The 113904-nt window shown below is 69.7% G+C and carries 105 protein-coding genes (1 of these 105 running past the window's edge); 53 read left to right on the top strand and 52 right to left on the bottom strand.

Translation table 11 applies throughout. The features are described from left to right. Positions 1–155: 155 nt before the first annotated feature. The 3 genes from ACQPYZ_RS02500 to ACQPYZ_RS02510 all read right to left on the bottom strand — a co-directional run bounded on the left by ACQPYZ_RS02500 (position 156) and on the right by ACQPYZ_RS02510 (position 3869). A complete protein-coding gene (locus ACQPYZ_RS02500; RefSeq protein ID WP_433164785.1) occupies positions 156–1673 on the bottom strand; it encodes a S8 family peptidase in 1518 nt (505 codons plus the stop codon). A gap of 124 nt (positions 1674–1797) precedes the next feature. Then, the gene (locus ACQPYZ_RS02505; RefSeq protein WP_433164787.1) at positions 1798–2922 is read right to left on the bottom strand and encodes an ArsA family ATPase; all 1125 of its coding nucleotides are present in this window, start codon (positions 2920–2922) and stop codon (positions 1798–1800) included. Further along, positions 2919–3869 (bottom strand): ArsA-related P-loop ATPase, encoded by a 951-nt coding sequence (locus ACQPYZ_RS02510; RefSeq protein ID WP_433164788.1) that lies wholly within the window; start codon positions 3867–3869, stop codon positions 2919–2921. Before ACQPYZ_RS02510 ends, ACQPYZ_RS02505 begins: the two co-directional genes overlap by 4 nt. An 82-nt stretch (positions 3870–3951) precedes the next feature. On the opposite strand from ACQPYZ_RS02510, the gene ACQPYZ_RS02515 reads away from it, so the two are divergent. The 4 genes from ACQPYZ_RS02515 to ACQPYZ_RS02530 are packed head-to-tail and all read left to right on the top strand — an operon-like array spanning position 3952 to position 6167. After that, positions 3952–4113: a DUF4177 domain-containing protein gene (locus ACQPYZ_RS02515; RefSeq protein WP_433164790.1), complete on the top strand. Its 162-nt coding sequence runs from the start codon at positions 3952–3954 to the stop codon at positions 4111–4113. Further along, positions 4110–4571, top strand: a complete 462-nt coding sequence (locus ACQPYZ_RS02520) for a RidA family protein (RefSeq protein WP_433164792.1) — start codon at positions 4110–4112, stop codon at positions 4569–4571. The genes ACQPYZ_RS02515 and ACQPYZ_RS02520 overlap by 4 nt, the downstream gene beginning before the upstream one ends. A gap of 7 nt (positions 4572–4578) precedes the next feature. After that, complete coding sequence (locus ACQPYZ_RS02525; protein WP_433164793.1) at positions 4579–5406, top strand: NUDIX hydrolase; 828 nt, start codon at positions 4579–4581, stop codon at positions 5404–5406. Continuing rightward, positions 5403–6167, top strand: a complete 765-nt coding sequence (locus tag ACQPYZ_RS02530; protein WP_433164795.1) for an MBL fold metallo-hydrolase — start codon at positions 5403–5405, stop codon at positions 6165–6167. Before ACQPYZ_RS02525 ends, ACQPYZ_RS02530 begins: the two co-directional genes overlap by 4 nt. On the opposite strand, the gene ACQPYZ_RS02535 is transcribed toward ACQPYZ_RS02530, so the two are convergent. Further along, a complete protein-coding gene (locus tag ACQPYZ_RS02535) occupies positions 6164–6841 on the bottom strand; it encodes a Crp/Fnr family transcriptional regulator (protein ID WP_433164796.1) in 678 nt (225 codons plus the stop codon). The two genes, ACQPYZ_RS02530 and ACQPYZ_RS02535, sit on opposite strands and share 4 nt — an antisense overlap. A gap of 132 nt (positions 6842–6973) precedes the next feature. On the opposite strand from ACQPYZ_RS02535, the gene nth reads away from it, so the two are divergent. Genes nth through ACQPYZ_RS02565 form a run of 6 tightly spaced genes read left to right on the top strand, consistent with a single transcriptional unit; the run spans position 6974 to position 11570 of the window. After that, positions 6974–7774 carry an endonuclease III gene (gene nth, locus ACQPYZ_RS02540; protein WP_433164798.1) on the top strand — a complete coding sequence of 267 codons (801 nt, stop codon included), beginning with the start codon at positions 6974–6976 and terminating at the stop codon, positions 7772–7774. Next, positions 7771–8376, top strand: coding sequence for a TlpA family protein disulfide reductase (locus tag ACQPYZ_RS02545; protein ID WP_433164800.1), 606 nt, complete (start codon positions 7771–7773; stop codon positions 8374–8376). The genes nth and ACQPYZ_RS02545 overlap by 4 nt, the downstream gene beginning before the upstream one ends. Continuing rightward, entirely contained in the window at positions 8373–9143 is a 771-nt protein-coding gene (locus ACQPYZ_RS02550; RefSeq protein WP_433164802.1) for an NUDIX hydrolase, read from the top strand. Before ACQPYZ_RS02545 ends, ACQPYZ_RS02550 begins: the two co-directional genes overlap by 4 nt. After that, entirely contained in the window at positions 9140–10312 is a 1173-nt protein-coding gene (locus ACQPYZ_RS02555; RefSeq protein WP_433164804.1) for a MarP family serine protease, read from the top strand. Before ACQPYZ_RS02550 ends, ACQPYZ_RS02555 begins: the two co-directional genes overlap by 4 nt. Before the next feature lie 42 nt (positions 10313–10354). Further along, positions 10355–10864 (top strand): SigE family RNA polymerase sigma factor, encoded by a 510-nt coding sequence (locus ACQPYZ_RS02560; RefSeq protein ID WP_433164806.1) that lies wholly within the window; start codon positions 10355–10357, stop codon positions 10862–10864. Between the two features lies 1 nt (position 10865). Next, positions 10866–11570 carry a hypothetical protein gene (locus tag ACQPYZ_RS02565; protein ID WP_433164808.1) on the top strand — a complete coding sequence of 235 codons (705 nt, stop codon included), beginning with the start codon at positions 10866–10868 and terminating at the stop codon, positions 11568–11570. Here the strand turns inward: ACQPYZ_RS02565 and ACQPYZ_RS02570 are convergent. The 3 genes from ACQPYZ_RS02570 to nhaA form a co-directional block, all read right to left on the bottom strand. Further along, entirely contained in the window at positions 11530–12378 is an 849-nt protein-coding gene (locus ACQPYZ_RS02570; RefSeq protein WP_433164809.1) for an alpha/beta fold hydrolase, read from the bottom strand. The two genes, ACQPYZ_RS02565 and ACQPYZ_RS02570, sit on opposite strands and share 41 nt — an antisense overlap. Before the next feature lie 53 nt (positions 12379–12431). After that, entirely contained in the window at positions 12432–12863 is a 432-nt protein-coding gene (locus tag ACQPYZ_RS02575) for a phage holin family protein (RefSeq protein ID WP_433164811.1), read from the bottom strand. A gap of 76 nt (positions 12864–12939) precedes the next feature. Further along, the gene (gene nhaA / locus ACQPYZ_RS02580) at positions 12940–14178 is read right to left on the bottom strand and encodes a Na+/H+ antiporter NhaA (protein WP_433164813.1); all 1239 of its coding nucleotides are present in this window, start codon (positions 14176–14178) and stop codon (positions 12940–12942) included. 291 nt (positions 14179–14469) lie between these two features. On the opposite strand from nhaA, the gene ACQPYZ_RS02585 reads away from it, so the two are divergent. Both ACQPYZ_RS02585 and ACQPYZ_RS02590 read left to right on the top strand, forming a co-directional pair. Then, a complete protein-coding gene (locus ACQPYZ_RS02585) occupies positions 14470–14916 on the top strand; it encodes a CBS domain-containing protein (RefSeq protein WP_433164814.1) in 447 nt (148 codons plus the stop codon). A 19-nt stretch (positions 14917–14935) separates the two neighbouring features. Next, entirely contained in the window at positions 14936–16225 is a 1290-nt protein-coding gene (locus ACQPYZ_RS02590) for an SLC13 family permease (protein WP_433164815.1), read from the top strand. Here ACQPYZ_RS02590 and ACQPYZ_RS02595 read toward each other — a convergent pair. Together ACQPYZ_RS02595 and ACQPYZ_RS02600 are read right to left on the bottom strand one after the other, a co-directional pair. Beyond that, complete coding sequence (locus ACQPYZ_RS02595) at positions 16207–16878, bottom strand: haloacid dehalogenase type II (protein ID WP_433164817.1); 672 nt, start codon at positions 16876–16878, stop codon at positions 16207–16209. The genes ACQPYZ_RS02590 and ACQPYZ_RS02595 overlap by 19 nt on opposite strands. A 16-nt stretch (positions 16879–16894) precedes the next feature. Continuing rightward, entirely contained in the window at positions 16895–17881 is a 987-nt protein-coding gene (locus ACQPYZ_RS02600) for a glutathione S-transferase family protein (RefSeq protein WP_433164818.1), read from the bottom strand. Between the two features lie 228 nt (positions 17882–18109). Between ACQPYZ_RS02600 and ACQPYZ_RS02605 the strand changes: the two genes are divergently transcribed. Continuing rightward, positions 18110–18868 (top strand): GntR family transcriptional regulator, encoded by a 759-nt coding sequence (locus ACQPYZ_RS02605; protein ID WP_433164820.1) that lies wholly within the window; start codon positions 18110–18112, stop codon positions 18866–18868. 117 nt (positions 18869–18985) lie between these two features. On the opposite strand, the gene ACQPYZ_RS02610 is transcribed toward ACQPYZ_RS02605, so the two are convergent. Continuing rightward, complete coding sequence (locus tag ACQPYZ_RS02610) at positions 18986–19510, bottom strand: hypothetical protein (RefSeq protein ID WP_433164822.1); 525 nt, start codon at positions 19508–19510, stop codon at positions 18986–18988. 266 nt (positions 19511–19776) lie between these two features. Between ACQPYZ_RS02610 and ACQPYZ_RS02615 the strand changes: the two genes are divergently transcribed. Further along, positions 19777–20391 carry a hypothetical protein gene (locus ACQPYZ_RS02615; RefSeq protein ID WP_433164824.1) on the top strand — a complete coding sequence of 205 codons (615 nt, stop codon included), beginning with the start codon at positions 19777–19779 and terminating at the stop codon, positions 20389–20391. A 60-nt stretch (positions 20392–20451) separates the two neighbouring features. Here the strand turns inward: ACQPYZ_RS02615 and ACQPYZ_RS02620 are convergent, their stop codons facing one another. Together ACQPYZ_RS02620 and ACQPYZ_RS02625 are read right to left on the bottom strand one after the other, a co-directional pair. Then, the gene (locus tag ACQPYZ_RS02620; protein ID WP_433164825.1) at positions 20452–21114 is read right to left on the bottom strand and encodes a sugar isomerase domain-containing protein; all 663 of its coding nucleotides are present in this window, start codon (positions 21112–21114) and stop codon (positions 20452–20454) included. Between the two features lie 45 nt (positions 21115–21159). Further along, positions 21160–21777, bottom strand: a complete 618-nt coding sequence (locus ACQPYZ_RS02625; protein ID WP_433164827.1) for an NAD(P)-dependent oxidoreductase — start codon at positions 21775–21777, stop codon at positions 21160–21162. Positions 21778–21850: 73 nt separating this feature from the next. Here ACQPYZ_RS02625 and ACQPYZ_RS02630 point away from each other — a divergent pair, with 73 nt between their 5' ends. Both ACQPYZ_RS02630 and ACQPYZ_RS02635 read left to right on the top strand, forming a co-directional pair. Further along, positions 21851–22204 (top strand): winged helix-turn-helix transcriptional regulator, encoded by a 354-nt coding sequence (locus ACQPYZ_RS02630; RefSeq protein ID WP_433164828.1) that lies wholly within the window; start codon positions 21851–21853, stop codon positions 22202–22204. 26 nt (positions 22205–22230) lie between these two features. Next, entirely contained in the window at positions 22231–22677 is a 447-nt protein-coding gene (locus tag ACQPYZ_RS02635; RefSeq protein ID WP_433164830.1) for a MarR family winged helix-turn-helix transcriptional regulator, read from the top strand. 62 nt (positions 22678–22739) lie between these two features. Here ACQPYZ_RS02635 and ACQPYZ_RS02640 read toward each other — a convergent pair whose 3' ends face one another. Next, a complete protein-coding gene (locus tag ACQPYZ_RS02640; protein WP_433164832.1) occupies positions 22740–22883 on the bottom strand; it encodes a hypothetical protein in 144 nt (47 codons plus the stop codon). Positions 22884–23161: 278 nt separating this feature from the next. Between ACQPYZ_RS02640 and acs the strand changes: the two genes are divergently transcribed. Beyond that, complete coding sequence (gene acs / locus ACQPYZ_RS02645; RefSeq protein WP_433169610.1) at positions 23162–25096, top strand: acetate--CoA ligase; 1935 nt, start codon at positions 23162–23164, stop codon at positions 25094–25096. A gap of 13 nt (positions 25097–25109) precedes the next feature. Here the strand turns inward: acs and ACQPYZ_RS02650 are convergent, their stop codons facing one another. Continuing rightward, the gene (locus ACQPYZ_RS02650; RefSeq protein WP_433164834.1) at positions 25110–26489 is read right to left on the bottom strand and encodes an MFS transporter; all 1380 of its coding nucleotides are present in this window, start codon (positions 26487–26489) and stop codon (positions 25110–25112) included. A 76-nt stretch (positions 26490–26565) separates the two neighbouring features. Between ACQPYZ_RS02650 and ACQPYZ_RS02655 the strand changes: the two genes are divergently transcribed. Next, complete coding sequence (locus tag ACQPYZ_RS02655) at positions 26566–27006, top strand: hypothetical protein (RefSeq protein WP_433164835.1); 441 nt, start codon at positions 26566–26568, stop codon at positions 27004–27006. A gap of 67 nt (positions 27007–27073) precedes the next feature. Further along, a complete protein-coding gene (locus ACQPYZ_RS02660; RefSeq protein ID WP_433164837.1) occupies positions 27074–27490 on the top strand; it encodes a MarR family winged helix-turn-helix transcriptional regulator in 417 nt (138 codons plus the stop codon). A 33-nt stretch (positions 27491–27523) separates the two neighbouring features. On the opposite strand, the gene ACQPYZ_RS02665 is transcribed toward ACQPYZ_RS02660, so the two are convergent. Further along, positions 27524–28438 carry an SMP-30/gluconolactonase/LRE family protein gene (locus ACQPYZ_RS02665; RefSeq protein ID WP_433164839.1) on the bottom strand — a complete coding sequence of 305 codons (915 nt, stop codon included), beginning with the start codon at positions 28436–28438 and terminating at the stop codon, positions 27524–27526. A 92-nt stretch (positions 28439–28530) separates the two neighbouring features. Here ACQPYZ_RS02665 and ACQPYZ_RS02670 point away from each other — a divergent pair, with 92 nt between their 5' ends. Then, positions 28531–29649, top strand: a complete 1119-nt coding sequence (locus ACQPYZ_RS02670; RefSeq protein WP_433164841.1) for a winged helix-turn-helix domain-containing protein — start codon at positions 28531–28533, stop codon at positions 29647–29649. Positions 29650–29908: 259 nt separating this feature from the next. Here the strand turns inward: ACQPYZ_RS02670 and ACQPYZ_RS02675 are convergent, their stop codons facing one another. The 10 genes from ACQPYZ_RS02675 to pseB all read right to left on the bottom strand — a co-directional run bounded on the left by ACQPYZ_RS02675 (position 29909) and on the right by pseB (position 42653). Then, positions 29909–30421: a hypothetical protein gene (locus ACQPYZ_RS02675; protein ID WP_433164843.1), complete on the bottom strand. Its 513-nt coding sequence runs from the start codon at positions 30419–30421 to the stop codon at positions 29909–29911. 163 nt (positions 30422–30584) lie between these two features. Continuing rightward, the gene (locus ACQPYZ_RS02680) at positions 30585–34175 is read right to left on the bottom strand and encodes a galactose-binding domain-containing protein (RefSeq protein WP_433164845.1); all 3591 of its coding nucleotides are present in this window, start codon (positions 34173–34175) and stop codon (positions 30585–30587) included. Between the two features lie 249 nt (positions 34176–34424). Continuing rightward, on the bottom strand, positions 34425–36113 hold the full coding sequence (locus tag ACQPYZ_RS02685; protein WP_433164846.1) for a solute symporter family protein: 1689 nt from the start codon (positions 36111–36113) through the stop codon (positions 34425–34427). Further along, positions 36110–36451, bottom strand: a complete 342-nt coding sequence (locus tag ACQPYZ_RS02690) for a DUF485 domain-containing protein (RefSeq protein WP_433164847.1) — start codon at positions 36449–36451, stop codon at positions 36110–36112. Before ACQPYZ_RS02690 ends, ACQPYZ_RS02685 begins: the two co-directional genes overlap by 4 nt. Before the next feature lie 139 nt (positions 36452–36590). Beyond that, the gene (locus tag ACQPYZ_RS02695) at positions 36591–37589 is read right to left on the bottom strand and encodes a class I SAM-dependent methyltransferase (RefSeq protein ID WP_433164849.1); all 999 of its coding nucleotides are present in this window, start codon (positions 37587–37589) and stop codon (positions 36591–36593) included. A gap of 38 nt (positions 37590–37627) precedes the next feature. Continuing rightward, the gene (locus ACQPYZ_RS02700; RefSeq protein WP_433164851.1) at positions 37628–38365 is read right to left on the bottom strand and encodes a cytidylyltransferase domain-containing protein; all 738 of its coding nucleotides are present in this window, start codon (positions 38363–38365) and stop codon (positions 37628–37630) included. Continuing rightward, positions 38353–39168 (bottom strand): hypothetical protein, encoded by an 816-nt coding sequence (locus tag ACQPYZ_RS02705; RefSeq protein WP_433164853.1) that lies wholly within the window; start codon positions 39166–39168, stop codon positions 38353–38355. The genes ACQPYZ_RS02700 and ACQPYZ_RS02705 overlap by 13 nt, the downstream gene beginning before the upstream one ends. Next, positions 39168–40538: a hypothetical protein gene (locus tag ACQPYZ_RS02710; protein WP_433164855.1), complete on the bottom strand. Its 1371-nt coding sequence runs from the start codon at positions 40536–40538 to the stop codon at positions 39168–39170. Before ACQPYZ_RS02710 ends, ACQPYZ_RS02705 begins: the two co-directional genes overlap by 1 nt. A 10-nt stretch (positions 40539–40548) precedes the next feature. Beyond that, positions 40549–41673, bottom strand: a complete 1125-nt coding sequence (locus tag ACQPYZ_RS02715; protein WP_433164857.1) for a DegT/DnrJ/EryC1/StrS family aminotransferase — start codon at positions 41671–41673, stop codon at positions 40549–40551. Next, positions 41673–42653 carry a UDP-N-acetylglucosamine 4,6-dehydratase (inverting) gene (pseB, locus tag ACQPYZ_RS02720; RefSeq protein WP_433164859.1) on the bottom strand — a complete coding sequence of 327 codons (981 nt, stop codon included), beginning with the start codon at positions 42651–42653 and terminating at the stop codon, positions 41673–41675. Before pseB ends, ACQPYZ_RS02715 begins: the two co-directional genes overlap by 1 nt. A gap of 162 nt (positions 42654–42815) precedes the next feature. Between pseB and ACQPYZ_RS02725 the strand changes: the two genes are divergently transcribed. Continuing rightward, complete coding sequence (locus ACQPYZ_RS02725) at positions 42816–43838, top strand: PseG/SpsG family protein (RefSeq protein ID WP_433164861.1); 1023 nt, start codon at positions 42816–42818, stop codon at positions 43836–43838. Here ACQPYZ_RS02725 and ACQPYZ_RS02730 read toward each other — a convergent pair. Beyond that, positions 43831–46056, bottom strand: coding sequence for a hypothetical protein (locus tag ACQPYZ_RS02730; RefSeq protein WP_433164863.1), 2226 nt, complete (start codon positions 46054–46056; stop codon positions 43831–43833). The two genes, ACQPYZ_RS02725 and ACQPYZ_RS02730, sit on opposite strands and share 8 nt — an antisense overlap. Before the next feature lie 79 nt (positions 46057–46135). Between ACQPYZ_RS02730 and ACQPYZ_RS02735 the strand changes: the two genes are divergently transcribed. The 6 genes from ACQPYZ_RS02735 to ACQPYZ_RS02760 are packed head-to-tail and all read left to right on the top strand — an operon-like array spanning position 46136 to position 55064. Further along, positions 46136–47119, top strand: a complete 984-nt coding sequence (locus ACQPYZ_RS02735) for a glycosyltransferase family 2 protein (RefSeq protein ID WP_433164864.1) — start codon at positions 46136–46138, stop codon at positions 47117–47119. A 12-nt stretch (positions 47120–47131) separates the two neighbouring features. Continuing rightward, the gene (locus tag ACQPYZ_RS02740) at positions 47132–47884 is read left to right on the top strand and encodes an N-acetyltransferase (RefSeq protein ID WP_433164866.1); all 753 of its coding nucleotides are present in this window, start codon (positions 47132–47134) and stop codon (positions 47882–47884) included. 50 nt (positions 47885–47934) lie between these two features. Beyond that, positions 47935–50217 carry a glycosyltransferase gene (locus ACQPYZ_RS02745; protein ID WP_433164868.1) on the top strand — a complete coding sequence of 761 codons (2283 nt, stop codon included), beginning with the start codon at positions 47935–47937 and terminating at the stop codon, positions 50215–50217. Continuing rightward, positions 50217–51038 (top strand): hypothetical protein, encoded by an 822-nt coding sequence (locus tag ACQPYZ_RS02750; protein WP_433164869.1) that lies wholly within the window; start codon positions 50217–50219, stop codon positions 51036–51038. Before ACQPYZ_RS02745 ends, ACQPYZ_RS02750 begins: the two co-directional genes overlap by 1 nt. Continuing rightward, positions 51031–52875: a hypothetical protein gene (locus tag ACQPYZ_RS02755; protein WP_433164871.1), complete on the top strand. Its 1845-nt coding sequence runs from the start codon at positions 51031–51033 to the stop codon at positions 52873–52875. The genes ACQPYZ_RS02750 and ACQPYZ_RS02755 overlap by 8 nt, the downstream gene beginning before the upstream one ends. Continuing rightward, on the top strand, positions 52875–55064 hold the full coding sequence (locus tag ACQPYZ_RS02760) for a glycosyltransferase family 2 protein (RefSeq protein WP_433164873.1): 2190 nt from the start codon (positions 52875–52877) through the stop codon (positions 55062–55064). The genes ACQPYZ_RS02755 and ACQPYZ_RS02760 overlap by 1 nt, the downstream gene beginning before the upstream one ends. On the opposite strand, the gene ACQPYZ_RS02765 is transcribed toward ACQPYZ_RS02760, so the two are convergent. The 4 genes from ACQPYZ_RS02765 to ACQPYZ_RS02780 form a co-directional block, all read right to left on the bottom strand. Beyond that, entirely contained in the window at positions 54997–56424 is a 1428-nt protein-coding gene (locus ACQPYZ_RS02765; RefSeq protein ID WP_433164875.1) for a class I SAM-dependent methyltransferase, read from the bottom strand. The genes ACQPYZ_RS02760 and ACQPYZ_RS02765 overlap by 68 nt on opposite strands. A 96-nt stretch (positions 56425–56520) precedes the next feature. Beyond that, on the bottom strand, positions 56521–58110 hold the full coding sequence (locus ACQPYZ_RS02770) for an alpha/beta hydrolase (protein ID WP_433164877.1): 1590 nt from the start codon (positions 58108–58110) through the stop codon (positions 56521–56523). A 114-nt stretch (positions 58111–58224) separates the two neighbouring features. Then, on the bottom strand, positions 58225–59274 hold the full coding sequence (pseI, locus tag ACQPYZ_RS02775) for a pseudaminic acid synthase (RefSeq protein ID WP_433164879.1): 1050 nt from the start codon (positions 59272–59274) through the stop codon (positions 58225–58227). Further along, the gene (locus tag ACQPYZ_RS02780; protein ID WP_433164881.1) at positions 59275–59781 is read right to left on the bottom strand and encodes a GNAT family N-acetyltransferase; all 507 of its coding nucleotides are present in this window, start codon (positions 59779–59781) and stop codon (positions 59275–59277) included. 88 nt (positions 59782–59869) lie between these two features. On the opposite strand from ACQPYZ_RS02780, the gene ACQPYZ_RS02785 reads away from it, so the two are divergent. Further along, the gene (locus tag ACQPYZ_RS02785; protein WP_433164882.1) at positions 59870–61435 is read left to right on the top strand and encodes a glycoside hydrolase family 10 protein; all 1566 of its coding nucleotides are present in this window, start codon (positions 59870–59872) and stop codon (positions 61433–61435) included. Positions 61436–61438: 3 nt separating this feature from the next. On the opposite strand, the gene ACQPYZ_RS02790 is transcribed toward ACQPYZ_RS02785, so the two are convergent. Further along, positions 61439–63847 carry a hypothetical protein gene (locus ACQPYZ_RS02790; RefSeq protein WP_433164883.1) on the bottom strand — a complete coding sequence of 803 codons (2409 nt, stop codon included), beginning with the start codon at positions 63845–63847 and terminating at the stop codon, positions 61439–61441. Positions 63848–63988: 141 nt separating this feature from the next. Between ACQPYZ_RS02790 and ACQPYZ_RS02795 the strand changes: the two genes are divergently transcribed. Genes ACQPYZ_RS02795 through ACQPYZ_RS02810 form a run of 4 tightly spaced genes read left to right on the top strand, consistent with a single transcriptional unit; the run spans position 63989 to position 66405 of the window. Continuing rightward, positions 63989–64150, top strand: coding sequence for a hypothetical protein (locus tag ACQPYZ_RS02795; RefSeq protein WP_433164885.1), 162 nt, complete (start codon positions 63989–63991; stop codon positions 64148–64150). A gap of 32 nt (positions 64151–64182) precedes the next feature. Beyond that, positions 64183–64434, top strand: a complete 252-nt coding sequence (locus ACQPYZ_RS02800) for a phosphopantetheine-binding protein (RefSeq protein WP_433164887.1) — start codon at positions 64183–64185, stop codon at positions 64432–64434. Next, positions 64431–65672 carry an AMP-binding protein gene (locus ACQPYZ_RS02805; RefSeq protein WP_433164888.1) on the top strand — a complete coding sequence of 414 codons (1242 nt, stop codon included), beginning with the start codon at positions 64431–64433 and terminating at the stop codon, positions 65670–65672. Before ACQPYZ_RS02800 ends, ACQPYZ_RS02805 begins: the two co-directional genes overlap by 4 nt. Further along, complete coding sequence (locus tag ACQPYZ_RS02810; RefSeq protein ID WP_433164890.1) at positions 65662–66405, top strand: SDR family NAD(P)-dependent oxidoreductase; 744 nt, start codon at positions 65662–65664, stop codon at positions 66403–66405. Before ACQPYZ_RS02805 ends, ACQPYZ_RS02810 begins: the two co-directional genes overlap by 11 nt. Before the next feature lie 21 nt (positions 66406–66426). On the opposite strand, the gene ACQPYZ_RS02815 is transcribed toward ACQPYZ_RS02810, so the two are convergent. Further along, positions 66427–67476: an FAD-binding oxidoreductase gene (locus ACQPYZ_RS02815; protein WP_433169612.1), complete on the bottom strand. Its 1050-nt coding sequence runs from the start codon at positions 67474–67476 to the stop codon at positions 66427–66429. Then, positions 67416–67814 (bottom strand): FAD-binding oxidoreductase, encoded by a 399-nt coding sequence (locus ACQPYZ_RS02820; protein ID WP_433164892.1) that lies wholly within the window; start codon positions 67812–67814, stop codon positions 67416–67418. The genes ACQPYZ_RS02815 and ACQPYZ_RS02820 overlap by 61 nt, the downstream gene beginning before the upstream one ends. Positions 67815–67959: 145 nt before the next feature. Here ACQPYZ_RS02820 and ACQPYZ_RS02825 point away from each other — a divergent pair, with 145 nt between their 5' ends. Then, complete coding sequence (locus ACQPYZ_RS02825) at positions 67960–69171, top strand: DUF2786 domain-containing protein (RefSeq protein WP_433164894.1); 1212 nt, start codon at positions 67960–67962, stop codon at positions 69169–69171. Further along, positions 69168–69689: a dTDP-4-dehydrorhamnose 3,5-epimerase family protein gene (locus ACQPYZ_RS02830; RefSeq protein WP_433164896.1), complete on the top strand. Its 522-nt coding sequence runs from the start codon at positions 69168–69170 to the stop codon at positions 69687–69689. The genes ACQPYZ_RS02825 and ACQPYZ_RS02830 overlap by 4 nt, the downstream gene beginning before the upstream one ends. A 7-nt stretch (positions 69690–69696) precedes the next feature. Here the strand turns inward: ACQPYZ_RS02830 and ACQPYZ_RS02835 are convergent, their stop codons facing one another. After that, positions 69697–70275 (bottom strand): TetR/AcrR family transcriptional regulator, encoded by a 579-nt coding sequence (locus ACQPYZ_RS02835; protein ID WP_433164897.1) that lies wholly within the window; start codon positions 70273–70275, stop codon positions 69697–69699. 147 nt (positions 70276–70422) lie between these two features. Here ACQPYZ_RS02835 and ACQPYZ_RS02840 point away from each other — a divergent pair, with 147 nt between their 5' ends. Continuing rightward, positions 70423–71913, top strand: a complete 1491-nt coding sequence (locus ACQPYZ_RS02840) for an MFS transporter (RefSeq protein ID WP_433164898.1) — start codon at positions 70423–70425, stop codon at positions 71911–71913. On the opposite strand, the gene ACQPYZ_RS02845 is transcribed toward ACQPYZ_RS02840, so the two are convergent. The 4 genes from ACQPYZ_RS02845 to ACQPYZ_RS02860 all read right to left on the bottom strand — a co-directional run bounded on the left by ACQPYZ_RS02845 (position 71910) and on the right by ACQPYZ_RS02860 (position 78023). Beyond that, positions 71910–72878, bottom strand: coding sequence for a GNAT family N-acetyltransferase (locus ACQPYZ_RS02845; protein ID WP_433164900.1), 969 nt, complete (start codon positions 72876–72878; stop codon positions 71910–71912). The genes ACQPYZ_RS02840 and ACQPYZ_RS02845 overlap by 4 nt on opposite strands. Before the next feature lie 41 nt (positions 72879–72919). Continuing rightward, on the bottom strand, positions 72920–73951 hold the full coding sequence (locus ACQPYZ_RS02850) for an alpha/beta hydrolase (RefSeq protein WP_433164902.1): 1032 nt from the start codon (positions 73949–73951) through the stop codon (positions 72920–72922). Between the two features lie 22 nt (positions 73952–73973). Beyond that, a complete protein-coding gene (argS, locus tag ACQPYZ_RS02855) occupies positions 73974–75686 on the bottom strand; it encodes an arginine--tRNA ligase (protein ID WP_433164903.1) in 1713 nt (570 codons plus the stop codon). A gap of 117 nt (positions 75687–75803) precedes the next feature. Beyond that, the gene (locus tag ACQPYZ_RS02860; RefSeq protein ID WP_433164905.1) at positions 75804–78023 is read right to left on the bottom strand and encodes a bifunctional glycosyltransferase/CDP-glycerol:glycerophosphate glycerophosphotransferase; all 2220 of its coding nucleotides are present in this window, start codon (positions 78021–78023) and stop codon (positions 75804–75806) included. Positions 78024–78047: 24 nt separating this feature from the next. Here ACQPYZ_RS02860 and ACQPYZ_RS02865 point away from each other — a divergent pair, with 24 nt between their 5' ends. Then, on the top strand, positions 78048–78827 hold the full coding sequence (locus ACQPYZ_RS02865) for a Fic family protein (RefSeq protein WP_433164907.1): 780 nt from the start codon (positions 78048–78050) through the stop codon (positions 78825–78827). Positions 78828–79181: 354 nt separating this feature from the next. Here the strand turns inward: ACQPYZ_RS02865 and ACQPYZ_RS02870 are convergent, their stop codons facing one another. Next, positions 79182–80006 (bottom strand): HAD family hydrolase, encoded by an 825-nt coding sequence (locus ACQPYZ_RS02870; protein WP_433164908.1) that lies wholly within the window; start codon positions 80004–80006, stop codon positions 79182–79184. Between the two features lie 483 nt (positions 80007–80489). On the opposite strand from ACQPYZ_RS02870, the gene ACQPYZ_RS02875 reads away from it, so the two are divergent. Continuing rightward, positions 80490–81956, top strand: coding sequence for a chitinase (locus ACQPYZ_RS02875; RefSeq protein WP_433164910.1), 1467 nt, complete (start codon positions 80490–80492; stop codon positions 81954–81956). 7 nt (positions 81957–81963) lie between these two features. Next, the gene (locus ACQPYZ_RS02880) at positions 81964–82878 is read left to right on the top strand and encodes a helix-turn-helix domain-containing protein (protein WP_433164912.1); all 915 of its coding nucleotides are present in this window, start codon (positions 81964–81966) and stop codon (positions 82876–82878) included. A gap of 8 nt (positions 82879–82886) precedes the next feature. On the opposite strand, the gene ACQPYZ_RS02885 is transcribed toward ACQPYZ_RS02880, so the two are convergent. After that, positions 82887–83336, bottom strand: a complete 450-nt coding sequence (locus tag ACQPYZ_RS02885) for an aminoacyl-tRNA deacylase (RefSeq protein WP_433164914.1) — start codon at positions 83334–83336, stop codon at positions 82887–82889. A gap of 4 nt (positions 83337–83340) precedes the next feature. Further along, positions 83341–84564, bottom strand: coding sequence for an MFS transporter (locus ACQPYZ_RS02890; protein ID WP_433164916.1), 1224 nt, complete (start codon positions 84562–84564; stop codon positions 83341–83343). Positions 84565–84635: 71 nt separating this feature from the next. Here ACQPYZ_RS02890 and ACQPYZ_RS02895 point away from each other — a divergent pair, with 71 nt between their 5' ends. Beyond that, positions 84636–85526: a LysR family transcriptional regulator gene (locus ACQPYZ_RS02895; RefSeq protein WP_433164918.1), complete on the top strand. Its 891-nt coding sequence runs from the start codon at positions 84636–84638 to the stop codon at positions 85524–85526. 73 nt (positions 85527–85599) lie between these two features. Next, the gene (locus ACQPYZ_RS02900) at positions 85600–86421 is read left to right on the top strand and encodes a hypothetical protein (protein WP_433164919.1); all 822 of its coding nucleotides are present in this window, start codon (positions 85600–85602) and stop codon (positions 86419–86421) included. A gap of 82 nt (positions 86422–86503) precedes the next feature. Here the strand turns inward: ACQPYZ_RS02900 and ACQPYZ_RS02905 are convergent, their stop codons facing one another. Together ACQPYZ_RS02905 and ACQPYZ_RS02910 are read right to left on the bottom strand one after the other, a co-directional pair. Then, positions 86504–88042 (bottom strand): cellulose binding domain-containing protein, encoded by a 1539-nt coding sequence (locus ACQPYZ_RS02905; protein WP_433164921.1) that lies wholly within the window; start codon positions 88040–88042, stop codon positions 86504–86506. A gap of 28 nt (positions 88043–88070) precedes the next feature. Next, positions 88071–89783: a glycosyl hydrolase family 18 protein gene (locus ACQPYZ_RS02910; RefSeq protein ID WP_433164923.1), complete on the bottom strand. Its 1713-nt coding sequence runs from the start codon at positions 89781–89783 to the stop codon at positions 88071–88073. A 204-nt stretch (positions 89784–89987) separates the two neighbouring features. Between ACQPYZ_RS02910 and ssd the strand changes: the two genes are divergently transcribed. The 9 genes from ssd (at position 89988) to ACQPYZ_RS02955 (ending at position 97238) form a co-directional block, all read left to right on the top strand. Then, positions 89988–91049, top strand: a complete 1062-nt coding sequence (gene ssd / locus ACQPYZ_RS02915; protein ID WP_433164925.1) for a septum site-determining protein Ssd — start codon at positions 89988–89990, stop codon at positions 91047–91049. Positions 91050–91154: 105 nt separating this feature from the next. Continuing rightward, positions 91155–92309 (top strand): TadA family conjugal transfer-associated ATPase, encoded by a 1155-nt coding sequence (locus ACQPYZ_RS02920; RefSeq protein WP_433164927.1) that lies wholly within the window; start codon positions 91155–91157, stop codon positions 92307–92309. A gap of 132 nt (positions 92310–92441) precedes the next feature. Further along, positions 92442–93245, top strand: coding sequence for a type II secretion system F family protein (locus ACQPYZ_RS02925; protein WP_433164929.1), 804 nt, complete (start codon positions 92442–92444; stop codon positions 93243–93245). Beyond that, complete coding sequence (locus ACQPYZ_RS02930) at positions 93242–93952, top strand: type II secretion system F family protein (RefSeq protein WP_433164931.1); 711 nt, start codon at positions 93242–93244, stop codon at positions 93950–93952. Before ACQPYZ_RS02925 ends, ACQPYZ_RS02930 begins: the two co-directional genes overlap by 4 nt. A 141-nt stretch (positions 93953–94093) precedes the next feature. Continuing rightward, positions 94094–94306 (top strand): DUF4244 domain-containing protein, encoded by a 213-nt coding sequence (locus ACQPYZ_RS02935; protein WP_433164932.1) that lies wholly within the window; start codon positions 94094–94096, stop codon positions 94304–94306. Positions 94307–94369: 63 nt separating this feature from the next. Further along, a complete protein-coding gene (locus tag ACQPYZ_RS02940; RefSeq protein ID WP_433164934.1) occupies positions 94370–95170 on the top strand; it encodes a TadE family type IV pilus minor pilin in 801 nt (266 codons plus the stop codon). Between the two features lie 200 nt (positions 95171–95370). Beyond that, positions 95371–95835 carry a hypothetical protein gene (locus ACQPYZ_RS02945; protein WP_433169613.1) on the top strand — a complete coding sequence of 155 codons (465 nt, stop codon included), beginning with the start codon at positions 95371–95373 and terminating at the stop codon, positions 95833–95835. A 262-nt stretch (positions 95836–96097) separates the two neighbouring features. Then, positions 96098–96718, top strand: coding sequence for a response regulator (locus ACQPYZ_RS02950; protein WP_433164936.1), 621 nt, complete (start codon positions 96098–96100; stop codon positions 96716–96718). 97 nt (positions 96719–96815) lie between these two features. Further along, entirely contained in the window at positions 96816–97238 is a 423-nt protein-coding gene (locus ACQPYZ_RS02955) for a hypothetical protein (RefSeq protein ID WP_433164938.1), read from the top strand. Positions 97239–98240: 1002 nt separating this feature from the next. On the opposite strand, the gene ACQPYZ_RS02960 is transcribed toward ACQPYZ_RS02955, so the two are convergent. From ACQPYZ_RS02960 to ACQPYZ_RS03000, 9 genes are all read right to left on the bottom strand, one after another. After that, positions 98241–98405, bottom strand: a complete 165-nt coding sequence (locus ACQPYZ_RS02960; protein ID WP_433164940.1) for a hypothetical protein — start codon at positions 98403–98405, stop codon at positions 98241–98243. A 145-nt stretch (positions 98406–98550) separates the two neighbouring features. Beyond that, a complete protein-coding gene (locus ACQPYZ_RS02965; RefSeq protein ID WP_433164941.1) occupies positions 98551–99798 on the bottom strand; it encodes a CehA/McbA family metallohydrolase in 1248 nt (415 codons plus the stop codon). Next, positions 99798–100961: an ABC transporter ATP-binding protein gene (locus ACQPYZ_RS02970; RefSeq protein WP_433164943.1), complete on the bottom strand. Its 1164-nt coding sequence runs from the start codon at positions 100959–100961 to the stop codon at positions 99798–99800. The genes ACQPYZ_RS02965 and ACQPYZ_RS02970 overlap by 1 nt, the downstream gene beginning before the upstream one ends. After that, complete coding sequence (locus tag ACQPYZ_RS02975; protein WP_433164945.1) at positions 100961–101779, bottom strand: carbohydrate ABC transporter permease; 819 nt, start codon at positions 101777–101779, stop codon at positions 100961–100963. The genes ACQPYZ_RS02970 and ACQPYZ_RS02975 overlap by 1 nt, the downstream gene beginning before the upstream one ends. Continuing rightward, a complete protein-coding gene (locus tag ACQPYZ_RS02980; protein WP_433164947.1) occupies positions 101776–102774 on the bottom strand; it encodes a carbohydrate ABC transporter permease in 999 nt (332 codons plus the stop codon). Before ACQPYZ_RS02980 ends, ACQPYZ_RS02975 begins: the two co-directional genes overlap by 4 nt. Further along, positions 102774–104198, bottom strand: coding sequence for an extracellular solute-binding protein (locus ACQPYZ_RS02985; RefSeq protein ID WP_433164948.1), 1425 nt, complete (start codon positions 104196–104198; stop codon positions 102774–102776). The genes ACQPYZ_RS02980 and ACQPYZ_RS02985 overlap by 1 nt, the downstream gene beginning before the upstream one ends. 663 nt (positions 104199–104861) lie before the next feature. Then, positions 104862–105629, bottom strand: a complete 768-nt coding sequence (locus tag ACQPYZ_RS02990; protein ID WP_433164950.1) for a hypothetical protein — start codon at positions 105627–105629, stop codon at positions 104862–104864. Between the two features lie 397 nt (positions 105630–106026). Continuing rightward, positions 106027–106488 (bottom strand): hypothetical protein, encoded by a 462-nt coding sequence (locus tag ACQPYZ_RS02995; RefSeq protein ID WP_433164952.1) that lies wholly within the window; start codon positions 106486–106488, stop codon positions 106027–106029. A gap of 35 nt (positions 106489–106523) precedes the next feature. Further along, on the bottom strand, positions 106524–108833 hold the full coding sequence (locus ACQPYZ_RS03000) for a DEAD/DEAH box helicase (RefSeq protein ID WP_433164954.1): 2310 nt from the start codon (positions 108831–108833) through the stop codon (positions 106524–106526). A 162-nt stretch (positions 108834–108995) separates the two neighbouring features. On the opposite strand from ACQPYZ_RS03000, the gene ACQPYZ_RS03005 reads away from it, so the two are divergent. The 4 genes from ACQPYZ_RS03005 to ACQPYZ_RS03020 form a co-directional block, all read left to right on the top strand. Further along, complete coding sequence (locus ACQPYZ_RS03005; RefSeq protein ID WP_433164956.1) at positions 108996–109355, top strand: STAS domain-containing protein; 360 nt, start codon at positions 108996–108998, stop codon at positions 109353–109355. Between the two features lie 213 nt (positions 109356–109568). Beyond that, a complete protein-coding gene (locus tag ACQPYZ_RS03010) occupies positions 109569–111872 on the top strand; it encodes a sodium-translocating pyrophosphatase (RefSeq protein ID WP_433164958.1) in 2304 nt (767 codons plus the stop codon). Positions 111873–112031: 159 nt separating this feature from the next. Beyond that, entirely contained in the window at positions 112032–113273 is a 1242-nt protein-coding gene (locus ACQPYZ_RS03015; protein ID WP_433164960.1) for a DUF4142 domain-containing protein, read from the top strand. Positions 113274–113566: 293 nt separating this feature from the next. Next, positions 113567–113904 carry the 5' portion of an ABC transporter ATP-binding protein gene (locus tag ACQPYZ_RS03020; RefSeq protein ID WP_433164961.1) on the top strand. Its footprint extends 661 nt past the window's final position, so the window shows 338 of its 999 coding nt (coding positions 1–338); the start codon lies at positions 113567–113569; its stop codon lies beyond the right edge, outside the window.

A 113904-nucleotide genomic window follows, 5' to 3' on the forward strand; every position in this document is an offset into this window, starting at 1 on the left:
GAACAGGAAGATTCAACGTATCGGTCACGCTGTCACACCCTTTTCAAGATTGAGTCTGACAGGCTCAACCGCAGGTGCGACCAGCGCATTCCCGCCGTTCGCTGTGGGTGAACCGGGCCTGGCGGCCGGACGGGACCGCCAGACCCGGTGCGTGGTCAGCTGACCACGCGAAGGGCGTTCACCAGCCCGGCACCGTAGAAGCCGGCACCGGTCGCTCCGCCCTCGCAGACGGCCCGGTACGTGCCCTGGCCGTCCGGATCGTGCACGCCGCCGGGTGGGCAGGGCAGCATCTCCGCCTTGCGGGCGGCGGCGACGAACAGTTGCTGCCCGGACACTGTCGGATACCTGCTCTTCACCAGAGCGAGTACGCCGGCGACGTGCGGGGTGGACATCGACGTTCCCTGCAGGTAGCCGTACCCGTCGAGCACGGTCGACAGCACCCGGCCGTCCCCGTCCGGAGTCGGCGGCAGCTGGAACAGCCGATCACCGCCGGGCGCGGTGATGTCGGCCACGCCGGCTCCGTGGTTCGAGTTGTAGTAGCGGTCCTTGAACGCGCCCACCGAGCTGACGCCGTTCACGCCGGACGCCTCGGCCGGGAAGATCTTGCAGGAGCTGTCGGTGATCCGGACGACCGGCGTGCCGTTGGTCGGACTGAGCGTGTCGACGACGTCGTGCGCGAGATCCCAGTTCGAGTTTCCCAGCGAGGCCAGCGGAACGACCGACTTGCCGGTCGCGTAGTTGATCGCGCGCTGCAGAACGGCGGAGACGGCCTTCTGGTCCGGGTCGGTCGCGCACCATCGGTACCACGGGTCGACCGAGAACGAGGCGGTGGCGACGTCCACACCGTGGTCGGCGGCCCAGAGGTACCCGCAGACCGCGAACTCCGGGTAGATGTACCCGTCGGCGTCGCCGACCTTGATCGAGGCGACCCGGACGTTCGGGGCGACGCCCGCGACGCCCACGCCGTTCTTGGCGGCCGCGACGATGCCGGCCACATGGGTGCCGTGGCCGTGGTCGTCGGTCCAGGCCGCCTCGGACGTGTCCGGTACGCCCTCGTTCGCGCAGCCCACCGACGCCGACCGGTCGATGTTCGCCGCGAGGTCCGGGTGGGACGCCTGGATCCCGCTGTCCAGGACGCCGACGAGCACGTCCCTGCTGCCCTGATTCACCTCGTTGGCCTGGTCGGCCTGGATCAGCTTCATGTTCCACTGGTTGGCGGCCAACGGTTCGGCCGCGGCCGCCGGGCCGCGGTTGAGCGGGAGCTGCGCCGGAATCCGCTGGAACTGGCCGCCGCCGCGCCGGGAGGCCGGCGCGGAGTCCAGGTCGTTGAGCGCACGAGTCGCGCCGGCGCCGGCGACGCCGGGCGCCTGCCGCACCTTGACGGCGAAGTCCGCCTGGGGGGAGCGCGCGAACACCACACCGATCTGCGGCCACCGTTGACCGATGGTGCCGCCGTTCGCTGTGATGGCGGTCTCGGCCGCGGCCAGCGGTGCACCCGGCGGCACGAGGACGGCGAAATGCGCCCCGCCCGCGGTCACGGCCGTGGACGCGACCGTGGCGTCCGGTGCGGATGGGCGTACGGCGATCGCGGTCGACGTACCGACGCAGCTGACCGCGGTCAGCACCGCCGCGGCGACCAGAAGCCGCGGACGGGTCGAACGATAGGAAGACATGCTTGAGTAGACCTCCACAGGTTGCCTGACGGATGCCGCGCGCGAGCCGGGCCAGCGTAGGAACGGGCCAGGGCCACCGGGGTCGCCTTGCAGGGAGGATGCAGAGGCTTGACAGCACCGCGGATCACGCGGTTGCGAGCAGCTCCCCGATCTCGCGGAGACCGGTGAGGTCGTGGACGTCGTCGGGCAGGGCCGGCACCTCGACGGTCGGGATGGAGCGGTGACCGCGGCGGAACCTGTCGGCCCGTTTGTGGTCGCCGACGACCTGCTGCATCTTGTCGGCGTGCAACCGCAGTACGGCGGCCGTCAAGGGCGACTTGTCGCCCTCCTCCAACCGCTCGGCCGCGGCGAGTGACCGCTCGGCCGACAGGTCCGGCGCGTGGGTGGTGGTCACCCGGTTCAGAACGACGCCGGCCAGCGGCATGCTCTCCTCACGCAGACGCTCGGCGAAGTACGACGCCTCCCGCAGCGCGTCGTTCTGCGGCGCCGCCACCACGAGGAAGGACGTGTGCGGCTCACGCAGCAGCGCCACCGTTTGCTCGGCCCGCTGCCGGAAACCGCCGAACAACGTGTCGAAGGCGGCGACGAACGTCTGTACGTCGGTCAGCACCTGCGCGCCGAGCACCTTGTTCATCACCGACATCGCCATGTTCACGCCCGCCGACATCAGCTTGAACGGACCTCGGGCCGGTGCGAGCAGCAACCGGAGGAACCGGCCCTCCAGCAGCGACGCGAGCCGTTCGGGTGCGTCCAGGAAGTCCAGCGCCGACCGCGACGGCGGGGTGTCCACGACGATCAGGTCCCAGTCGCCCGACCGCTCGGCCTGCTTGTGCAGTTGGCCGAGCTTCTCCATCGCCATGTACTCCTGAGTCCCCGCGAACGACGACGACAGCGCCTGGTAGAACGGGTTCGCCAGGATCTGCTCGGCCTTCTCCGGGGTCGCGTGCGCGAGTACGACCTCGTCGAAGGTCCGCTTCATGTCCAGCATCATCGCGTCCAGCCGGCCGCCGTTCGCGGCGTTCACCTCGGCCACGGCCCGCGGGGTGTTGTCCAGCTCGGTCAGCCCGAGCGACTGCGCCAGCCGCCGCGCCGGGTCGATCGTGAGGACGACGACCTTCCGCCCGCGCTCGGCGGCCCGCAGCCCCAGCGCCGCCGCCGTGGTCGTCTTCCCGACCCCACCCGCGCCACAGGTCACGATGATGCGCGTGCCCGGATCGTCGATCAGGGCGTCCAGCTCCAGCTCGCTCACGCGCGCAACTCCTCGGCCAGGTCGAACAGGGCTCCTTGGTCGATCCCCTCGGGCAGCAGCGGCAACTCGGTCACCTTCTTGCCCAGGGCATCGATCCGGTCGCGGTTCTCGCGTTCCAGGCCGACCCGGACGGCGTGGTCGCGGGCTTCCGCCACCAGGGTCGCGACCAGCTCCTTGCGGACCGCGATCCCGGCCGACCGCAACCCCTTGCCGATCTCCGTGGCCGGCAGCTTCTCCTTCACCGCCAGGGCGAGCGCGTCGTCGTCGAGCGGGCTGTTGCGGACCATGTTCACCACGATCGACCCGATCCGCAGGTCGAGCGCCTCCAGCTGCCCGACCGCGTCGAGCGTCTCCTGGACCGGCATCTCCTCGAGCAGCGTGACCAGGTGGATCCGGGTGACGTCCGACCGCAGCATGCCCATGATCGCGTCCGCCTGGTTGCGGATCGGCCCGACCTTGGCCAGGTCGGCGACTTCGTGGTTCACGTTCAGGAACGGCGCGATCCGCCCGGTCGGCGGGGCGTCGAGCACGACCGCGTCGTACGCGAGCCTGCCGTGCGACTTCCGCCGGGTCGCCTCGTAGACCTTGCCGGTCAGCAGTACGTCGCGCAGCCCCGGCGCGATCGTGGTGACGAAGTCGATCGCGCCGACCTTGTCGAGCGCCTTCCCGGCCCGGCCGAGGTGGTAGTACATGTCGAGGTACTCCAGCAGGGCCGCCTCGGCGTCCACGGCCAGCGCGAACACGTCACCGCCACCGGGACCCTGGGCGATCCGGCGTTCGACGTACGGCAGCGGCGGTACGTCGAACAGTTGCGCGAGCCCCTGCCGTCCCTCGACCTCGACGAGCAGGACGCGTTTACCCTGCTCGGCCAACGAGAGCGCCATGGCAGCCGCAACGGTCGTCTTCCCGGTGCCCCCCTTCCCGGTGACCACATGCAGCCTCGCCATACCGTCCAGCGTAGGACGTGGCCCACAGCACACCGACCGGGGACGGTCCCCGGCTCCACGGGCGCCCGTTAGAGTCCACCTCATGAAGAAGTTCGAGTACTTCACCGCGCCGCTGCTGGTCCACTCGACCAAGGAGATCCTGGACACCTTCGGCCAGGACGGCTGGGAGCTGGTCCAGGTCGTCCCGGGGATGAACCCGGAGAACCTGGTCGCCTACTTCAAGCGGGAGATCGAGGAGAAATGAGCCACCCGGAGGAGAAGCTGGCCGAGCTCGGCCTGAAGCTGCCCGAGGTGGCCAAGCCGGTCGCCGCGTACGTGCCCGCGCTGCGCACCGGGAGCCTGGTCTACACCTCCGGCCAGCTGCCGCTGCGTGACGGCACCCTGATCGCCACCGGCAAGGTCGGCGACGGTGTCACCGCCGAGGTCGCGACCGAGTGCGCCCAGCAGTGCGCGCTGAACGCGCTGGCCGCGGTCAAGGCCGAGCTCGGCGACCTGGCGAACGTCGCCCGGATCGTCAAGGCGGTCGTCTTCATCGCCTCCACACCGGACTTCACCGGTCATCCGCAGGTCGCGAACGGCGCGTCCGAGCTGTTCGGCCAGGTGTTCGGCGACGCCGGGCAGCACGCCCGCAGCGCGGTCGGCGTCCCGGTCCTGCCGCTGGACGCACCGGTCGAGCTCGAGCTGATCGTCGAGGTCGGCTGACGAGCTCGTGCGGGACCTGAAGTCCGAGCTGCTGGCCGGTCGCATGGCGTCGGCCGCGCTCGAGTTCGCCCGGGAGGGCCGGACCGCGGCCGAGCCGCGGCCGGCCTCGACGGTCATCCTGCTGCGCGACACCGCCGCCGGGCCGGAGGTCTACCTCCTCCGGCGGCAGCGGACGATGGCGTTCGCGGCCGGGATGACGGTCTTCCCGGGCGGCCGGGTCGACGCGACCGACGCGACCGTCGCCGACTCGTGGTCCGGACCGCCGCCGCCGTGGTTCGCGGACCGGCTCGGGTGCGACGAGCAGACGGCCTCGGCGTACGTCGCCGCCGCGGTGCGGGAGACGTTCGAGGAATCAGGTGTGCTCCTGGCGGGGCCGTCGGCGGCGTCCGTGGTCGGCGACACGACAGGCGACGACTGGGAGGCCGACCGGGTCGCGCTGGAGGAGCGGTCGCTCGGGTTCGCCGACTTCCTGCACCGGCGTGGGCTGGTCCTCCGGGCCGACCTGCTGGGCCCGTGGGCGCACTGGATCACGCCGGAGTTCGAGCCCCGGCGGTACGACACCCGCTTCTTCGTGGCCGCCCTCCCGGCCGGCCAGGTCACCCGCGACGTTACGAGTGAGTCCGACCAGGTGGCCTGGATGCGTCCGGCCGACGCGGTCGCCGCCGTCGACGCGGGCGAGTTGCTCATGCTGCCCCCGACGTACGTGTGCTGCCGCGACCTCTCGCCGTACGACGACGTGGCCGCCGTCCTCACCGCCGCCGGGGACCGGGAGATCCGGCCGATCCTGCCGACGGTCCGGGTCGACGGCGACCAGGCCTACTTGGAGACCGAATGAACACCGAGTACGCGACGCTGGTCCGGGCCGACAACCCCGGGCCGATGACGCTGGACGGGACGAACACCTGGATTCTGCGGGCGCCCGGCTCCGAATCATGTGTGGTCGTCGACCCTGGTCCGCTGCTGGAGGACCACCTGCGGTCCGTCCTCGACGCGGCCGGCGACGTCGCCGTCGTACTGCTCACGCACAAGCACCCGGACCACTCCGAGGGTGCCGCCTGGTTCGCCAACCAGGCCGGGTGCGGCGTACGGGCCGTGGATCCGGCGTTCCGCCTCCCGACCGACCACGCCCACGGCCTCGCCGAAGGCGACGTGATCACCGCCGGCGACCTCCGGATCGAGGTCCTGCCGACCCCCGGCCACACGCTGGACTCGGTCTGCTTCTGGCTTCCCCAGGACGGTTCACTCCTGACCGGCGACACCGTCCTCGGCCGCGGCACCTCCGTCGTGGCGCACCCCGACGGCGCCCTCGGCCCGTACCTCGAGTCCCTCGACCGCCTGCTCGCCTTCGCCAACTCCGCCGCCGGCGTCGACCGCCTCCTCCCCGGCCACGGCCCGATCGTCGAGGACCCCACCGACGTCCTCACCTACTACGTCGACCACCGCCGCGAACGCCTCGACCAGGTCCGCGCCGCCGTCGCCGCCGGCCACACCACCCCCGAAGCCGTCGTAGCCCACGTCTACACCGACGTACCCCCCACCCTCCGCCCCGCCGCCGAACGCTCCGCCCGCGCCCAACTGGACTATTTGGAGGGTTAGCGGGCTCGGCGTTGGAGGCGGTCTATGTCGAGGAGTACTACGGAGCGGGGCTCGAGGCGGACCCAGCCTCGGGAGGCGAAGTCGGCGAGGGCTTTGTTGACGGTTTCGCGGGAGGCGCCGACGAGTTGGGCGAGCTCCTCCTGGGTGAGGTCGTGGTGGACGTGGACGCCGTCGTCGGCGGTCCGGCCGAAGCGGCTGGCCAGGTCGAGCAGGGCCTTGGCGACGCGGCCCGGGACGTCGGAGAAGACCAGGTCGGCGACCACGTCGGAGACCTTGCGGAGGCGGGAGGCGAGCTGGAGCAGCAGGCCGCGGGCCACCTCGGGGCGGCCGTCGAGCCAGCGGAGCAGCTCGTCGTGGGTCAGCGACATCATCGAGGCGTCGGTGACCGCGGTGACCGTGGACTGGCGTGGCCCGGGGTCGAACAGCGAGAGTTCGCCGAACATCTGGCCGGGACCGAGGACGGCGAGCAGGTTCTCCCGGCCGTCGGCGGAGGTGCGGCCCAGCTTGACCTTGCCCTCGACCACGACGAACAGCCGGTCACCGGAGTCGCCCTCGTGGAAGAGGACCTGGCCGCGACGCAGCCGGTTCTCGGTCATCGAGGCAGCCAGGGCGTCGGCCGCCTCGTCGTCGAGCTGACTGAACAGCGGTGCCTGTCGGAGCACTGCGGCGTCCACTTGGGCCTCCTAGGACCTTCGACCACGACTTACGGGCGGGGTAGGGCCTCGCCCGGCACCGGGCCGTTACCACCCGGTTGCCCCAAAACCGTAGCCCCTCCGGTGTCGGCACCGCCACGTAGGCTTGCCTCCATGCCATCCCAGCGTGTCGCGGCACCAGTTCCCGGGCCGTTCTCCGGCCCGATTCCACCGCCGGTCCTGGACCCGCCACTCAAGCTGCCCCGCAAGGCTCCGGTGTACGCCGACGAGACCCCGGCGCAGCTGGTCCGCCGGGCCCGGAAGATGCACCGGGTGCTCACCGAGACGTATCCGGACGCTCACTGCGAGCTGGACTTCACCAACCCGCTCGAGTTGCTGGTGGCCACCATCCTGTCGGCCCAGACCACCGACGTGATGGTGAACAAGGTGACCCCGACGCTGTTCGCGAAGTACCCGACGGCCCAGGCGTACGCCGAGGCCGACCGCGAGGAGCTGGAGGCGATCCTCAAGCCGACCGGCTTCTTCCGGGCCAAGACGAACAGCGTGATGAAGCTCGGCCAGGCCCTCGTCGACGAGTACGACGGCGTCGTCCCGGGCAGGCTGGAGGAGCTGGTCAAGCTCCCCGGGACCGGTCGCAAGACGGCGAACGTGGTGCTCGGCAACGCGTTCGGGGTTCCCGGCATCACCGTCGACACCCACTTCGGCCGTCTGGTCCGCCGGTTCGGCTGGACCACCGAGGAGGACCCGGTCAAGGTCGAGCACCTGATCGGCGCGCTCTTCCCGAAGAAGGACTGGACGATGCTGTCGCACCGGCTGATCTTCCACGGCCGGCGCCGCTGCCACGCCAAGAAGCCGGCCTGCGGCGCCTGCCCGATCGCCCAGTGGTGCCCGTCGTACGGCGCCGGCCCGACCGATCCCGTGGTCGCCGCGAAGCTGGTGAAGGTCCCCGCGTGAGCCACCGGCCCGGATCCCGTACGGCGTGGGGCCTGATCGCCGGCCTGGTCGCCCTGGCCGGCGTGGCGGCGTGCGGATCCGAGCAGGCCGACGGCTCCCAGCCGCAGGCCACCAGCAGTAGCAGTGCGGTCGCGGGGGCGGAGAAGCTGGCGGCCTGCCCGTCGACGCCTTCGAAGCCGCCGGTGAGCAAGGGACTCCCGGACATGAGCCTGCCGTGTCTCGGCAACGGTCCGGACATCCGGCTCGCGGACCTCCGCGGTCCGCTGGTCGTGAACGTGTGGGCGCAGTGGTGCGGTCCGTGCCGCGACGAAGCGCCGTACCTCGCTGAGCTGGCGAGGAGCGGGAAGGTGCGGATGCTCGGGATCGACTACGCCGATCCGCGGCCTGAGCTCGCGGTGAAGTTCGCGATCGACGAAGGGCTGGCCTACCCGCACCTGGCCGACCCGGACAAGGCGATCCAGCAGGCGTTGCGGGTCGGCGGTCCGCCGTTGACGGCGTTCGTCGACGAGGACGGCGCGCTGGTGCACGTGCACCGCGGCGTCCTCACCTCCCAACAGCAGTTGGACCAACTGGTCCGGGACAAGCTGGGAGTCACCCGATGACTTTCGAGGGCGTGGAGATTCCCGGGTGGCTCGACCCGCTGGCGAAGGCGTCCGAAGAGGTCGATCCGAACCAGCTGTCCAGGTTCCTGCCGCCGGACGACCCGTCCGTGCGCAAGTCCGCCGTACTCATCCTGCTTGCTGACGGCAACGACGGGCCGGAGGTGCTGTTGACCGAGCGGGCCTGGACGTTGCGCCGGCATGCCGGGCAGATGGCGTTCCCGGGTGGTGGTGTCGACCCCGAGGACGGTGTCGGCGAGGCCGGTCTGGTCCGGACGGCGCTGCGGGAGGCCGAGGAGGAGACCGGCGTCGACCCGGCCGGGATCGTGCCGTTCGCGGTCTGGCCGGCGCTGTGGGTGCCGGTGAGCAACTTCGGCGTGTCACCGGTGCTGGCCTGGTGGCGTGAGCCGTCGCCGGTCGCGGTGGTCGACCCGGCCGAGGTCGCGTCGGTGCACACGGTGGCGATCAGCGCCCTGGCCGACCCGGCGAACCGGATCAGCTGCCTGCACCCGTCCGGGTTCACCGGGCCGGCGTTCACCATCGGCAAGCTCTACATCTGGGGGTTCACCGCGGGGCTGCTGGACAAATTGCTGGTCCTCGGTGGCTGGTCGCGCGACTGGGACCCCTCCGTCGTCGTACCGTTGCCCGACCGGCTGGTCGAGGCGGCCTGGCGGAGTGAGGGACGTCGGTCCGAGGACGTGCGGCGGATGACCGCCATCGAGCACGACCTCGGTGGGTCGGATGGCATCCAGTCGGAAGGTGTGGAGTGAGCAAGCTCGACTACGCGCTGCTGATCATCACCGGGCTGGTGGCGATCTCGGGGTACATCGAGGGGTTCGTGCTGGGCGCCTGCGCCACCCTCGGCCTGCTCGGCGGCGCCGCGGTCGGGGTCTGGGCCGTGCCGCGGGTGCTGGACAACTTCTCCCCGAGCGTCTCGGTGTCGTTCGCCGCGCTCGTGCTGGTGGTGATCCTGGCCTCGATCGGCCGCACGATAGGCGCCGTCCTCGGCTCCAGACTGAGGAACAAGATCTCGTGGACGCCGGTCAAGGCCGTCGACGCGCTCGGCGGTGCCGCGCTGGCCGCGGTGTCGGTGCTGATCGTGTCCTGGGTGCTCGGGGTCGCGGTGAGCGGTGCCCGCATCCCGAGCGTCACGTCCGCCGTCCGCGGCTCCCAGGTGCTGGCGAAGGTCGACCAGGCGCTGCCGGGTGGCGCCGACCGGGCGCTGCAGGCGTTCAACGACGTGGTCAACACCGACCTGTTCCCGCGGTTCCTCGACCCGTTCGTACCGGAACGCATCCGGGAGACGCAGCCGCCGGACGGCCAGATCGCCCGGCAGCCGGCCGTCCGGTTGGCATACAGCCGGATCGCGAAGATCACCGGCGTCGCCAACTGCTCGCGCGGGCTGGAGGGCAGCGGGTTCGTCTACGCGCCACAGCGGGTGATGACGAACGCGCACGTGGTCGCGGGTGTCAGCTCGCCGCAGGTGGAGGTCGACGGGCAGTCGTACGAGGCGACTGTGGTGGTCTTCAACCCCGAGGTCGACATCGCGGTGCTGTACGTGCCCCGGCTGCGGTCCCAGCCGCTGAGTTTCGACTTCACCGGGAAGGCGGACGACCCGTCCGTCGTCCTCGGCTACCCGGAGAACGGCCCGTTCGACTCCGAGCCGGCCCGGATCCGGTCCGAGGAACGGCTCCGCGGCCCGGACATCTACGGCGACCGGACGGTGACCCGGCAGGCCTTCTCCATCTGGGCCTCGGTCCGCCCCGGCAACTCCGGCGGCCCGCTGCTGTCGAACAAGGGCACCGTGTACGGCGTCGTGTTCGCCGCCTCCGTCGAGGACAACCGCACCGGGTACGTGCTGACCGCCGAGCAGGTCTCGGACGACGCGCGCGACGGAGCCACGGCGACCCAGGAAGTCTCGACCCAAACCTGCACCTGATGCAGCAGATCACGGTGGCCGGCGCGTTGTAGTGGTGTGACGGTGACGACGGGTGGGACGGGGCGGACCTTGTCGTTCGACGAACTGGTGGCGTCGAGCGAGCGGCGGCTGCTGCGGCTCGGCCTGATGCTGACCGGCGGGGTGCACAGCGCCGAGGACCTGGTGCAGACCGTGTACGCCCGCGCGCACCGCAAGTGGGACCGGATCACGTCGGTCGACAACCCCGAGGCCTACCTGCGGACGATGGTGGTGAACGAGTTCCTCAGCTGGCGCCGCCTGCTGAAGAACCGCGAGCTCCCGGTCGCGGAGCCGGCCGACGTGCCGTCCGGCGAGGACATCAGCGCCCGCCAGGCGCAGCGGGACGCCACCTGGCGGTTGCTCGCGGAGTTGCCGCGGCAACAACGCGCCGTCCTGGTGCTGCGGTACTACGAGGACCTGCCGGACGACGAGATCGCCGCCCTGCTCGGGTGCGCGCAGGCCACGGTCCGGTCGAACGCGGCCCGTGGACTGGCGACCCTGAGGACGAGACTGCCCGCCGAGGAGGAGCACTGACATGAAGGACCAGGACCTCGAGCGGCTGCTCCGGGAAACCTTTGCGGACAAAGAGAAACTGCTCGACAGCGTGCCGTCGGCAACCAGGCGCCGCCGGTCGGCCGCGCCGGTCCTGCTGGCCGCCGCCGCGGTGCTCGTCGTCCTCGGCGGCATCCTGTACGGCGTCAACCGCGGCCCGGACGCGGACCCGGCACCCCCGGTGGCCGCCGCCCCGGCGGGCGACGACGCGGAGGTCTGGAGCGCGGCGATCACCGCGGTCGTCCAGCAGTTCCAGCCGAAGTACAAGCTGGACACGGTCCACTTGTCGGACCGGCCGGCGGTCGTCGTCGAGGCGCAGGGGGCGGGGAGGGCGTGGGCGTTCTCCGCGGCGCAGAAGGACCGGATCGCCGAGGTGGTGAGCACCAGCGCGCACGTCGACGTGACGTGGATCGATCCGGCCACCCTCGCGTCGCGGGCGAACTGCGTCCGGACCCGCGCCGACGTCTCCGTCGGTCGCGTCGTCGACAAGGGCGCGCGCAAGGAGGTTCAGACGAGGATCACCTACAACTGCGGACATGAGTACTGGTTGACCTACCTCGTCGAGCAGCAGGCGACCAGGTGGATCGTGATCGGGACCGTCGGCACGCCGGGCGGCGTGTTGCCGTTGCCGGCCAGCGGCTGCCCGCTCAAGAAGGTGCCGCCAACCAATCCACAAGGTGGGTGTTGAACAGGTCCGGGACCTCTTCGTGCGGGAAGTGGCCGGCGGGCGTGAGGAGGGCGTGGCGGAGCGGAGCCGCGACCAGGTGGGGCGGGGTGACCGCGTTCGGCGACACCGCCGGGTCCTGGGCCCCGTGCAACTGCAGCACGGGTACGGCGACCGGCGTACGCATCCTGGCCGAGTACTTGCGACCGTCCGGCCGCAACCGGGACCGGGCGAACCAGCGGTGGTACTCCAGCGCGCAGTGCGGCGCCGGCCACACCTGCAGGGCCGCGCGGTAGCGGCGGGACGCCTCCGCGTCCGGGAACGTCCCGCCGGGCGCGGCCCAGTCGCGCAGAAGCCGCTCGATGTGTACGCCGTCGTGCGCGAGCAGCCGGCGTTCCGGCAGGACCGGCAACTGGAACCACGCGGTGTGCGTCAGCGCCTTCCGTTGACCGGAGCGGGCCAGCAGCAACGGGTGCGGTGCGGAGACGACGGCCAGCCCGCGGAGCTGCCGTGGCGCGAGTACGGCGGCCGACCAGCCGATGAAACCGCCCCAGCCGTGACCGACGACGATCGCGTCGGTGGCGCCGAGCGACCGGATCACGCCGGAGACGTCCGCGGCCGCGGTGTACGGGTCGTAACCACGAGGGGTCTTGTCGCTGGCGCCGTACCCGCGCAGGTCCATCGCGACGGCACGGAATCCGGCCGCGGCGACGACCGGCAACTGGTGGCGCCAGGCCCACCAGAACTCGGGGAAGCCGTGCAGGAAGAGCACCAGCGGGCCGTCCGCCGGCCCGCTCTCGGCGATGTGGAACCTGGCCCCGTTGGCGGCCACCAGCGAGTGCGACCAGGGCCCGTCGACCAGCAGGTCGACGACACCGGCGGGACTCAGCGCCGCACGCTCGCTTCGGGCTCCTCGTCACCCTTGCCGATCGCCTTGAGCACCTCGACCGACTCCTTCGAGGTCTCGATCGCGCGCTGCGGTCCCTTGGCCTTCTTGAGCAGGCGCGTCCCGATCAGCACCAGCACCGCGCCGATCAACAGGTAGAGCACGGCAACGATCACGAAGGCCACCGCCGGGTGCAGCCCGAGCGCGGTGAGCCCGTACGCGGCGGCGACGGACAGCAGGATGATCGCCAGCAGCGCCAGGAAGGCCGCACCGCCGAACATCCCCGCGCCGGTCCCGGCCGCGACCGCGGTCTTCTTCAGCTCGGTCTTCGCCAGCTCGATCTCGCTGCGGACCAGGTTGGACAGATCCTTGCTGGCGTTCGCGACGAGCTGCCCGACCGTGGGCTCACTCCCGTTCGGCCCCATCGACATGGCACTCCTTCCACGCTCCGTCCCCCGACACTACCGCCGAGTCGATCGAACTACGGGTACCCGCGGCGCCAGCACGTCAGTCGGCGTACTCGCGATTGCGCCGGAACAGCAGCGCCGCCGCGATCAGCGCGGCCAGCACCGAGCCGACCAGGACGGCGGCCTTGGCGCGCTCGACCTGGCCGGCGTCGTCACCGAAGGCGAGCTGGGCGATCAGCAACGCGACGGTGAACCCGATCCCGGCCAGCACCGACACCGCACCGACGTCCCGCCAGGCCAGGTCGGAGTTCAGCTCGGCCCGGCTGAACCGCGCGGTCAGCCACGACCCGCCGAACACCCCGATCGTCTTGCCGAGCAGCAGCCCAGCGACGATGCCGATGGCGACCGGATCGGTCAGCGTCTCCCGGACGGCGCCGCTGCTCAGCGTCACGCCGGCCGCGAACAACGCGAACAGCGGGACCGCGACCCCGGCGGACCACGGCCGCAGCCGGTGCTCGATCCGCTCGGCCGGCGAGTGGGCCTCGTCCGGGTCCGGCAGGACCCTGGTCACCAGTCCGAGGGCGACACCGGCGATGGTGGCGTGGATGCCCGACTCGTGCATGAACCACCACGCGCCGATCGCGATCGGGACGTACAGGAACGGCGACCGGACGCGGCGCCGCTGCAGCAGGTACCAGGCACCGATCAGCGCGACCGCGATCAGCAGCGGAACCAGGTGGAACCCGTGCGAGAAGAACACCGCGATCACCAGGATCGCGCCGAAGTCGTCGACCACCGCGAGCGTGAGCAGGAACGCCCGCAGCGCACTCGGCAGCGACGAGCCGACGATCGCCAGCACGGCGAGCGCGAACGCGATGTCGGTCGCCGTCGGCACGGCCCAGCCGTCGGTCCTGCCGTTGTCGGCGGCAAGGTTCACCACCAAGTAGATGATTGCCGGCAGCACCATTCCGGCGACGGCCGCGACCACCGGGACGACGGCCTCGCTGAGCCGCGACAGCGTGCCGACGACGAACTCGCGCTTCAGCTCGACCCCGGCCAGGTAGAAGAACAGCGTGAGTGCGCCGTCGGAGGCCCAGGCCTCGACGGTCAGCGGTCCGAGGTGTGCGTCGCGGACGTGGTGGTAGGCGTCCTGCCACGGTGAGTTGGCCCAGACCAGCGCGACCACGGCGGCCGCGAGCAGGAGCAGGCCACCGGTCGTCTCGGCGCGCAACGTGTCGGCGAGGAACGCTCGCTCCGGCCCGAGGATCCGGGGGAACGCACGCTTCTTCTGCCGGATCCGCTGGGGTTGGGTCGGTGGCTGGGTCGGCGGCACGGTCATCGTCGGCGGCCCTTCGTCAGGGGTCGTTGGGACACTACGCCGACCAGGCTTCCCGGCACACCGACGCCGCCCGTCGGGCGGCGAATCCTTCCGGTGCAGTCTATCGGGTGGTGTTTGCCTCCGCCGGTCTCGATGAGGCAGGGTGGGGCCCGGTGCGCCGGGAAGTCTGGTCGGCATGCTCGTGCCCAGCCGGGCGCGGGCCGTCGCTGACGTTCCCGGGAGCCGCCGTGCTGTGTCAGAGCCCTGTGAGAGACATCACGCATTCCGGCCGTCTCGGCGTACGCTGCAAGCGTGCACGGAGAACAGATGGCCGAGGACTTCCCGGTGGTCAGCCTGGACGACGAGGCTCGGCAGGCGGTCGAGCTGCTCGCCTCCCGGCGGTTGCCCGGACTGATCGTGACGCGCCCCGACGGCAGCCCGTACGCCGTACTCCCGGCGTCGCAGGTGGTGCGCTTCCTGGTGCCGAGCTATGTCCAGGACGACCCTTCGCTGGCGCGGGTGATCGACGAGTCACTGGCGGACCGGGTCGCGGACAAGCTCTCCGGGGTGAGCGTGCGCAAGCTGCTCCCGGCCGATCCGTCCGAGGTCCCGGTGGTCAACCACGACGACACGATCCTGGAGATCGCGGCGATCATGGCCCGGCTGCGCTCCCCGCTGGTGGTCGTGATGCGGGACGGCCGGATCCTCGGTGCCGTCACGGCGTCGCGCCTGCTCGAGCTGGCCTGCACGCCGCACTGACGTCCGGCGAGGTCGCCGGATGACGATCATCGCGATCGTCGTCTTCGTCGCCGCGTACGTGCTGATCGCGACCGAGTGGACCCACAAGCTGCTGGCCGCGCTCGGTGGTGCGGCCGTGCTGCTCGCGCTCGGCGTGACGGACTCGGAGCACGCGTTCTACTCGCACGAGACCGGCGTCGACTGGGACGTCATCTTCCTGCTGTTCGGGATGATGGTGATCGTCGGCGTGCTTCGTCGTACGGGCGTCTTCGAGTACATCGCGATCTGGGCCGCCAAACGGGCGAAGGGGTCGCCGCTGCGGGTGATGATCCTGCTGACGCTGATCACCGCGGTCGCCTCGGCGTTCCTGGACAACGTGACCACCGTGCTGCTGATCGCGCCGGTCACGCTGTTGGTGTGCGACCGGCTCGGCATCAACCCGATCCCGTTCCTGATCGCCGAGGTGCTGGCGTCGAACATCGGCGGTGCCGCGACGCTGATCGGTGATCCGCCGAACATCATCATCGCCAGCCGGTCCGGGCTGACGTTCAACGACTTCCTGATCCACATGGCACCGCTGGTGGTGGTCGAGCTGATCGTGTTCACGCTCGTCGTGCCGTGGCTGTTCAAGGGCTCGTTCGACGTCGATCCGGAGCGCGTCGACGGCGTGATGCAGCTGAACGAACGCGAGGCGATCGAGGACCGCACCCTGCTGATCAAGAGTGGAGCGGTCCTGCTGCTGGTCTTCGTCGGCTTCATCGGCCACTCGGCCCTGCACATCGAGCCCTCGATCGTCGCGCTGCTCGGTGCCGGCGTCCTCGTGCTGATCTCGAAGGTGCCGACCCGGCAGTACATGTCGAGCGTCGAGTGGCAGACGCTGCTGTTCTTCGCCGGTCTGTTCGTGATGGTCGGCGCGCTGGTGAAGACCGGCGTGATCGGGAACCTGGCCGAGCAGATCGGCAAGGTCACCGAGGGCCGGGCACTGCTCGCCGCGATGCTGATCCTGGTCGTCAGCGCCGTGCTGTCCGGCATCATCGACAACATCCCGTACGTCGCGACCATGAGCCCGGTCGTGCTCGAGCTGACCAAGGGCATCCCGGACCCGGCCCAGGCCGAGGCGCTGTGGTGGGCCCTCGCGATCGGCGCCGACTTCGGCGGCAACGCGACCGCGGTCGGCGCGAGCGCCAACGTCGTCGTGATCGGCCTGGCGCTTCGGGCCGGTCATCCGATCTCGTTCTGGGAGTTCACCCGCAAGGGCGTGGTGATGACCGCGATCACGATCATCGTCGCCGCGCCGTACCTCTGGCTGCGCTACTTCGCCTTCGCCTGAAGGGCGTCGGCGAGCCCGGTCACGTCGGTGGCGACCAGATCAGGCTCCAGGAAGGCCTTCGGGTACGGCGTTCCACGCCGGTCGAGGTAGAAGCCCTGGAGCCCGGCCCGCCGGGCACCGTCGATGTCCCACGGGTGCACCGCCACCAGTGCCATCTGCTCGACCGCGACCCCGCACACGTCGGCGGCGTACCGATAGGCGTCCGGGTGCGGCTTCCAGCGTTGCGGCGTACCGACGTCGAGGCGGTGCTCGAGCAGCGGCATGATCCCGCCCTCGGTGAACATCCGCTCGGACATCGCGACCGAGCCGTTGGTCAGCGTGATGATGCGCAGGCCGGCGTCCCGGAGCCGGCGCAGGCCGGGCTCGACGTCCGGGTGCAGCGACAACTGCGTCATGCCGGTCAGCACCTTGCCGACGGTGTCCTCGGTCGGCTCGATGCCCGCGGCCGCGAGTTGCGCGGTGAGTACGTCGGTGCCGACCGTCCGGAAGTCGGCGTACGCCCCGGCCGCGGTCAGCGCGAACCCGTCCCGCAGGGTCGACGCGAACCAGTCGTCCAGGTTGTGCCGGGGCAGGCCGGCCGCGGCGAATCGTTCCCGCATCGGTTCGAGATCCGACAGCGTCTCGTTGACGTCGAGCACGAGCACGTCGACCATCGGGTGGGTCCCTTCGTCAGGCGGCGTTCCAGCTGCGCGGGTCCGGGCCCTTCGGAACGATGCCGTTCGGGTTGATGGTGTCCTGGGTCAGGTAGTAGTGCCGCTTGATGTGGCCGAAGTCCACAGTCTCACCGAAGGACGGCCGGCGGTACAGCCTCCGCGCGTACGCCCAGAGGTTCGGGAACTCGGTCAGCTTGTTCCGGTTGCACTTGAAGTGTCCGTGGTACACCGCGTCGAAGCGGACCAACGTGGTGAACAGCCGGATGTCGACCTCGGTCAGCGTGTCCCCGAGCAGGTAGTCCCGGTCGGCCAGCCGTTCCTCGAGGACGTCGAGCCGCTCGAACAGGGCGTCGTACGCCGACTCGTACGCCTCCTGCGTGGTCGCGAACCCACACCGGTAGACGCCGTTGTTCACGTCCCGGTAGATCTCCTCGATCAGCCGGTCCAGCTCCGCGTGGTCGTCCGGGATCAGCCGCGGCGCGTCCGGCCGGTGGAACTCGGTCCACTCGGTCGAGAGGTCCAGCGTGATCTGCGGGAAGTCGTTCGTCACGACCAGCCCGGTGACGGTGTCGACGATCGCGGGGACCGTCACGCGGCCGTCGTACGACGGATCGGTGCGGTGGTACGCGTCGGAGAGGAACTCGATGCCGAGCACCGGGTCGCGACCGGCCGGGTCCAGGGTGAACCGCCAGCCGCGCTCGTCCCGGATCGGGTCGACGACCGCCAGGCTGATCGCGTCCTCGAGACCAAGCAGCCGGCGTACGATCACCGACCGGTGGGCCCACGGGCAGGCCAGGCTGACGACGAGCCGGTAGCGTCCGGCCTCGACCGGCCAGCGGCCGTGTTCGTCCGGACCCTCGCCGGGGGCGGACGCCGAGTCTCGGGTGATCTGGTCGGTGAACCTGTTGCCTTGGCGCTTCCATTCACCGCTCGGTGCGCTGTCGCTGACGAACTGTGCCCGGGTCATGTCGTCGAAGTACCCACCTTCGTGAAATTTGTTCACCGTTTTGCCGTGCATTGTGGGTGTTTCCGGCTTTGTCGCCGACAGGAATCGCCAAGCCTGCCTGCTCACTGGCCGTAAAGGCGGAGCTGACGTTACAGTCTGGCTGACAAGGTCATCCGTGCCAGCGGTGTCGCGGACGGCCGGCACAACCGAACCATCAGGAGCACGCCCCGGCTCGCGTCCCCCGGCAACCGGTTTGCCGGGCACATTCCCAGGGATACTGACCTCATGGCCCGCCCAAGGAACAACCCCGGCGACCTCGCCGAACTCCCCACGGAGCTTCGGACCGATCGGCCGAAGGGTGACCAGATCCGCGAGATTCTGGAGAACCTGACCCGCAGCCTCGCGGTCGGCACCGTGCTGCCCTCCGAACGCGTCCTCGCCGAGCGCTTCGGCGTCGCCCGGATGACCGTCCGCCAGGAGGTGGACCGCGTGGTCGCCGAGGGCCTGGCCGCCCGCCGCCCCGGCGGCGGCACGTTCGTCGCCGAGCCGCGCCCGTCCCGGATGCTCGCCTCGTCGTTCAGCCAGGACATGATCAACCGCGGCATCAAGCCCGGCGCCAAGGTACTCGAGCACCGCATCGGCACCGCCGACGACGACCTCGCCCGCGAGCTCGAGGAACCCGTCGGCACCCCCGTCCTGCACCTCATCCGCCTCCGCACCGCCGACGGCGAACCGATGGCCGTCGAGCGCACCGCCCTCTCGCTGCACCGCTACCCCGGCCTCGACGAGGTCGACTTCGCCGAGAACTCCCTCTACACCGAGCTCGCCTCCCGCTGGGGCGTCACCCTCGGCATGGTCTCCGCCTCCATCGTCGCCGCCCCACCCGACCCGGTCGACGCCGAGCTCCTTGAGATCGATTCCACAACCCCCTGCCTGATCATCACCTCGGCCCCCCGCACCGCCTCCGGCGAAGTCATCGAATTCGGCCGCTCCGTCTACCGCTCCGACCGCTACGACATCACCGTCGCCTACCGCGCCACGTAAGCCCGAAGTCCCGCGGATTCGATGCAGTTCGACAGGACGTATATCCCCACTACCGGCCGCTCCCAAGCGTGAACCGCCCAGGAAACGGCACACCTCCTGTCGAAATCGACGTGATCCTCAGGAGACCGGGGGCCGCGAGAGTTCGTCGGCCCGTCGACGGAGGCGTTTCTGGTCCCACGGCACGAAGGCGAGGACGAGGGCTGCCGCGAGGCTGATGGTCCCGCCGGCGTACCTCTGGTCGATCAGTTGCGTCACCGCGGATCCGAGGAGCAGCACGGCCGCGACGATGAACCACCAGCGTTGCCGGCGATAGTGGTTGACCTGATGACGGGCGACGTTCGCGGCGGCCTGCCGCAGCTCGGGGTCGGAGGGGAGCGGTCCTCGCCGAGCGGCGCGCTCGATCGACGCCAGCTGCTCAGGCGGGACATCGCCGACCATAGCCTGCACTTCGCGACGTCTCTTCGCCATGATGAAGGTGAACAGGACACCGAACACCGGTCCGGAGATCGCGCCCGCCACAAGAGCGCCGCGCCAGCTCTCGTCGCCGAGGAAACGAACGAACAGCACGAAGAGTGCGCCGTACAGAACGCCGATGACGACAGCGGAAATCCATCGAGGACCGCTCAGCAGGTCGATGCGCATACCGGTCTAGTACCCGCATCACCACATGAGCTACCAGCAGGTGCCGGGCGCCGTCCCGACCGAGTCTCAATCCCGCAGTTCGATGCAGTTCGACAGGACGTATATCCCCACGACCGGCCGCTCCCAGGCGTGAACCACCCAGAAAACAGGCTCAAGGACCGCACACCTCCTGTCGAAATGCCGGTCATCCGGATCGCTCGCGTTGGGGGAGCTTTCGCCTCCGATCGCTGCGGGCGTGCTTTGCTGGAGGGAGGGAGGCGGTTCGTATGCGTTATCGCGAGGAGCCGGCGACGGCCTCGCCGGATCTGCCGGTTGTCCGGGAGTGGGTCGAGCGCAATCCGCACACGGAGGCCAGGCTCACCGAGACCGTCGAGCACGGCGGTGGTCGGGTCGTCCTGGTGATCAGCTTTCCGGTGCACGAGGAGATGGTTCGGGCACGGTTGGAGATTCCGCCGCTCGTGCAATTCCCGGATCTACTGCGCTTCAGACGCTGGAACCCAGGTGAGCAAGAGGCCGAATGGACCCTGCAATGGGTGCTTGGACTCATGCGCCGGCAAGCGGATCTCGGACTGCCGACGAAGGTCACGACGACGGGGCCCCATCCGGTGTCCGGGCTGATCATGATGACGCTCGACCGGGTCGACTCCGCCTACGCCGCCGAGCTCGAAGCCCGCGGTGACGGACTGACGGTCGTCCTGCCGCATCCGGAGAACCCAGTTCCGTTGTCCGTCACCGGATATCCGTTGTCCAGGGACCGCATCCCGGGTGCGGCGAGTCCGACCTGGGTCGTGACGGAGAAGGTGCGCGCGGACCAACCCGTGAGCGTCACAGCTCCCGATTCTCCGCCACCAGACCCCGGCCGCTGGCCGTCGTGGCGCTAGGTACGCGTCAACCCAGGTCGTCGGCGTCGACCCGCCGGGCCCGGTTGGGGGTGGACCCGTTCAGACGTTGAGGCTGCGGAGGACGTTGGGGGTTTGGCCGCGGGTGGTTAGGCGGGTGACGATTTCTACGGTCAAGGACTGGACCAGCAGTGCGCCGACCATGGTGGAGGTGGCGCCGGTGCGTTCGGGGCTGCCGTCTACCTCGATCAGGGCGTCGCCGGGTTCGCCGCAGTTGTCGATCACGACGTCGGCGAGTTCGAAGAGTCGTTGACCGCCGGGGGCTCGTGAGGTGACCGACCTGCTGTGGGCGACCGAGGTCAACGCGATCACCTTGGCGCCCGTGGCCTGGGCGCCGAGGGCGAACTCGACGGGTACGGCGTTCCGCCCGGAGTTGGAGGCGATCAGTACGACGTCGCCCGCGCCGATGTCGTGGGTCTGCAGCAGTACGTCGGCCAGCCCGGGCAGGCGCTCCAGGAGCGAACTCTTCTGCAAGCCCTCGTGGAGCATCAACCCGGGCTCGAGCACCGCCCGGACGTCCGCCAGCCCGCCGGCCCGGCCGTACAGCTCTTCGGCGATCAGGTGACTGTGCCCGGTCCCGAACACCCAGAACACGCGCGCATCGACGACCAGCTCGGCGCCTCGCGCGATCGCATCCGCCTGCGTCTCCGCGGCCCGAGCCGCGATCTCCAACGCCCGCCGCATGAACTCCTCAGCCCCAGCCATACGCCGAAGCTACCGGCCGACGAGTGCAGACCCCCAGCAAGACGACTAGACCACTCCGAGCATGACCCGCGAGTGCGTACGCCGTTCGTACTCGTCCAGGAGGGCGATGGCGAAGTCGGCGTACGAGATGAGGGCGGTCGGGTCGGCGGCGGTGAGGCGGTAGGTACCCGTGCGGCGCGGGTCGGCGTGGTTGAAGTCGCCGGCGGGGGCGAGCGAGACCCAGTCGAGTTCGGAGGTCGCGAAGGTGTCGAGGGCGGCTTGGTGGGCAAGGTAGAAGGAGCGGTGTTCCTGCGGATAGCCGGGGGTGTCCATCAACGGCGTGCCGTTGCGGTCGGGAAGGAGCGAGGCGAGGCCGACCCAGATCAGGCGGGCGTCCCTGATCCCTTCGACCAGGGCCCGTGCCGCCGCCGGGTAGAACAGCGCGGGGTCGGTGCCGCCGTCGTACACGGTGGCGATCACCGCGTCCTGGCCGGTCGCGAGTTCGGCGATCCGGCCGGCGTCGGTCACGTCTCCCGCGACGATCCCTGCCTCCGGGACGCCGTCCGCGAGCGAGGCGGACGCCGTACGAGCGACCGCGGTGACTTCGTGGCCCCGGGATCGGGCTTCGGTGACGGCGGCGCGGCCGGCTCGGCCCCGGGCACCGATGACTAGGATCTTGCCCACTGCAACCTCCTTGGTCGGGTGATGCCGTGACCGTAGAAGGCGGCGTGGTTACCAATTGGATACCGTGAGCCGGGTGGAGGCCTTGCGCGCGGACCTGTTCGACGAGATCTGCCCGTCGACGTTGCTGCCGTTCCGGATCGGTGCGGACAAGTGGGCAGCCCTGGTGATCAGGTGTCTGGAGGACGGCCCACGGCGGTACTCCGAGCTCCGGGTCCCACTGGCCCGGGTGTCGCCCAAGGTGCTCACTCAGTCCCTGCGCACGCTCGAACGCGACGGCTTCGTACGACGGACGCAGTACGACGAACCCGTACGACGCGTCACCTACGAGCTCACCGGCCTCGGCCGCAGTCTGCTCGAGCCGATGCGGTTGATGTGCGACTGGGCCGAGGACCACTGGGACGAGTTGCTCGACGCGCGTGAGTCGTAGGTCGGGCCAACGGTAGAGTGATGACCGTGGATGAGCAGACGCCGACTGTGTTGTTGCAGACGCCGAGCTGGTTGCTGACGCAGAGCGCGGCGCACGCGCACCGGATCGTCACCGAGGCGTTCGCCGCCGGGGGAGCCCGGGCGTACCACTTCCGCCTGCTCGCGACCCTGGTCGAGTTCGGCCCCGACAGTCAGGCGGCACTCGGGCGGCACACCGGGATCGACCGCAGCGATGTGGTTGCCGCTCTCAACGAACTGGCCGCCGACGGGTACGTCGAACGCACGCCGGACCCCGCGGACGGCCGCCGGAACATCATCACGCTGACCGCGTCCGGCCGCCGGCACCACAAGCGTCTCGCGGGCCTCGTCGAGCGGGCTCAGGACGAAATCTTCGCCCCGCTGTCCCCGGCCGACCGCGCCCGCCTGACCACCCTGCTCACCCGCCTGCTGACCCACCACCAGACCACCAGCTGACCGCCGCCCCGCACCGAACCCAGCAGCTGCCCGAGAGAATCGGCAGCCGGGCCGGGACGAGATCACCAGGTCGGCAGCTGAGCTCGGGTCGCCTTCTGCGTACGGCGGACGCGGTGCTCGCGGGCGTGGACCCGCCGCTTGGCCGCGCGGGAGATCTTCCGCCGCGAGCCGTCCGTGGTCTCCACCGGTTGCGCCCCTGTCTGCATCACGTTCACGTCCATACCGATGCGCGATCGCCCCGATCGGTTCCGTCGTAGGGTGGAAATGTGCCGTTCGGCCGGAAATCCGATCGGTTGAGCGCAGATCGGGGCCTGCTGGGCGATACGGCGGTTCCGTGGCCGGGGCGGCATTGGTAGAAAGGGGACCGGGCGCGCCGGCGCGCCGAAGCCAGCGAGGAGGAGTCCGCGACGTGACGAACGCAGAGTCACCCCAGACCGAAGCCGCCCAGACCGACACCGGTCAGTCTGAGGCCCTGTCGAACCTGATGCACGAGGAGCGCCGGTTCGAGCCGCCCGCCGACCTGGCCGCGAACGCCAACCTCACCGCCGACGCCTACGAGCAGGCGGCCAACGACTTCGAGGGGTTCTGGGCCGAGCAGGCGAAGCGGTTGACCTGGGCGGTCGAGCCGACCGAGACGCTGGACTGGAGCAATCCGCCGTTCGCCAAGTGGTACGCCGACGGCAAGCTGAACGCGGCGTACAACTGCGTCGACCGGCACGTCGAGAACGGTCTCGGCGACAAGATCGCCTACTACTTCGAGGGTGAGCCGGGCGACACCCGGGAGATCACCTACGCCCAGCTCAAGGACGAGGTGAGCAAGGCGGCGAACGCGCTGCTCGAGCTCGGCGTCGAGGCCGGCGACCGGGTCGCGATCTACATGCCGATGATCCCGGAGACCGTGGTCGCGATGCTCGCCTGCGCCCGGGTCGGCGCCCCGCACACGGTCGTCTTCGGCGGGTTCTCCGCGGACGCGCTGAAGGGCCGCATCCTGGACTGCGACGCCCGGATCGTGATCACCGCGGACGGCGGCTACCGCCGGGGCGCGCCGGCCGCGCTCAAGCCGGCCGTGGACGCCGCGCTCGAGGACTGCCCCGACGTACGCAACGTCCTGGTGGTCCGCCGGACCGGTCAGGACACGAACATCGTCGACGGTCGCGACCTGTGGTGGGAGGACTTCGTCGGCAAGCAGTCGACCGAGCACACCCCGGAGGCGTTCGACGCCGAGCACCCGCTGTACGTGATGTACACGTCCGGGACGACGGGCAAGCCGAAGGGCATCCTGCACACCACCGGCGGCTACATGGTCGGGACGGCGTACACCCAGTGGGGCGTGTTCGACCTGAAGCCGGACACCGACGTGTACTGGACCGCCGCCGACATCGGCTGGGTGACCGGCCACAGCTACATCGTGTACGGCGCCCTCGCGAACGCGACCACGTCCGTGCTGTACGAAGGCACCCCGGACACCCCGCACCAGGGCCGCTGGTGGGAGATCGTGCGGAAGTACAAGGTGTCGATCCTGTACTGCGCGCCGACCGCGATCCGCACGTTCATGAAGTGGGGCGCGGACATCCCGGCCAAGTTCGACCTGTCCTCGCTGCGGGTCATCGGGTCGGTCGGCGAGCCGATCAACCCGGAGGCCTACATCTGGTACCGGGAGAACATCGGCGGCAGCAAGGCTCCGGTGGTCGACACCTGGTGGCAGACCGAGACCGGCATGCACATGATCTCGCCGCTGCCGGGCGTGACCGCGGGCAAGCCGGGCGCCGCGATGAAGGCGATCCCGGGGGTCAGCGTCGACGTCGTCGACGACGCCGGCAAGCCGGTGCCGGACGGGTCCGGCGGATACCTGGTGATCACCAAGCCGTGGCCGTCGATGCTGCGCACGCTGTGGGGCGACGACCAGCGGTTCATCGACACGTACTGGTCCCGCTGGGAGGGCGTGTACTTCGCCGGCGACGGGGCGAAGAAGGACGAGGACGGCGACCTCTGGCTGCTCGGCCGGGTCGACGACGTGATGAACGTGTCCGGCCACCGGCTGTCCACCACGGAGATCGAGTCCGCGCTGGTCTCGCACCCGAAGGTCGCCGAGGCCGCGGTTGTCGGCGCGTCCGACCCGACCACCGGTCAGGCGATCGCCGCGTTCGTGATCCTGCGGTCCGAGGCCGGCGACGGCGGCCCGGACGTCGTCCAGGAGCTCCGCAACCACGTCGCCAAGGAGATCGGCCCGATCGCCAAGCCGCGGCAGATCATGGTCGTCGCCGAGCTGCCGAAGACGCGGTCCGGCAAGATTATGCGCCGTCTGCTCCGCGACGTCGCCGAGAATCGCGAGGTCGGTGACGTCACCACGCTCGCCGACTCGACCGTCATGGACCTGATCAAGTCCAACCTCGCCGCCGGCAAGGCCGACGAGGACTGACGTCCTCCGAATCTCAGCCCGTACGACGCGACGTCGTACGGGCTGAGGTCGTGATCAGGAGGAGTGTGACCGCAGTCGTGGCTGCGCCGATCCAGGCGGCCTCGGTGTAGCCGGACTCGCGCGGGAAGACCTCGGTGGTGTGCGCGGCGAGGACGAGGCCGCCGAGAGCGCTGCCGATGGAGAAGCCGACGCTGCGGACCACCTGGTTGACGCTCATCGCGCCGGCGGTCTCGGCCGCCGGGACCTCGCTGAGGATGACGGCCGGCATGGCTGCGAAGAACGCGCCGACGCCGAACCCCAGGATGCTCATCGCGATCACCGGACCGGCGAGGTGCCCGCGCGCGAGTGCGAAGACGGGGAAGGCCGTGAGTACGACGGTCGTGCCGGCCGCGAGCAACCCGCCGGCGCCGTACCTGTCCCGGAACCGTGGCACGAGCCGGCCGGCGACGAAGCCGAGCAGCGAGAACGGGACGAGGACGAGCCCGGCCTGGAAGGTGCTCAGTCCGAAGCCGTAGCCGGCCGCGGCGGGTGTCTGGACGTAGCGGGTGATCAGGCTGAGCAGCAGGTACATGCCGACACCGCAGGTCAGCATCACCAGGTTCGCACCGGCCGACCGCCGCAGGAGTCGGATGTCGACCAGCGGCTCGTCGGTTCGGGCCTCGATGATCGCCCAGGCGGCCAGGAGCAGCAGCGAGCCCGCCAGCGTGGCCGCGGCGAGACCCGCGTGCTGATGCCAGAGCGTGGTCTGACTGATGACGAGCAGCAGTGCGAGCAACGCGACGGTGAGCAGCACGGCCCCGCGTACGTCGACGCGCCGCACCGGCCGTTCCGGTGCCGTCGGCAACACGATCGCGGCGACCACGAGCGCGGCCGCGGTGACAGCCAGGCCGAGGCCGTACGCGGCGCGGATGCCGGCGAGGTCGGTCAGCAGACCGGCCAGCGGATAGCCGACTCCGATGCCGGCGGTCGAGGCGACGGCGAGCAGCGCGATCGTACTGGCGGAACGCCCCACGTCGAGGTGATCCCGGGCCGTCGCCATCATCAACGCGGTCAGCCCGAGTCCCGCACCCTGGGCGGCCCGGCCGACGAGCAGCACCGCGAACGGAAGCGGGACCACCGTCAGCAGGCTTCCCACGACGACGACCCCGAGAGTGACCAGTACGACGGTACGCCGCCGCGGACCCGAGCCGAGCCGGCCGAGCAGCGGAGTGGCGATCGCGCCCGACAGCAGCGGAATCGTCAGCGTCCACTGCGCGGCGGCCAACGAGACGCCGTACTGCTCGGCGACCGCGGTGATCAGTGGTGCGCCCAGACTGCCGACGACGGCGACGACCAGGCCGACGAACACGACGCCCGCAGCCAGGAACCGCGACGTGCCGCGGACGATCTGCATGTCGCCCAAGCTAGTGGCGGCGACTTGGCTGGTTCGAGCGAATGTCTGATTCCTCACGTGCCCTAGGCTGCCTCGCATGACTGCTGTCGTTGCGATCGTGCACGCGGGGCTGGCGGCAGCGTGGGTCGGCGGGATGGCGTACTCGCTGTTCGTCGTCCAGCCGAAGCTGAAGAGGTACTTCGGCCCGGACCAGGACGGCCGCGAGGCGCTCACCGCTGTGATTGCCTCAGGCAACCGATGGAAGGTGGTCGGGCTGATCGCGGCGATCGCGCTCAGCGGGCTGATCCTGCTGCTGATCGACGACGAACGCTGGTGGATCCACGCGGTCAAGGGCGTACTGCTGTTCGGCGCGACGGTGATCTTCTGGTACGTCTCCTGGCGGCACTGGCCGCGGCGGGTGTTCGCGACGGCGGCGGAGTTGCCCGGGTTGCAGCGCCGGCTCGTCGTCCTGGCGAGCACGATGCTCGGCCTTACCGGACTCGCGTTCGCGCTCGGGGTGGCCGCCGTACATCTCTAATGTTCGGACCTTAGGAGATCGGTGACGTGGTGTGTGAGGATGACGCATTCGTTCGGAGGTGATCGCGATGGCACAGGAGGCCCTGCAACTCCTGGTGAGTATGCACAGGATCGTCCGGCACCTGCGCCGGAGCCGGACCACCTCGGCGCTGCACCCGACGCAGTTCCTCGCGCTGATGCTGATCGCCGACGAGCAACCGATCCGGATCGGCGAGATCGCCAACCGCGTGCCGTGCTCCCAGCCCACCGCGACCACGACCGTCGCCGCCCTGGAGGACGCCGGTCTCGTCCGCCGCGAGCCGGATCCGGGCGACGGGCGGGCGACGGCCGTCGTCCTGACGGCCGCCGGCGCCGAGATGGTCGAGGCGTCCGGCCGCCAGGCCGCGGACGAGCTCGGCAAGCTCCTCCGCCGCCTCGACGACCCCGACCGCGACCTCGTCCTCCGCGCCGGCGCAGTACTCGCCCAGATAGCCGACGACCTCTGACTCAGGCGTTCCGGTCCTCGGTGTCGCCGGTGCTCATCGCATACCTCCAACCACCGAGATCGTGTACGGCGGTGTCCCCGGGGCGACGTCGAGTTGGCTGTTCACCCACAGCAGACGGTCGTGGTCGCGAGCGATGGTGGTCGGGGTCGAGCCGGGTGCACCCGGGACCGAGTCGGCGACGATCACCGCCTGGGTCTTGTCCCGGTTGAGGACTGCCAGCCGGGTGACGTACTTGCCGCCGCCCGCGTTGTGGACGGCGTACAGACGTCGTCCCTCGAGCAGGTAGCCGTCACCGGACAGGATGCCGTTGCTCACCTGCAGGGTGCTGACCCGCTTGGTCCGTAGATCGATCCGGTAGGTGACGTCCTGGCCCTGCTCGCCGACGAGGAGGGTCCTGCCGTCGGTGACGATGCCGTTCAGGAAGTACGGGACCGGCTGGATCTGGTCGCGGGCCAGCCAGGGCTCGAGCGTGCCCAGGCCGTGGCGGGTGAGCGACGCGCGCCAGAGCTGGTTGTTCGCCGAGTCGGTGACGTAGACGTGGTCGCCGGCGAAGGTGAAGTCGTTGAGGAACGCGCCGGGCGCGGCCTGCCGGGAGGCGAGGAGGTTGCCGCGGGCGTCGTACAGGAAGAGCTTCGACGTACTCGCGCCGGCGATCAGCACTCGGCCCCAGCGGTCCACGTGCACGCCGGTCGCCGATGTCCGCCCGTCGCTGCCGGCGGGCAGGAACGGCTTGAGCCGCGGGCTGCGGGTGCTGCCGCGGTAGACCGCGCCGGTTCCGACGCTGGTCACGTAGATCGTGCCGTCGGTGGTCACCTCGATGCCCTCCGGGGTGTCACCGAGGGTCGTCGAGACGACGTACTCGGTCGGTCTCTGGTGGACGACGTGCGCCGCGGCCGGCTGGACGGTCGCGATCAGCACGAGGACTGTGAGTGCTGCCAGGCGTTTCATCGGGTCAGCGTGCGAGCCGGGTCCGCGGTGCCGCGACCGGTTTCGGTCAGAACCGAAGTGCTCGGCGACCTCGGGGCAGGCACAATCGGGAGATGATCCGGATCCACTTCAGCGCCGCGGACCTCGGACGGGTGACATTCCCGCCGGACCCCGAGCCGCTGATGGAGGTGGCGCTGGCCGCGCGCGCCCTCCGCGACCGGGCGTTCGGCGAGCGGGTGGCCGAGACGGTGCCGATGCCGCCGGTCGCGCGACGGTGGCGCCGGGAGGCGGCGCCGCGGGTGCGGCCGTCCATGCGCCCGCTGTTCAAACTGATCGCACCGGCCGGGCTGTTCCCCGACTTCCTCACCCCAGCGGTGCCGGTGCCGGGTCTCGAGCCGGCCGTCGAGGTGCTCATGGACACCCCGGCCGCGGTCGTCCGCGAGGAACTCGGTCCCTGGCTTCCGGCCGACGTCGAGCCGTTCATGCACGGCCTGCTCGCCGGGCACACCGGATCACGCCGGGCGCTCGGCAACGCCGTACGCGAGGTGCATCAGGAGGTCCTCACCCCGTCGTCCGCCGAGCTCGACCGCCGGTACGCCGCCGACCTCGCACTGCGGTCGCGGGCACTACTCCACGGCGGCCTCGACGCCCTGCTGACCTCGCTGCATCCGGACGTCGAATGGTCCAACCCGGGCGGGGCGGACGGGCCCCAGCTGCCAGCTCCCGTTCCCCGACTTCAGCTGCCAGCCTCGGTGCCGGGGTGCGCGGTGCTGACTGCGCGCGGTCCTGCTGTCCGATCCGCCGTCGAGGTCCACTTGAACGGCCGTGGCCTGGAGCTCTACCCGTCCGCGCTCACCTCCGAATGCTTGGTCCTCGACGTGCCCGGCCGCCGCCCGACCCTGGTCTATCCGTGTGCCGACCTCCCCGCCGACGACCTGGCCGACGTCGACGGCCTCGCCGACCTCCTCGGCCGTACGCGCGCCACCGTGCTCCGCGCCCTCACTCACTCCGCCACCACCACCCAGCTCGCCCGCCGTACCGGCATCTCCCTGCCGTCCACCTCCGACCACACCCGAATCCTCCGCAACGCCGGCCTCATCACCACCCACCGAACCCAAGGCACCGCCCTCCACTCCCTAACCCCCACCGCCCACCACCTCCTCACCGGGGCAGGTCGGGGCAACCTGGGGCAGATCGCCAAAACCGCGCTGAGAGACGCCGAGAGCCGGTAAACTGGAGCTTGCTTGCGGACAGAAGAGTCCCCTGAAGTGGACCCGGCAGCCTACCGGACGGTGGGTGAGCCGGGTCGGCCTTTGCACGCGTGTGAGTTGCTGGGACACCGGGGCAGGGCGGGGCAACCTGGGGCAGATCGCAGAAACGGCTGCCAGAACTGGTGGCAGCCGCTAAAGTGGTGCTTGCTTGCGGACAGAATAGTCCCCTGAAGTGGACCCGGCAGCTCACCGGACGGTGGACGAGCCGGGTCTCGCGCTTTCAAAGCTCGCGAACTTGACAGAACGGTGCAACGCGCCGCTTCCAGTCCCCGCCACGGGCCCATGCCCAGGCAACTGCATCGGCCACCCAGAGCAACGGATCGAGCTTCGGCACGATGACTGCCCAGCTCAGGTCGTAGCACTTGTGCCGGTAGACCGCTGCGTGCAGGGTCCGCCGATCGTGATCCCAGGTGGACTCCTCCCGCTCCACCAACAGACGCTCGGCGACGCCCACGACGTCCCGGACAATCGCCTCGAGGCAGCGGGTCCGATCGGCCAGTGTGTCCCGCTCCGCCTGGTAAAGGTCCACCAACAGACGGAATCCCACGATGACGTCGAGGATCTGCCTACGGCGGGCGTCGGTCTCGTGGTTGAAGTGCAGACGTTCCTGGCCGGGCAACAGCAGCCCACGAAGTGCTTTGCGCTGAACCGCAACATCTCCTGACCGGCAACGGACCGCGGCCATCAGCAGACCCCGCGACTTGGTTTCGTCGACGAATACGTGGATTGGCATCTCCCCGCCCTGTGGTGTGGCAAGGGTTGACCTTTGCACGTGGGGTGGCGGGGGTGGGGGTGGAACACAGGGGCAGGTCGGGGCAGCTTCGGGCAGATCGACAGGCAGTTGTGAAAGCAGGCGAACGGCCGTCGCCTGGGGGGCGACGGCCGTTCGGGGGTGGTTAGTTGCGGTTGAGGGTGAAGGTTGTGGTGGTGTTGCGGATGTCGGTGTGGTTGTTCGTGAGGGTCAGGTTGGTGAAGGTGGCGGTGCCGCGGGCGGGGCCTTCGCCTGGTTCGGGGAGTTCGTTGGCCCAGATGCCGAAGCCGGACTTGGCGTCGAAGGCGTCACCGGACTTGCGGGCACCGGAGATCGTCGTGTTGGTGAAGACCGTGTCGGCGACCGGGAACAGCGGCTGACCGCCGACGTAGTCGGTCTGGAACATGATCCCGGAGTACGTCGGATCGACGATGTCCAGGTCGTTGACGCGGATCCCCTGGAAGACCTTGGTCGCGGAGTAGATCCACAGCGCCGGGAACGTCTGGTTGCCCCAGAAGTGCCCGCCCGCGCGGACCAGGCTGACGTTCTCGAACCGGGTCGGCGGGGTCGCGCCGAACCCGTTCATCGGGATCCCGAAATCGAGCGACGAGATCGTGACACCGGGATACGTGAGCATGTCCGCGGCGTACAGGTTGCGGAAGACGTTGTTCGTCCCGCCGTAGACCGCGAACCCGGCCGCCCGCCAGGTCAGCGTCGCGGACAGGTTCTCGAAGACGTTGTCGCGGACCTCGCCGCCGCCGGAGTCGGTGGCGTTGAAGAGCGCGAAGCTGTCGTCGCCGGTGGCCCGGGCGTCGTTGTTGCTGACCAGGTTGCCGGCCGAGCCGTTCGTCATGTTGATGCCGTCGGCGAACATGTTCCGGATGCGCGAGTTCCTGATGGTGGAGTTGTCGGTGTTCGCGCCCCAGTACAGGCAGACCATGTGCTCGACCCAGATGTTGTCGATGGTCATGTTCGCGGTGTTCGAGAAGTCGAACACCTTGCCCGGCCCGTCGATCCGGGACGTGTAGTTCCCGAAGTACGCGAACCCGGTGAACGTCGACCCGTTCGCCGACGCCTCGCTGCGGAACCCGACGTCGGTGTTGTCCTGGGTCGCCGGCGCGTGGAACCGGGTGAACCACGGCCCGGCGCCGACCACCCGGACCGCCTTGCCGTACACCTGGAACTTCGACGAGGTCTGGTAGTCACCCGGCGGCAGGTAGACGCCTTGCAGCGCACTGTTCTGCCGTACCTGGTCGAGCGCGTTCTGCACGTCCTGGTGGCTGAAGCCGGACGGCGTCACGAAACCCGTGCCCGGGTTGGCGATCGGGGCGACCTCCTCGGTGTCGACGAAGTCGATCGCGTACGTCGTACTGTTCGCCGGATCCTTCTGCAGCTTGATCTTCGTGCCCGCCGGGAAGGTCCCGTCGAGCATCAGCTGGGCCTCGTCATAGATGTGCCGGGCGGGGCCGGAGCCGGGTGAGTTGTTCGGGCTCGCCTCCGCGCCGTACAGCCAGGCGTACCGCGAGGTCAGCGGCAACGCCTTGTGGAAGGTGCCGTTCACGTAGACGTTGACGGTCGAGTTGATCCCGCCACCGCCGGCCGAGTCCGGGATGGAGAACCGGGTGACCAACGTGTTGGTCCGGGCCCGGGTGGTGAACTCGACGAACGAGCCGTTCGAGTTCAGTGTGACCGCGCGGCGTCCGGAAGCCTCGCCGGCCAGGTCGCCGATGGTCCGGTTCGGCCCGACCACGACCGCCCCTCCACCGACCGACGCGTCCTCCGCCTCCATGTGGTCGTACGGCATGTTCGCGCCGCGACCGACGAAGAACGGCCGCTCGCTGGTGTTGTTGGTCCGCTTCACCGGCAGCTCGTTGGCGTCGGCGGCGAGGACGACGCGCACGGTGTACCGGCCGCTGGCGGCCGTCCAGTTGCCGAGAGCAACCGCCGGGGTGGTCGCGCCGGCCGCGATCGCGCCGTTGTAGGAGCCGGTCAGCGTCGTGACGACCGTACTGCCGTTCAGGATCGTCAGCGTGATGCCATGTGCACCCGACGCCGAGGCGACGCTGCCCTGGTTCTTCAGCGCGACCGAGAAGGCGACGCTGTTCCCGGCGGACGGGTTCCCCGGAGTCCAGTTCACCGCTGCCGCCACCAGGTCGGAGCTGGCCACCGGCGTCACGACCAAAGGACCGGCCGCGCTTGCGGTGTTGTTTGCGTCGTTTTGCTCGATCACCGTGTTCGACTCGTCGACCTTTGCACTCAGCGCGTAACTTCCTGCGTCCCGCGCACCGATCGCTTCGCTGACCGTGGCCGAGGCGCCGGCCGCGAGTGCGCCGACGGCCGCCGTACCGACCTTGGTCTCGCCGAGGTAGAAGTTGACTTCGGTCGCTGCCGAGCCCGCCGTACCGGAGTTGCCGACCGTCGCCCGGACGGTGATCGTGTCGGTCTCGACCGGTGAGGTCGGTGTCCAGGAGACGTTGGACAGCGTGAGGTCGGGGTTCGGCGCCGGGACCCCCATCACCTGGAGCTCGGCGACCTGTCCGGCCGGGGCGCCGGTGTTGGCGGTGAAGTTGAGCCGTACGTCGGCCGCCCGCGCGCTGACCGGGATCGTCACGCTGTTCCCACTCGCCGGACTGAAGGTGTACGACGCACTCGGCACGATCGTGGTGAATGCCGACGATCCCTGGTCGCGGCCGAGGATCGAGAACGTCTGCGTCCGCGGGCCCCACGCCGAGTCGGGGTTGAGCCGGACCACGATCGAGCTGAGCTCGGCGTTCGCTCCGAGCTGGGTCGTCAGCGTGGCCGGGTTGGTGTTGCCCTCCCAGTACGTCGTCACGTTGTCGTCGTTGGCGTTGGTCGCGACGAAGGTGTGCACGAACCCGGACGCCGTGATCGGTTTGCCGAGGGCGAGGTTGCTGCCGGGGCCGGTGCCGCCGTGCCGGGTGACCGTGTTGCTGTTCGCCGATTGGTTGCCAGCGGCATCCTTGGCGCGGACGAAGTACGAGATCGACGTACTGGCCGGCTGGTTGTCGGTGTAGGTGAGGACGTTGCCGCCCAGGCTGGTCCGCAGTTCGCCGTTCGCGTAGACGTCGTACCCGGTGACGCCGACGTTGTCGGTCGAGGCGTTCCAGGTGAGCCGGATCTGGCCGGCCGCCGGTTCGGTGAGGGCCAGGTTGCCCGGGGCGGTGGGAGCCTGGGTGTCACCGCTGACCGGTCCGTAGACCTCGAGCTCGGACAGCTGTCCGGCCGGCCAGCCGGTGTTCGCGGTGATCCGGACCCGGACGAACCGGGTGGTCACGGCGCCGTAGTCGATCGTCACGGTGTTGGCCGGCGGGTTGAACGCGCGCGCCGCGGAGGCGGTGAGGTCGGTGAAGTTCTGGCCGTCGACGCTGCCCTGGACCGCGAGCGTCTGGGTGCGCGCACCCCAGCCCGCGGCCGGGAGCTTGAGCACGACCTGGTTGGTGGCGACCGACGCGCCGAGGTCGACCTGCACCCACTGCGGGAACGCGTTGTTGGCGCTCTCCCAGTAAGTGCCCTGGTTGCCGTCGGTCACGTTCGACGCGACGTACGTCTGGGTGACGCTGCTCGCCGACGCGCTCTTGCCGGCGGCGAGGTTGGGTCCGGCCAGTACGGCGGCCGACGCGGTGCCGGCCGGGGTCGCGCGGACCAGCGGGCCGGCCGACAGGGCCAGACTGCCGGCCAGCAGGGCGGCGAGGAGCCGCAACTTCGGATGTCTCATGGCCTCTCCTGAGTGGGCGGGGGTGAGGGCGCAGGGGGATCAGCCGTCGCGCGGGAGTCCGGAAGTTGCTCTAGTTTGCTAATTTCTTGCGCAACGCTGGCTCATTGTTACGGCACGGCAACGCGGGCGTCAACGGTTCATGACGCTCGGCCACCAAAGCCGAGGACCGCGACCCCGGCGGATGCCGGTGCCGCGGCCCTCTGGCCGGCTGGCCTTTTAGGTCCGGAAACCCTGACAGGAGAAGTGGGCTCAGTGCTTGGCAGGTCCTTCGGCGCCAGCACCGGTGAGGGCACGGACGGAGAGCTCGTTGTAGCGAAGCTCGCTCGAGCGGTCGCGGCCGAGATAGGTGCCCAGGACTCCGCACAGGAAGCCGACCGGAATCGACACGATGCCCGGGTTCGACAGCGGGAAGTACGAGAAGTCCGCACCGGTGATCATCGACGTGGATGAGCCCGACACGACCGGCGAGAAGAACACCAGGACGACAGCCGCGATCAGACCGCCGTAGATGCTCCACACCGCGCCGGAAGTGTTGAACCGCTTCCAGAACAGGTTGAAGAGCAACGCCGGCAGGTTTGCGGACGCCGCGACGGCGAACGCGAGCGCGACCAGGAAGGCGATGTTCAGCCGCTGGGCCGGGATCGCCAGTCCGATCGCGACCGCGCCGATGCCGATCGCGGCGAACCGGGCCACCCGCAGTTCGCTCTTCTCCGAGACCTGGCCCTTGGCGAGCACGTTCGCGTACAGGTCGTGCGCGAACGACGAGGCCGAGGTCAACGTCAAGCCGGCGACCACCGCGAGAATGGTCGCGAACGCGACCGCCGCGATGAGGGCGAGCAGGATCGACCCGCCGAGCGAGCCGGCACCGCCTCCGACCGACTCGGCCAGCAGCGGCGAGGCCACGTTGCCCTTCGACACCTCGACCGCCGATCCCTTCGCGGTGTCCAGCAACGCCGCCGCACCGAACCCGAGCGCGAGCGTCATCAGGTAGAACGCCCCGATCAGGCCGATCGCCCACTGCACCGAGCGGCGCGCGGACCGCGAGTCCGGCACGGTGTAGAAGCGGATCAGGATGTGCGGCAGACCCGCCGTACCGAGGACGAGGGCGAGGCCGAGGGACAGGAAGTCGATCTGGCCGACCAGGTCCTTGCCGTACAGCAGGCCGGGCTGCAGGAAATCCGCGCCCTTGCCGGACTTCTCGGCGGCCGCGCCGAGCATCCGGGAGATGTTGAAGTCGAACTTCAGCAGCACCAGGAAGGTGATCAGGACCGTGCCGGTCATCAGCAGCACGGCCTTGACGATCTGCACCCAGGTGGTGCCCTTCATGCCGCCGATGGTCACGTAGATGATCATCAGCGCGCCGACCAGGATGATCACGCCGGCCTTCAGGCCCTCGTTCGTCACGCCGAGCAGCAGGCCGACGAGTGAACCGGCGCCGACCATCTGGGCCAGCAGGTAGAAGATCGACACCACGATCGTCGAGGTCGCGGCCGCGGTCCGGACCGGCCGCTGCTTCATCCGGAAGGCCAGCTGGTCGGCCATCGTGAAGCGGCCGGAGTTCCGCAGCAGTTCGGCGATCAGCAGCAGGGCGACCAGCCAGGCGACCAGGAACCCGATCGAGTAGAGGAAGCCGTCGTACCCGTAGAGCGCGATCGAGCCGGAGATGCCGAGGAACGACGCCGCGGACATGTAGTCACCGGCGACGGCGAGACCGTTCTGGGCGCCGCTGAAGGAGCGACCGCCGGCGTAGTAGTCGGCCGCGCTCTTGTTCTGCCGGGACGCCCACCAGGTGATGTACAGCGTCACGGCGACGACCGCGCTGAACAGCGAGATGGTCAGCGCCCGGTTGCCCGGCTCGGCGTCGGCGAGCGGGATCAGGCCGGGAACGGTCGTGGGAATCGCGGTCGGGATCGCAGCGGGGATGCTCAGGACGTTCACCGGCGGCGCTCCCTCTTGTACTTGGCGTTCAGGCCGCTGGCGAGCGGATCGAGTTTCCGGTTCGCGAACCGGCCGTAGAGGGCGGCGATCACGAACGTCGAGACGAACTGCAACAGCCCGAAGACCAGCGCGACGTTGACGTTCCCGATGACCTCGGTCCCCATGAAGTCACGGGCCCAGTTGTTGCAGGCGACGTACGCCAGGTACCAGGCCATGAACGCGATCGTCCACGGCACGACGAAGTTCTTGTAGCGCCGCTTCAGCTCGGTGAAGTCGGACGCCTCGTGCACGGCTTCGTAGGCGCGGGCGTCCCGCTCGCGCACAACATCCTCGTCCATGAGTTCGAGTTCCCCTCGTACTGAGACAGAAAACACGTGCACGTTAGCCCCTGGTGGCGCGTTTGTGACCCACCGCAACCAAAACGTTTCCGCGCGACCCGGAGGAATCCGAGCAAACCGGAGGACGTCGAGTGGACGGTCAGAGGTGCGGGGCGACCGGGGCGTCGAGGGTCCGGCGGTAGTTCGCCAGGTCGCTCGGCCAGGTCCGGTAACAGCCGGTGAAGTACGGCATCCGCAGCGGCTCCGGCGGCCGGGCGGTGGAGTCGTAGATGGCGTCGACCTGGTCGAGCACCGCCTCCCGGCGGGACTCGGTGAGGACCGCGATCCGCGAGTGCGAGAGGGCCAGTTGCCGCAGGCCCGCGCGGTCGAGATCCTGCCAGTGCCGGAACCGGGCGGTCTCGACGGTCGCGAACAGGTCGGACTGCAGCAGGATCGGCATCGGGTCGAACCGGTCGCCGCCGACGTCGTCACCCTGCATCGCGTGGATCATCCGGCGGACCCAGGGGACGACCGTGTCCGCGTTGTTCCAGAGCAGGCCGAGTACGCCGTTCGGTCGCAGGACGCGGGCGATCTCGGGCAGGGCCCGGGCGTGGTCGAACCAGTGGAACGCCTGGCCGACGACGACCGCGTCCACCGAGGCGTGCGCCAGCGGGATCGACTCGGCGGCGCCGACCATGGTGTCGATGCCCGGCCGCCGGCGGCAGACGCTGAGCATCTCCTCGGACGGGTCGACCGCGACCACGTCGTGACCGAGCCCGGCCGCGACCGCCGCCAATTTGCCGGTGCCGGCGCCCAGATCCAGGACCTGCAGCCGGCCGGGACCAAGGATCCAGGACAGCGCCTCGGCCGGGAACGTCGGCCGGGCCGCGTCGTACGCCGCCGCGACCGCCCCGAACGACTTCGCCCGCGCCTCGTTGGAGGCAGCCCCACCCGCAGCCGCCCGGCCCGCACTCGGTCCGCTTGCCGCGGCCCCGCCCGCAGCCGGCCCGCTCGCCGCCGACCCCCCGGTCGCCGGTCCACCGGTCTCGGGGCTGCCCGAGCCCGCGGCGCTCGCGGCGGCGCCGTTCAGGCCGGGCGGGGTCGGGTCCGGCGTGTCCCGGCCGGTCGCCGGGTCCGGTGCTGGATCATCGGTGGTCATCACCGTAAATCATGCCGTAGCGGCGGGCTGGCGCGTCGTCACTCGCCGAGCTTCTTCTGTTCGATGTGCGCGTTGAGCGCGGCCAGCTCCGGCTGGGAGTCCAGCAGCGCGACCAGTTCGGCGCAGTTCAGCTTGTCCGCGGCGTGGTCCTCGATCAGGGCGTGCAGCAACTTCCGGTCGTCCTCGGTGTCCAGCGTCAGCCGGTACTGCGACCCGCCACCGGCCCACGGCAGACTCACCAGCCGGATGTCGCCGGGCCGGTTCTGGTGCAGGTACGGCGTGACGTGCTCCCGGTCGGCCCGCAAGGTCGCCTGCTCGTCGGCCTCGAACAGCCTGGCCGCGGAGAACACCTCGTAGTCCATGCCCCGCGGATGCGTCCGCTCCAGGCAGTTCGACAGGTAGACGCTTTCGCTGCCCTCGGCCCGCCACCGGTCGACGCCGGCGGCAACAATCTCGGGATCGATCAACGGACAGTCCGACGTCACCCGGACGATCCCGTCCAGCCCGTACTCGCGGGCCGTCCCCGCGAACCGGCTCAGGACATCGTCCTCACTGCCACGGAAGTACGGGATCCCGGCCCGTTCGGACAGGGCGACGATCGGGTCGTCGTTGGCGTTGGTGGTCGTAGCCACGATCACCGGCAGGCCGGTACGCCGCAGCCGGTCCACGTGATGCTCGAGGTACGTGCGGCCGCCGGCCTCCAGCAGCACCTTCGCGGGCAGTCGCGTGCTCGTCGCCCGTGCCTGGGTGACGACGGCAACATTCAGGAATTCCACCGGAACATCTCCCGGATCTCGGCCGGGCAGGCGACGTGGTCGACCCCCAGCTCGGTGTCGGTGAACTCGCGGGCGGTCGCGAGCGGGACGAAGGGCTGGTCCAGCTCCGGCCAGAGCCGTTTGATCCTGGCCTGGCCGCCGAACGAGGGGTGTTCGTTCTCCAGCACCATCGGGTCGCCGTAGACCCCGGGCTGCAGGCCGAGCGAGGCGCCGTACAGGACGGCGGAGCTGAGCCGGTTGGAGGCGACGCGCCGATGTTTGCGGAGCTCGCGCAGTTGCTTGACCAGGAACCTGGCGTCGGTCCGGCGCCAGTGCAGGCCACGGTACCCGTGGGTGATCACCCGGAACCCGGCGTCCTTGTAGACGTTGCGGATCGCGGGCTTCTCGTATTCGTTCCAGTACAGGCAGACAGTGACCGGCCCGGTCTCGTGCTCGTTGATCGAGGCAACGATGCGGCCGTGGTCGCCGAGCACGTGCTGGCCCTCCCAGCCGTGGAACGGGTAGAAGATGGTGCCCTCGGCCCGCTTCGCGGGGGTGGCCAGCTCGGGATGCACCTTCAGCAGGTACAGCCAGACCGAGCCGATCACCGAGTAGTTCCGCAGGCCGAGCGAGTGACCGCGCCGCCGGACGCTGTCGGACCAGACGTACTTCGGCATCCCCGGCGCGAACGCGGTGCCGTGGGCGAACCCGTCCAGGATGTTCCAGCCGTGCTGGAGGTATCCCCAGATCCGCGGCGGCTTCGCGAGTCCGGCGTACGACGCCATGATGTTCGCGTGGCCGTAGAAGTGGTTGGCGTGGTGCATCAGCGACGGACCTTCCGCAGCACCCGGCGGACGCGCCGCCGGATCACCCTGGCCGGGTTGAGCACGGCGTGTCCGACGCGGTAGGGCAGCGACCGCCGGATCCCGCTGACCGTGCCCTCGAACAGGATCGCCCGCGCGCTGGCGGCCGCCAGCTCCTCGGACAGCCGCGCGACCGTGGTCAGTTGTTCCGCGCTGCCCAGTGGCCGGATCACCTCGTTCGACCCCGGGAACTCTGGCGGGACGGTGATCCCGGCCATTGAGGCGAGCCGCGCGGTCAACGCGTGCACATCCCCGCCGGCCGGCCACGGTTGCCGCGAGCCACTTTCCATCGACCGCCGGACGAACCGCGCAAGGTGCCCGACGACATCCAGGTCCTGCGGCTCGCCGAACAGCCGGTACGACGATCCGTCGAGAATCACGTTGTCCGGAGACCCGTTCCCGCCCGCCTGCAGCCAGGCGACGTACGAGGGGATGATGCGCCGCAGCGTCGTCTGGTCGTCGACCCGGAGCGCGGCGAGGAGGTGCTCCTCCAGCAGCACCCCCGGACCGGCGGGAACGGCGTCGACGGGCAGGACCGCGGGCAGTTCGCCGGTCACGAAGTACCAGGCGGGCGCCAGCTCGAGAGCCATGCCCGCGTCCGCTGCGTCGAGGACGAGCCGGTAGGGGTCCATCAGCGTCGGACCAGCGTTGCGGGCGGCAACTGCCCGGGCGGCGACGACCGCAGCCAGGCCGTCGACCGAACTAGCAGCAAGCTGGGCGTCGACCAGCGACGGGAAGACGGCGTAGACGTCGGCGTCCGGGAGGGCCGCCTGGAGCGGTTTGAGGCCGGCGGGTGCGGTGTCGGCGACGTCCCGCGCCCAGTCCTCGTCGCGGGGGAGCGCCGCGGTGATCGCTGGCTGGAGCAGGCGCTCGAAGCCGAAGGAGTTCTCGGCGCCGAGCAGCAGCCGGGCGCCCGGAGCCAGCCGTTCCCGCAGCCGGGCCAGGGCATCCGCCCAGGTCAGCGTGGCCGTGTCCGGGCCGATGAGCCGCTCGAGACCATCGAGCGCGACGATCACGTCGTACTGGTCCTCGCCGCGGAAGCGGTCGAGTGAACCGCAGTAGATCTCGCCCTTGGCGTCGGCGAGCGCCTCCGCGATCTCCTCCGCGTCCGGGGCGGACCGGACCAGCACGTCGACGGACGTGACTCGCTCGGCGACGTCGGTGATCAGGTCGAGCGCGTGCGGGCCGGCCACCAGGACGGAGTCGTCGGGCCGGAGGGCGGTGGCGAGGAGCGCCGCGGCAGCGGGTCCGGCGGCCGCGGGGCGGGCGTCGACCGGATGCAGGTCCGACCAGTTGAGCAGCTCGCCACCGACCAGATTCGATCGGGTCACACCATTCACGTTAACCAACCAGCTTCACGAGAGTCTCGATCACCCGGTCGACCTGGGCGTCGGTCAGGTCGGGGAAGAGCGGGAGGGACAGTTCTTCGGCGTAGAACGCCTCGGCGTTCGGGCAGAGGCCGCGGCGGTAGCCCTGGCGGGCGAACACCGGATGCCAGTAGACCGGGAGGTAGTTCACCTGGACGCCGATGCCGGCGGCGCGCATGCCTTCGAACACCTCGCGCCGGCGGCCGTCGAGGACGCGGACCGGGTAGAGGTGCCAGGCCGGATCCACGCCCGCGCGCCGCACCGGCGTACGCAGGCCGTCGACGTCACCCAGCGCGGCGTTGTACCGCGCGGTGATCTCGGCCCGGCGGCGCTTGAAGCCGGCCAGCCGCCTGAGCTGGGACAGCCCGAGCGCGCTCGCGATGTCGGTGAGCCGGTAGTTCACGCCGTACTCGTGGACCTCCTGGTGCCAAGGTCCCTCGTCGGTGATCTCGAACCGGTCCGGATCGCGGACCAGGCCGATGAAGTGGAACTCGTGCGCGCGTTGACCGAGCGCCGGGTCCTTGCAGACCACCGCGCCGCCTTCGCCGGTGGTCAGGTTCTTGGTCGGGAAGAACGACACCGTGGTCACGTCCGCAAGGTCACCGACCGGACGGCCGCCGGCCGTGCCGCCGATGGAGTGCGCCGCGTCCGCGAGCGTGCGAGCGCCCACGCGATCCGCCAGCGGCTGGAGGGCCGGGTAGTCTGCCGCCTGGCCGGCGTAGTCGACGGCGGCGATCACCTTCGTACGCTCGGTCAGCGCGGCCTCGACGGCCGACGGGTCGATCAGCGCGGTGTCCGGGTCGACGTCCGCGAACACGACGGAGGCGCCGAGCATCGCGGCGGTCGAGGCGGTCGCGACGAAGGTCATCGGCGTGGTGACGACCTCGTCGCCCGGTCCGACGCCGAGGGCGGCGTACGCGATGTGCAGGGCGGCGGTGCCCGACGTACAGCTGACGACGCGGTGACCGCCGGTCAGTGCCGAGACGGCCTCCTCGAAGGCCGTGACCGCCGGCCCGGTGGTCAGCCAGTCCCCCCGCAGTACGGCGGTGACCGACTCGATGTCCTCGTCCGAGATGGACTGTCGTCCGTACGGCAACATCAGTCGGTCTCGAAGATCTTGCGGATCTCGTCGATCGAGTACCACTGGTCGTTGGTGTCCGAGGCGTAGTGGAACCCGTCCGCGACCGGGATGGCGTCGGCCGGCGGCAGGTAGCCCCAGGTGGCCAGGTCGGGCTGGAGCACGAACCGGTCGCCGATCGCGAGCGCCCGGCGGCCCTCCTCCGGGCTGATCATCTCCTCGTGCAGCTTCTCGCCCGGGCGCAGGCCGACGTCGTGCATCTTCGCGCCGGGGGCGATCGCCTCGGCCAGGTCGGTGACCTTCATCGACGGGATCCGCGGCACGTACAGCTCGCCGCCGGTCATCAGCTCGAACGAGTCGACCACGAACTCGACCGCCTGCGGCAGCGTGATCAGGAACCGGGTGCAGCGCAGGTCGGTGATCGGCAACGACTCGCCGGCCGCGTGCAGCGCCTTGAACTTCGGGATGATCGAGCCCCGGCTGCCCATCACGTTGCCGTACCGGACGACGCTGAAGCGGGTGTCGTACGCCGCCGCGTAGTGGTTGCCGTTGATGAACAACTTGTCCGCGGTCAGCTTGGTCGCGCCGTACAGGTTGATCGGGCTGGACGCCTTGTCGGTGGACAGCGCGACCACCCGCTTCACCCCGGAGTCGATGGCCGCCTCGATCACGTTCTGCGAGCCGATCACGTTGGTCTGGACGAACTCCCACGGGTTGTACTCACCGCTGTCGACCTGCTTCAGCGCGGCCGCGTGGACGACGTAGTCGACCCGGTGCATCGCCCGCAGCAGCCGGGACCGGTCGCGGACGTCGCCGAGGAAGAACCGCAGCCGCGGGTCGTCGCCGAACAGCTGCCGGACCTCCCACTGCTTCAGCTCGTCCCGGCTGAACACGATGATCCGGCGCGGGTTCAACTGGTCGAGGGCGTGCCGGACGAACGCCCGGCCGAAGGACCCGGTGCCGCCGGTGACGAGAATGTCGGTGCCGGTGAGGATGGACACGTCGGCGGACCCTTCTGACGGACAGTTCCGAGCGCTGCACGCGCAGTGCAGACACGAACAATAGCTGCCCGGTTCCAGACCCCCTCAATCCCGCGTCTCATCCAGAAGTCAAGGGATCGCTTGATTCGGGGGTCGTCTCCCCGGACCGATACGGTCGGGGACGTGAAGCGCGTCGGGGTGCGGTGTGACGTCGGGCCGGGCCGGGGGATCGGGCACGTGATGCGGTGCCTGGCGCTCGCGGAGGAGCTGCTGGAGCGCGGGCTCGAGGTGGTGTTCGTCTGCGACGCACACACGGTGCCGTGGGCCGAGGCGCAGCTCACCGCGAGGGGGATCGTGATCGAGCCGGCCGTGTGGACGGCGGCTGAGCACGTCGACCTCTTCGAGCGCTCGCGGCTGGATGCGGTCGTGTTCGACTCCTACGACCTCGACGCGGCCGTTTACTCGGCCGTTCGCGCGACCGGCGTGCCCACGCTCGCGATCGTCGACGGCGACTTGCGCGGCGCCGAGGCGGACGTCCTGGTGGACCAGAACCTCGCGGCCGAGCTCGACCGGCCACCCCTGCCCGCCAACGCCGTCCGGCTCGCGGGCCTCGGCTACGTGCTGATCCGCGACGAGATCCGCGCCCTCCGCCCGGTCGACCCGCCGGTACGACGGCCGTCCGCCGTACCGAAGGTGTTCGCCTTCTTCGGTGGAACGGATGCCTTCGGCGCCGGTCCGTACGTCGTCCAGGCGCTCGCGGCGACCGGCGTACCGTTCGAGGCCACCGTGGTCGCCCCGGCCGCCGACCTGGCCGCGCGGATCGCCGCGACGGAGCTCCGCCCGCAGCAGCGGGTCGACGTGATCGGACCGACCGATCGCCTGGCGGCCGAGGTCCGGGCGGCCGACCTGACCATCAGCGCCTCGGGTACGTCGACCTGGGAGCTCCTGTGTCTCGGCGCGACCGCCGGTCTCGTGTGTGTGGTGGACAACCAGGTGATGGGCTATGAACGCGCGATCGCCACCGGTACGGCGGCCGGCGTCGGCGTGCTGTCCGACCTGCAGGCGGATCCGTCCGCCGCGGCTGCCGTACTCAAGCGGTTGCTGACCGATCCGGCCGAGCGGACCCGGCTCGCCACCGCCGGATGGCAGCTTGTCGACGGCAACGGTCGTCAGCGGGTCGCGGACGCGCTGCTTGCCCTCACCTGAGCTCGTAGATAGTCGCGTCCAGGGTCGCGTGCCGGAGCCGGACGTAGTTGCGCAACTCGGGTGACACGGTGCCCGCCCGGTGGTCGGCGTACAGCCAACGGACTCCTGCCTTGCGCAGCCGCTCGATCGTGGCCTGCGTCGGGGCGGTGAAGACGATGTCGTTGGCGGCGAGCTCTTCCCGGTTCCAGTAGGGGATGAGGCTCGGGTTCCCGCCGGTGGTGAGGGCGATCCGGTTGGCCTGGTTGGAGTAGGACCAGCCCTCGATGAGCACCGGCCGCTCGGACAGCGCGGCGATCCAGAAGTGCCGGCTGTCGCACAGGCCGTCGCGCTGGATGATGCAGTGCGCGTTGGTCGCGATCAGGTCGCCCGGCTCGCTGTTGCGCCGCAGCCAGCGGGCCGCGCCTGCCTCGGCTGCGGTCGCGCCGCCGCGGCCGGGCCGCGCGAAGACCAGGCTGGACGCCTCATCCGAGACGAACGCCTGCAAGGGAACGAGCGTCGCACCGATCATGCTCGCCGCGACCGCACCCGCGACGAACGCCACCAGGATGTTGCCCGGTCGGCGCATCACCTTCCAGGCCAAGGCGACCACGACCGCAACGGCTCCGACCGCGGCCGCCGTCCACAGCCAGGGACCCTTGATCCCGCGGAGGTCCGCGGCCTCGACCCGGGCGAAGGCGAGCGCGGCCAGCCCACACAACCCGGCCGCGCCCACGAGCACGACCGCACGTCGGTCCCCGAGCCGCCCGACCAGGTTGGCCAGGCCGACACACGCCAGGACGGCGACGACCGGGAACGCCGTCCGCAGGAAGTACAGCTGGCTGATCCCCGACTGCGTCGTCAGTAGTGTGCCCAGCAGCCCCGCGACCGCGAACCCGACCAGGAACACCGTTGCCGGATCGCGCCACTTCCGGCCGAGGAACAGCAGCCCCGACGCCGCCAGCCCCCAGCTCAGCAAGGTCGTGGCCGCGGACAGCAGCTGGGCGTGCGGCTCGGCCACGAGCATCGCGAACGGCGCCAGCTGGACGAACGTCCGGAACGGCTTGATCTCCGTTCCCCACGTGCTGCCGCCGAAGATCGCCACCAGCGCGGCCAGGAAGACCACGAGCGACAGCACCCCGCCGAGCAACGCCGTCCGCGTGCTCTTCCGGATCATCGCCAGGTGCACGAACGCGAAGGCGAAGCCGACGCCGAGCAGCGGCAGGATCGTCGACTTCGCTCCGGAAGCCACCAGCGCGAGCAGCACCAGCAGCACCCACCGGCTCCGTGGCCGGTCCGCCCGCAGCAGGTCGACCGCCACCAGGCAGAGCGCCAGCGCGATCAGGACGCCGAGGTTCTGCGTCGGGCTCAGGTACGCCGCGGTGGCGGTCGAGATCCCGCCCAGCCCGGTGTCGGCGAGCGGCTGCACGGTCCCGCCGAGACCCGCGATGAGCACGGCGAGCGGCCCGGCCCAGGTGGCGCCCGACTCGGCCGTCGGCGTGAATCGAGTGGCCAGCGCGAACACCAGTCCGCAGCCGGCCAGGAACAGCGGCAACCAGGTCAGCGAGTGGATCAGGTCGGTCAGGTCGATCCGGGTCGCCCATGCGGTCGCGGCCGTCGCCTGGTGGAAGAACGAGTGGTACTGCATCGGCTCGCCACCGAGCCACAGCGTCGAGATCGGTACGTCGTACTTCGCGCTGGCGGCCAGCGCCTGCTGGAAGGCGAGATCCGGGTAGGAGCGCAGCGGGTCCGTGTACGCCGGCAGGAACTGACCGGGACCGCGGCGGTGGACGACCAGGACGACCACCGCGGTCGCCGCCGCCAGCAACCACGCCTGGATCGGGCGGACCGGCTGGTCGACCCGGCGCCAGACCCGCGCCCGGACGTCGCGATCGGCGAACGAGACCAGCAGCACGACCGGCGCCCATACCCAGGACCACGCCTGCAGGCCGATGGAGGCGCTGGCGAGGTAGACCACAACCTGGGCCGCGGTGCCGACGGCGAATCCGGCCGCGAGGTCCTCGACAAGGTTGCGTCCGTAGCTGCCGATCAGCCGCCAGAGCGCGAGGCCGGGCAGGCCGATCCCGAGCCCGGTGAACAGCACGAAGCGACCGACCTCGGTGAGCGTCGAGTGCTGGAACAGCAGCGCGATCGCCAGGGCCAGCACGCACAGGCCCGCCAGCAGACCGGAAAGGGAAGGCCCCGCCGTTCTCGGCCCCCGCCGCCTCGCCCTCGCGCGCATGTCGCAACAGTAATGTGAAATCTGTGATGTCACGAATGCGTTCGGTGACCACCGGTAGGGTCCCGGTCGGAGGTCCTTGATGCGAGCCGATCAGCCGGTGCTGTCCGTCGTCGTACCGATGTACGACGAGGAGGACGTGCTGCCGATGTTCTTCGAGCGGATGCGGCCGGTGCTCGACGGCCTCGGGATCACCTACGAACTGGTCGTGGTCGACGACGGCAGCCGGGACAAGACCGCCGCGCTGCTGCTGGACGCGACGAAGGACTGGCCGCAGCTACGCGTCGTCCGGCTGCTGCGCAACAGCGGTCACCAGGCCGCGCAGTCGGCCGGGTTCCGGCGGGCCCGCGGCGAGTACGTGGTGACGATCGACGCGGACCTGCAGGACCCACCGGAGGTGATCGCGGACTTCCTGGCCGCGGCGCGCGACCGGGACGTCGACGTCGTGTACGGCGTCCGGTCGGACCGCTCGAGCGACACCTGGCCGAAGCGGACGACCGCGCGGATGTACTACCGGCTGATGTCCCGGCTGGTCGGCAAGGACATCCCGTTCGACGCCGGTGACTTCCGGCTGGTCTCGCGCCGCGTCGTGGACGCGGTGAACGCGCTGCCGGAGGACGGCCGGGTGTTCCGGCTGGTGATTCCGTGGCTCGGGTTTCCCAGCACCGAGGTGCCGTACGTCCGGGCGGAGCGTGCGGCCGGGACGACGAAGTACAACTTCTCGAAGATGCTGCGGTTGGCGTTCGACAGTGTGACCGCGTTCTCGGCCGCGCCGCTGCGGTTGGCGACCTGGCTCGGTCTGCTCGGCGGTGCGATGTCCGGGCTGTTCGTAGTCGGTGCGTTGATCATCAAGCTGACCGGCCGGAGCATTCCGGGGTGGACCTCGACCGTGCTGGCCGTGAGCATCATCGGCGCGATCCAGCTGCTGTGTCTGGGTCTGTTGGGTGAGTATGTGGCCCGTCTCTTCCAGTCGAGCCAACGCCGCCCGCAGTTCCTGATCGGCTACGACAGCCTGGAAGACCCCGGCCACCACACCTTCACCGAAACAGTCGACGACAACGACTAAGCTCCCGACCCTATGAGTTGGTACCACGCGCTCGAGGCCGGTGAACTGACGGTGCGGCCGTCGGTGGATGCGGCGAAGCGGTTCGGGATGTCGATCGACCGGATGTCGGTGTCCGCCTCGGCCGGTACGCCGTTGGCCGACGTACTGGCCGCGGTCGAGAAGTCGACCGCGGACGTGGTCGTGCTGCGCTACCCGGCACGGGAGACGACCTGGTTCTCCGCGCTGGCAAACGGGCCGCGGCAGGCGTTGCTGGCCGACACCGTCGTGTTCTGGTCGCTGCCGGTCGGCAAGGGCCGGAGGCCTGCGCCACTGGCCGGGTTCACCGCGCAGGTCGAGCCGACGGCAGACGACGTGCTGGTGGACGACGTGGTCGCGGACGTCTTCGGCGACTCCGGGAACCACTACTGCGCCAACCCGGTGTTCGACCGGGCCGCCGCGCTGGCCGGCCGGCAGGACTGGGCCCGCCGGCAGATCGCCGACACCGGCGCGGTGGTGCTGCGCGGACCGGACCGGCGGGTGCTCGCGCTCGCGTCGCTCGACCAGCAGCGGTCGTGGACCGAGATCCAGTTGGCCGGCGTGGTCCCCGCCGAGCAGGGCCGCGGCCGGTACGGCCACCTGCTCGCGGCGATCGAGGATGCCTGCACGAGCCGGCGGCTGGTGGTCTCCACCCAGGCGCACCAGACCGGGATCCAGCGGGTCTGGGCCCGGTACGGATTCGAACCGGTGCATAACCTTCTGACGGTTCACCTCGTTGCGGCTACGTAGAGAGTGCTTTGGGGGGCACGTCCAGCCGCAGTGAGGGGAGTTTTGCCGGAGTGACGCCGCGGTTGAGCGTGGTGGTGCCCTTCTACAACGTCGGTGAGTATCTCGGCGCCTGCCTGGACTCGATCGCCCGGCAGACCTGGACCGACTTCGAGGCGATCCTGGTCGACGACGGCTCGCCCGACGACAGCGCGGTGATCGCGAAGGACTTCTGCGCCCGCGACGACCGCTTCCGGATCGTCACCCAGGACAACGCCGGTCCGGGTCCGGCCCGCGACACCGGGATCCGCGAGGCCACCGGGGAGTACCTGGCCTTCGTCGACGGCGACGACCTGGTGTCCCGCCACGGGTTCGCGACCCTGATCGGGACGCTCGAACGGACCGGCTCGGACTTCGCCGGCGGCAGTGCCCGGCGGTTCAACAACAGCTTCGGGGTCCGCCCGTCCTGGCTGCACAGCCGGCCGTTCGCCCGCACCCGGCACGCGACCCACGTGTCCGAGTTCCCCGACCTCGTGCTGGACCGGATGCTCTGGAACAAGGTCTACCGGCGCTCGTTCTGGGCCGAGTTCGGCTATACGTTCCCGGCGATCCGCTACGAGGACTACCCGGTCGCGCTGAAGGCGCACCTGGACGCCGTCACCGTCGACACGATCACCGCCCCGGTCTACTACTGGCGCGAGCGCGAGTCCGGTGAGTCGATCACGCAGCAGAAGTTCCAGCTCGGCAACATCCAGGACCGGGTCACCTCGGCCGGCCTGGTGATGGACCTGGTCGAGGACGCGCTGCCCGTCGTACGCCGGCGAGCGCACGCGCACCTCGCCCAGATCGACCTGCTCACACTGGTGTCCGCGTTCGGGTCCGTGCCCGCCGAGGAGGAGCAGCACCTGGTCGAGCTCTCGCGCACGTTGCTCGACCGGCTGGACGACTCCGTCCTGGCGACCACCCATCGGTACGACCGGATCCAACATGCGGCGCTCCGAGCAGGAGACGTCGGCCTGCTCCGGCGGCTCGCGCTCTTCCGCAACGACGGTGGTCTGCGCGGTGGGGCCCGGGCCGCGGCGCGTCCGCGTCGACCGTGGCAGCTCGACTACGACTACCCGGGGCTGCGTGAGGCCGCCGTACCGCAGGAGTTGTATCGGGTCGCCGAGCGGGACCTGACCCTGGCGACGAGTGTGCGCGAGGTGAGGTGGGTCGACGGCAAGCTGTCGGTCAAGGGCACCGCCGAGATCCGGCACCTGGAAACCGACCGGTCCTCGAGCCTGCAGCTCGCCTTGGTCGTCGGTGACGTCAGCCATCCGTTGCCAGTACGCCGATACGACGCACTGGACCTGCACGGCGACGTCACGCGGGTCGGATTCGAGGTCCTGCTCGATCGTGAGTTGCTCGCGTTGTGCACGTCCGAGCCGGCGCACTTCGACGTCGAGATGCGGTCCGGGCGACGGCGTCGGCAGGGCATCCTGCGCGGCCAGGGGCCGGGGAGTCCCGGTTGGCCGCCGGGGGCGTGGATCGACTCCACCAACTGGATCCAGCCCGGGCCGGGCAAGGGCGGGTGCTTCTCCGTCCGGCGGCTGACGGATCCGTGCCGGCTGACCTCGGTAGAGCGGACACCGGACGCGATCGTGCTGCACGGGCGGTCCGCGTTCGATGGGCCGGGGCTGTTCGTCACCCGGCCGATGGTCGGCGGCGAGGATGAGATTCCACTGGAGGTCGACGGTCGCTCCTTCACGGCCCGGCTGCCGATCCGCGACGTCGTCGCGCAGGCGAATCCGGACGACCCGTTCGGCCAGCGGACGACGCGCGTACTGCGGCTGCGTGGTCCCGAGGGGCAGCAGCGGGTCTTGCTGTGGACGGCCGGCGAGGCCGCGGTCTCGCAGACGACCGGCGGCCGGGTGGTGACCGTGACCCGGTCCACCGGCGGCTACGTGAACCTGCACGAATCGCCCATCCGGACCGTGGCCACGTCTGCTGTTGCCCAGGGCAACCGGTTGGTCGTCGGTGGGGTCGATGGGGGAGACGGTGATCTGAGCTGGCGGCGGTATCTGGCCGACTCCGACGATCACCTGGACGTCGCCTGTCGCCGTACCCGGACCGAGGACGGCTGGGAGGCGGTCGTCGACGTCGATGCGTTGATCCCGGCGGCAGCGGTGCAGGTCTCCGTCGACCCGCTCGCCTCGCTGGCGGACTGGATCCTGTTCGCGACCACGGCCGAAGGCTCGTCGCACGCCGTCCAGTGCGAGCCGTTCCTGTGCAGCCGGTTGCCGTTGACGATCCCGAGTGGTTCGCACGCCCTCGCCGTACGCCCGCACGCCGGGACTCTGCACGTGGAGGTGCGCTGATGCATCATCACAACCACTACTACGGTCAGGCGCACATCCTGGCCCGGTACGCCGGTCTGGACTTCGACCACCCGCCCCGGCTGCGCGGCTACCTGCAGCACGGCTGGAACATCGGCTGCGGGTGGAACCCGGTGCACGAGTTCTACGACGGCGCCTGGCGGTTCACCTGGAGCGACGCGCCGCGGCGGCGCGGGCACGCGCTCGGCCGGCGGAACTACCACAGCATCGGCGCGCCCTTCCTCTACCTGCAGGAGCTGGAGCCGGAGACCGAGCAGGCCGAGCGTGAAGGCACGCTGTGGTTCCTCTTCCACGGCTGGGAGGGCGGCAAGATCCACGGCGACCACCAGCGGCTGATCGATGAGATCCGCGAGACCGAGCCGGGTCCGGTCACGTTCTCCTTGTACTACACGGAGTACGACCGCCCCGAGGTCCGCGGGTACTACGAGGACGCGGGCTTCCGCGTGGTGTCGTTCGGGCGGCGCGGGTTCTCCTACGAGGGGACCGATCGGCGGTTCCTGTTCAAGCAGCTCGCCGAGCTGCGCCGGCACAAGCGGGTCGCCGCGAACCGGTTGTCGACTGCCATCTTCTACGGCGTCGCGGCCGGCTGCGAGCCGGCGGTGTACGGCGACCCGATGGAGATGGACGGCGAGAACCCGTTGTTCGGCGGCCAGAGCCGGATCGAGCGGCTGTGGCCGGAGATGCTCGGCAAGTCGGTCGACCTGGAGGCGGCCCGGGCGACCACCGACCTCGAGCTCGGCAGGCCGTGGATGGTGCCGCCCGGCGAACTACGAATGCTGTTCGATTGGAGAGAGCGTGTCTGAGGTGCAGGTGGTCCGCGGTGAGATGCAGCCGTGGACCGATCGGACGACACACCAGCCGGCGCCGGCGGCGCTGCTCGCGGAGGTGATCCCCGCCAACCGCCGGACGCTGATCCTCGGACCGCACTCCCCGCTCGTGATCGAGGCCGTGCTGGAGCACTCCGCCGACGTGACGATCCTGGTCCGTTCCGTCGCCGACGGGCAGCGGAGGGCCGAGGAGTTCGGCCCGTGCCTGCAGGTGATCACCGGTGCGCTGGACGGGCTGACGTCAGTGGAACCGTTCGACGTGGTCGTTGCGGTGGACGGGCTCGATCGGGTCCTCGGGTACGACAGCGACGACCTGAGCTGGAGTTCACGGCTCAGCGCCCTGGCTGGGCTCGCCGGGCCGTCCGCGGTGGTCGTGCTCGGATTGGCGAACGAGTTCTCCCTGGTGAACCTGCTGGACAGCCGCCAGCCCCACGAGCGCCACGGCGACGACGAATGGCGCCCTCTGCACGACGATCCGACCCGGCCGGTCTCGGTCGAGCAATTCGCCGCCGCTCTGCCTTGGGATGCACATGTGTACGCCGCCTTCGGCTCGCGAGCGCTCGTCTCCGCCGAGGTCGCCGCGGCCGCCCGCCCCGGTGAACTCCCAACCCGCCTGGCCGTCGAGGCCCTGGAAGCCGTCGACGTCCCGCTGCTGTCACCGATCGCGGACGGAGTCGACACTGCTGCCCGAGCCGGTCTCCTACCCGCCATCTCCACCGGCTGGCTCGCAGTCTGCGGGGTCCCGACCGTCCACAGTCTGTACGCCGAAATCGGCCCGGCCGTCCTCACCGCAGACAAGACACCGCAGGGCTGGCAAACCGCCCTCCGCACACCGGCCGACTCCGCGACCACCAACCCTCCGGTCGCCTCCTCCGCTCCCGACGTTCCGGTCGCCCGCGCCGACGTTCCGGTCGCCGCCGGCGACGTTGCGTCCGCCTCCGCCGACGTTGCGTCGCCCTCCGCCGACGTTGCGTCTGCCCCCGCCGACGTTGCCTCCGTCCTCGCCGCTTCTCCTCGCTCGACCACGCTGGCGTTTGATGCGGGCGTCGTACCGGCGGAGGTTCCTGCCGGGGTGAGTGTTGAGGTGCTGCTCACGCGCCTGGCTGCCGCCGAGGATGTCCCCGGCTTCCGCGAGCTGGCTGGTCGGCTCGGCGAGTGGGTGACGGACTCGCGCGTCGTGGTTCGGTGGGACGACGTCGTGGTCGACGGGGAGTCCTTCGCGTACGGCGTTTCGCCGTGGGTGACCGCGGAGCCGACGGCCAAGGCTGACCTGCTCGCCGCGGCGTGGTGCCGCTTCCACGAGCGGCTCATCGGACAGCACCGGCGGCACCCGTGGCCGCCGTGGATGGTCGGGGACGACCTGGTGTCGGCCTGGCTGGGCATGTCCGGCGTCGACCTGCCGGAGCCCGAGCCAGCAACTTCACCCGACGCGCCGCCGGTCTCCACCCAGCAAATTGCCCGCGGCAAGCAAATCGCCAACGAGCTCGCCGAAGCCCTGGCGACCCGAGCCCAGGCGTCCCCCGACGTCCGGTCGGTTCTCGCCGAAGCCGAGCGGGCGAAGCAGGAGCTGTTCGAGCTGAAGGGGCACGTGTTCGGCCTGGAGCGCACCCTCGGATTCCGCAACAAGGCGATGAAGACCCGGGAGAACCGCATCCGCGAGCTCCGCACCCAGCTGCAGAAGCTCACCGTCGACCACGACCGCATCCGCGGCTCCCGCACGTACGCCGTCTCCCGGGTGATCTTCCACGCCGCGCAGATCCGCCGGCCGCACGTCGTCGCCCGCAAGCTCTCCCGGCGCCTGCGCAGGCGATGATGACACCGCGGCTGAGCGTGGTCGTGCCGTTCTACAACGTCGGCGAGTACATCGGCGACTGCCTGGACTCGATCCGGCGGCAGACCTGGACCGACTTCGAGGCGATCCTGGTCGACGACGGCTCGCTGGACGACAGCGCGGTGGTCGCGAAGGAGTTCTGCACGCGGGACTCCCGGTTCCGGATCGTCCAGCAGGACAACGCCGGCCTCGGCCCGGCCCGCAACACCGGCGCCGAGTACGCCGCCGGCGAGTACCTCACGTTCGTCGACAGCGACGACCTGGTCACCCGGCACGGCTTCGAGCGGCTCGTCCGGACGCTCGACCGGACCGGCTCGGACTTCGCCGGCGGGAACGCCCGGCGGTTCAACAACAGCTACGGCGTCCGGCCGTCGTACCTGCACGGCCTGTGCTTCACCCGCGACCGGCTCGCCACGCACGTGTCCGAGACGCCCGAGCTGGTGCTCGACCGGATGGTGTGGAACAAGGTCTACCGGCGGTCGTTCTGGACCGAGTTCGGCTACCAGTTCCCGGCGATCCGGTACGAGGACTATCCGGTCACGCTGAAGGCGCACCTCGACGCGGTCACGGTCGACACGCTCGCCACCCCGGTCTACTACTGGCGCGAACGTGAGTCCGGCGACTCGATCACGCAGCAGAAGTTCCAGCTCGGCAATCTCCGCGACCGCGTCACCTCGGCCGACCTGGTGATGGACCTGGTCGAGGACAGCCTGCCGTCGGTGCGCCGCGGCGTCCACGCGCACTTCACCCAGATCGACCTGGCGGCTCTGCTGACCGCCTTCGGGACTGCGCCCGCCGAGGAGGAGCAGCAGTTGGTCGAGCTGGCCCGCCAGTTGCTCGACCGGTTGGACGAGACCGTGCTCGCCGACACGCCTCGGCTCGAGCGGGTGCGGCACGCGGCGCTCCGGGCCGGCGATGTCGACGTACTGCGGGAGCTCGCGCTGCCCGGCGCCGTACCGCAGAAGTACTTCCAGCTCTCGGACGAGGACCTGACACTCGCGACCACCGTGCGTGCGGTGACGTGGGTTGACGGTTCGTTGTCGGTGAAGGGGACGGCCGAGATCAGGCACCTGCAACAGCGTTCGTCGAGTCTCCGGATCGCGCTCGTGATCGCCGGCAAGCACTACCCGTTGCCGGTCCGCCGGTACGACGCCGAGGATCTGCAGGGTGACGTGAGCAGGGTCGGGTTCGAGGTCGTGCTGGATCGTGAGCTGCTCGCCCAGTGCACGGCGGGTCCGGCGCACTTCGACGTACGGATGAAGTCCGGCCGGGTTCGCCGGCGGGACCGGTTGCGCGGTCAGCGGGCCGGTAGTCCGGGATGGCCCCCTGGGGCGTGGATCGACGACCGCAGCTGGATTCAGCCTGGGCCGGGCGACGACGGGTGCTTCGCCGTACGGCGGCTGGCGGATCCGTGCCGGTTGACCGCGGTCGAGCAGACGCCGGACGCGCTGGTGCTGCACGGGCGGTCGTCGTTCGACGAGCCGAGGCTGTTCGTCACCCGGCCGGTGGCCGGCGGCGAGGAGGAGGTGCCGTTGAGGGTCGACGGTCGCGACTTCGTCGCCTGGGTGGCGATCCCGCCGATCATCGAGGAGACGAATCCGGACGACCCGTTCAGCCAGCGGACCACGCGCGCCTTCCGGTTGCGCGGCCCGAACGGTCGGGAGCAGGTGCTGCTCTGGACGGCCGGCGAGCGTCCGGTTTCACACGCGGAACAAGGTCGCGTGGTCACGTTGACCCGGTCGACCGGCGGGTACGTGAACCTGCACGAGTCGCCGATCCGGATGACAGCCACCGCCGTCGTTGCTGCGGGCAACATGCTGGTCGTGCGCGGTCCGGACTGGGGTGAGGCTGAGTTCAGCTGGCGGCGGTACCTGGCCGGTTCCGACGAGCACGTGGACGCGGCCTGTCGCCGTACGGTCTCGGACGACGGGTGGGCGGCTGCCGTGGAGGTCGACGCACTGCGGGACGGCTCTGACTGGATCCTGTTCGCAACCGCGCCGGACGGCTCGTCACACGCGGTGCAGTGCGAGCCGTTCCTGAGCAGCCGGTTGCCTTTGATGATGGACGAGCTCGCCGTCCGGCCGCATGCCGGCACGTTGCACGTCAGCGACGCGCGACCAGCAGTTGGTGGGTGTCCGGCCAGTCGAGCTCCTCGCCGTCGGGTGCGCTGATCGAGGCGACGGGGGCGATCCGGTTGTCGATCACCCAGTCGTTGCGCCACGCCTTCGATGCCGGGTCGATGGTGAACCCGGCCTGCTCGGCGATCGCGGACCAGCCGGCGAAGTTCAGCCCGCAGAACTGCTCGTGCGTCTCGCTCAGCCAGTTGTCCACGTAGTCATTCCGGGTGAGGAAGTCCATCGCGTCGGCCAATCGCAGGACGAGCCCGTCCGGGCGTACGTCGTACCCGAACGGCACCCGGGCGTTGCGCCGGAAGTCGTGCGCGAACTGGAAGAACCGGGCGCGGGTGGAGAGTCGGCCGACGTACGCCGCCGGGTCGTCGAGCGCCTCGAGCTCGGTGACGGCGTCCGGGTTCACGCCGTCGCTGTCGTCCAGCCGCAGTACGACGGGCCGGTCGGGCTCGGCGGGACCGCACACGTCGGAGTTGATCCACACGCCACCGGGAGCGGTGTGCGCGAACAGGGCGTCGGCGAAGCGCTGGACCGTGGCGGGACGCGAGCCGTCGGCGTACGACCAGATCTCGTGGGTGAGGGCGAGGGTCAGCGTGGTGTGGATCGAGCGCGCCGGGAAGACGGCCGAGCCGAGCATGTTGCGCTGGTAGAAGTAGACGTTCGGGTTGGTGAACCGGCCCTGCTCCTTCTTGTGCACGCACTCGGCGTACAGGTGCCGGGCGACCTCGACGCCGATCAGGTCGGACTCGTGGAACCGCGGGTCGGCGTCGATCTTCTGCAGGGTCGCGCCGGTCGCGCAGCCGATGTCGAGGATCCGGCCGGGCCGGACGAAGTCCTTGATCTGCTGCCACTTTCGGTCGGCGGCGGTCTCGAAGGCGTCGGCGTACGTCTTGTAGTCCCGGGTCGTGGTCAGCCCGCCGTCGTCGCCGACCACCGGATCGTTCACGCAGCGGACGATCTGGGCGTCCAGGCCGTAGCGTTCGAACACGTCCACGGTCGCCGGGTGGGCGAGCTCGCGCCACTGGTCATTGCCTTCAGCAATCATCAACAGGACGTCCCAGGGGCGGGCGGTCCCCGGTGGCTCGACGCCGATCACGTCGTACCCGAGCTGCTCGTACAGCTTGCTCACCTCGGGCGTCGAGCAGGCGACCAGCGTGTTGTCCGGGGTGAGCCGGACGAGGTCGTCGGTGCCGGCCTCGATCGCCTTCACCGTCACCTCCGCGAACTCGTCCGTCGGCCGCGTGTCGACGACCCCGACGACGATCGACCGGATCCCCTCCACCACACTGAATCGCTCGATCGCCGCCTCCCGCCGATCGAACGGCACCGGATTCCGCTTCGTCGTGTGGTGATTCGCCGACGTCACCGCCCACACCACGGTCCGCCCCGCGAACCCCCGCAAGAACTCATCCTGAAACCGAGTCACCACATGATGCCGCCCCGGAAACAACAAGTACTCCGTCATCCCTGCCCTTCCCGGCAGCTGTGTGCTCCCGGGCTAGCGTACGGAGGTTTGCGTGGGCCTGGGATCGAAGGGGTGGCGGTCGGGTTGGCAGGTTGTGTTGTCGGCGGGGGCTTTGAGGGTGGTGAGGTAGGTGGTGATGTGGGTGTCGGCGCAGGTGTTCTTGGCGAGGGTGGTGTGGCCCCAGGCGTTGACGGTGACCATGCGGGGGTCGCGGTAGAGGTCGGCGTACGGGCGGGTGTCCTCGTACGGCGTGGCGGGGTCGTAGCGGGTGCCGAAGACGAGGACCGGCGCGTCCACCTTCAGCTTCGTCCACGGGCCGAGGAACGCGTCGTGGTCGCGGATCGGCAGGAACTCGCACTGCAGGCCGGTCCACGTGCGCATCCGGCCGAAGTGCGGGGCGATCCGGTCCTGGGCGTCGGCGTACGCCGGGTAGCTGAGCGGCCGGCGAGGATGCCAGGCCTCGACGCAGTTCTGGAACACGGCGCCGACCGAGGTGTACGTCTCCTTGCGCTGGAGTAGCCCGGAAGCGCCCGCCGACAGCTTGGCCGCCTTGGCAGTGCGCGGCTGCGACGCCTGCGCCACCTCGACGTACAGCGCGGCCAGGTCGGGCCAGATGGCCGGCTCGTACAGGGATGAGAACGTCGACTGGACGAGCAGGGCGTACGTCACCGTGATCGGCTCACCGGTCGGGCCCGGCAGCACGACCGGCTTGGACTTCACCCGGGCGAGCACGTCCTCGACCACGGTCCCGGGATCGCCGAGCCCGGCCAGCGCACAGCGCTCGGCCCCGGCACGCTTGCACTCGAGCTTGAACTGCTCGAACGTCTTCGCTGCGGCCGGCCCCTGACCGAGCCGGACGCCCACCGGCCGGCGGTCGCCAGGCCTCCCGGAGTACTCCGACGGGAACCACGTGCCGTCGAGCATCAGGGCCCGGACGTTCTTCGGAAAGAGCTTGGCGTACGTCGCCCCCAGATACGTGCCGTACGAGTAGCCGGCGTACGTCAGCTTCGCGTCGCCGACCGCCTGCCGGAGCAGATCCATGTCCCGGGCAACGTTCGCGGTGGAGAAGTGCGCCATCCGGTCCGGCGAGGTCCGCGCGCAGTTGGCCGCGATACTCGCGGCGATCCTGGTGTACTTGCGCTCCTCCGCCTTGCCGACCGGGAAGGCCGGCCACTCCGCCAGGGCGGCCTGCTCCTCCGCCGCCGTCGGGTAGCAGGTCACCGCGTCGGACCGGCCGACGCCGCGCGGGTCGAAGCCGAGGATGTCGAACCGCGCCCGCACCTCCGCGGAGTACGCCACGGTCGCCAACTGGTGGACGAAGTCGACACCCGACCCGCCCGGCCCACCGGGGTTGGTGAACAGCGTCCCGATCCGGCGCGCGGGATCACTCGCCGGCAAGCGGGTCAGGCCGATCGTGGTCGTTTCGCCGCGCGGCCGGTCGTAGTCCGTCGGGACCTCCACCGACGCACACTGGAACGCAGCCAGCTTCGGATCGCCGCAGTCGCCCCACGCGATCTTCGGTACGACGGGACCGCCGGCCGACGCCGTACCCGTCCCCACGACAACGCTCGGCACCGCGACCACCGCCGCGGCCGCCACCGACAGCAACTTCCGGGCTCGCATAGGACCTCTCCCGAGACTCGACAAGACTTTCGCCTCACCCTAGGAAGACGCTTGCCCCCGGAGCGTCCACCGGGAGGACGACCCTCGGATTCCCCCGCGCGGTGGACCCGGCCCCTACAGAAGATCCCAGGTCAGCGGGGTCCCGGCCGGAGCGTCCACCCGGAACGGGCGGCCCTCGACCTGCGGAAACGTGTCGGGGGACAGGCCGCCGGCCGGGCGGATGGAGCGGACGTTCTCGGAGGTGACGGCGTCGCCGGCCCGGACGTCCTGGGTGACGTGGAGCGAACGGCGGAAGCGCAGGACGTTCTGCTCGGCCTGCTTCGGGCCGATCACGGGCTTGCCGAGCGCGAGGTGGGCGACGCGGGTGTTCTCCACCAGGGACTCCAGCTCCCACGGCTCGAGGGAGAACGCGGAGTCGACGCCGCCGTCGGCGCGCTTGAGCGTGACGTGCTTCTCCAGCACGGTGGCGCCGAGGGCGACCGCGGCGATCGCGGCGCCGATGCCCATGGTGTGGTCGGACAGCCCGACCTGTACGCCGAGCGCGTCCCGGAGGACCGGGATCGCGCGGAGGTTGGACTGCTCGGGCGGCGCCGGGTAGCTCGCCGTACACGAGAGCACGATGATCTGCTCGTTGCCGGTCGAGCGGGCCGCGCGGACGGCCGCGTCGATGTCGGTGAGCGTCGCCGAGCCGGTGGAGATGATGATCGGCTTGCCGGTCTCGGCCATCCCGCGGACCAGCGGCAGGTCGCCGATCTCGTTCGAGGCGACCTTGTACGCCGGCACGTCGAGCTTCTCCAGGAAGTCGATCGCGGTCCGGTCGAACGCCGACGAGAACGCGACCAGGCCGAGCGACGACGCCAGCTCGAAGATCGGCTCGTGCCACTCCCAGGGCGTGTGCGCCTCCGCGTAGAGGTCGTACAGCCGGGCGTCACTCCACAGCTCGTGCTCGGACGGCAACCGGAACGCGGGCAGGTCGACGTCCAGCGTCATCGTGTCCGCGGTGTACGTCTGCAGCTTCAGCGCCTGCGCACCCGACGCCGCGACCTCGCGGACGATCTCCTTGGCCCGCTCGAGGTCGCCATTGTGGTTGCCGGACATCTCCGCGATCACGAACGGCTCGTGGTCCGGCCCAACCGGTACGCCGCCGATCTCGATGGTGCGCATCTACTTCGTCCCCTGTCGTCGGTCCTGCCTGCGCAGGCTGATAGGAATCACGGTCACCTCGCGGCCGTCGGCGTACCGGGTCTGCGGTGTGCCCTCGGTGAACCGGAACCGCCGGTTCATCTGCCGGACCACGGTGTTGTGCTCGAGGACCTCGCCGGTGAGCAGGTCGACGCCGAGCTCGTCGAACGCGTACGCCGTCGCCTCGCGCATCACCTCGACCCACGCCGGCAACGTCTCACCCCGGTCCGCCAGGCCGTCGGCGTCGAGGAAGAATCCCCAGGCAGCCGTGGATCCTTCGAGGTCGAAGAAGTTCACCACGCCGGCGGTCACGCCGTCGCGCTCGTACATCAGCACACGCCGAGCCGGGTCGACCGAGGCCTTCGCCCACCACGCCGCGTGCTCGTCCGCGCTGATCTCGTGGGAGGTGATGCTGACCTCGCGATTGGCCTGCTGGTTCCGCAGCCGCCGAATGGTGTCGAGATCAGCCGAGGTGGCGCTACGCAGCATGCACCTAACCTAGCGCAGCGTCTTCTCTGGAGCCGATGGATGTGTAAACATCTTTCGAGTTCATCGGAACAGATGGTCGGAGAGTGACATGAGAGTCTGGCGAGCCATGGGGGTTCTCGGGGTGACGGCAGGGCTGTTGCTGAGCGGATTGACGGGGACGGCGTCGGCCGCGCCGGCGCCCGCGGGCGAGGCGCGCTGCGCGCCCGACGCGCAGACCCCGCTCCGGCAGTTCCGCGCGAGCTGGGTAGCCTCGGTGGTGAACATCGACTGGCCGTCCAGGACCGGGCTGTCCGCGGCGCAGCAGCAGGCCGAGCTGATCGGCTGGCTGGACGACGCGGTCCGGCAGCGCCACAACGCGGTGATCCTCCAGGTCCGCCCGACCGCGGATGCGTTCTGGCCGTCCAAGGTCGAGCCTTGGTCGCAGTACTTGACCGGCATGCAGGGCGGCAACCCCGGCTACGACCCGCTGGCGTTCGCGGTGGCCGAGGCGCACAAGCGCAACCTCGAGCTGCACGCCTGGTTCAACCCGTACCGGCTCTCGATGGGCACCGACATCAACGCCCTCGTCCCGACGCACCCCGCCCGGCAGCACCCGGACTGGGTGGTCTCGTACGGCGGGAAGCTCTACTACAACCCGGGGATCCCGGCGGCCCGCAAGCTGGTCGAGGACGCGATCATGGACGCGGTCGCCAACTACGACATCGACGGCGTGCACTTCGACGACTACTTCTACCCGTACCCGGTGGCCGGCCAGGTCTTCGACGACGCCGCGACGTACGCGGAGTACGGCGCCGGCTTCCCGACGCTGGCCGACTGGCGGCGGAACAACATCGACCTGCTGATCCAGGAGCTCCAGCAGCGGATCAAGGCGGCCAAGCCATGGGTGAAGTTCGGCATCTCGCCGTTCGCGGTCTGGCGGAACAAGGCGACCGACCCGGAGGGCTCGGACACGACCGCCGGCGTCCAGACGTACGACGACCTCGGCGCGGACACCCGGAAGTGGGTCCGCGAGGAGTGGATCGACTACATCGTCCCGCAGGTCTACTGGGCCGGTGGGTTCGCGCCGGCCGACTACAACAAGATCGTCCCGTGGTGGGCCAACGAGGTCCGCGGCACCGACGTCCACCTCTACATCGGCGAAGCGACGTACAAGGTCGGTACGTCGACGCAGTCGCCCGACTGGTCGGACCCGGCCGAGCTGAGCGACCACCTCGCGTTCACCAGCACGATTCCCGAGGTGAAGGGCAACATCTACTTCTCCGCGAAGGACGTGCGGGCGGACCGCCTCGGTGCGACCACCCTGCTCAACACCACGTGGTACTCCCGTCCGGCGCTGATCCCCACCATGCGGAACCTGGACTCGCGTCCACCACTCCCGGTGCACGCCGTCCGCGCCACCAGGACCGGTGACGGCGTCCAGGTGAAGTGGCGGCGGACGTCGTCCGACAGCACGTCGTACGCCGTCTATCGCCGGGAGCTCCTGGGTGGCGACCACTGCCCGGACAACGACGCCCGCAACCTGATCGCGACGGTCCGCTCGACCGAGTACCTGGACACGACGGCGACACCGGGCAAGGCGTACCTCTACACGGTGACCGCACTGGACCGGCTGGCCAACCAGAGCCTCCCGATCCCCGCGGTCTCGGTGCGCTGACGATCAGCCGGCCGGCGAGGACGGGAACGTCGGTGACGACGGAACGATCGGGAACGTCGGTGTCGGCCGGCTGGGCGTGAAGGTCTGCGTCGGGATGCTGCTCGGGAACGTCGGGCTGGGTGACACCGGCGTCGGTGTCGGGAACCCGGTCGGCGAACCCGTCGGTGAAAGCGAACCCGTCGGTGAAGGGGAGCCCGGCGTCGGCGACGGCGCCGGGCGTGGGGTGGTCGAGTAGAGCTGGTACACCCGCACGGTCCCGTAGTGGAACCGCAGCTCCGTCAGCCGTTCCAGGTTCCTCGGCGGTGCACTCACCCGCTCGTCCAGCAGCAACCACTGCACGCCGTACTCCGTCCGCAGCCGCTCCAGTACGTCGCGCGTCGGCTCGCTGAACGCCTCGTCGTTCAGCCGCAGCGTCTCCTCGTCCCAGTAGCTGCTCTGCACGCCGTCCGGGTACGTGTCGTCGACCCGCGTCTTGTACGCCCACCCCTGCACGAGCACCCGGCGCTCGGCGTACCCGGCGATCCAGTAGGAACCGGTCAGGCAATGTGAAGCGCGGGCACGGTGGCAGTGCACGTTGGTCGCGATCCGGTCACCCGACCCCGAGTTCCGCCGGATGAACTGCGCCGCCTCGATCCCACCGGGCGCGATCGAGTCGTACTCCGTCAACGACGGCTTGGCGAACTCCCGCAACGACACCGCCGTCGGCGACACCGTCGTACCGAGGAGAACGGCGACAGCGATGACGGCCCAGGTACGACGCGAGCCGCGCAGGACGAGCCCGAACAGGCCGATCCCGAGCACTGCGATCACTAGGGCCACTGCCAACGGCTGTCCGAAGCACTCGGGACCGGAGCAGGACTCGGGCGACCGGTAGCGACCCCAGTAGATCGCGGCCGCGCCGATCAGCAGGGAGATGACGGCGATGGAGAACTGACGACGGCCCTCGAGCGACCCGAGACCCCACGTGGCGAGCAGCACGCCGTAGATGAAGCCCGTGCGGACGAAGAACAGTTGCGCCTGACCATCGTCGTACAGCAACGCCGCACCGGTCAGAGCCGCCAGGAAGCCGAACACGAGGAACACGGGCATGGGATCGCGTGGTAGCCGCCGCCGGATCAGCAGCGCGCCGACCGCGGGCATCAGCCAGCCGACCGCCACCACGGCTGCGACGACGGCGACCGACCTGCCGCCACCGCCCATGCGTTCCGCCAGGTGCTCGAACGTCGCGCCCGGGTCGAACAGCACACTGGACTGCGCACCACCCAGTACGACGAAGAAGGTCAGTGCGTAGGTTGCGGCGACCCCCACACCGAGGACCAGAGCGCGCAGATTGAGCCGCCCGGCCCGGACCGTCAGGTAGACCCAGGCAGCCGCGAGCCCAGTCGCGTACACCGGCAGAGCGGTCGCCTTAGTCAGCGCCAGCGCAGTGATCAGCACTCCGCCCGCGACGAACAGTCCGAACAACTGCGCACGCGTCTGGCCGGGCTTACGTCGCAGCAGGAGCGCTGTCACCGCGATGAGCGGCAGCAACAGCACAGTGGCGAACGCCTGCGGCGGATTGGTCAGCTGACCGAGGGAGAACGGGCTCTCGGTGAACAACCGATCGGACACCGTCCACGGCCAGGCGGCCAGATCACCCGCGAGCACAGTCAGCCCGGCAGCGATCGGCGCGGCCACCGCCCGGCCGGTGAGCAGCATGCCGACCGCAGCAGCACCCAGCACGGTCAGCAGGAGCATCGCGAACGGCACCATCCGGTGCGTGAGTACGTCGAGCGGGACGCTGGTGATCCAGTGCGACGAGGCGATGTGGTCGTACGCGGCCCAGTGGCTGGTCATCCACCTGCCGTCGGCGTACGGGACCTTCGGCGGAAAGTGGCGCGACAGTTCAGCGGCGACAGCCAGGTTGTGCGGCGCGTCGGAGTTCGGCCGCAACGCCGTTGGGCCGTTCAGTTGGATCAGTTGCGACCCGATCCGGACGAACCACGCCGCCGCGATCCCCACCGCGACCATCGCGCCGGCCGTCGCCCACCACGGAGTCGGCCGCTCGGGCAGCTTGCGCCGCGGCAGCGCCCGGTACATCCCGAACGCGAGCGCCGGCATGACCAGCGCGGCGAACGGCATGCTGAACACCATCCCGATCGGGTAGAACAGCGCCTCGACGGCCAGTCCGAACGCCGTCCCCAGGACGACGTCGGCGCCGAACCACCCGGTCCCGCCGGTGAGCCGCCGCCAGAACATCGTGCCCGGTACGACGATGACGACCAGGAGATAGCCGAGGTACGCACCGGGCATCCAGGGCGGGTGCTCCTGCAGCCCGACGAACCAGGCCAACGGCAGCACCGGCAGACTCACCAGAGCCGCGAGCCGGGCACCGCTGCCCGGGGCCGCCCGCTTCCCACGGCCCGCGGACACGCGCCTCCTCCGCCGGCCTGGTGTGATCACCGGTGAAGTCTATGAGTCGACGGAGTCGCCGTTCGCAGGCGCCGAGCCGTTTACCGCATGAGAGTTCACCTTTACACTCGGTAATCTCCCAGGTCACGCACGGGAGGTCTCATGATCGCCTTCCACATCGCCGGGCTGCCGGTCGAGGAGATCCTGCTCGCCGCCGTCGCTGCCGCGTCCCCGGTGATCGCGCTGATCGGCTGGGAGGTCTCCAGCAGGGTCAAACGCTTCAAGGCCTTCGTCCGTCGCCGGGCCGCCGATCAGCCCCCGTGAACCCACCGGCGTACCAGCTAGGCTTTGGCGTCATGGGTTCGGTAGCACGTGGCAGGGTCAGGGAGTTGATGGGCGAGGTGATGACGGCACAGGGGAGGACGTTGCCGGGCGACGACACCGCCGATCTGCGCGAGATCGGGTTCCGGTCGCTGGACTTCTCCGAGCTGGCCCTCCGGGTGGAGGACGAGCTGGGTGACGAGCTGAACTTCGATGCCCCCGGGCTGCGCCGGATCGCCACGGTCGGCGACGTGCTGGACTTCATCGATCAACTCCAGTCGGCGTGAGCACGCGGCGCCGGACCACCGCCCTCATCGGTGACGACAACACCGTGGTCGTCGCCGGCAAGAGCCTGACCTGGCGGACGCTGCACAAGCTCCCGCAGCTGCCGTCGCCGGCCGCCGTCCTGGTCGACAACGGCGCGGACGCGCTCGCGGCCCTGCGGCATCACGCGGTCCACGGCACCGAGTTGCTGGTCGCGACGCGGTCCAGGGTCGACCAGCGGATGCGCGAGGAGCTGGCCGGGTCCGGGTTCGCGATCGTGCTGCCCGACGGCGATGTGACCCCGGCGAAGCTCAAACGGGTCGAGGAGTCCGGACGTGCCTGGCTGCTCACCTCGGGGTCGACCGGCCGCCCCAAACGCATCGGCCACACCCTCGAGTCGCTGACCACGGTCACCGGCGAGCAGCCGCCGCGCACCTGGTTGCTCCCGTACTCTCCCGGCACCTATGCCTGGTGGCAGGTGGTCACCCTGTCGCTCACCCACGCCGACCAAGGCTTGGTCGTGATCGAGCCCGACGAGTTGGAGGAGTGGCCGGCGATCGCCGCCCAGCACGGCGTCACCGCCGCATCCGGTACGCCGACGTTCTGGCGGCAGGCGATCTACCGGGACGCCGACACGCTGGCCGACGTACCGCTGGAGCAGCTCACCCTCGGCGGCGAGCCGGTCGACCAGGCCATCCTCGACCAGCTGCGGGAGATCTTCCCGAAGGCCCGGATCTCCTGGATCTACGCGTCGTCCGAGGTCGGTGCGTCGATCGTGGTGCACGACGGGCAGGCCGGGTTCCCGCGCGAGTGGCTGGACCGCAAGCCCGACCCGGACCGCCCGATGCTGGCGGTCGACGGCGACGAGTTGGTGATCCGCTCGCCGCACCACGGCGCCGGGCTGGTCGGCGCGGTGCACACCGGCGACCGGGTCGAGTTCGACGGCGACCGGGTGCTGATCACCGGCCGGATCGACACCGACGAGATCAACGTCGGCGGCTCGAAGGTGTCCGCCGGGATCGTCCGCAACGTGCTGATGGGCCACCCGGGCGTCTCCTGGGCGCGGGTGTTCGCCCGCAAGGCGCCACTGGTCGGGCGGATGGTCGCCGCCGAAGTGGTGCCGAACCCGGCGCTCGGCCCGATCACCGACGCCGACCTGGTCCAGTGGTGCTCGAGCCGGCTGCCCGACTACGGCGTACCCCGGCGGATCCGCTTCCTCGACGAGATCCCGCAGAAAGAGACATTGAAGAGTGAAGTCTGACCTGGTCCCGCCCGCGTCGGTCGTCCTGGTGTCGGGTGGTTCCCGCGGCCTCGGGCTGGCGATAGTCACCGACCTGCTCGCCGCCGGGCTGAAGGTCGCCGCGTTCGCCCGCACCGTCACCCCGGAGCTGACCGCACTCGGCGAGAAGTACCCCGACCACCTGTACTACGGCGCCGTCGACGTCAACGACGCCGAGGCCGGGCAGGCGTTCGTCCGGACCGTGGAGACGACGCTCGGCCCGATCGACGGCCTGGTCAACAACGCGGCGATCGGCCAGGATTCGTTGCACGTGCACACCTCGCCCGACCAGTTGGCGCAGATCATCCAGACCAACCTGACGTCGCCGCTGGTCCTCACCCGGTTCGTCCTGCGCCGGATGCTCGCGAAGGGGCTGAAGGGCCGGATCGTCAACGTCACCTCGATCTGCGCGCAGCGCGGCTTCCCGGGGCTGGTCGCCTACTCCGCGACCAAGGGCGGCATGGACGCGGCCACCCGGTCGCTCGCCCGCGAGCTCGGCGGCCGGGTGCTGGCCAACGCGGTCGCGCCGGGGTTCTTCGCCTCGGAGATGTCCGCGGTGCTCGGCCAGACCCAGCTCGACCAGATCGTCCGGCGGACGCCGACCGGCCACCTGACCGAGCCGGACGACGTCGTACCGGTGGTCCGGATGCTGCTGCTCGAGAACACCAACATCAACGGCCAGGTCCTCACCGTCGACGGCGCCGCCTCGATCTGAGCGGCGCCGCCGGCTTCCCGGTCAGGGCTTGATGTTCGCGTTCCGGTGGAACACGTTGTCCGGGTCGTACTTCCGCTTGAGCTCGACCAACCGGTCGTACTTCGGCCCGAACGTCGCGCGGATCCTGGCGTCGTCGGACTCCGTCATCCCGTTGATGTACGTGCCGATGTTGATCGCGTGCGGCTGGAGCGCGTCCCAGAACGACCGCACCCACGCGATCTCGGCAGCCTGCAGCTCCGGCACCGGGGTCTGGGCGATCGCGAACATCACGTAGCGGTCGGTCCGGCCGCCGCCGAACGCGTTGGCGTCGTCGTCGACCTCGGAGTACGCGTGGTCCAGCCGGTAGAACAGCACCGCCGACAGCGGTGACGTCTTCTTCGGCACGTGCTCGGTGATCACCTCGATGGCGTCGTCGCTGAAGTCCTCGAGGTAGAGACCCTTCTCGTAGCAGTAGTAACCCCAGTCGTTCGCCTCGTCCAGGGATTGCTGCACCGCGACGTACGGCATCGGGGTCGCGAACTCGAACAGCGGCGGCAGCGTGCCGCGGATGTCCGCCAGCACCTCCGCGTGCTCCTCCGGCGAGCCGAACCCGATCACCACCAGGCCGTAGCCCGGCTGGAAGTGGTGCTGCTCCGGAACGAACGGCGCCGGCGGCGCGTTCAGGCAGGCGGGCACCACGCTGAACGTCTTCGGCAGCCGCGGGATCAGTTCGCGAGCCATCCGCAGGACGTCGCCGCCCTGGTCCAGACCCCAGAACAGCAGGCCGTAGTTCACCATCGGCCCGGCCTCGTGCAGCCTGAACTCGAACTCGGTGACCACCCCGAAGTTGCCGCCACCACCCCGGACCGCCCAGAACAGGTCCGCGTTCTCGTCCTCGGCCGCCCGCAGGACGCTGCCGTTCGCGGTGACGATCTCGACCGACTCCAGGTTGTCGATCGTGAGGCCGTACTGCCGGGTGAGCCAGCCCATCCCGCCGCCGAGCGTGAGCCCGCCGACGCCGGTGTGGCTGATCATCCCGGCCGGTACGGCGAGACCGTGCGCCTGGGTCGCGGCGTCGAGATCGCGCAGCAGTGCACCGCCACCGACGCGGGCCCGCGGGCGTCCACGTCCACGGTGACCTGGTTCAGTTCGCTCAGGTCGATCATCAGTCCGTCGTCGACCGAGGACGCGCCGGACATGCTGTGCGAGCCGCCGCGCACGGCGATCTCCAGTCCTCGCGCGACGCCGAACCGGACCGCGGCCGAGACGTCCTCGGCGGTCCGCACCCGGGCGATCACCGCCGGCCGCCGGTCGTGCTGCGCGTTCCACAGCCGCCGGGCGTCGTCGTACCCCTCCTCGCCCGGGCCGATCACGGTGCCCGTCAGGGCACCGCGCAGTTCGTCGAAGCCCGCTTCCGCAAGCTGAGTCATACTCTTTCCCCTCCCCGATTTCACAGCGTCTTGTGGTAGATCCTCGCGCGCTGTCTTCAGCCAGGCTTCAGAAAGGCCAGGTTTTCCACAAGGCTTGGCCGTTCGCGTTTGGGTGACAACTTCGTGGAGTGTCAGACTCGGCCGCGTGAGTGACGAGGAAATCCTGCGGCTGTTGCCGATCGCGGCCTCGATCGTTGCTGTCCGCGACGATCGCGCGGACGCGCAACTGGCCCGTCTGGGGGCGTACGACGAGCGCGACCAGGCGCAGGTGGATCGCTGTGTCGAAGGATTCCTGGCCGCGCTGGTGCGGGCCACCTGGGAGCGCGGCTGGTCGCCCGCGGACGTCGTCGAGCACGGGCGCCGCGAGCTGGACGCGGGGATCCAGCCGTTGCTGCTGGCAGCGATCTCCTCCGAGCACACGAAGTACGGCCCGAACACCCTCGACCCTCGCTGGCTCGACCAGTTGACGGACCTGGGAGTCTCGCAACCCTTCGCCGCGCTGAGCCTGACCGACTGGGCCGCCGCGGCCCGCGTCGGCCGCTACCTCACCCTCCACCACGCCCTGTCCCTGGCCGGCTTCCTGCAAGCCCTCCCGATCCTCGCCCGCCTCTACCCCCTGCCCGGTACGCCGGCCGGACGCCAGGCGCCCGCCGCGCCGGTGAACGGGAAGATGCTCGCGCGCATCCGCGGACTGCTCGCGAAGGCGGAGGCGACCGAGTTCCCCGACGAGGCGGAAGCCCTGTCCGGCAAGGCCCAGGAGCTGATGGCGAAGTTCTCGCTCGACCGCGCGCTCGTCGACGCGGACCCGGCGGTCGAGCTCCCGGACGACTCCGCCGCCCGCCGGCTCTGGGTGGACACGCCGTACGTCTCGGCCAAGGCGCAGCTGGTCGGAGCGGTCGCCTCGGCGAACCGCTGCCGTACGGTCGTCATCGACCAACTGGCCGTGGTCACCATCGTCGGCGCCGAGCTGGACCTGCAATTGACCGAGATCCTCAGCACCTCGCTGCTGGTGCAGGCGAACCGGGCAATGCTTGCTGCAGGCAAGCAGCTCGGCCGGCGGGGTGAGTCCCGGACGCGGTCGTTCCGGCAGTCGTTCCTGATGGCGTACGCGCAGCGGATCGGGGAGCGGCTGCAGGCGACCGCGGCCGCGACGCAGGCCGCCGTACCGGAGGCTGATGCGGATCGTCTGCTGCCGGTGCTGACGAAACGGGAGGAGCAGGTGGACGCGTTGTTCACCAGGCTGTTCCCGAACACGACGACCCGGCGGACCAGGATCACCAACGGCGCCGGCTGGGAAGCGGGCCTGACGGCTGCGGACCAGGCCCAGCTCGACGCCCGGCGGCAGGTGCGCCGGTGACCGGGATTCCCGGGCTACTGCACTTCGAGCTGGACGTGCAGCCGAACGACGACGGCTGGTTCAAGGAGAGCTTCCACGCCGCCAAGCTGGAGGCGGCCGGGATGCCGCGGTTCGAGGTGCGGCAGCACAACGTGCTGTATCTCGCCGAGCGGGGGATCACCCGCGGGATCCACGCCGAGCCGTGGGACAAGTACCTGTCGCCTTCGTCCGGGCGGATGTTCGTCGCGATCGTCGACCTCCGTGACGGTGACGGCTTCGGCCGGGTGGAGACCTTCGAGCTCGGCGCCGGGCAGGCGCTCTACGTGCCGCGCGGGTGCGGCAACTCCTTCTGCACCGTGGAGCCGCACACCGTCTACAACTTCCTCGTGAACGAGTTCTGGTCGTCGGAGCGCGTGACCGTCGACCTCTTCGATCCCGAGCTGGCGATCGCCTGGCCGTTCCCGCGGGAGCGGCTCAGCTACACCGAGCGGGACGCGGCCAATCCTTCACTGGACACCGTCAGAACACAGCGGACCTGAGACCGCCTCAGGACGCAGGGGGCCGGAGGCCGCACAGGACGATGTCGAGCAGGCGGTTCGCCTCGTCGGGCTCCATGTCGCGGCCCATGGTGATGCCGCCGACCAGCCGCATGATGTCCATCAGCTCGAGCTCGGGCCGGACGTCCCCGGCCGCCTTCGCCTGGCTCAGCAGGAGCTCACCGGCCTCCTGCACGTTCACTTTGCAGGACTGGAAGAACGGCGAGTCCTTGCCCAGCGCCGCGGTCAGCTCACCGGCGAGGCTCTTCTTCGAGATCCCGTAGCTGACGAAACTGCGCAGCCAGGCGGCCAGCGCGTCGAACGGCTCGAGCTTCTCGGCGAACCCGTACGCGCGGTCGCAGACGGACTGGATCTCGTCCACGTAGACCGCCTCGAGCAGGGCCGTCCGGTTCGGGAAGCGCCGGTAGAGCGTGCCGATGCCGACGCCGGCGCGGCGGGCGATCTCCTCGAGCGAGGTGTCGGTCCCGTGCTCGGCGAACGCCTCGCGGGCGGCGGTCACCAGCAGGTCGTAGTTCCGGGCCGCGTCGGCACGGGTCGGCCGCGTCGACGGCAACGGTGTCGAACCCATCGGGCCTCCTCACTGTCCGCGACAGCCGTACCGCTCAAAGTCCGGGCAGAATATCGCTTGCTAAAGCGGAGGGTGCCTCCGTATTGTATCCGGAGGAAGTCTCCGCTTTCCCTCTCAACTGTAACCCCTCCGGGGCAAGGAGTACCTATGTCGGCCACAGCCGCGGCGCCGCCCGGCGCCTCCTCCGGCACGCCCGCCCGGCGGCCGGGGATCGTCCTCGCAGTCATCCTGATCACCCAGCTGATGGTCATCCTCGACGGCACCGTGGTGAACATCGCGATGCCGAAGATCCAGCAGTCGCTCGACTTCAGCCCGGCCGGCCTGTCCTGGGTGCAGAACGCCTACGCGCTCGCGTTCGGCGGTCTGCTCCTGCTCGGCGCCCGCGCCGGGGACCTGCTCGGTCGCCGCCGCGTGTTCGTGACCGGTGTCGCCGTCTTCACGCTCGCCTCGCTGCTCGGCGGACTCGCGCCGAACGCCGAGCTCCTGCTCGCCGCCCGGGTCCTGCAGGGCGTCGGCGGTGCGATCGCCGCGCCGGCCGCGCTGACCCTGCTCATGCTCACCTACCGCGAAGGGCCCGAGCGGATGAAGGCGCTCGGCTACTACAGCCTGGTGTCGTCCGGTGGTGGCAGCGTCGGCCTGGTGCTCGGCGGCATGCTGACGGACTGGGTGTCGTGGCGCTGGGGCCTGTTCATCAACGTGCCGATCGGGATCGGCCTGGTGATCGCGGCGAGGCAGGTGCTGACCGAGACCGAGCCGGAGACCGGCCGGTTCGACGTCGCCGGGGCACTCACCTCGACCGTCGGCATCACGTCACTCGTCTACGGCTTCATCCGGGTCGCCGAGGTCGGCTGGACGTCGGCCGAGGTGCTGGCCGCGTTCGTCGCCGGAGTGGTGCTGCTGGTCGCGTTCGTGCTGATCGAGCGCCGGGTCAGCCACCCGATCGTGCCGCTGCGGCTGTTCCGGTCGGCCGACCGCTCGGCGTCGTACCTGGCCATGCTGCTCGTGGTCGGGACGATGTTCGGGATGTTCTTCTTCCTCACGCAGTACCTGCAGGGGGTGCTCCTGCTCAGCCCGCTGGCGGCCGGTCTCGCCTTCCTGCCGCTGACCGGGCTGCTGTTCGCGGCGTCCCGGATCGTGCCGAGGCTGGTTGCCCGGGTCGACGGCGGCAAGCTGATGTTGACCGGGTCGGTGCTGGTCACCGCGGGCACGGTGTGGCTGACCCAGCTGGACGCGCGCAGCACCTACCTGGCCGACGTGGTCGGGCCGATGCTGCTGTTCGGTTTGGGCGCGGGGATGATCTTCATCCCGCTGGTCGGCCGGGCCATCTCGGGTGTCGCGCCGGAGGACTCGGGCGCCGCGTCCGGCATGCTGAACGTGGTCCAGCAGGTCGGCGGCGCGCTCGGCCTCGGCATCCTGGTCACCATCTTCGGTACGGCGACCCGCAACTCGACGTCGACCGGTCCGCGTGAGGTGCTGACCGACGGCGTGCACGCGGCCTTCGTCGGCGCGCTGGTCTACGCCGCCCTCAGCCTGACGATGATCGTCCTCACCGTCCGCCCGTGGACCTGGCTCCGCCGCCGCCCGAACGGACAGCTGAACGAGCAGTCGAGCGCGCCCCAACCAGTGCTGATCGACTAGATCGGGAGTCCGTAGCTGGTCCACTTGGACGACACCGAGAAACCGAGGCGCTCGTACAGACCGAGCGCCCCGGTCGGGTTCTCGGCGTCGACCCCGAGCCCCGCGCGCTGATACCCGACCTCGGCCGCCTTGGTCAGCACCTTCGCGAGCGTGATCCGGGCCAGCCCGCGGCCGCGGTACGCCTTCACCGTGCCGACCTGGCCGATGTACAGCTCCCGGATCCCGGTCGCCTCGGTGTCCGCCTCGTACTCGTACCCGAGCACGTACGCGGCGATCGTGTCCCCGTCCAGGACGACGTACGACGATCCGCCGCGGAACGCCCGCGCCCCGGTGAACCAGGTCTTCCAGCTGTCCGCGTCCTTCGGCGTCGCGCCCCAGTGGTCCCGGAACACGTCGTTGTGGGCCAGCCGCAGCGTCTCGTCCATCGAGGTGTCGAACGGCACCAGCCGCAGCCCGTCCGCCGGCGTCTCCTTCGGCACCGGCTGGTCGAGCGGGCGCTTCATGTCGAAGAAGTACCGGCGCTCCTCGAAGCCGAACTTCCGGAACAGTGCCTCGGCACCGAGGTTCGTGCTGATCCGGCTGCAGGTGACCTCGCCGGGTGCCTCCGGGTGCTTGGCCGCGTGCAGTTCGTGGGCCCGGTTGATCAGCCATGGCATCAACTCCGTCCCGATGCCCCGGCGGCGCCACTCGGGGTGGACTGTCCCCTCGGTGCTGACGCGGTCGAGGTCGATCACCGCGTCGGCGGCGTACAACTTGCCGTACGCGATCATCCGGCCCCCGGCCCACAGCCCGATGGTGTCCACGGCCGGATCCAGGTGCGGATCCTCCAGTTCGTCGATCAGGTCCTGGGCGTCGTAGTTCTCGCCCTCCTGGTCGACCAGCTCCTTGGCGGCCAGCAACTCCGCCCACGCGTCCGCGTCACCCTTGTCGATCGGGCGCGCGTCGATCCCCTCCGGCCAGCTCATCCTCCGAAGGTACGGCGTACGCCGCGATCGCGGCACCCGAATTAGGCCGACAGCTTCTCGGCCAGCCACCGCACCGCGAGCGGGTAGCGGTACTCGATCCCGCCGTGCGTCCCCTCGAACAGCTCGAAGTGCATCCGGTCGTCCGGTACGCCGACCCCCTGAGCGGCCCGGTGGAACGCGGTGGCGCCGAGGTCGAGGTAGTACTCGTCCTGCTTGCCGGCGTCGATCCACACCGCCCGCATCGAGCGGAGCGCGTCGGCGTACTGCGGTTCGCGGACCATCTCCACCGGGTCGCGGGACAGCCAGCGGGCCCAGATCTCCGGGACGACCGCGCCGAGGTCGTCGAACGGCAGCAGCACCGTGCCGTCCGGCTCGGCGGAGTACGCCGAGGAGTAGCCGTAGATCTCCATCAGGTGGAGGTCCTCGGTGGTGGTCCGGCCGGTCCGGGTCGCCACCGACTCGAAGAACTTCTCGTAGCTGCCGTCGTACTTGTCCCGCAACGTCCGCGCGCGCTCCGGGAACTCGGGCCGGTAGCACTGGTCGAAGGCCGCGTCGCCGGCGTGGGTCGCGAGCGCCCCGAACACGTCCGGCCGCAGCAGCGGCGTCACCATCGCGGTGTACCCGCCGCTGGACTTGCCGGTGATCGCCCGGTGGTCCCGGTCGGCGATCGTCCGGTACGTCGCGTCCACCCAGGGGACGATCTCCTCGCACAGGTAGGAGTGGTACTGCCCGGTGCCCGGCGAGTCGAGGCACTGACTACCGCCGTACTTCGTCCAGGAGTCGACGAACACCACGATCACCGGCGGGACGTCCCCGGTGGCGAACAGCGCGTCGAGCAACTCCGGGTAGGGCTGCCGGAACGGCATCCGGTTGAACCACATCCCGATGTGACCGGTGTAGCCCATCGTCACGTAGACCGCGGGGTAGCGGCGGTCCGAGTCGTCGTACCCGGGCGGCAGGTAGACCAGCACCGGCCGCTCGTGCGGGTCACCGAGCGGATTCCCGCGGAGCAGTTCGCTCTCGTACGTCGTCTGCTCGAACCGGCCGGCGAGCTCCGCGGACCACGGCAACATGGGGGCCTCCTAGCTTGCGTCTCTACATGGCGTCGGGAGCCTGCATGCCCAGCAGACCCAGCCCATCCTGCAACACGGTCCGGGTCGCCGCGCAGAGAGCGATCCGGCTTGCTCTGGTACTGCCTTGACTCGTGAGCACCGGACACTGCTCGTAGAACACGGACAGTGCGGTCGCGACGTCGTACAGGTAGGTGCACAGCCGGTGCGGCTGCAGGGTCTCGGCCACCTGCTCGACCACGTCCGCGAAGCCGGTGAGCAGCAGCGCGAGCCGCTCCTCGGCCGGCTCCTTGAGCTCGGTGACCTGGCCGGGCTCGGTGACCTGGTCGTGCTCTGCGCCGGCCTTGGAGAGCAGCCGCGTCAGCCGGGCGTGCGCGTACTGCAGGTACGGCCCGGTGTTGCCGGTCATTGCGACCATCCGGTCGAGGTCGAAGACGTAGTCGTTGCCGCGGTCGCTGGACAGGTCGGCGTACTTGACCGCTCCGATCCCGACCACCTTCGCGGTGGCCTCTCTGTCGATTCCGTCCCGGTCTTCGAGCAGGGCGGCCGCGCGTGAGACGGCCTCGTCGAGCAACGTGGTCAGCTTGACCGTGCCGCCCGCCCTGGTCTTGAACGGCTTCCCGTCCGGCCCGAGTACGGTGCCGAAGCCGACATGCTCCGCCGTCGTTGTCGGAGGCAACCAGTCGGCAGCGCGGGCGAGAGCGAAGATCTGCTCGAAGTGCAGCGCCTGACGGTGATCGACGACGTACACGATCCGGTCGGCGTGCAGTGTGCTGACCCGGTGCCGGACCGCGGCTAGATCGGTGGCGCTGTAACCGAAGCCGCCGTCGGACTTGCGCACGATCACCGGCAGCGGCTGGCCGTCGCGGCCCGTGAATCCCGGCAGGAACGCGCACAACGCTCCGTCCGACTCGGTCAGCAGGCCGGCCGCGGTCAGGTCGTCGACGACCCGTGGCAGCTCGTCGTTGTAGGCGCTCTCGCCGACGACGTCGGCCCGGGTCAGCTTCGAGTCGAGCAGGGCGTAGACCTGGTCGAAGTCGGCCAGTGAGACGTCGACCATCCGCCGCCAGCTCGCCCGCGTCTCCGGATCGCCGGACTGCAGCAACACGACTCTGTTCCGCGACTTGCCGGCGAAGACGGCGTCGGCGTCGAAGTGCTTCCGGCTCCGTTCGTAGAGCAGCTGCAAACCCTGCAGATCAAGGTCTTTCGGGTCGAGCGACTCCTCGAGCGACTGCTCGATCATCATTCCGTACTGCGTGCCCCAGTCGCCGACGTGGTTCTGCCGGACGACGTCGTACCCGACGTACTGCAGGACGTTGCAGAGCGCGTCGCCGATCACGGTCGAGCGCAGGTGGCCGACGTGCATCTGCTTGGCGACGTTCGGCTGGGAGTAGTCGACGACGACGCGCTGGTGTCTGCTGGTGAAGGTCCGCGGCTCGTTCACCGCGGCCGCGAGCGTGGACGCCCGGAGCCTGAGGTTGACGAATCCCGGCCCGGCGATCTCCGCCGGTTCACACAGGTCGGCGATCTCGAGGACGTCGACGAGGCGGGCCGCGACCTCCCGCGGCGGCCGGCCGAGCGCGTTGGCGAGCCGGAGCGCGAGGTTGCTCTGGTAGTGGCCGAACTCGGGCTTGGTAGCCGACCTCAGCTCGGGATCGAGGTCGCCGTACGACGGCCCGAAGGCGGCCGCCGCGGCGGTGGACAGTCTGGCGGCGAGGACAGGCAGAACAGCGGACATGACAGGTCCTTCGGAAGTAGACGCACTGGAACAGGCCGAGGTGTTCAGACAGTGCGTCGTCGTCGCAGGCCGGACCGCAGGCGGAGTACGCGCGCGAAGTCCCGGCTGATCGACATGTCAGCCATTATGCATGAAGTACGGCGAGGGTGCCGCCGTACGATCCGCCAGCGGCACGATCGGTGGCAGGTCGGTCTCGCCCAGGAACACCCGCCGGACCACGCGTTCCGCCGCCTGGCCGTCGTCGAACTCGCAGAACTTCTCCCGGTACAGCTGCCGGTGTTTCGCCGCCTCCGCGGACGCGAACGCGCCCGTCTGCAGGATGCTCAGCAGCTCCTCGGGCGATCGCGCGACCAGCCCGGGTGGGAACTCGGTGACGTCGAAGTACGTGCCGCGGCGGCCGTCGTAGAAGTCCTGGTCGTCGACCAGCAGCACGATCGGCCGGTCCAGGTTCGCGTAGTCGAAGGTGATGGACGAGTAGTCCGAGACCAGGACGTCGGCCGCCAGCATCAGGTCCTCGACCCGCGGGTGTTCGGACACGTCGATCACCTTGCCGGAGTGGATGTCCGGTGCCTTGGACAACGAGTAGTGCGTCCGTACCAGCACCCGGCCGTGATCGCCGACGGAGCCGGCCAGTCGATCCAGGTCGAGGTGGATGCCGTCCCCGCCCAGGTCGACCACCCCGGCCGGCGTCCGCACCGAGTCCACGCCGTCGCGGAACGTCGGCGCGTACAGCACCACCAGGTGCGAGTCGTCGAAGCCGAGCCCGGCCCGGATCGCGCGGACGTCGTCCACGGTCGCGGTGATCAGCCGGTCGTTCCGCGGGAAGCCGTACTCGAGCTCCTCGAAGTACGACGGGTAGGTGCGCTCCCAGATCTCCGAGGAGTAGCGGTTCGAGGAGAGGTTGTAGTCCCACCGGTCGACCTGACGCATCAGCTCGTCCAGGTCCAGGTCCTTCGCGGCCAGCGGGAAGTGCCGCAGGTCGGTCCCCATCGTCTTCAGCGGCGTACCGTGCTGGGTCTGCAGGTGGATCTGCCCCGCCCGCTTCTCCAGCTCCTTCGGCCAGTTCATGTTGCTGACGAAGTACGTCGCCCGGTCGAGCAGCTTCTGGTACGCCGGGGAGCCCGCGACGACGTACTCGACTCCTTCGGGGATCACCGTGAGGTGCTCGGCGTCGACGACCCAGACCCCGCGTAGGTGCGGCGCCAGCTCGGCGGCCTTCTCGTAGATCGCGCGCGGACTGCACGCGTACTGCGTGAACCAGTAGGCGGAGTAGGCGGCCAGGTTCGGGTCGAGCTTGCCGCGGTGCCGGAGCTTGCCGACGGTCCTGCGCGGGCTCGCGTGCAGCACCTTGGCGCTCAGCTTGAGGGTCGAGTACGTCGCGTAGTCGTCGTGGATCAGCAGCCAGCGCCTGAACCCGCGACGGGTGCGGTCGCTCGCGTACCCCTCGGGCTTCCACCGCTTGGCGAACGCGTGCGCCGCGTGGAAGAACTCCGCCCGGTCATCCGGCGCGATCCGCTCCGGCTTCGCGAGGACGGCGAGGATGTGGTCCAGCGACCGGTCGAACGCGAACCGCCGCCAGCCGGCCAGCTCGGGGTCGGACTGGATGAACGCGTGCACCCGGTCGTACTGGTCGAAGATGTCCCACTGCCGGCGGCCGCGGGTGGCGTGGATGTTGCCGCCGGTGCGGTGCTGCCGGTAGTGCACGACCACCCGGTCCAGTGTGGCGATCCGCTCGGCGGTCAGCATCGTCGAGTAGGTCCAGGGCGCGTCCTCGTAGAACCCGGCGGTGAACGCGAACCCGTGCCGGGTGAGGAAGTCCCGCCGGCAGGCCTTGTTCCAGACCACCTCGAGGAAGGTGAGGAAGATCGGCCGCTCCGCCGCGGTGAACACCCCGGCGCCGTGCCCGGCGAAGGCGTCGTGCCGCTGGTTGCGGACCACCCGGCCGTCCCAGAAGATCCGCTCGTAGTCGAACATCAGGATGTCCGGCCGGTCGGTCGCGTCGATCCGGGCCGCGATCGCCTCGAGCGAGCCGGGCAGGTACAGGTCGTCGGCGTCCAGGAACAGCACGTAGTCGCCGCGGCACTCCTTCAGCCCGGCGTTCCGGGCCAGGCCGAGCCCGACGTTCTCCTCCAGGTGCACCACCCGCACCCGTGGGTCACCGGCCGCGTACTCGTCCAGGATCCGGCCGGACCCGTCCGGATCGGCGTCGTCCACCCCGACGATCTCGAAGTCGGTGAACGACTGCCCCAGCACCGAGTCCAGGCAGGGTCGCAACCACGCCCGCGAGGCGTGACAGGGAACCACGATGCTGAACTTGGGGACGGTGCCGAGCGCCATGCCACGTCATCCTAGGGTGCAGGTATGCAGACAGATGTGTTCGAGCCGTTGGGCGGGCTGGAGGGGGTCGGGTCGGCGGCGCGGGCGGCCCGTGACGCGGTCGACGTACTGCTCCGGGACCGTGGCCTGCGCAAGGTCGGCGCGGACGCGACCGCCGAGGCCCTGCTGCGCGGCGCGCACGCCTCCGCCGCCCTGGCCGGCAGCCCCGCCTCCCTCGAGGAGGTACGCCGCGGCGCCGCCGACGGACTCGCCACCGGCGCGGTCCGGATCACCGGGGAGCTGATGCGGCTCGCACCGCGGACCGACACCGCACCGGTGCAGGTCTGGACCAGACTGCACCAGTTGGCGGCGGCCGATCTCGGCCCGGAAGACCAGTTGGGTCATCTGCGGACCAGTCGGGAGCCGATCCCGGACGACATCCCCGGGCTGCCGCCGGCGCCGCCGGCCGACGAGATGTGGGACCGGCTGAGCGCACTCGCGCAGAACCTCACCCACCCGACCAAGGCACCCGGCCTGGTGGTCGCAGCGATCGTGCACGCCGAGCTCGCCATCCTGCGTCCCTTCCCGACCGCCAACGGACTGGTCGCCCGGGCGGCCGAACGCTGCCTATTGGTTGCCAGAGGCATCGACCCGGTCGCGGTCACCGTCCCCGAGGCCGGTCACTATGAGTTGGCGGGAACCTATCCGTCCGGGCTCAGCGACTACGCAGCGCGAGGACTGACCGGAGTTCGTGACTGGTTGCTGCGGAGCTGTGAAGTCGTGGCACTGGGTGCCGAACGGTCGCCGCTCGCGCACGTCGGCTGACGCCTGCGCTACACATGCGAACGGCGTTCTCGGATGAGAACGCCGTCGCTGGCACGCCATCCTGGTTACCATGCGTGCACCTGTCTGCCGCCACAGGACTAGGCCTGGGTCGCGCTGCCCGGTTGGGATGGGCTGGTCGCCGCGTGGGTGCCTGGCTGCCGTGCAATCTCTACCGGACCCGAAGGTCCTTTGTGCTTCCTTTGTACTCCTGAAAACCCTTCCTGTGAAGGGCTTACGCGACCTTCATGAGGTTGAGAACAATGAAGCACTCTTCAGCTTTCCGGCGACCCCGCCGACGGCCCGGCGCGGGGATTGCCGGGCCGCGCGCAAGCTCAGCTCTCGGTCGTACGCGGCTCAGCTCTCGGTCGTGCGGGCGCGTCGGCGGGCGGCCAGGAACAGCGCCCCGGCGGCCACTCCGGCGACGGCCACCGAGGCCACCGCGGGACGCCGTACCTCGCGGAAACGGTTGCGTTCGGCCAGGCCGACCGGCTCGGTGAAATCCAGCACCGGCCAGTCGCGGGCGATCGCGAGCCGGCGCAACGCCTTGTCCGGGTTGACCGCGAACGGGTGACCGACGGCCGCCAGCATGGGCTCGTCGGTGATCGAGTCCGAGTAGGCGTAGGAGCTCGCCAGGTCGTAGCCCTCGGCTCCGGCCAGCGCCTGGATCGCGGTCGCCTTGTGTGGACCGTAGGCGTAGTCCTCGATCACACCGGTGTACTTGCCGTCGGCAACGACCATCCGGGTGGCGATCACCTTGTCGGCGCCCAGCATCGCGCCGATCGGCTCGACCACCTCGGCGCCGGACGAGGACACGATCACCACGTCCCGGCCGGCCGCGTGGTGCTCCTCGATCAGCTCGACGGCTTCCTCGTAGATCATCGGCGTGACGATGTGGTGCAGGGTGTCGGCGACGATCGCCTTCACCGTCTCGACGTCCCAGCCGGTGCACATCGCGGACAGGTACTCCCGCATCCGCTCCATCTGGTCGTGGTCCGCGCCACCGAGCAGGTAGACGAACTGGGCGTAGGCGCTGCGCAGGACGGTCCGGCGGTTGATCAGCCCGCCGGCGTAGAACGGCCGGGAGAACGCGAGCGTGCTCGAGCGGGCGATTATGGTCTTGTCCAGATCGAAGAAGGCGGCCGCTCGGACCGTCCCGGAGGGTGCCATGTCGTCGAGCATAGGCATCGTGACGAAACGCCGGGGGACCCGGGCTTTTGTGTGGGCCGGTCTCCCGTTAGACTATTCGGCAGTGTGACAGTGACACTGGCCGGGAACGCCTGATCGGCGGCTTCGGCGCCCGGAAGACACCGTCTCGGTTGCAACCGAACTGAGATGTGTGAAGTCCGGTCTTGGGGGGTACATACCCCCTGACAGTGGCAGACTGTCGCCTCCTGATCGGCCCCCGGCTCCTCCCCCCGAGCCCGTGGCCGAAGACGGCCCCCGGTCACCCCCCCGCCGGGGGCCGTCGCCTTTCCTCAACCAGTGTGCTGACAGCCGCCGGTTCTCCCACCAGCGGCCGGCCCCCGCCAGCAGCCGCTTTCCCCGCGCCCGCCGGTTTCCCGGGCTGTCGATGTAAAGGCTTCCTCATTTTCTGAGCGTGAGAGCGCGTTCACTTTATGCAGGGTCTTGACAATGTAGTTGAGCAGTCACAGTTTGTAAGTCATGAAAACGCGTGCACTCCGCCCCCAGGCCGCGATCATTCCCGCCCTGACCACGCTGCTCGTCGCCCTCACGGGCCTGCTCCTGGTCCCCGCGACCGGGTCCGCCGCCACCAACCTCGTCACCAACGGAACCTTCGAGACCGGCGACCTGTCCGGCTGGACGTGCGCCGCCGGCGCCACGACCACGTCGGCCCGCACCGGCAGCTACGCGCTCCAGGCCGCCCCGACCTCGTCCGACAACGCCCGGTGCACCCAGTCGATACCGGTCAAGGCCAGTACGACATACGCGTTGTCCGCCTGGGTCAAAGGCTCCAACGTCTACCTGGGCTTCGACGGCGGTACGTCGACGTGGAGCACCAGCACCACGTGGAACCAGTTGACGACCACCTACACCACGACCGCATCCCAGACCCGGCTGACGATCTACCTGCACGGGTGGTACGGACTGCCGGCGTACCAGGCGGACGACGTCGTACTGGACGGTCCCGGTGGGACTCCGGATCCGACGACGCCACCGACCACCCCGCCCACCACTCCGCCGACCACCCCGCCCACGACGCCGCCTCCGGCTGACGGCACGCTGCCCAAGCACGTGCTGACCGGCTACTGGCAGAACTTCAACAACGGCGCAACGGTCCAGCGGATCAGCGACGTCCACGCGGCGTACGACCTGATCGCGGTCGCCTTCGCCGACGCCGATCCGTCCAGGCCGGGTGCGATCACCTTCACCCTGGACTCGGCCGGGCTCGGCGGTTACACGGTCGCCCAGTTCAAGGCCGACATCGCGGCCAAGCAGGCAGCCGGCAAGCGGGTCATCCTGTCCGTCGGCGGCCAGAACGGCACCATCTCGGTCGGCAGCTCCGAGGCCGCGACCAACTTCGCGAACACCGCGCTGACGGTGCTGCGCGAGTACGGCTTCGACGGGATCGACATCGACCTGGAGAACGGCGTCAACGCGCAGTACATGGGTCAGGCGCTGCGGAGCCTGCGCAGCCAGTTCGGCAGCGGACTGATCATCGCGATGGCGCCGCAGACGATCGACATGCAGAGCACGTCGTTCGAGTACTTCAAGCTCGCGCTGGCGATCAAGGACATCCTGACCGTGGTCAACGTGCAGTACTACAACTCCGGCTCGATGAACGGCTGCGACGGGCAGGTGTACTCGCAGGGCACGGTCGACTTCATCACCGCACAGGCCTGCATCATGCTGCAGAACGGCCTCCGCCCCGACCAGGTCGGTCTCGGCCTGCCGGCGTCGTCCCGGGCGGCCGGCAGCGGCTACGTGTCACCGCAGATCGTCAAGAACGCTCTGGACTGCCTGACCCGGGGCACGAACTGCGGCAACTTCAAGCCGACCACCACCTGGCCCTCGCTGCGCGGTGCGATGACCTGGTCGACCAACTGGGACGCGCTGAACGGCAACGCGTTCGCCAATGAGGTCGGCGCTCACGTCCACTCACTGCCCTGACGCGCTGATGCACAGCTACCGACCGGCTCCGGTGCTGGAAGCGCTCGGTGTCTGCTCGGAGGACGAGCAGCTCTACCGGGCGCTTCTGGCCCGGCCGGAGTCGACGACCACCGACCTGACCCACGACACCGGCTGGCCGGCCGCGCGGGTCGGCCGGCACCTGAAGTCACTGCTGTCCCTCGGCCTCGCGACCCGTACCTCGGGGCGGCCGGCGCATTACGTGCCGGCCGTGCCCGAGGCCGCGGTCGAGCTCCTGGCGCTGCGGAAGCAGGCCGCGATCCTCGAGGCCAGACTCGGTGCGTCCGTGCTGACGACGGAGTTCCGCCGGCAGGACTCGTTCACCGTCGTCCGGGGGACCGAGGCGGTCGCGCAGCGGTTCTACCAAGCTCAGCAGAGTGCTCAGACCGAGGTGCTCGTGCTCGATCGGCCGCCGTACGTCGTCCTGCCGGTCGAGCCGCGGCGCGCACACGGGGTGTCGTACCGGACCATCTACGACATGGCGTCCCTGTCGGAGCCCGGGGACCTGGTGGTGGCCCGGTCGGCGGGGTGCCGGATCCTGCGCGACGTACCGCTGAAAGTGGTGATGGTGGATCGGCGGACCGGACTGCTGCCGACGACTCCGGACGTGATCGTCGAGCTGGGGCCCTCGAGTCTGCTGGACGCGCTGCTGCGGTTGTTCGACCTGTTGTGGCAGCAGGCGAGCCCACTATCGCCGGCGGCTTCGGAGGGGCCGTTGAGTGGCGAGGATCAGCAGCTGCTCGCGCTGGCCGCGGCGGGGCTGACGGACCAGGCGATCGCCCGGCGGCTCGGGGTGGCGCAGCGGACGGTCGAGCGGCGGATGCAGCGGATCCTGCGGGCTCTGGACGCGACAACCCGCTTCCAGGCCGGCCTACGAGCCGGCCAACGAGGCCTGCTTACCTAATCTCGTGGCTAGTCGGTTACGTCTGCCACGGTCGCGTTGAGTGCTTTGAACAAGCTCTCGGCGTTCACGGTGAGGCCGACGCCGTGGTCGCCGCCGCCGATGGAGATCGTCCCGGTGATGCGTTCGTCGGCGACGACCGGCCAGGCGTGCGTGCTGCCGAGGGGAGTGATCGTGCCGCGGACGTACCCGGTGACCGCGAAGGCGGTGTCCTTGTCCGGCATCGAGATCCGGTTGACGCCGAGCAGCGAGCGCAGCTTCGGCCAGGCGATCTCGCGGTCGCCGGGCACCAGGACGAAGCGGTAGTCGTCGTCGGACAGCCGGACCACGATGGTCTTGATCAGGTTGGCCGGCTCGATCCCACGGGCGGCTGCGGCCTCCTCCAGCGAGTTCACCCGCCCGTGCCGGGTCACCTCGTAGTCCAGGCCCAGTTGGTCGGCCGCCTCGATCGCTGTGCTCACCCCGCTAGTTTCGCACCTTGCTCGCCACGTTCTTGAGGAGCACGGCCAGCACGAACGTGACGAGGAACAGTACGCCGGCTTCCAGCGCCACGCCGTTCCAACCGCCATGGCTCCACGCCGCCCCAGCCAGCCCACCGAACACCGACGAACCCAGGTAGAAGGCGAACAGGTACAGACTCGCAGCCTGTCCGGTCCCGCCACCGCCGGCGTGCGCGCGGGCCGCCACCCAGCCGCTCGCCACGCCGTGTACGGCGAAGAACCCGGCCGTCATCACCGCGAACCCCACGACGATCAACGGCAGCGGTGCGGCCAATGAGATCGCTACCCCCGCGAGGGTGACCAGGCACCCCACCGGCACGACCGCACGACGCCCGTACCGGTCAGCGAGCCACCCAGCCGTCGCCGAGCCGACCGAGCCGAGCAGATAGACCGTGAACACCAGTCCAGCCGCTCCAGCACTCAGGTCGTACGGCGCTCCGGACAGCCGGAACACGGCGCCGTTGTAGACAGCCACGAACGCACCCACCGCGGTCGCCGCGATGCCGTACAGCGCCAGCAGTGCCGGATCACGCAGTACCCGACCTGTCTGGGTCAAGAGCTGCTTCGGACTGGCCGGGCTCGGGTGAAAGTTCTGGGAGGTCGGCAAGAGCAGCCAGACCACAGCGGCGCACAGCACGCCGACGAGGGCGATCCCTCCGGACGCGACTCGCCAACCGCCGAGGTCCGCGAGGCCGCCTGCGATGAGGCGGCCGGCCATGCCGCCGACCGCCGTACCCGCGATATAGAGGCCGCTGGCACGTGCATGGCTGTCCTGGTGCACCTCTTCCCGCAGGTAGGCCATGGCTACCGCGGGCAGTCCGGCCATCGCGATGCCTTGGAGACCGCGGAGCGCGAGCAGCATGTGCCAGCTCGGAGCGACCGCACAGAGGAGTGCGATCCCGGAGGTGGCTGCGACTGACCAACGCATCAGAGTGGTGCGACCGATCACTTCCGAGACTGGACCGGCGATCAGTAGGGCCACACCAAGTCCGAACGTGGCCAGTGACACTGTGAACGCGCTCTGGCTCGGGGAGACGTGGAACGCCTCGACGAGCTCCGGAAGAAGGGGCTGCGTGCTGTACAGGAGTGCGAACGTCGCCAGTCCCGCTGCGAACAGCGCTACCGACAGGCGGCGGTAGCCGGGGTCGCCGGGACGGTAACCGGGATGGACGGCGACCGAGGTCTGCATGTCTTCGACCGTGCCACGCGTCGCGCGATACGTAAAATGTCGATCTCAGCGGTAAACGATACGATTTCGGTATGCATCTGGAGGATCTGCGCTGGTTCGCCGTACTCGCGGAGACCGAACACCTGACCGAAGCGGCCGCCGCGCTGGGGACGAGTCAGCCCAATCTGTCGCGGTCGTTGCGGCGGGTGGAGAGCGCGTTCGGCGTCCAGCTCTTCGAGCGCGAGCATCGCGGGATGCGGCTGAATCCGTACGGGCGGGTCGTGCTGGAGGCCGCCCGGACCGGCTCAGCAGCGGTTGACACGGCCCGGCAGCGGATCGGCGCGCTGCTCGACCCGGAGTCAGGAACCGTCCGGCTCGGCTTCCTGCACTCCGTCGCGACGAGTCTGCTGCCGGACCTGTTGAAGGCGTTCCGGGAGGAAGCGCCGGCGGTGCGGTTCGCGCTTCGGCAGGAGCCGGCGCACGACATCGTCGAGGACCTGGAGAGCGGTGAGGCCGAGATCGGCATTATCGCGCCGCGGCCGGATCCGCACGTGTTCGGTTGGCACCTCCTCGAGCAGCAGCGGCTCTGTCTGCACGTCCCGCCCGGCCATCCGCTGGCGTCGCGCCGCCGGGTGGAGTTGGCGGCGGCCGCGGACGAGCCGTTCATCGGGCTGCGACCCGGGTTCGGCTTCCGCCGGATCACCGAGGAGTTGTACCGGGCGGCCGGATTCACTCCGCGACTCGCCTTCGAGGCGACCGACCTCGCGACCATCGACAGTCTGGTCGGTGCGGGCCTCGGGGTGGCCGTGCTGCCGTCCGGTGCGGTCCGTGGGAACGAGAGCGGAGCGGTGTCCATCCCGCTCGCCGGAGTACGGGCTCGTCGCGAGATCGGCATGGCCTGGCGGCTGCGGGCGCAGCTGACGCCGGCCGCCGAGCGATTCCGCACCTTCGTCCGGTCGCAGCCGGTCCGGTCCTCGGGGTGACTTTCGTAGCGTTGGTCCGAATTTCCCGGTGTCGACTTGCAGAGAGAGGGCTTTCCGCCGCACAGTTTCCTCCGTGAGGAAGCGTCTGAGTTCGATCCGGCCGAGTCGTCGCCTGCTGTTCGCAGCCGGCACGGCCGCTGCGGCGTCGACCGTTGCGTCGGCTGCAACGGCCTCGGCGGCTTCCACGGCTCCGACCACCGCGGCGGATGCGGCGGGTTCCGCGAGCTCCGCGGGTTCGGCGGGCTCCGCGGGTGAGCTCGCGGCCACCGGGGCCTACGGGTCCGGCGTACTCGGTGCGTGGGAGCGGCAGGCACGGGCGATCTCGAGCGAGTCGCAGATCCGCAAAGCGCGCGAGACCGACGGCGTCTACATGTTCGGCGACAGCATCGGTGTCCAGGACGGTCCGTCGCTGGCCCGGGCGCTGGCCGCCCACGGCATCCACGTCGCTGTGCACAACTGGGCCGGCCGGCCGGTCACGCCGGCGGTCGACGCGCTGGACACCTGGGCCCAGGACCACGGGCTGCCGCACCGGATCCTGATGTCGGTCGGTTCGAACGACATCTTCACCCCGCCCGCCGTGGCTGCCCAGGTCGAGCGGACGATGCAGATCGTCGGTGCGGAGCGGACCGTCTACTGGGTCAACATCCAGGCCGCCCGGACCGGGCACGGTCCCGGCGTGCAGGTCTCCGACCAGCGCAACAGCGCCTGGATCAACCTCCAGCTGGCCGACGCCCAGCGCCGGCACGAGAATTTGCGCGTCATCCAGTGGGCCGAGCACCTCGCCGCCAAGCCGAACCGGCTGGCCAGCTACCTGCGTGACGGCCTGCACCCGTCGATCCCGCTCGGGCAGAACGCCCGCAACGCGCTCATCGTCAAGGCGCTGAAGTCGGGCTGAGACTGGCCGGCTGAGTACGGCTGGGGATCGAGTACGGCGACGCGCGGGTGGTTGCCCGCACGCCGCCGTACCACTGGAGGGGTCAGAACCCGGCGCTGATCCGGGTGAACTCCCAGTCGGGTTGCGCGATGCCGGAGCAGTGCGAGACCACTCCGCCGCCGGCGCAACCGCGGTCACGGTTGACCGACCAGAACGCCAGCCGGCCCAGACCGTTGGACTTGGCCCAGTTGGTGATGTTCTGCCAGGCAGCCGTCGTGGTCAGCTCCTGCTGGTCGGACAGGCCGTTCATGCCCGACACGCCCTGGTGGGCGTAGGCCTGCGCCGTGGTCCAGCCGAAGGTCGCCTTCAGCTTGTTGTTCAGGCCGACGGACGCGTTGATCGTGTCCTGCTGGATGTTGGAGCTGCCGAAGTCGAACGGCATCAGCGTGTAGATGTCGATGTTCGCGTTGAGGGCCTTCGACCGCTCGATCAGCCGGTTGCCCCAGAAGTTCGGGCCGCTGGTCGTCGTACCGAAGGTCAGGATCGTCTGGATGCCGGGGTTGTTCTGCTTGACGATCTTGAGCGCGTTCAGGATCCGGTCCTGGACGACCTCGTTCTCGAACTCGTCGCTGTTCTCGATGTCGACGTCGATCGCCTTCAGGCTGTACGCGTTGATCACCTGCTGGTACGCACCGGCGAGTGCTTCCGGCGTACTGCAGTTCGGCCCGAGTTTGTTGCCGCTCCAGCCGCCGATCGACGGCACGATGTCGCCGCCGGCCGCGCGGATCTGCGCGATCGCGGTGGCGTCCGCGCTGCCCTGCAGCGGCCGGCTGCCGTCCCACGCCGGGTTGCAGCCGCCGGACGAGAGGATGAAGGCCATCGTGAACCACTTGATGCCGGTCGCGTTCATCACGGTCGCCGGGTTCGGCGGGTTACCCCAGCCCATGTACAGGTACGGCGCAGCCCGCCGGGTGCTGGGCTCACCGCCACCGGTGGTGGTCTTCACGGCGACGGTGCCGCTCTTCGGACCTTCGCCGGCGCTGTTGGACGCACTGACCTGGTAGTTGTACGTCGTGTTCGCGGTCAGCCCGGAGTCCGTGTACGACGTACCGGTGGGGGAGCCGACCTTGGTGCCGTTGCGGTACACGTTGTAGCTCGTCGCACCGCTCGGTGCGGACCACGTGAGGCTGACGGACGACGAGGTCGCCGTACCGGCGAGGCCAGTCGGTGCGCCCGGTGCGGTACCGCCACCGCCGGAGCAGTTGCCGCCGTTCAGCCGGCACGCGGCCAGACCGGGGAAGTTGCCGGGGCTGCCGTTGAAGCCGAAGGTGACGGACGCGCCGGGTGCGAGCGGTCCGGCCCAGCTCGGCGGGGTGAACGTGTGTGTCTGGCCGTTGCTGCTCCTGGTCGCATCCCACGAGCTGCTGATCGTGTGGCCGGACGGGAAGTCCAGTGCGACCGACCAGGTGCTGAGTGAACTGGTGGTGCCGTTGGTGACAGTGACCTTGCCTTCGAAGCCGCTGCCCCAGTCGGACACCTTGGTGAAGGCCGCGGTGACGGTGGCCGCGTTGGCGGCCGGCGCTGTGAGAAGAGCTACAACCACTGCGGCGATGGCCGCTATGGCGATGGAAATGCGTTTCATGATGCTCCGATCAGTGGGCGGGACGTGATCAGACCTGACCCCAGAGTGCGGGGACGTTCGGTGGCTCCCAGCCGGTCAGGGAGGTGTGGCCTTGGATGCACCGGTAGGTGAGGCCGTTGTAGCTCACCAGCGCACCGGTCGCGTACGTCGTGTTCGGCGCCCACGGGGTGGCCGTCGGGGGCGTCTGGGTCGGCGTCTGGGTCGGCGTTGTGGTGGGAGTCGGTGTAGGTGTCGGTGTCGGAGTGGGGGTCGGTGTTGGCGTCGGCGTGGGGTTCGGGCCGCTGCAGCCGGGGGTGTCGGCGTTGACCGCGTTCACCACGTGGTTGAACAGCGTCATGCCGGGGTCGAGTGCCTCGAGGGAGTACATCATCGCGCCGGCCAGACCGTTGCAGTGCTGGTAGTCCGCCTTGGCCTTGATCGACTGGGCGTTGTCACCCGTCCAGAACGTGCCGTTGCGGTAGAACCAGGTCGCCTTGGTGGTGTCGTCGAAGTACGTTGCCGACGGGTCGTCCACGAAGCCGATGAGCTCCTTGTAGAACGAGACGCCGGGGACGTTGCCGCTCATCGCGTGGCCGTCGGCCGGGCCGGTCGCCAGCTGGTACTTCCCGTTCGCCGTACTCGGAACGCCCTTCCAGCCCCTGTAGTAGAAGGGATATCCGATCGTCAGCTTGTTCGCCGGGAAGCCGCCGGGGATGCCGTACGCCGGGTCGCCCGTCGTCCACGCCTCGATCGCGCCGTCGACGGAGTACTTCGCCTGGCCCGGCGGGATCGGCGTACTCGGGTCGTCCGGGGCCCGGTAGAGCGGGTCCTGGAAGTTCGTCGGCCCGGTGGCGTCCCAGCCGCCGTGCATGTCGTACGTCATCACGTTGTTGTAGTCGAGGTACTGCCCGATCTTGTCGGTCTCGATCGTGGCGATCTTGTCCTGGCCCGCCGGCGTGGCCGCGGTCAGGTAGTAGCGCTTGCCGGTCTGGTTGCCGTAGGCATTCAGTTGGGCGCGGAACTCGGCCAGCAGCAGGGTGAAGTTCTGCTTGTCGGCCGGGCTCCAGTGGTTGCCGACGTGACCGTTCGGCGAGCCCGGGTACTCCCAGTCGAGGTCGATGCCGTCGAAGATGCCGGCCGCCGTACCGGGACCGCCGAAGCCGTCGATCACCGGCAGGTCGCCTTTGAGGAACATGTTCACGCAGGAGCTGACGAAGGTCTTCCGCTTGGCGTCCGTCGAGGCCGCGTCGGAGAAGTACTTCGAGTACGTCCAGCCGCCGATCGAGATCAGGATCTTGAGGTTCGGGTACTCCGCCTTGAGCTTCTTCAACTGGTTGAAGTTGCCCTGGATGGGCTGGTTCCAGACGTCACCGACCCCGTCGACGCTGATGTCGGCGCCGTACGATTTGCCGTAGTCGGCGAACGCGTCACCCGCGCCGTCGCCCGCGTTCGGGTTGTTCTCGTCCTGCGAGGCCGCCTTGTTGGCCATGAAGCAGGTGTGGCTGGTCGGGTGGATGTTGGCGAACGCGTAGTTGAGGAAGTCGAGCTTCGCGGCCGCGCCGGTGGTCTTGAGGTTCTTCGGGTAGAACGCGTTGGCGTAGATGCCCCACTGGGTGAAGTACGCCGTTTTCACGCCGCCGGCAGCCTGTGGAGCTGCGGCGGCCTGCTGGGTCTCCGGTGCGGCGAGCGAGATGCCGGCGGCGGTGATCAGGGCGGTGGCGGCGACGGTGGCAGTGGCGCCGAGCATGCGTAGTCGACTCATGGGCGGGTCCTCCGGAGCTGGGACGGAAGCGGTCCGGTGAAAGTTAGTTAAAGACGCTTCGAAAGGAACGGTAACCGTTCCCGGTGGGTTGGTCGCGGCCTCGCGGTGGCGGATTCCCGCTGCTGACGGAAACCCGACAGCCCTTTGTCCACAGGGATCGGAGTGCCTGGCCGGACGGTGGTCCGGCGACGGCATCTTCTAGGCATGGACACTTCTTCAACTTCGGTGCTCTTGGCAACTACCGACGACACGCTGCTCGACGACCTGCTCCGGCTGGCCGCGGCGGCCTCCATCACACCCGTGGTCGAGCGCGATCTCCTCGGCCTCCGACGCAACTGGCACACCTCGGCCTTGGTCGTCGTGGGCGAGGACCTGATCGAGCCCCTCGCCCGCACCCAACCGGTACGGCGCTCCGGCGTTGTCGTGGCCGGATTCGCCGACGGCGACGACGTGTACCGCTGTGCCTTCGACATCGGCGCGGAGTCGGTGTTCCGACTACCTGACCGGGAGTCGGCGCTGGGTGACAAGCTGGCCGACGCGCTTGACGGCGGAGTCCGGACCGCTCTGACGCTGGCCTTCGTCGGCGGCTGCGGGGGAGCGGGTGCGACCACGCTCGCGTCGGCCGTCGCCGTGCTCGGGAACCGCCGCGGCTACCGGACGATGCTGATCGACGGCGATCCGCTCGGTGGTGGCATCGAGCTGGCCTTGGGGATCGAGCACGACGTGGGAGACCGGTGGCCCAAGCTGCTCAACGCCGCCGGGCGCGTGAGCGCGGCGGCCTTGCGATCCGCCCTCCCGTCGGTCGACGGCTTGGCGGTGCTGTCCTGGGATCGATCCGACGTCACGGTGCTGCCACCGGAGACGATGAGTTCGGTGCTGGGTGCCGCTCAACGCAGCAGCGACCTCGTCGTGGTGGACTTGCCGCGGCGCGCGGATCCTGCGGTGGAGGAAGGTTTCGTCCGCGCCGCCGCCACCCTACTCGTCGTGCCGTGCGACGTCCGCTCGGTCGCCGCCGCCAACCGCCTGGTGGGGCCCCTCCGCGCCGTCGCCGGCGACCTCCGCGTCGTAGCCCGCGAATCCCGCACGACAGGCCTGTCCGCAACCGACGTAGCTACGCACCTGTCTTTGCCCCTAGCAACGAAACTGTCCTTCGAACGCGACCTCCCTGCCGCCATGGACCAAGGCCGCTTCGACCCCCACCCCCGCGGCCCCCTGGCCCGAGCCGCCACCAACCTTCTCAACCTCTTCACCCTCCCCACCCGATGATCCCAACACCCGGTCGCGCCGTGCCACGCGGTCGCACCGGCCTGCTCCGACACCCCGTCGCGCCGTGCCATGCGGTCGCACCCACCTGCTCCGATCGGCTCCGTCATGAACGTCCCCGCCAGTCTCATCGACCGCGTCCGCGGCACCCTCGCCGTCACCGGCGCCGAACCCACCCCTGCCCGAGTAGCAGCCGCCCTACGCGCAGACGGCGGCGTCTACGGCGACTCCGTCGTACTCGCCGTGGTCGCAGCCCTCCGCCGAGAAGCCCTCGGCGCCGGCCCACTCGACACCCTCCTGTCCGAGCCGGGCATCACCGACATCCTGGTGAACGGCCCCGACGAGGTGTACGTCGACCGAGGGAGCGGCCTCGAGCGAGCCGGCATCCGCACCGGCGACGAGCCCGCCCTCCGCCGCCTCGCCACCCGCCTCGCCGCAGCCGCCGGCCGTCGCCTCGACGACGCCACCCCGTACGTCGACGTACGCCTCACCGACGGCACCCGCTTCCACGCCGTCCTCTCACCCGTAGCCGCCCCCGGCACCTGCCTCTCCCTGCGAATCCCCTCCCGCAAGGTCTTCACCCTCGACGACCTCGTAGCCGCCGGTGCCCTACCCCCAGCCGGTACGACGATCCTCCGCAACCTCCTCGATTCCCGCCAGGCCTTCCTGATCAGCGGCGGCACCGGAACCGGGAAGACAACCCTCCTCAACTCCCTGCTCTCACTGGTAGACCCAACCGAACGCCTGGTCCTAGTGGAAGACGCGAGCGAACTCCGCCCCGACCACCCGCACGTGGTCCGCCTCGAGGCCCGTCCACCCAACGTCGAAGGCACCGGAGAAATCAGTCTCCGGGACCTGGTCCGCCAAGCCCTCCGAATGCGCCCTGACCGCCTGGTCGTCGGCGAAGTACGAGGTCCCGAAGTGATCGACCTCCTCAACGCCATGAACACCGGCCACGAAGGCGGCTGCGGCACACTCCACGCCAACTCGGCCGCCGACGTACCAGCCCGCCTAGAAGCCCTGGGCGCCCTCGCAGGCCTGACTCGAGAAGCCATCCACAGCCAAATCGCTTCAGCCCTGAACGCCGTCATCCACCTGACCCGCACGCCCGGCGGCACCCGCCGAATAGCCGAGATCCACGTCCTGGATCGCCTCCCAACCGGCCAGGTCGTCGCCCGCCCAGCCCACACGTTCCACCCCAACGGCACCATCCACCACCACCCCCACGCCGCCCACCTCCTCCCCACCCCAACCGCCGCCTGATCCTCCGGGCGCCGAACGCCCCAACCGTCGCCTGACCGTCCGGACCCGAACGCCTCAACCGCCGGCCGACCCTCCGGGCGCCGAACGCCCCACGCCGCTGACCACCGATCCCCGACACATAGCAGGCGCACCGTGACTCCCGCCTTCATCGCCAGCCTGTTCGTGCTGGCCACCCTCCACCTCACCCTCCCCAACCGAGGTCGAGGCCTACACCGCCTCACCGCCCGCACCTCACCAACTCCCACCCGCCGCCCACCCCAACGCCTCCTACCCCAACGCTGGCTCTTAGCCGCACCTGCCGCACTAGCACTCCTCCTGCTGGGCGCGAAGTACCTCATCTCCGCCGCAGCTCTGACCGTCATCGCCTGGCTGATCCTCACCCAGCGAGCCGAACACCGACGACGTACTGCCGAAGCGATCAGCCGCGCCCAGATCATCGAAGCCCTCGACATCCTCGCCGCCGACCTGACAGCCGGCCGACCACCCGTCGACGCCCTCGAAGGCGCAGCCACCACCTGTCCCGACTTCCAGATTGCCCACGCAGCAGCCAAACTCGGCGGCGACGTCCCCGGCGCCCTGGACCTGGCCGCCGAATCCCCAGGAGCAACCGGCCTACGCGCCCTGGCGGCAGCGTGGCGCGTAGCCGAAGAGTCCGGAGCAGCCTTCGCCGCCCTCACCGAACGACTAGCAGAATCCCTCCGAGCCGACGAAGCCATCCACCGCCAGACCGCCGCCAGCCTCGCCGGCGCCCGCTCCACCGCCCGCATCCTCGCGCTACTGCCGATCTTCGGCATCGCCCTCGGCTACTCACTTGGCGCCAGACCGCTGTCGTTCCTCACCGAAACCCCGATCGGTTGGCTCTGCCTAGCCGCCGGCCTCGGTCTTACCACCCTCGGTCTCCATTGGACGTCCCGTCTCGCGGAGGTCAACCCATGAGCGCCGTACTGGCCGCAGCCGCAGCCGCCATCACCTCGTACCTAGTGATTCCTGCCCATACAGACCTCCGCCGCCTGTCCCCACAACCCCGCCGCCAACGCTCCAGCCCGCCACGGCTGCACCGACTCGCAGCAACGATTGCCGCTCTCGGTCTGCTCTTCATCTTCGGCGTCCCCTGGGGCATCGCGCTCTCGGCCGCCGCGTACTACGCAATTCCCAAAGCCTTGGCGCGATTGGAACCAGCCGCGACCAGACGACGAGCCGCCCAGCTCACCGCCGACCTCCCGTTGGCAGTCGACCTACTCGCCGCCTGCCTCCGCGCCGGCCGCCCACCCCAACAAGCCTTGAGCACAGTTGCAAGGGCCATCCCCGGTCCTCTAGCCGAGCTTTTCACTGAAGTCGCCCATCACCTTGCCCTCGGCGCGGACCCAGCAGACGCGTGGTCCCACCTCCGCACCGAGCCAGTCTGCGCCCCTTTCGCCAGAGCAATCGACCGCTCCCTCCGATCGGGCGCTCCACTGTCCAAGACCCTCGAACACCTGGCCAACGACACCCGTCAAGCGCACCAGCACGCCGCCGATCAACGAGCACGAGCGATCGAGTCCCGCACAGCCCTGCCGTTGGGCCTGTGCTTCCTCCCTGCCTTCGTCCTCCTCTCCATCGTGCCCACCATCGCGGACGCCTTGATCCCCTACCTCATCCAATAAAGGTGCTCACAGCAACCATTGTGCGCGGCGGTGAAGAAGTTGTCCCCAAGCCAGAAACTCCTTCAGAAAAAGGCGTCCGACAACGGCACCTTGTCAGTAAGCGGTCCGGATGAGCCCGGACCACAGATCGGGAGGTACCAGATGTCCAAGGCGCTCGTGGCGGTCCGCAACCGTCTCCGCACCCGCTCCGACCGCGGAGCCGCCACCGCCGAGTACGCGGTCAGCGTCGTCGCAGTCTGCGGCCTCGGCGGCATCCTCGTCGCGCTGCTGAAGTCCGACGCGATGATGAACGCCCTCAAAGCCCTCATCAACTACGCCCTCCAGCTGGCCGGCGTAGAAGGCGTCCAGCTCTAACCCAGACCGGGGCGGTCGCGGCCTCCCCCTCCCGCGACCGCCCCACCCAAGGACTGACTGCCCATGCCCCAACCAACCTCCGCCCCCATCCCGAGCAATCGCTCGGCCCACCTCGACGCCCTGCGCGCCGGAATAGCTCCGAGCTCCGTCCCACCACCCGAGGGCCAGCTCCGGCTCCAACCCCATCGCCCGTCACCGCCACCGGCTCCACCAGCGCCACCAGTTCCACCAGCGGCACTAGTTCCACCAGCTCCACCAGCGGCACTAGTTCCACCAGCTCCACCAGCGGCACTAGTTCCACCAGCTCCACCAGCGGCACCAGTTCCATCGGCGCCACCTGCGCTGGAACCAGTTGCACCAGCGTCACCGGGGCCACCGGCGCTGGCGACGCTGGAATCGGCACCGGAGCCGCGGCCCATCGCCGCCCCAACCGCCGCTCGCACCGTCGTCCGCACCGCCGGCCAACTGAGTGCCGGCCGCCGTCGATCCGGCCGGACGACCACTCAGCGCGGCGCCGTCACCGCCGAGATCGCCATCGCCCTACCCGTCCTCCTCACCCTGCTCTACCTGGGTGTCTGGCTCATCGGCGTAGTCACAACCAACATCCGCTGCATCGACGCCGCCCGAGACGTAGCCCGCGCAGTAGCCCGCGGTGAATCCCCCGAAACGGCCCAAGAAATAGGCCGCCGCACAGCCCCACCCAACGCCGCCATCACCATCACCCGCACCGGCCCTGACATCCAAGTGACGATCACCGCCACCCCCCACCGCAACGCACCCCTCCTCTCCGCCCTCCCCAGCACCCCCATCACAGCCAAAGCCACCCTCCAATCCGAACCCACCTCAGAGGCCCCACCCCCATGACCCGCGAACGAACACACCCCCCGCAAACCTGCCGCCCCCAAGCGCCCCACTCACCGTCCACCTCGGCCACCTCTGCGTCCGCGTCGACCCACCACCCGTCGTCCCGCCGTCGGCCAGACACCCGGCGAGCGTGCTCAGAACGCGGCAGCGGCACCCTGCTAACCCTCTTCGCAGGCCTGCTCCTCATGACCGCCGTGGCCATGGCCGTCCTCTGGTCAGCCATCTCCACCACACGCCACAAACTCGCCGCAGCCGCAGACCTGACAGCCCTAAGCGCCGCCCAATCCCTCCAGCCAGCACCCACTACCCCCGCCGCCACCGCGTCCCACCCCACCGCCTCGGCCCCGACCGACTCCGACTCTTCGGCCTCGGCACTGGCCGACTCTCCATCCGTTGCCGCGGGCCCCACGGCATCCGGCGCCGCTGCCTCGGGGCCGGCCGCCGCACGCATCGCCACGCCCGACCCAGCTGCACTTCCACCGAGCCCGATCCGCTCCGCAACCCCGTGCGAAACAGCAGCGCGGATCGCAGCCCTTCACCAAGCCACGCTCACCGCCTGCGAAGTCACCGCGGACTCGGTCACCGTCCAACTGAGCACCCAACTCAACCTCGCCGACATCACCCACCCAACTCTCACCGCCACCGCGCGAGCCGGCCCCGTCTAGCCCCGACCACGGCCCGCCGAGCCGAAGGCGACGTACCTGCTCCAGCAGCAGCTCGCCTGCGCCGATCCACACAACTCCGACCGAACCGAGCGAGTTCGACGACGGTTGTACTCGAGCGGTCGCGATCTGGTCGCAATCTGGTAGAGATGCCGCGTTGATGTGGACGTGGCACGGGAGCGGACTCCATGATCTGGAACCGAAGTCCTGCCCATCCTCCCGGACGCACTTCCCCGGCGCCCGGACGGTCACCTCGGAGGCCCGTTTGCCCGACCGCATCCGGCTGTTGCTGGTCGACGACCAGATCCTCAGTCGAGGCGTACTCAGAAACGGTCTCGAGCGCGAACGCGACCTGGAGATCGTTGCCGAACTCAACCGTTCGGACGATGTGGTCGCCGCCGCCAAGCGTCACCGCGCGAACGTGGCCCTCCTCGACGCCGCGGGACCGGGGAACGACAGCATCAAGGTCACCACGACACTGCGTACGTCGATGCCGGAGTGCCGTGTCCTCATGCTCACGACCTACGGCCGCCCGATCCACTTCCGTCGCGGTCTCGAGGCGGGCGCCAAGGGGTTCGCCCTCAGAGGCAGCCCGGCTCCCCAGTTGGCGGACGCCGTACGCCGGGTGCACCTCGGACTCCGCGTGGTCGACGCGAACCTAGCCGCCGAGAATCTGAGGTACTCCGACACACCACTCAACGACGAGGAGACCGACACCCTCCGAGCAGCCCGCGACGGCGGCTCCGTCGCCCTCATGGCCCGCAAACTCGAAGTCTCCGAACGCGTGGTCCGCACCCGCCTCTGGTCAGCCATAGGCAAAACCGGCGCCCGCACCCGCTCCGACGCCATCCAAATAGCCGAACGCAACGGCTGGCTCCTCGACTAACCAACCGCGCCGCCGTGATGGGGATGGGTGGTCGAGCCGTGCTTGGTTGAGTGGCGTGCCTTCGGGTGGGGCGGGTTGGGAGGGGCAGACTAGGGTGATGACGGCGGGACAGCAACGGGTGATTGTCGTGGATGCGGCGAATGTGGTGGGGTCGCGGCCGGATGGGTGGTGGCGGGATCGGGTGGGGGCTGCTCGACGGTTGCTTGCCCGGCTGGCTGAGTTGCAGGAACGGCTGGGGGACGCGACCGAGGTCGTGGTTGTCCTCGAAGGTGCGGCTCGGCGCGCCGTCCAGGGTCCGGACGAGCCGGAGCTCGGCTTGCTTCGCGTGGTTCTTGCGGATGGTTCGGGCGACGACACGATTGCCGCTGTCGCCGCAGAGTTGACCGGCCGTGAGCCGGTGCCCGACGTCACGGTGGTAACTGCGGATCGAGGGCTCCGCCAACGTACAGAACCCACCGGAGCGGTGAGCGAAGGTCCCACGTGGCTCCTCAACCAGCTGACGCCCAACGGCACCGGTTGATGCGGACCTGGTATGGCGTCCGGTTATCCGGACCCCGGGTCGGTGCTCAAGCTCGGGCTCGGTGTTAGGAGCCTCCGACTCAGGGTTGGCGACCTGTGCAGGAGCTCTGTAGTGCGAATGGTGACGATCTGAAAGCGGGATGAAAGTTCGGGACCGCATGCTGATGTACATCGTCCGGCCGGCGTCGACCGGTCGCTCAGCATCGGGGAGTTCCGGTTCCATGTCATATCCACCTCAAGGTCACCCTCAGCAGCCGCAGGACGGGCCGTCGAATCAGTACGGCGGTCCACTGCCCCCGGGGAACGGGAATCCGCCGGAGTCTGGCTCCGGCGATGTGCGCGGAGGGGCGCCGGTTGGGCGCGAGGCCGGCTGGGCGGGGCGCGGTGATACGCAGGGTGGGCCACCGATTGGGAATCAGGCCCCACCGGCTGGTTATGGACCTGGGCCCGGCGGGAAGCCGGGCGAGTATGGCGGTGCGCCGGCAGGTTACGGGGCTGGGTACGGCGGTGCGCGGGGTGGGGCGCTGTTCGGGGATGAGGCCGGGCCGGTCGGATATGGGAGTGAGCCTGGCGGCTCGGCGGCGGGTTATGGGGGTGGGCCCGGTGGGGCGGCGGCGGGTTATGGGAGTGCGCCTGGCGGGCCACCGTCAGGTAATGCGGGTGGGCCTGGTGGGGCGCCGGGCGGGTTTGGTGGGGCGCCGGTTGGTTATGGGGGTTGGCCTGGTGGAGGGCCGGGTGGGCGTGGGGGTGTACGCGGTGGGGGTGTACGCGGTGGGGGTGGGTCGCGGCGGGCGGGGGTGATTGCGGTGGCTGGTGGGGGCTTGGCTTTGGTGATGGCTGCGGTGGTGATTGGTGTGGTGTTGTCTCGGGGTGGTGACGGCGGGGGCTCGAGTGCACCGGTGGGAACACCGCCTGAGGCCGGGCCGACTTCGAACGCGTCTGCGTCGCCGTCGAGTAGTGCGCCGGCTAACGCGGAAGCCGCCGTACTGGCGGTTGCCAAGGCTTATGCGGCGGCGGTGAACCGGTCCGACAAGGAGGCGGCGACCGGGTTGACCTGTGCGAAGTCGAGCCCGGGCGCGATGTACGTCGCCGGGGCGGGGAAGGCGCAGTACCAGGTAGGGCCGGTGGAGATCTTGAACGCGACCAACGCGACTGTCGACATGATCACGGTTGGTGCTTCGGGGCGCGGTGTTCCGCTGCCGTTCGCACTTCGTGACACGTGGTGCGTGGCTGTCTGACCGAGGCGTGACATTGCCCGCACGTCGCCGACTTAGCTGACTGCCGCTCCGCCCGGGGCTGCCCGCGGCGGGGCGTTAGGTGCAGAGGGATAGGAATTGGTTGGTGTGGGTTAGGAGGAGGTGGGGGCCGGGCGTGGCGGGGATGGGGTGGTGGGGGGAGGTGATGCGGTGGCGGGTGCCGTCTGGGGTGAGGACGAGGGTGTTGGGGGCGCCGAGGGCTACCAGGTGTTCGCCGGTGCGGACGAGGACGGGGGCTGTGTAGGAGGCCGAGATGGCGGTGCGGCCGGCGGCTAGGGCTTGCAGGGCGGCGGCGGTGAGTTCGTCGGGGCCTTCGGCGTCGGCGTCGACCGCCAGCCAGGTAGTGGGGGTGCCGGGCGGGGTGAGTGATGACGGGTTGTGCCAGTCGCTTCCGCCGATGGGCGTCGTACTGGTCATGCCCCAGGCTTGCCACCAGGCGATGGGACCGCCCCAGCGCTGGTCGAGCCAGGTGGAGTGCCAGACCTCGGCGAGTGGTGGGTGTTCGGGGAGTGGGTGACGCCAGGAGCAGTCGCCGCCGAGTGGGTGGTTGATCGAGAGCAGTCCGCCGCGGCCGGCGACCTCGGTGACCCAGGTCGCGGCCGGACGGCGGAAGTCGATCACGCCGATGTCGCCGAACGCGTTCGCGTGGCCGGAGTCGGTCGTGACCTCCTGGCCGGGGATGAGCCCGATGCCGAAGGTCTTCCCGATCGACGGCAGCTCGGCGTGATGCGCGACGGTGTTGTGATCGGTCACGGCCAGCACGTCCAGGCCGGCCGCGACGCCGAGGGCCGCGAGATTGGCGACCGGTGTGGACCCGTCGGAGTGGAGGGAGTGCGCGTGGAAATCCCCGGCGATCCACTTCAGACCAGGCGGGGCGGGCAGAGTACGACGCGGTGGCCGAGGTGGTACGGCGATCGCAGCGCCGGCGTCGACGTACTCGGTCAGACCAGGCACGACCGAGACCGGACCAGTGACCGCCTCGACGATGAGCTCGACGCCCGATACCGGGAGGCGATGCAGGCCGATGACAACGAACCACGTGCCCGGCTCGAGTTCGCCGGGCACGTAGCCGGGGGTTGCCGCGGTCGGTGTGATGGCGAACGTACGACGCGCGCCGCCGGACCACCCGCGCCACCCACCGGCGCCCTCGCAGCCGATATCGATGACCGCCCCCTCGACGTCGGCGACGGTCAGGGTGACCAGCAGACCAGGGCAGTCCACCGGGATGTCGACGGGGAGTGAGTGCCAGACCGACTCGGCTCGGTCGTCGAGGGTCCAGTGACGGCGGTACGTCGTGACTGCCATCAGGCGACCGTGGCGGGCTGCCGGGCGAGCAGTTCGCCGGACTCGCGGTCGTACAAGAGCACGCGTGCGGCCGGTGCCGTGAGTACGACGGTGGTGCCCGGCTCCGGCTCCTGCTCCTCCGGCACGGTCACGCCGATCAACGTGCCGTCGCAGTCGACGCTGACCAGCGACTGGGTGCCGAGGTTCTCCGCCACCACGACCTGGCCGCGGAGGGTTGGTCCGGTGACGTCGCCGGTCGCCAGCGTCAGGTACTCGGGCCGGATGCCGACCATCACCTCAGCACCCACAGGAGCCGAGCCAGTTGTGGCTGGCAACGAACCACCGGCGATCGACACACTGCCCACAGGACCAGGTGACGAACCATTGGATCCGACGGCAGGCGAGCCACCCGCAGCCGACGCGACGCCACCCGCGGTCGAGGCGACCGTGCCTGGCAGGAGGTTCATCGGCGTGGAACCGATGAAGTTCGCGACGAACGTGTTGGCAGGCCGGGCGAAGACCTCCCGAGGACTGCCGAGCTGCCGAAGTCTGCCGGACTCCATCACCGCGATCCGGTCGGCCAGGGCCAGCGCCTCGGCCTGGTCGTGCGTGACGAAGACCGTGGTGATGCCCAAGTCCCGCTGCAGCTTCTTCAGGAACGTCCGCGCCTCCAGCCGCAGTCGAGCGTCCAGGTTGGACAACGGCTCGTCCAGCAGCAGCACCTTGCCCTGCGATGCGATCGCCCGCGCCAGCGCGACCCGCTGCTGCTGACCGCCGGACAGTTGGCCCGGCTTGCGTTCCAGGAGTCCCTGCAACGACAGCTCACCAGCGGTCCGTTCCGCTGTCGCCGTACGGGTCGAGGCGGCAACCCGCCGTACCTTCAACGGGTAGGTGATGTTCTCGGACACGTTCATGTGCGGGAACAACGCGTAGTCCTGGAAGACCATCGCCACGCCGCGCTTGCCCGGCTCGGTCCTGGTCACGTCGGTGGCGTCGATGCGGACGGTGCCCTCGGTGGCCTGTTCGAGGCCGGCGATCGTCCGCAGCAGGGTGGTCTTGCCGCACCCGGACGGGCCGAGCAGGGCGAAGAACTCGCCGTCCTCCACGTGCAGGTCCAGCCCGTCGACGGCGCGGACGCCGTTCGGGTAGACGGTCGCGAGGCCCTCGATGTCGATGCCGGCCATCAGCTCTTGATCCCTCCATGGAAGCGGAACCCGTACCGCGAGTTCACCAGCAGGTACAGCACGACGACCGGGATCGAGAACAGCAGCGAGAACACCGGCAGCACCTGCAGGTTCACGCTGCCGCCCTCGTCGGTGAGGGTCTGCATGAGCACCGCACCGGGCTGCAACTCGATCGACCGGATGAGCAGGAAGGGCACCAGGAAGTTGCCCCAGGAGTTGACGAACGCCCAGACCATGATGGTGGCGAGGCCGGGCCGCGCGACCGGGAGTACGACGTCGCGCAGGATCTGGCCCGTGGACGCGCCGAAGACCCGCGCCGACTCCTCGTACGACTTCGGCACCGCGTCGACGAAGTCCTTCAGGATGAAGATTGCCGCCGGCAACAGCCCGCTGGTCATCACCAGCGCGACCCCGAACCGGGAGTCGATCAGCCCGAGCTGGAACATCATCACGAAGATCGGCACCATCGCCGCGGTCCCGGTGACGACCGACGACAGCAGCAACAGTCCGTACAGCAAGGCGTCCCGGCCCGGGACGCGGACCCGCGACAGCGCGTACGACGCCAGCGCGGCGAACGCGGTCACCGCCACCGCCGTGGTCACGCAGATGACGAGCGAGTTCACCATCGAGCGCATCGCGTACGGGTGGTCGAGCGTCTTGCGCACGTTCGCGAGCGTCCAGTCCGGCCAGTGCAGGCCGAGACCGGGGGAGGCGTCGAACGGCGCCGACGCGATCCACAGCATGGGGACGGCGAAGAACAGCGTGATCGCGCAGATCAGGACGTAGAAGCCGATCCGGCGTACCACGAAGGTCGTCATGAGCGCCTCCGGAGCAGCCGCAGGTAGATCAGCGAGACCAGCAGGTTCGCGATCAGCAGCAGGAACGAGATCGCCGACGAGTAGCCGAGCTCACCGCCCTGCAGGGCGACGTTGTAGATGTAGACCGGCACGGTCTCGGACTCGTGGTTCGGCCCGCCCTTGGTGAGCAGGAACGGCGAGAAGTCGTTCGCCGTCCACAGCGAGATCAGCAACGTGTTCGTGAGCACGTGGCCGCGGATGTGCGGGAACACCACGTCGCGCAGCGTCTGCCAGCCGGATGCGCCGACCATCCGGGCCGACTCCAGCTGTGACGGCGGGACGGCCTGCAGTGCGGACGAGTAGAGCATCATCGAGAACGCCGTACCGCGCCAGGTGTTGAAGACCACCAGACAGGCCATCGGATAGTCGATCAGCCACGCGGTCCCCGGCGTACCGAGGAGGCCGTTGAGGGTGCCGCCGTCGCGGTCGAAGAAGGCGACCCACAGGTACGCGACCACGGTCGACGGCAGGATCCAGGCCAGCAGCACGAAGGCCTCGACGGTACGGCGTACGGCGGGACGCGCACGCCGCATCACCCAGGCCAAGGTGAAGCCGAGGACGTTCTGGCCGATGATCGCGGAGCCGAGGACGAACAGCAGCGTCAGCCACAGCGCGTTGTGGAACAGCGCGTCGTTCAGCGCCTGGGTGTAGTTGGACAGGCCGACGATCGACGGCGACACCGCCTCGACGCCGGTCAGGCGGTAGTTGGTGATGCCGATGTAGATCGTCCAGATCGCCGGGAAGACCAGGAACGCGCCGATCAGCAGCAGGGCCGGGGCGACGAAGCCGAGGGCCCGGCCGACGCCGAGCCCCGCGACGTCGACCGCCGGACCGCGCCGCTGCGACCGCCGACCGGAAGGTCCGGCCGAGCCTCCCGGTCCGGCCGAGCCTCCAGCCCCGGCCGGACTGCGATCCTGGACCGGTTCGACCGGCACAGGTGCGGAAGCAGACGTCATCAGTTGCCGGCGACCTTGTCCTTGCCGCCGGCGGCCGCCTCGACCGCCTTCTGGTATGCCGTCGCCGCCTGCTCGGTGGTCTTGCCGCCGACCACGTCGGCGGTCGCCTGCTGCAGCGCGGCCGAGATCTTCGGGTACTCCGCCAGTCCGGGCCGGTACTGCGTGACCGGCAGGACCTTGGTGGCGACGAAGTTCAGCATCGGGTCGCCGGCCAGCACCTCGGAGTTGACGTCGGACCGCTGGGTGATCTTCGCCGCGCCGTCCAGGGACGCCTTCACCATCTCGGCGGAGTTCATGAACTGCAGCAGCTCCCACGCCTGCTGCGGGAACTCGGTGTTCGGGTTGATCACGGTCGCGCCGCCGCCGGACATCGAGACGAAGTCCTGGCCGTCGACGCCGCCGCCCGGCCGGGCGGCCGGGATGAGCGCGTAGCCGACGGCGGCGTCGCGGTCGGCCATCTTGGCCACGCCCTCCTTCGGCTCGACCACGCTGCGCCAGAAGTAGTCGCCCTCGAGCAGGATGCCGATCTTGTTCGCGGCGAACTGGGCGAAGGACTTGTCCCGGCCCTTGGCCTCGCGCTGCAGCACCGGGTCACCGAGACCGGTGGTGTAGATCGTGCGGTAGAAGTCGAGCACCTGGCGCAGCTTCGGGGTGTCGCCCAGCCACTTGCCGTCGGTGTTGACGGTCGCGCCGGTGCCCACCAGCAGCGGCAGCACGCCCTGCATCGTGGTCGCCTCGCCCATCGCCGTACCGGCGTTGATCTGGATCGGGGTGACCCCGGGGAGCTTCTTCAGCGCCTGGCCGGCCGCGATGATCTCGTCCCACGACGTCGGCTGCCAGTCGGCGGGCAGCCCGGCCTGCTGGAACAGCTTCTTGTTGAAATAGAGCACCCGGCCGTCGGTGCCGCCGGGAACGCCGTACCGCTTGTCCTCGAAGCTGCCGAGCTGCTGCACGGACTCGGGGATCTGCTTCCAGCCGTCCCAGTCGTCGACCTTGGCGGCGTCGCCGACGGTGTCGGTGAGCGGCTTGATGTAGCCGGCCTGGGCGAACTCGCCGACCCAGATGCCGTCGACGTTGAACAGGTCCGGTCCGGCCTTGTTCGACAGGTCGAGCGACAGCTTCTGCTTGTAGACCTCGTCGTCGGAGCCGTCGCCCTGGTACGTGACCGTGACGTCGACGCCCTTGCCCTTCTGCTCGGCGACGAACTTCGGGATCAGCACGTCCTGCGTGAACGCCGCGCCGGCGCTGTTCTTGCCGCCCTTGACCGAGTTCGACCCGATGGTCAGCTCGACCTTCTTGGCGTCGGCGTTGCGGTTCGCGTCCTGGTCTCCGCCGCCGGTGTCGGACGAGCCGAGGCAGCCGGTGAGCAGGGCGAGCGCCGCGGCGCCCAGGACGGCCGAGGAGTACAGCCTCAGTGATCGCATCAGGGGTCTCCTTGCGAGGTTCGGTGCAGCGAAGTGCCGGTCAAACACTGGCACCCACGGACGACTATGTGAAGACTTTTGCCCAACCCTCCAGAAAACGTTGTCAACCGTTACCCGGATGCCGTCGGCAACGGTTCGGTGCCGCGTACGGCGGGTGACCTGCCGGTTATCGGGGATGCCGTGCCGGCGTCAAATCGGGACCGGGCGCGATGCGTTGCGGATGGGTTAAAGAGTCCTCAAGGTTTCATGGCAACAAGTAGCTGACTAGATACAGAACGTGACAACAACCTGTAGCGTCCTTGCCGATCGGATCAGTGGATCGGAGGTGAAAGACATGCTGTTGCACGGACTGGCCTGCCTTCTCGACGACCTGCTCTGGCACTGCCACCATCACTGCTGGTGGTGACAGGCCCGGCCGACTGGTGACGGACGCAGACGAGACGGGCGGACGGTGACAGCGACGGTGGCAGTGACAGCGCCATGGCCCGAGGCTCCCGCTGACGCGCAAGCAGCGGGGATCCACCGGCCGAAACCCGAGCACCGGTTCCGGACCGAATCATCACCAGACCACAACTGAAGTACGTGTCGATCCGAAGGAGCGAGAAACAAACAGCCGGCCCCGACATCGTCGGGGCCGGCTGTCCTCTGGGTGGCTCGAGTGGATCAGCGCTGGGCCAGCTGCATCATCTGCTTCGGCAGCACCGTCATCTGTGCCGGGATCGGCGTCTTCGGCCGGACCAGCTCGAGCAGACTGGATGCGGCGTTCGCGATCGGCAGCGGCAGGGCCAGGCCCAGGGAAGCCAGCAGCGCGTTCACGAGTGCCAGCACCGCACCCAGGATGTCCAGACCCGGGAGTGGCAGTGCGCTCCAGCCCTGGACCGGTGAGCCCGACGCGGACATGCTGCCGGTCGGTTGTGCCTGCTTGGCCTTCCCCTTGCCGAGCAGGGACGTCAGGGCGAGACCGCTGGCGGCGTTCACGAACGTGCCCGCGCTCTCGTCGTAGTTCCACTTCTGGCCGTCGCCGTCACGGCAGGGCAGCACCAGCAGCGGTGCGCCGGCCGGGACCTTCGCCAGGTCCGCACCGCTGTCCAGGCAGGCGCCGGTCGAGGCAAGGGCGCCACCGACGCTCTTGCTCATGGCGACCTGCAACTGGCCGGACTCGGTGTAGATCCACTCCTGGGTCTTGCCCTCCTTGCCCGGCGCGCACGCCATCATGACCGCCATCGGGACCTTGGCGGCCGCGACGAAGGTGAGGCAGTACCGCGTGTCCGAACGGGTGGCGATGTGCTTGGCCACGCCGACCTCGACGCCCGGAGGTGCCGATCGGGCCGGCTCCGGGTTCGCGGCCTGCGCCGGTACGGCGGTGGCCAGCGCGACGCTGACGGCGAGAACCGCCACGCCGCTACGGCTCAACAGCTTACGGATGATCAAGACAACCTCCACAGGTCGTGCCATCGCAGCTCGCGTCAGGTCGTCGGGACCCCGATCGCGCGAGTCCGCCCGGCCCCGGCACCGCGGCGGCACCCCTTGCGCGAAGGGCGAGCTGCGGGTCGGTCCCCCGTGAGGAGGCGGTCTGGCCCGGAAGGCCGGTGGTGACTCAACGCGACGTTGACGCCACAACCAGTAAGGCACAGGAGGTCGTCAGGTGGTTACGGTCGACTGCGGGAACTTGATGCCAATGGCAACTAACTGCCAGCGGAAAGTCGTTGCGCAGGGCCCCGAAATCCGGCTGCAGGGCGGCCGAGCGGTGGCTGTGCGCCTTCCGAGACCCGACGGCAATCTGACGATATCAGCCCGAAGCAGTGGATGCCATTGGCAACAGAGTCGGTCAGTGCGGCTGCCGGGTGTCGGTGGACCCGTCGGCGGTGTGCCGCTCGGTCGCGAGCCGGTCGTCGGCCGTCGTCCGGTCGCGGTCGGTGGTCAGCTCGCGGGTAGTGTCGCGATCCACATCACTCTCGGTGACACCCGTCGTCGAGGTGACCTCGGGAGTCCCGGACTCGGTGGCCGACGTGGGCTCGGTCGCCGGCGTTGGCTCGGGGGTCGCGGCCTGGGCGCGGAGTTCGCGCATCTCCTTGCGGCGGCGGTAGCCGCGGCCGAGTCCCTTCTTCATCAGCCACAGGCCGACGATCAGTGTCGCGCCGGCCAGCACGCCGAGGACGAACACGGTCGCGACCGACATGCCGAAGTCGACGCCGAAGACCTGCATCGTGGTCGACAGGCTCGAGGTCGTGACGACCCCGAGGCCGAACAGGACGGCGAGAATGATGAGGACGATTCCGAGAACGGCCATCACGGGCTGCCTCTCTGCCAGCCGCGGCTGGCGGTTCAGGCCTCACTGCTGAGCAATGCGGTGAGCAGCGCGACCGCGCCGCTCTTGTCGAGTGGGTTGTTCTGGTTCCCACATTTCGGTGACTGTACGCAGGACGGGCATCCGTCCGTGCACTCACAGTGTGCAATCGCCTCACGTGTCGCGGTCAACCACTCGCGGGCCGCGGCGTAGCCGTGCTCCGCGAACCCGGCGCCGCCCGGGTGGCCGTCGTACACGAAGACGGTCAGGCAGTCGGTGTCGGCGTGCCGCGCGGTGGAGACGCCGCCGATGTCCCAGCGGTCGCAGGTGGCGAACAGCGGGAGCAGTCCGATCGACGCGTGCTCGGCCGCGTGCGCCGCACCGGGTACGTCGGCCAGCCCGAGCTCGGCCACGCACGAGTCGGGCACCGTCCACCAGACCGCCTTGGTCCGGAGGGTCCGCTCGGGCAGGTCGAGCGGCTGCTCGTCGAGTACGTCGCCGGTCGCGATCAGCTTGCGCTGGAACGAGATCACCTGACTCGTCACCTGGACCCACCCGCGCGACAGCTCCGCCGTACCCCAGGAGCAGCTCTCCTCGGTGGCCAGGATGCCGATCTCGGTCACGTCCCGGGCGAAGGTGGTGTAGTCGGGGGCGGCCGGCTCCACGACGGCGGCGTACTCGTCGAGGTCGAGGGTCTTGACCAGGTACGACTCGCCGGCGTGCACGTAGACGGCGCCTTCGTGGACCGAGGAATGGGCCGAGCCGCCGTCGACCGTGCCGAGCAGCCGGCCGGTCCGGTCCTCGACGATCTGCACCGTCTTGCCGCCGGCCGAGCGGATGTCGATCGCGTCCACGGCCCGCTCCCGCCGTGTCCAGAACCAGCCGTGCGGCCGCTCCCGCAGCAGGCCCTGCCGGACCAGTTGGGCGATGACGGCCGGCGTCGTCCCGCCGAAGACCTCGTAGTCCGCCTCGGTCAGCGGCAGCTCCTGGGCGGCGGCGCACAGCTGCGGGCCGAGGACGTACGGGTTCTCCGGGTTGAACACCGTTGCCTCGACCGGACGTCCGAAGATCGCCGCCGGATGGCGCACCAGGTAGGTGTCGAGTGGATCGTCTCGGGCGACCAGCAGGGCCAGCGCGTCACCACCGGCGCGGCCGGCCCGTCCGGCCTGCTGCCACAGCGATGCGCGCGTCCCCGGCCAGCCGGACAGCAGTACGGCGTCGAGACCAGCGATGTCGATGCCGAGCTCCAGTGCGTTGGTTGCCGCGACGCCGGTCAGCTCACCGCTCTGCAGCATGCCCTCGAGGCGTCGGCGCTCCTCCGGCAGGTAGCCGGCCCGGTACGCCGACACCTGGTCGGCCAGCCCTGGATCCACCTCGGTCAGGTTCTCCCGTGCGGTCATCGCGACCGTCTCGGCCCCACGCCTCGACCGGACGAACGCCACCGTCCGGACGCCGGTCACCACGAGGTCGGTCAGCAGGTCGGCCACCTCGGCCGTGGCGGAACGGCGTACCGGAGCACCGTTCTCGCCGCGCAGCGAGGTCATCGGCGGCTCCCACAGACCGAACGAGATGCCACCCCGCGGGGACCCGTCGTCCACGACCTCCACCATCGGCAGGCCGGTCAGCCGCTCACCCGACACGGCCGGCTCGGCCACCGTCGCCGAGGCGCAGACGAAGATCGGATGAGCGCCGTACTGCGCACAGATCCGGCGGAGGCGTCGCAGTACGCCGGCCACATGCGCGCCGAAGACCCCGCGATAGTGGTGACACTCGTCGACCACGACGTACTGCAGGCAGCCGAGGAAGCGCGCCCAGCGCTGGTGGTTCGGCAGGACGGACCGGTGCAGCATGTCGGGGTTGCTGAGGACGTACGTCGCGTGGTCGCGGGCCCAATCGCGTTCGGTGCGCTCGGAGTCGCCGTCCAGCGTGGTCGCCCGCAGACCGGGCACGGTGTACGACGAGACCGCGCGGAGCTGGTCGTGCGCCAGCGCCTTGGTCGGCGACAAGTACAGAACAGACGCCGTCCGGCGATGGGGGGACGCGGCCTGCGCGATGCTCAACGTGGCGAAGGCGGGCAGCAGGTACCCGAGCGACTTGCCAGAGGCCGTCCCGGTCGCGACCACCACGTGCTTCCCGGCGTACGCCGCCTCGGCGGTGGAGACCTGGTGGGTCCAGGGCGCGGTGATGCCGGCGTCCGCGAGCTGGCCGAGCACTTCGGCGGGCACCCAACGCGGCCAGTCGCACGTCCGCCCGGGCCGCGACGGCACCGACTCGACGTGGGTCAGCCGGTCGTCCCGGCCGACGGCAAGGCGCTTCAGCACAGCCGCCGCCTCACCACCCGCACGCATACGGCGAGCCTAGTCGCGGCCACGGACAGCAGCAGTCCGGGTGCACGCGGCGCCTGCACGCGGCGGATGCACACGGCTTTTTGGGAGGGGACATCGACTTCCGGTGCAACGAGATGAAAGAGTTTTCGGAGACGGCCCTACTCACGGTCCGTACATGGTTGAATGCAGCAGTTCACGGGATCGGAGGCCGAAGTGGATCTGTCGCTCAACGCGCGCGCCGAGGGCGGGCGGACCGTCATCGAGGTGGCGGGGGAGATCGACGTCTACACCGCACCGAAGCTCCGCGAGAAGATCGCCGCGCTCGTCGACGACGGTGTCCATCACCTGGTGATCGACCTGGAACGCGTGGAGTTCCTGGACTCCACCGGCCTCGGCGTCCTCGTCGGCGGACTGAAACGGGTGCGCACCCACGACGGATCCCTGTCCCTGGTCTGCACCCAGGAACGGCTGCTCAAGATCTTCCGGATCACCGGCCTGACGAAGGTCTTCGACATCCATCCGGACGTCGCCTCGGCGATCTGAGCGAACCGAAAAGGTATCCCCGGTACTACGAAGAGTGAGCCTCTTGCCTGACACCGAAGGTATGGCGTAGACCACCCACTCGTCAGGTCTGGTCGGATACCCGTTAGAGTGACCCACCGCGCCAGCCATGGCGCTGTGTCGTATTTCCCCAACCCTTCGGTTGCGGCAAACGGGGGCCGTCAGACCCGGATGGGTTGCCTACAAGGAGGACGGATGTCCGCGCTGCTTGCACAAGCGGTGGATCTTTCGTCGAGCAACACCACACTGGTGATCGTCGTCGGAGTGATCGCGGTCCTCGCGGTCGCCATTGCGATGGTCTTCCGGGGCCAGGTGCTTGCCGCGAACGATGGCACCGAGAACATGAAGACGATCGCCGCGGCGGTCCAGGAAGGCGCCTCGGCGTACCTGAACCGGCAGTTCCGCACCCTGTCGATCTTCGCCGTGGTCGCGTTCCTGTTGCTGTTCCTGCTGCCCGCGCACAGTGACGGCGACAACGAGACCACGCTGAAGATCTTCCGGTCCGTCTTCTTCCTGGTCGGTGCGGGCTTCTCCGCCCTGATCGGCTACCTCGGCATGTGGCTCGCGACGCGCGCCAACGTGCGGGTGGCCGCGGCGGCCCGGGCCGAGGGCCGCGACCCCGCCATGCGGGTCGCGTTCCGGACCGGTGGAACCGTCGGTATGGCCACCGTGGGTCTGGGCCTGCTCGGCGCCGCGGTCGTCGTCCTGCTGTTCAAGGGTGACGCCCCGACCGTGCTCGAGGGCTTCGGTTTCGGTGCCGCCATGCTCGCCATGTTCATGCGTGTCGGCGGCGGTATCTTCACCAAGGCCGCCGATGTCGGCGCCGACCTGGTCGGCAAGGTCGAGCAGAACATCCCCGAGGACGACCCGCGCAACGCCGCCACCATCGCGGACAACGTGGGCGACAACGTCGGTGACTGCGCCGGTATGGCGGCCGACCTGTTCGAGTCGTACGCCGTGATGCTGGTGGCCTCGCTGATCCTGGGCAAGGCCGCCTTCGGTGAGCAGGGCCTGATCTTCCCGCTGATCGTGCCGGCCATCGGCGCCGTCACCGCGGTCATCGGCGTCTTCCTGACCCGCCCGCGCACCGGCGAGAACGGTCTGCGCACGATCAACCGGGCGTTCTACCTGTCCGCGATCATCTCCGCCGTACTGTGCACGGTGGCCGCCTTCGTCTACCTGCCGAGCAACTTCGGCGACCTGACCGGCGCGACCGAGGCGATCGCCGCCCACGACGGCGACCCGCGGCTGATCGCGACCGTCTCGGTGCTCATCGGCATCGTGCTGGCGGCCATCATCCTGGCGCTCACCGGCTACTTCACTGGCACCGAGGACAAGCCGGTCAAGGACGTCGGCAAGACCTCGCTGACCGGTGCCGCGACTGTCATCCTGTCCGGCATCTCGGTCGGCTTCGAGTCCGCCGTCTACACCGCGCTGGTGATCGCGGGTGCCGTGTACGGCGCCTTCCTGGTCGGCGGCTCCGGCGTCGTCGCGCTGTTCGCGATCGCGCTGGCCGGCTGTGGTCTGCTGACCACCGTCGGCGTCATCGTCGCGATGGACACCTTCGGCCCGGTCTCCGACAACGCCCAGGGCATCGCCGAGATGTCCGGTGACGTGGACGGCGAGGCGGCCCAGATCCTGACCGAGCTGGACGCCGTCGGCAACACCACCAAGGCGATCACCAAGGGGATCGCGATCGCGACCGCCGTGCTCGCGGCGACCGCGCTGTTCGGCTCCTACACGGACTCGATCTACGCGGTCCTCAACGACGCGGGCGACGCGGCGTTCAACGCCGACGCGCTGGTGTTCGACCCGTCCACGCTGGTCGGCCTGATCATCGGTGCGGCCGTGGTGTTCATGTTCTCCGGTCTCGCGATCAACGCTGTCGGCCGGGCCGCCGGTGCGGTCGTCTACGAGGTCCGTCGCCAGTTCCGCGACATCCCCGGGATCATGGAGGGCACCGGCAAGCCGGAGTACGGCAAGGTCGTGGACATCTGCACCCGCGACTCGCTGCGTGAGCTGGCCACCCCGGGTCTGCTCGCCATCACCGCCCCGATCGCGGTCGGCTTCGGCCTGGGCGCCTCGGCGCTGGCCGGCTACCTGGCCGGTGCGATCGCGTCCGGCACCCTGATGGCGGTCTTCCTGGCCAACTCCGGTGGTGCCTGGGACAACGCCAAGAAGCTGGTCGAGGACGGCAACCACGGCGGCAAGGGTTCGCCCGCGCACGAGGCCACCGTCATCGGTGACACCGTCGGCGACCCGTTCAAGGACACCGCCGGTCCGGCCATCAACCCGCTGATCAAGGTGATGAACCTGGTCTCGGTGCTGATCGCCCCGGCCGTGGTCGGCATGTCGGCCATCGGCGAGGACACCAACACCCCGCTGCGGATCGGCATCGCCGTCGCCGCGGTGGTGATCCTGGCCGCGGCCGTGATCGTCTCCAAGCGCCGGGAGTCGGTCATCGCCGACACCCCGGCCGAGGTGAACGCCGCCGCCTGATCCAGGCAAGCAGCGCGACGGCCCGCCGGTCTTCCGGCGGGCCGTTCCGCGTTCTCCGGCGGACTCGCCGTTGGCTGGACCCGGACAGGACGTCCATCTACTGTCGTCGTACGACGCACGACGCCCGAGTGCGGGCGTCCGAGCGTAGGGAGGTCACGAGTGCCCCGGCGGCAGGACAGAGTCTCGGCTCCTCCTTGGCAGGCGACTGCCCGGATATCTGCGTTCCTGCTGCTCGTCCTGGCCGGCGTGCTGGTGGCCGTGCAGCCGGCGAACGCGGACCCGACGCAGACTGACGTCGGGTACCTCAACGCGGCCCATCAGTCCAATCTGACGATCGTCCAGGCTGGTCAGGAGGCCAAGACCAAAGGCCGGACGGCCTGCGTACGACGCGCCGGCGCGGTGATGGAACGCGATCACCGCAAGCTGGCCGCGCAGGAGCTCCAGGCCGCCACCCAGCTCGGCGTCGGCCTGGTCACGATCCCCTCGCTGGCGCAACGTGAGCGCCTCGACGCCCTCACGGCCAAGGTCGGGACGACCGGGTACGACGCCGCCTGGCTGGCCTTCCAGCGGCAGGAGCACGAGGCGCTGCTGAAGCTGATCGAGGAGCAGTTGGCGAAGGGCACCGACCAGACCGTCAGGGCGGTCGCGAACGGCGCCAAGCCGGTCGTCGAGATGCACCTGCGCATGGTGTCGGGCTCGTGCAAGACCGAGACCGGCTCGCCGATCGTGTCCACCGGCGACGGCGGCCAGGTCGCCGCCGCGGAGCGGACCCGTTCGCGGACCGCGCTGGCGTTGCTGGGCATCGGCGTACTCCTTCTGCTGGTCGGCAAGCAGGTCCGGGTACGGCGACGCCTGCTCGGGGCCGCCGCGGTCGTCACCGCGCTGATGATGGTGTTCGGCGGACCGGGTGATTCCGGGCAGGTGCCGGAGGCGGGTGCGGCGGTCACGGACCGCGAGGCTGCGATTCCGCCTGTCCAATTGGCGCTGCCCGGCTACCTGGACGCGCCGGTGACGCCGGTCGCGACCGCCCGGGACGGGCAGCTGCAGGTGCCGAAGTCGACGGCCGACGTCGGCTGGTGGGCGCCCGGCGCGGCGCCGGGCGCGGACGGTGGGACCGTGCTCCTGGCCGGTCACGTGGACTCCGCCGGCGGACGCGGGGTGTTCGCCGCGCTGGCGAAGGTGCCGATCGGCGCAAGGGTCTCGGTGAAATCCGGGGACGGAGACGTGCACTGGTACCAGATCGTGGCCCGCCGCACCTATCGTCAGGACGCCCTGCCCGCCGACCTGTTCCGGGGCGCCGCCAAGCCCCGCCTGGCGCTGGTGACCTGCACCGGGTCGTACGATCGCGCAGCGCACCGCTACAGCCACAATCTCGTGCTGTACGGCGTTCCGTTGGCCTGAGGTCCCCCGATTTTCGCGATAAACCTCGGCGCCTCGCGCCGTGTTATCCAGAAGTACCGCCGGCCGTCGACTTTCGGCTGATGCGGCCGGAGCGCCCGATAGGGGATCGTCGGGGTCGTGGTCAGGGCTTTAACCGATGGCTGCCCGGTCCCGCCGGGCGGCAGAATCAACCCACGGGCGGACACACCGGGTCAGCCCCGGGTCCGATGCTCTGGCCCCGCGGTACCTCGATACTAGATGCGAAACTACCGCCCGACGACTGACTGGCGCGCCACCGAACGAGGAGTACGGCGATGATCGAGGCAAAAGGCCTCACCAAGCGATACGGCGCAACCGTTGCCGTAGACAACCTGTCTTTCGAGGTGAAACCCGGCAAGGTGACCGGCTTCCTCGGTCCGAACGGGGCCGGAAAGTCGACCACCATGCGGATGATCCTCGGCCTGGACACCCCGACGGCCGGCGTGGTCACGATCGACGGCCAGCGCTACCGCGACCTGCACAAGCCGCTGACCAAGGTCGGCGCGCTGCTGGACGCGAAGTGGGTGCACCCGAACCGCTCGGCCCGGGCGCACCTGGCCTGGATGGCCGCGTCCAACAAGCTGCCGAAGTCGAGTGTCGACAAGGCGCTGGA

The sequence above is a fragment of the Kribbella sp. CA-247076 genome, assembly GCF_050942445.1.
GTDB lineage: Bacteria > Actinomycetota > Actinomycetes > Propionibacteriales > Kribbellaceae > Kribbella.

Bases quoted from the DNA above. Each gene is read 5' to 3' on its own strand.
- ACQPYZ_RS03005 (WP_433164956.1), top strand. From the start codon at position 108,996: ATGCAGCAGTTCACGGGATCGGAGGCCGAAGTGGATCTGTCGCTCAAC.
- ACQPYZ_RS03000 (WP_433164954.1), bottom strand. From the start codon at position 108,833: ATGCGTGCGGGTGGTGAGGCGGCGGCTGTGCTGAAGCGCCTTGCCGTC.
- pseI (WP_433164879.1), bottom strand. From the start codon at position 59,274: ATGCGCACCATCGAGATCGGCGGCGTACCGGTTGGGCCGGACCACGAG.
- ACQPYZ_RS02640 (WP_433164832.1), bottom strand. From the start codon at position 22,883: ATGCAGACAGGGGCGCAACCGGTGGAGACCACGGACGGCTCGCGGCGG.
- ACQPYZ_RS02705 (WP_433164853.1), bottom strand. From the start codon at position 39,168: ATGCACCACGCCAACCACTTCTACGGCCACGCGAACATCATGGCGTCG.
- ACQPYZ_RS02620 (WP_433164825.1), bottom strand. From the start codon at position 21,114: ATGGCTGGGGCTGAGGAGTTCATGCGGCGGGCGTTGGAGATCGCGGCT.
- ACQPYZ_RS02680 (WP_433164845.1), bottom strand. From the start codon at position 34,175: ATGAGACATCCGAAGTTGCGGCTCCTCGCCGCCCTGCTGGCCGGCAGT.
- ACQPYZ_RS02510 (WP_433164788.1), bottom strand. From the start codon at position 3,869: ATGGCGAGGCTGCATGTGGTCACCGGGAAGGGGGGCACCGGGAAGACG.
- ACQPYZ_RS02940 (WP_433164934.1), top strand. From the start codon at position 94,370: ATGCCCCAACCAACCTCCGCCCCCATCCCGAGCAATCGCTCGGCCCAC.
- ACQPYZ_RS02845 (WP_433164900.1), bottom strand. From the start codon at position 72,878: ATGAGCTGGCCGGAGGGGATCGACGCGCGCCCGATCGACAAGGGTGAC.
- ACQPYZ_RS02905 (WP_433164921.1), bottom strand. From the start codon at position 88,042: ATGAAACGCATTTCCATCGCCATAGCGGCCATCGCCGCAGTGGTTGTA.
- ACQPYZ_RS02690 (WP_433164847.1), bottom strand. From the start codon at position 36,451: ATGGACGAGGATGTTGTGCGCGAGCGGGACGCCCGCGCCTACGAAGCC.
- ACQPYZ_RS02980 (WP_433164947.1), bottom strand. From the start codon at position 102,774: ATGACGTCTGCTTCCGCACCTGTGCCGGTCGAACCGGTCCAGGATCGC.
- ACQPYZ_RS02735 (WP_433164864.1), top strand. From the start codon at position 46,136: ATGCGAGCCGATCAGCCGGTGCTGTCCGTCGTCGTACCGATGTACGAC.
- ACQPYZ_RS02930 (WP_433164931.1), top strand. From the start codon at position 93,242: ATGAGCGCCGTACTGGCCGCAGCCGCAGCCGCCATCACCTCGTACCTA.
- acs (WP_433169610.1), top strand. From the start codon at position 23,162: ATGCACGAGGAGCGCCGGTTCGAGCCGCCCGCCGACCTGGCCGCGAAC.
- ACQPYZ_RS02590 (WP_433164815.1), top strand. From the start codon at position 14,936: ATGACGATCATCGCGATCGTCGTCTTCGTCGCCGCGTACGTGCTGATC.
- ACQPYZ_RS02715 (WP_433164857.1), bottom strand. From the start codon at position 41,673: ATGTTGCCGTACGGACGACAGTCCATCTCGGACGAGGACATCGAGTCG.
- ACQPYZ_RS02595 (WP_433164817.1), bottom strand. From the start codon at position 16,878: ATGGTCGACGTGCTCGTGCTCGACGTCAACGAGACGCTGTCGGATCTC.
- ACQPYZ_RS02835 (WP_433164897.1), bottom strand. From the start codon at position 70,275: ATGGGTTCGACACCGTTGCCGTCGACGCGGCCGACCCGTGCCGACGCG.
- ACQPYZ_RS02985 (WP_433164948.1), bottom strand. From the start codon at position 104,198: ATGCGATCACTGAGGCTGTACTCCTCGGCCGTCCTGGGCGCCGCGGCG.
- ACQPYZ_RS02565 (WP_433164808.1), top strand. From the start codon at position 10,866: ATGAAGGACCAGGACCTCGAGCGGCTGCTCCGGGAAACCTTTGCGGAC.
- ACQPYZ_RS02550 (WP_433164802.1), top strand. From the start codon at position 8,373: ATGACTTTCGAGGGCGTGGAGATTCCCGGGTGGCTCGACCCGCTGGCG.
- ACQPYZ_RS02605 (WP_433164820.1), top strand. From the start codon at position 18,110: ATGGCCCGCCCAAGGAACAACCCCGGCGACCTCGCCGAACTCCCCACG.
- ACQPYZ_RS02740 (WP_433164866.1), top strand. From the start codon at position 47,132: ATGAGTTGGTACCACGCGCTCGAGGCCGGTGAACTGACGGTGCGGCCG.
- ACQPYZ_RS02750 (WP_433164869.1), top strand. From the start codon at position 50,217: ATGCATCATCACAACCACTACTACGGTCAGGCGCACATCCTGGCCCGG.
- ACQPYZ_RS03010 (WP_433164958.1), top strand. From the start codon at position 109,569: ATGTCCGCGCTGCTTGCACAAGCGGTGGATCTTTCGTCGAGCAACACC.
- ACQPYZ_RS02650 (WP_433164834.1), bottom strand. From the start codon at position 26,489: ATGCAGATCGTCCGCGGCACGTCGCGGTTCCTGGCTGCGGGCGTCGTG.
- ACQPYZ_RS02780 (WP_433164881.1), bottom strand. From the start codon at position 59,781: ATGCTGCGTAGCGCCACCTCGGCTGATCTCGACACCATTCGGCGGCTG.
- ACQPYZ_RS02675 (WP_433164843.1), bottom strand. From the start codon at position 30,421: ATGCCAATCCACGTATTCGTCGACGAAACCAAGTCGCGGGGTCTGCTG.
- ACQPYZ_RS02575 (WP_433164811.1), bottom strand. From the start codon at position 12,863: ATGTCGATGGGGCCGAACGGGAGTGAGCCCACGGTCGGGCAGCTCGTC.
- ACQPYZ_RS02760 (WP_433164873.1), top strand. From the start codon at position 52,875: ATGACACCGCGGCTGAGCGTGGTCGTGCCGTTCTACAACGTCGGCGAG.
- ACQPYZ_RS02800 (WP_433164887.1), top strand. From the start codon at position 64,183: ATGGGTTCGGTAGCACGTGGCAGGGTCAGGGAGTTGATGGGCGAGGTG.
- ACQPYZ_RS02665 (WP_433164839.1), bottom strand. From the start codon at position 28,438: ATGAAACGCCTGGCAGCACTCACAGTCCTCGTGCTGATCGCGACCGTC.
- ACQPYZ_RS02890 (WP_433164916.1), bottom strand. From the start codon at position 84,564: ATGCAGACCTCGGTCGCCGTCCATCCCGGTTACCGTCCCGGCGACCCC.
- nhaA (WP_433164813.1), bottom strand. From the start codon at position 14,178: ATGACCGTGCCGCCGACCCAGCCACCGACCCAACCCCAGCGGATCCGG.
- ACQPYZ_RS02945 (WP_433169613.1), top strand. From the start codon at position 95,371: ATGGCCGTCCTCTGGTCAGCCATCTCCACCACACGCCACAAACTCGCC.
- ACQPYZ_RS02865 (WP_433164907.1), top strand. From the start codon at position 78,048: ATGCAGACAGATGTGTTCGAGCCGTTGGGCGGGCTGGAGGGGGTCGGG.
- ACQPYZ_RS02770 (WP_433164877.1), bottom strand. From the start codon at position 58,110: ATGCGAGCCCGGAAGTTGCTGTCGGTGGCGGCCGCGGCGGTGGTCGCG.
- ACQPYZ_RS02610 (WP_433164822.1), bottom strand. From the start codon at position 19,510: ATGCGCATCGACCTGCTGAGCGGTCCTCGATGGATTTCCGCTGTCGTC.
- ACQPYZ_RS02850 (WP_433164902.1), bottom strand. From the start codon at position 73,951: ATGTTGCCGTGGTCCGCGGAGCTCGCCGGCCGGTTCGAGCAGACGACG.
- ACQPYZ_RS02920 (WP_433164927.1), top strand. From the start codon at position 91,155: ATGAACGTCCCCGCCAGTCTCATCGACCGCGTCCGCGGCACCCTCGCC.
- ACQPYZ_RS02965 (WP_433164941.1), bottom strand. From the start codon at position 99,798: ATGGCAGTCACGACGTACCGCCGTCACTGGACCCTCGACGACCGAGCC.
- ACQPYZ_RS02955 (WP_433164938.1), top strand. From the start codon at position 96,816: ATGACGGCGGGACAGCAACGGGTGATTGTCGTGGATGCGGCGAATGTG.
- ACQPYZ_RS02820 (WP_433164892.1), bottom strand. From the start codon at position 67,814: ATGACTCAGCTTGCGGAAGCGGGCTTCGACGAACTGCGCGGTGCCCTG.
- ACQPYZ_RS02500 (WP_433164785.1), bottom strand. From the start codon at position 1,673: ATGTCTTCCTATCGTTCGACCCGTCCGCGGCTTCTGGTCGCCGCGGCG.
- ACQPYZ_RS02910 (WP_433164923.1), bottom strand. From the start codon at position 89,783: ATGAGTCGACTACGCATGCTCGGCGCCACTGCCACCGTCGCCGCCACC.
- ACQPYZ_RS02880 (WP_433164912.1), top strand. From the start codon at position 81,964: ATGCACAGCTACCGACCGGCTCCGGTGCTGGAAGCGCTCGGTGTCTGC.
- ACQPYZ_RS02860 (WP_433164905.1), bottom strand. From the start codon at position 78,023: ATGGCGCTCGGCACCGTCCCCAAGTTCAGCATCGTGGTTCCCTGTCAC.
- ACQPYZ_RS02670 (WP_433164841.1), top strand. From the start codon at position 28,531: ATGATCCGGATCCACTTCAGCGCCGCGGACCTCGGACGGGTGACATTC.
- ACQPYZ_RS02895 (WP_433164918.1), top strand. From the start codon at position 84,636: ATGCATCTGGAGGATCTGCGCTGGTTCGCCGTACTCGCGGAGACCGAA.
- ACQPYZ_RS02840 (WP_433164898.1), top strand. From the start codon at position 70,423: ATGTCGGCCACAGCCGCGGCGCCGCCCGGCGCCTCCTCCGGCACGCCC.
- ACQPYZ_RS02615 (WP_433164824.1), top strand. From the start codon at position 19,777: ATGCGTTATCGCGAGGAGCCGGCGACGGCCTCGCCGGATCTGCCGGTT.
- nth (WP_433164798.1), top strand. From the start codon at position 6,974: ATGCCATCCCAGCGTGTCGCGGCACCAGTTCCCGGGCCGTTCTCCGGC.
- ACQPYZ_RS02785 (WP_433164882.1), top strand. From the start codon at position 59,870: ATGAGAGTCTGGCGAGCCATGGGGGTTCTCGGGGTGACGGCAGGGCTG.
- ACQPYZ_RS02870 (WP_433164908.1), bottom strand. From the start codon at position 80,006: ATGCTCGACGACATGGCACCCTCCGGGACGGTCCGAGCGGCCGCCTTC.
- ssd (WP_433164925.1), top strand. From the start codon at position 89,988: ATGGACACTTCTTCAACTTCGGTGCTCTTGGCAACTACCGACGACACG.
- ACQPYZ_RS02660 (WP_433164837.1), top strand. From the start codon at position 27,074: ATGGCACAGGAGGCCCTGCAACTCCTGGTGAGTATGCACAGGATCGTC.
- ACQPYZ_RS02795 (WP_433164885.1), top strand. From the start codon at position 63,989: ATGATCGCCTTCCACATCGCCGGGCTGCCGGTCGAGGAGATCCTGCTC.
- ACQPYZ_RS02935 (WP_433164932.1), top strand. From the start codon at position 94,094: ATGTCCAAGGCGCTCGTGGCGGTCCGCAACCGTCTCCGCACCCGCTCC.
- ACQPYZ_RS02695 (WP_433164849.1), bottom strand. From the start codon at position 37,589: ATGACCACCGATGATCCAGCACCGGACCCGGCGACCGGCCGGGACACG.
- ACQPYZ_RS02730 (WP_433164863.1), bottom strand. From the start codon at position 46,056: ATGCGCGCGAGGGCGAGGCGGCGGGGGCCGAGAACGGCGGGGCCTTCC.
- argS (WP_433164903.1), bottom strand. From the start codon at position 75,686: ATGTCCGCTGTTCTGCCTGTCCTCGCCGCCAGACTGTCCACCGCCGCG.
- ACQPYZ_RS02515 (WP_433164790.1), top strand. From the start codon at position 3,952: ATGAAGAAGTTCGAGTACTTCACCGCGCCGCTGCTGGTCCACTCGACC.
- ACQPYZ_RS02995 (WP_433164952.1), bottom strand. From the start codon at position 106,488: ATGGCCGTTCTCGGAATCGTCCTCATCATTCTCGCCGTCCTGTTCGGC.
- ACQPYZ_RS02530 (WP_433164795.1), top strand. From the start codon at position 5,403: ATGAACACCGAGTACGCGACGCTGGTCCGGGCCGACAACCCCGGGCCG.
- ACQPYZ_RS02655 (WP_433164835.1), top strand. From the start codon at position 26,566: ATGACTGCTGTCGTTGCGATCGTGCACGCGGGGCTGGCGGCAGCGTGG.
- ACQPYZ_RS02975 (WP_433164945.1), bottom strand. From the start codon at position 101,779: ATGACGACCTTCGTGGTACGCCGGATCGGCTTCTACGTCCTGATCTGC.
- ACQPYZ_RS02875 (WP_433164910.1), top strand. From the start codon at position 80,490: ATGAAAACGCGTGCACTCCGCCCCCAGGCCGCGATCATTCCCGCCCTG.
- ACQPYZ_RS02970 (WP_433164943.1), bottom strand. From the start codon at position 100,961: ATGGCCGGCATCGACATCGAGGGCCTCGCGACCGTCTACCCGAACGGC.
- ACQPYZ_RS02520 (WP_433164792.1), top strand. From the start codon at position 4,110: ATGAGCCACCCGGAGGAGAAGCTGGCCGAGCTCGGCCTGAAGCTGCCC.